The sequence below is a fragment of the Streptomyces sp. NPDC001536 genome, assembly GCF_042894505.1.
Taxonomy (GTDB): domain Bacteria; phylum Actinomycetota; class Actinomycetes; order Streptomycetales; family Streptomycetaceae; genus Streptomyces.
Map to the genome: position 1 here is coordinate 55,919 of NZ_JBIAVQ010000009.1, position 113,869 is coordinate 169,787.

The 113,869-nt window shown below is 71.6% G+C and carries 96 protein-coding genes, 1 pseudogene and 2 riboswitches (2 of these 99 cut by a window edge); of the genes and pseudogenes, 62 read left to right on the plus strand and 35 right to left on the minus strand.

From position 1 onward, the window contains the following. A protein-coding gene (locus tag ACFY0U_RS24300) for a nucleotide sugar dehydrogenase (protein WP_388639074.1) crosses the window boundary here: on the minus strand, positions 1-145 show its 5' end (the start). It extends 1,067 nt beyond the left edge of the window; 145 of the gene's 1,212 nt are visible here — the first part of the coding sequence; the start codon lies at positions 143-145; its stop codon lies beyond the left edge, outside the window. A gap of 296 nt (positions 146-441) precedes the next feature. On the opposite strand from ACFY0U_RS24300, the gene ACFY0U_RS24305 reads away from it, so the two are divergent. Then, positions 442-2,148, plus strand: coding sequence for a glycerol-3-phosphate dehydrogenase/oxidase (locus tag ACFY0U_RS24305; RefSeq protein WP_388639076.1), 1,707 nt, complete (start codon positions 442-444; stop codon positions 2,146-2,148). A 101-nt stretch (positions 2,149-2,249) separates the two neighbouring features. Here the strand turns inward: ACFY0U_RS24305 and ACFY0U_RS24310 are convergent, their stop codons facing one another. Then, positions 2,250-3,293, minus strand: coding sequence for a serine hydrolase domain-containing protein (locus ACFY0U_RS24310; RefSeq protein WP_388639611.1), 1,044 nt, complete (start codon positions 3,291-3,293; stop codon positions 2,250-2,252). A gap of 334 nt (positions 3,294-3,627) precedes the next feature. Here ACFY0U_RS24310 and ACFY0U_RS24315 point away from each other — a divergent pair, with 334 nt between their 5' ends. The 3 genes from ACFY0U_RS24315 (at position 3,628) to ACFY0U_RS24325 (ending at position 10,342) form a co-directional block, all read left to right on the plus strand. Next, positions 3,628-5,673 carry a protein kinase gene (locus tag ACFY0U_RS24315; protein WP_388639078.1) on the plus strand — a complete coding sequence of 682 codons (2,046 nt, stop codon included), beginning with the start codon at positions 3,628-3,630 and terminating at the stop codon, positions 5,671-5,673. A 163-nt stretch (positions 5,674-5,836) separates the two neighbouring features. After that, positions 5,837-8,554 carry a protein kinase gene (locus ACFY0U_RS24320; RefSeq protein ID WP_388639080.1) on the plus strand — a complete coding sequence of 906 codons (2,718 nt, stop codon included), beginning with the start codon at positions 5,837-5,839 and terminating at the stop codon, positions 8,552-8,554. A gap of 153 nt (positions 8,555-8,707) precedes the next feature. Next, a complete protein-coding gene (locus tag ACFY0U_RS24325) occupies positions 8,708-10,342 on the plus strand; it encodes a protein kinase (RefSeq protein WP_388639082.1) in 1,635 nt (544 codons plus the stop codon). 33 nt (positions 10,343-10,375) lie between these two features. On the opposite strand, the gene ACFY0U_RS24330 is transcribed toward ACFY0U_RS24325, so the two are convergent. After that, positions 10,376-10,789 carry a hypothetical protein gene (locus tag ACFY0U_RS24330; protein WP_388639084.1) on the minus strand — a complete coding sequence of 138 codons (414 nt, stop codon included), beginning with the start codon at positions 10,787-10,789 and terminating at the stop codon, positions 10,376-10,378. Between the two features lie 216 nt (positions 10,790-11,005). On the opposite strand from ACFY0U_RS24330, the gene ACFY0U_RS24335 reads away from it, so the two are divergent. From ACFY0U_RS24335 to ACFY0U_RS24355, 5 genes are all read left to right on the plus strand, one after another. Continuing rightward, the gene (locus ACFY0U_RS24335; RefSeq protein ID WP_388639086.1) at positions 11,006-12,079 is read left to right on the plus strand and encodes a serine/threonine-protein kinase; all 1,074 of its coding nucleotides are present in this window, start codon (positions 11,006-11,008) and stop codon (positions 12,077-12,079) included. Positions 12,080-12,160: 81 nt separating this feature from the next. Continuing rightward, positions 12,161-13,819, plus strand: a complete 1,659-nt coding sequence (locus ACFY0U_RS24340) for a serine/threonine-protein kinase (RefSeq protein ID WP_388639088.1) — start codon at positions 12,161-12,163, stop codon at positions 13,817-13,819. Between the two features lie 42 nt (positions 13,820-13,861). Further along, the gene (locus ACFY0U_RS24345) at positions 13,862-15,508 is read left to right on the plus strand and encodes a protein kinase (RefSeq protein ID WP_388639090.1); all 1,647 of its coding nucleotides are present in this window, start codon (positions 13,862-13,864) and stop codon (positions 15,506-15,508) included. A 137-nt stretch (positions 15,509-15,645) separates the two neighbouring features. After that, positions 15,646-17,256, plus strand: a complete 1,611-nt coding sequence (locus ACFY0U_RS24350; protein ID WP_388639092.1) for a succinic semialdehyde dehydrogenase — start codon at positions 15,646-15,648, stop codon at positions 17,254-17,256. A 38-nt stretch (positions 17,257-17,294) separates the two neighbouring features. After that, positions 17,295-19,073, plus strand: coding sequence for a GMC family oxidoreductase N-terminal domain-containing protein (locus ACFY0U_RS24355; protein ID WP_388639094.1), 1,779 nt, complete (start codon positions 17,295-17,297; stop codon positions 19,071-19,073). Positions 19,074-19,142: 69 nt separating this feature from the next. On the opposite strand, the gene ACFY0U_RS24360 is transcribed toward ACFY0U_RS24355, so the two are convergent. Continuing rightward, positions 19,143-19,781, minus strand: a complete 639-nt coding sequence (locus tag ACFY0U_RS24360) for a hypothetical protein (RefSeq protein ID WP_388639095.1) — start codon at positions 19,779-19,781, stop codon at positions 19,143-19,145. A 157-nt stretch (positions 19,782-19,938) separates the two neighbouring features. Here ACFY0U_RS24360 and ACFY0U_RS24365 point away from each other — a divergent pair, with 157 nt between their 5' ends. Further along, entirely contained in the window at positions 19,939-20,265 is a 327-nt protein-coding gene (locus ACFY0U_RS24365) for a hypothetical protein (RefSeq protein WP_388639613.1), read from the plus strand. Positions 20,266-20,376: 111 nt separating this feature from the next. Further along, positions 20,377-21,489 (plus strand): hypothetical protein, encoded by a 1,113-nt coding sequence (locus tag ACFY0U_RS24370; RefSeq protein ID WP_388639097.1) that lies wholly within the window; start codon positions 20,377-20,379, stop codon positions 21,487-21,489. 581 nt (positions 21,490-22,070) lie between these two features. On the opposite strand, the gene ACFY0U_RS24375 is transcribed toward ACFY0U_RS24370, so the two are convergent. Next, positions 22,071-22,352: a chorismate mutase gene (locus ACFY0U_RS24375; protein ID WP_388639099.1), complete on the minus strand. Its 282-nt coding sequence runs from the start codon at positions 22,350-22,352 to the stop codon at positions 22,071-22,073. A gap of 325 nt (positions 22,353-22,677) precedes the next feature. On the opposite strand from ACFY0U_RS24375, the gene guaA reads away from it, so the two are divergent. Beyond that, on the plus strand, positions 22,678-24,255 hold the full coding sequence (gene guaA / locus ACFY0U_RS24380) for a glutamine-hydrolyzing GMP synthase (protein WP_388639101.1): 1,578 nt from the start codon (positions 22,678-22,680) through the stop codon (positions 24,253-24,255). 20 nt (positions 24,256-24,275) lie between these two features. Here guaA and ACFY0U_RS24385 read toward each other — a convergent pair whose 3' ends face one another. Then, a complete protein-coding gene (locus ACFY0U_RS24385) occupies positions 24,276-24,749 on the minus strand; it encodes a pyridoxamine 5'-phosphate oxidase family protein (protein WP_388639103.1) in 474 nt (157 codons plus the stop codon). Positions 24,750-24,922: 173 nt separating this feature from the next. On the opposite strand from ACFY0U_RS24385, the gene ACFY0U_RS24390 reads away from it, so the two are divergent. Beyond that, a complete protein-coding gene (locus ACFY0U_RS24390) occupies positions 24,923-25,726 on the plus strand; it encodes a class II aldolase/adducin family protein (RefSeq protein WP_388639104.1) in 804 nt (267 codons plus the stop codon). A gap of 17 nt (positions 25,727-25,743) precedes the next feature. Here ACFY0U_RS24390 and ACFY0U_RS24395 read toward each other — a convergent pair. Continuing rightward, positions 25,744-26,630, minus strand: a pseudogene (locus tag ACFY0U_RS24395) (DUF4429 domain-containing protein). Positions 26,631-26,817: 187 nt separating this feature from the next. Here ACFY0U_RS24395 and ACFY0U_RS24400 point away from each other — a divergent pair. The 3 genes from ACFY0U_RS24400 (at position 26,818) to ACFY0U_RS24410 (ending at position 29,271) form a co-directional block, all read left to right on the plus strand. Beyond that, positions 26,818-28,095: a hypothetical protein gene (locus ACFY0U_RS24400; RefSeq protein ID WP_388639106.1), complete on the plus strand. Its 1,278-nt coding sequence runs from the start codon at positions 26,818-26,820 to the stop codon at positions 28,093-28,095. A gap of 163 nt (positions 28,096-28,258) precedes the next feature. Next, on the plus strand, positions 28,259-28,618 hold the full coding sequence (locus ACFY0U_RS24405; protein WP_388639108.1) for a hypothetical protein: 360 nt from the start codon (positions 28,259-28,261) through the stop codon (positions 28,616-28,618). Positions 28,619-28,743: 125 nt separating this feature from the next. Then, positions 28,744-29,271: a DoxX family protein gene (locus ACFY0U_RS24410; RefSeq protein ID WP_388639110.1), complete on the plus strand. Its 528-nt coding sequence runs from the start codon at positions 28,744-28,746 to the stop codon at positions 29,269-29,271. Positions 29,272-29,391: 120 nt separating this feature from the next. On the opposite strand, the gene ACFY0U_RS24415 is transcribed toward ACFY0U_RS24410, so the two are convergent. Both ACFY0U_RS24415 and ACFY0U_RS24420 read right to left on the minus strand, forming a co-directional pair. Then, positions 29,392-29,631, minus strand: coding sequence for a hypothetical protein (locus tag ACFY0U_RS24415; RefSeq protein ID WP_388639112.1), 240 nt, complete (start codon positions 29,629-29,631; stop codon positions 29,392-29,394). After that, positions 29,618-31,108 (minus strand): PspC domain-containing protein, encoded by a 1,491-nt coding sequence (locus ACFY0U_RS24420; RefSeq protein ID WP_388639113.1) that lies wholly within the window; start codon positions 31,106-31,108, stop codon positions 29,618-29,620. Before ACFY0U_RS24420 ends, ACFY0U_RS24415 begins: the two co-directional genes overlap by 14 nt. A 189-nt stretch (positions 31,109-31,297) precedes the next feature. On the opposite strand from ACFY0U_RS24420, the gene ACFY0U_RS24425 reads away from it, so the two are divergent. After that, positions 31,298-32,590 (plus strand): PspC domain-containing protein, encoded by a 1,293-nt coding sequence (locus ACFY0U_RS24425; protein WP_388639115.1) that lies wholly within the window; start codon positions 31,298-31,300, stop codon positions 32,588-32,590. Beyond that, complete coding sequence (locus ACFY0U_RS24430) at positions 32,587-33,297, plus strand: LuxR C-terminal-related transcriptional regulator (protein WP_388639117.1); 711 nt, start codon at positions 32,587-32,589, stop codon at positions 33,295-33,297. The genes ACFY0U_RS24425 and ACFY0U_RS24430 overlap by 4 nt, the downstream gene beginning before the upstream one ends. Before the next feature lie 27 nt (positions 33,298-33,324). On the opposite strand, the gene ACFY0U_RS24435 is transcribed toward ACFY0U_RS24430, so the two are convergent. Then, positions 33,325-34,401 (minus strand): NlpC/P60 family protein, encoded by a 1,077-nt coding sequence (locus ACFY0U_RS24435; RefSeq protein ID WP_388639119.1) that lies wholly within the window; start codon positions 34,399-34,401, stop codon positions 33,325-33,327. Positions 34,402-34,897: 496 nt separating this feature from the next. On the opposite strand from ACFY0U_RS24435, the gene ACFY0U_RS24440 reads away from it, so the two are divergent. Beyond that, positions 34,898-35,251, plus strand: a complete 354-nt coding sequence (locus ACFY0U_RS24440) for a hypothetical protein (protein ID WP_388639121.1) — start codon at positions 34,898-34,900, stop codon at positions 35,249-35,251. On the opposite strand, the gene ACFY0U_RS24445 is transcribed toward ACFY0U_RS24440, so the two are convergent. Next, entirely contained in the window at positions 35,229-36,230 is a 1,002-nt protein-coding gene (locus tag ACFY0U_RS24445; protein WP_388639123.1) for a tellurite resistance/C4-dicarboxylate transporter family protein, read from the minus strand. The genes ACFY0U_RS24440 and ACFY0U_RS24445 overlap by 23 nt on opposite strands. A gap of 463 nt (positions 36,231-36,693) precedes the next feature. Between ACFY0U_RS24445 and ACFY0U_RS24450 the strand changes: the two genes are divergently transcribed. Further along, on the plus strand, positions 36,694-37,065 hold the full coding sequence (locus tag ACFY0U_RS24450; protein ID WP_388639125.1) for a hypothetical protein: 372 nt from the start codon (positions 36,694-36,696) through the stop codon (positions 37,063-37,065). Between the two features lie 23 nt (positions 37,066-37,088). Here ACFY0U_RS24450 and ACFY0U_RS24455 read toward each other — a convergent pair whose 3' ends face one another. After that, complete coding sequence (locus tag ACFY0U_RS24455) at positions 37,089-38,243, minus strand: NlpC/P60 family protein (protein WP_388639127.1); 1,155 nt, start codon at positions 38,241-38,243, stop codon at positions 37,089-37,091. 8 nt (positions 38,244-38,251) lie between these two features. After that, a riboswitch (cyclic di-AMP (ydaO/yuaA leader) is annotated at positions 38,252-38,419 on the minus strand. 264 nt (positions 38,420-38,683) lie between these two features. On the opposite strand from ACFY0U_RS24455, the gene ACFY0U_RS24460 reads away from it, so the two are divergent. Together ACFY0U_RS24460 and pcrA are read left to right on the plus strand one after the other, a co-directional pair. After that, positions 38,684-39,763, plus strand: coding sequence for a ScyD/ScyE family protein (locus ACFY0U_RS24460; RefSeq protein ID WP_388639129.1), 1,080 nt, complete (start codon positions 38,684-38,686; stop codon positions 39,761-39,763). Positions 39,764-39,838: 75 nt separating this feature from the next. Beyond that, positions 39,839-42,325, plus strand: coding sequence for a DNA helicase PcrA (gene pcrA, locus ACFY0U_RS24465; RefSeq protein ID WP_388639131.1), 2,487 nt, complete (start codon positions 39,839-39,841; stop codon positions 42,323-42,325). Positions 42,326-42,385: 60 nt separating this feature from the next. Here pcrA and ACFY0U_RS24470 read toward each other — a convergent pair whose 3' ends face one another. Next, positions 42,386-43,813, minus strand: coding sequence for a M23 family metallopeptidase (locus ACFY0U_RS24470; protein WP_388639615.1), 1,428 nt, complete (start codon positions 43,811-43,813; stop codon positions 42,386-42,388). A gap of 225 nt (positions 43,814-44,038) precedes the next feature. After that, complete coding sequence (locus ACFY0U_RS24475) at positions 44,039-44,905, minus strand: lipase family alpha/beta hydrolase (RefSeq protein ID WP_388639133.1); 867 nt, start codon at positions 44,903-44,905, stop codon at positions 44,039-44,041. 581 nt (positions 44,906-45,486) lie between these two features. Here ACFY0U_RS24475 and ACFY0U_RS24480 point away from each other — a divergent pair. Continuing rightward, positions 45,487-45,903, plus strand: coding sequence for a cobalamin B12-binding domain-containing protein (locus tag ACFY0U_RS24480; RefSeq protein WP_388639134.1), 417 nt, complete (start codon positions 45,487-45,489; stop codon positions 45,901-45,903). Positions 45,904-45,950: 47 nt separating this feature from the next. Here ACFY0U_RS24480 and ACFY0U_RS24485 read toward each other — a convergent pair whose 3' ends face one another. Together ACFY0U_RS24485 and ACFY0U_RS24490 are read right to left on the minus strand one after the other, a co-directional pair. After that, positions 45,951-47,573, minus strand: a complete 1,623-nt coding sequence (locus ACFY0U_RS24485; protein ID WP_388639136.1) for a DUF5691 domain-containing protein — start codon at positions 47,571-47,573, stop codon at positions 45,951-45,953. A gap of 468 nt (positions 47,574-48,041) precedes the next feature. Further along, positions 48,042-49,391, minus strand: coding sequence for an SWIM zinc finger family protein (locus ACFY0U_RS24490; protein ID WP_388639137.1), 1,350 nt, complete (start codon positions 49,389-49,391; stop codon positions 48,042-48,044). Between the two features lie 146 nt (positions 49,392-49,537). Between ACFY0U_RS24490 and ACFY0U_RS24495 the strand changes: the two genes are divergently transcribed. The 8 genes from ACFY0U_RS24495 (at position 49,538) to sucD (ending at position 61,299) form a co-directional block, all read left to right on the plus strand. Further along, complete coding sequence (locus tag ACFY0U_RS24495) at positions 49,538-50,677, plus strand: AAA family ATPase (protein WP_388639139.1); 1,140 nt, start codon at positions 49,538-49,540, stop codon at positions 50,675-50,677. Beyond that, positions 50,674-50,841 (plus strand): hypothetical protein, encoded by a 168-nt coding sequence (locus tag ACFY0U_RS24500; protein WP_388639141.1) that lies wholly within the window; start codon positions 50,674-50,676, stop codon positions 50,839-50,841. Before ACFY0U_RS24495 ends, ACFY0U_RS24500 begins: the two co-directional genes overlap by 4 nt. 173 nt (positions 50,842-51,014) lie before the next feature. Beyond that, a complete protein-coding gene (locus tag ACFY0U_RS24505) occupies positions 51,015-53,648 on the plus strand; it encodes a DUF5682 family protein (protein WP_388639617.1) in 2,634 nt (877 codons plus the stop codon). A gap of 373 nt (positions 53,649-54,021) precedes the next feature. Next, entirely contained in the window at positions 54,022-55,188 is a 1,167-nt protein-coding gene (locus ACFY0U_RS24510; protein WP_388639143.1) for a VWA domain-containing protein, read from the plus strand. 235 nt (positions 55,189-55,423) lie between these two features. Continuing rightward, positions 55,424-56,443: a hypothetical protein gene (locus ACFY0U_RS24515; RefSeq protein ID WP_388639144.1), complete on the plus strand. Its 1,020-nt coding sequence runs from the start codon at positions 55,424-55,426 to the stop codon at positions 56,441-56,443. Between the two features lie 362 nt (positions 56,444-56,805). Continuing rightward, a complete protein-coding gene (locus tag ACFY0U_RS24520; RefSeq protein ID WP_388639146.1) occupies positions 56,806-58,749 on the plus strand; it encodes a hypothetical protein in 1,944 nt (647 codons plus the stop codon). 468 nt (positions 58,750-59,217) lie between these two features. Then, positions 59,218-60,396, plus strand: a complete 1,179-nt coding sequence (gene sucC / locus ACFY0U_RS24525; RefSeq protein WP_388639148.1) for an ADP-forming succinate--CoA ligase subunit beta — start codon at positions 59,218-59,220, stop codon at positions 60,394-60,396. Positions 60,397-60,414: 18 nt separating this feature from the next. Further along, the gene (gene sucD / locus ACFY0U_RS24530; RefSeq protein WP_388639150.1) at positions 60,415-61,299 is read left to right on the plus strand and encodes a succinate--CoA ligase subunit alpha; all 885 of its coding nucleotides are present in this window, start codon (positions 60,415-60,417) and stop codon (positions 61,297-61,299) included. 194 nt (positions 61,300-61,493) lie between these two features. On the opposite strand, the gene ACFY0U_RS24535 is transcribed toward sucD, so the two are convergent. Continuing rightward, positions 61,494-62,582, minus strand: coding sequence for a helix-turn-helix domain-containing protein (locus tag ACFY0U_RS24535; RefSeq protein ID WP_388639151.1), 1,089 nt, complete (start codon positions 62,580-62,582; stop codon positions 61,494-61,496). A 96-nt stretch (positions 62,583-62,678) separates the two neighbouring features. On the opposite strand from ACFY0U_RS24535, the gene ACFY0U_RS24540 reads away from it, so the two are divergent. Next, the gene (locus ACFY0U_RS24540; protein ID WP_388639153.1) at positions 62,679-64,556 is read left to right on the plus strand and encodes a DUF6350 family protein; all 1,878 of its coding nucleotides are present in this window, start codon (positions 62,679-62,681) and stop codon (positions 64,554-64,556) included. Positions 64,557-64,577: 21 nt separating this feature from the next. Here the strand turns inward: ACFY0U_RS24540 and ACFY0U_RS24545 are convergent, their stop codons facing one another. Continuing rightward, positions 64,578-65,336 (minus strand): hypothetical protein, encoded by a 759-nt coding sequence (locus ACFY0U_RS24545; protein WP_388639155.1) that lies wholly within the window; start codon positions 65,334-65,336, stop codon positions 64,578-64,580. A gap of 283 nt (positions 65,337-65,619) precedes the next feature. Here ACFY0U_RS24545 and purN point away from each other — a divergent pair, with 283 nt between their 5' ends. From purN to ACFY0U_RS24560, 3 genes are all read left to right on the plus strand, one after another. Continuing rightward, on the plus strand, positions 65,620-66,249 hold the full coding sequence (gene purN, locus ACFY0U_RS24550; protein ID WP_388639156.1) for a phosphoribosylglycinamide formyltransferase: 630 nt from the start codon (positions 65,620-65,622) through the stop codon (positions 66,247-66,249). Further along, the gene (purH, locus tag ACFY0U_RS24555) at positions 66,246-67,811 is read left to right on the plus strand and encodes a bifunctional phosphoribosylaminoimidazolecarboxamide formyltransferase/IMP cyclohydrolase (protein WP_388639158.1); all 1,566 of its coding nucleotides are present in this window, start codon (positions 66,246-66,248) and stop codon (positions 67,809-67,811) included. Before purN ends, purH begins: the two co-directional genes overlap by 4 nt. An 83-nt stretch (positions 67,812-67,894) precedes the next feature. Continuing rightward, positions 67,895-68,638, plus strand: coding sequence for an AAA family ATPase (locus ACFY0U_RS24560; RefSeq protein WP_388639159.1), 744 nt, complete (start codon positions 67,895-67,897; stop codon positions 68,636-68,638). 40 nt (positions 68,639-68,678) lie between these two features. On the opposite strand, the gene ACFY0U_RS24565 is transcribed toward ACFY0U_RS24560, so the two are convergent. The 3 genes from ACFY0U_RS24565 to ACFY0U_RS24575 form a co-directional block, all read right to left on the minus strand. Further along, positions 68,679-70,550 carry a protein kinase gene (locus tag ACFY0U_RS24565; RefSeq protein WP_388639161.1) on the minus strand — a complete coding sequence of 624 codons (1,872 nt, stop codon included), beginning with the start codon at positions 70,548-70,550 and terminating at the stop codon, positions 68,679-68,681. Between the two features lie 184 nt (positions 70,551-70,734). Beyond that, positions 70,735-71,316 carry a peptidoglycan-binding protein gene (locus ACFY0U_RS24570; RefSeq protein ID WP_388639163.1) on the minus strand — a complete coding sequence of 194 codons (582 nt, stop codon included), beginning with the start codon at positions 71,314-71,316 and terminating at the stop codon, positions 70,735-70,737. A 656-nt stretch (positions 71,317-71,972) separates the two neighbouring features. Then, positions 71,973-72,620 (minus strand): hypothetical protein, encoded by a 648-nt coding sequence (locus ACFY0U_RS24575; protein WP_388639164.1) that lies wholly within the window; start codon positions 72,618-72,620, stop codon positions 71,973-71,975. Between the two features lie 262 nt (positions 72,621-72,882). On the opposite strand from ACFY0U_RS24575, the gene ACFY0U_RS24580 reads away from it, so the two are divergent. The 6 genes from ACFY0U_RS24580 (at position 72,883) to ACFY0U_RS24605 (ending at position 78,872) form a co-directional block, all read left to right on the plus strand. Beyond that, positions 72,883-73,737 carry a bifunctional methylenetetrahydrofolate dehydrogenase/methenyltetrahydrofolate cyclohydrolase gene (locus ACFY0U_RS24580; protein WP_388639165.1) on the plus strand — a complete coding sequence of 285 codons (855 nt, stop codon included), beginning with the start codon at positions 72,883-72,885 and terminating at the stop codon, positions 73,735-73,737. Beyond that, positions 73,727-74,209, plus strand: coding sequence for a DUF3017 domain-containing protein (locus tag ACFY0U_RS24585; RefSeq protein ID WP_388639166.1), 483 nt, complete (start codon positions 73,727-73,729; stop codon positions 74,207-74,209). The genes ACFY0U_RS24580 and ACFY0U_RS24585 overlap by 11 nt, the downstream gene beginning before the upstream one ends. A gap of 214 nt (positions 74,210-74,423) precedes the next feature. Then, positions 74,424-74,897 (plus strand): helix-turn-helix domain-containing protein, encoded by a 474-nt coding sequence (locus ACFY0U_RS24590; protein WP_388639167.1) that lies wholly within the window; start codon positions 74,424-74,426, stop codon positions 74,895-74,897. Positions 74,898-75,239: 342 nt separating this feature from the next. Then, positions 75,240-76,394 carry a DUF2690 domain-containing protein gene (locus tag ACFY0U_RS24595; protein ID WP_388639168.1) on the plus strand — a complete coding sequence of 385 codons (1,155 nt, stop codon included), beginning with the start codon at positions 75,240-75,242 and terminating at the stop codon, positions 76,392-76,394. A 336-nt stretch (positions 76,395-76,730) separates the two neighbouring features. After that, entirely contained in the window at positions 76,731-77,720 is a 990-nt protein-coding gene (locus tag ACFY0U_RS24600; RefSeq protein ID WP_388639169.1) for a malate dehydrogenase, read from the plus strand. A gap of 132 nt (positions 77,721-77,852) precedes the next feature. Next, a complete protein-coding gene (locus ACFY0U_RS24605; RefSeq protein ID WP_388639170.1) occupies positions 77,853-78,872 on the plus strand; it encodes a hypothetical protein in 1,020 nt (339 codons plus the stop codon). A gap of 24 nt (positions 78,873-78,896) precedes the next feature. Here ACFY0U_RS24605 and ACFY0U_RS24610 read toward each other — a convergent pair whose 3' ends face one another. Then, positions 78,897-79,805, minus strand: coding sequence for a GNAT family N-acetyltransferase (locus ACFY0U_RS24610; protein ID WP_388639172.1), 909 nt, complete (start codon positions 79,803-79,805; stop codon positions 78,897-78,899). A gap of 56 nt (positions 79,806-79,861) precedes the next feature. Continuing rightward, on the minus strand, positions 79,862-80,611 hold the full coding sequence (locus ACFY0U_RS24615) for a hypothetical protein (protein ID WP_388639174.1): 750 nt from the start codon (positions 80,609-80,611) through the stop codon (positions 79,862-79,864). Between the two features lie 189 nt (positions 80,612-80,800). Between ACFY0U_RS24615 and ACFY0U_RS24620 the strand changes: the two genes are divergently transcribed. From ACFY0U_RS24620 to ACFY0U_RS24640, 5 genes are read left to right on the plus strand one after another with little or no spacing between them, the layout of a single operon-like run. Next, positions 80,801-82,354, plus strand: coding sequence for an aldehyde dehydrogenase family protein (locus tag ACFY0U_RS24620; protein WP_388639175.1), 1,554 nt, complete (start codon positions 80,801-80,803; stop codon positions 82,352-82,354). 37 nt (positions 82,355-82,391) lie between these two features. Continuing rightward, positions 82,392-83,915 (plus strand): GMC family oxidoreductase, encoded by a 1,524-nt coding sequence (locus tag ACFY0U_RS24625; RefSeq protein ID WP_388639177.1) that lies wholly within the window; start codon positions 82,392-82,394, stop codon positions 83,913-83,915. Then, positions 83,915-84,994 carry a glycine betaine/L-proline ABC transporter ATP-binding protein gene (locus tag ACFY0U_RS24630; protein WP_388639179.1) on the plus strand — a complete coding sequence of 360 codons (1,080 nt, stop codon included), beginning with the start codon at positions 83,915-83,917 and terminating at the stop codon, positions 84,992-84,994. The genes ACFY0U_RS24625 and ACFY0U_RS24630 overlap by 1 nt, the downstream gene beginning before the upstream one ends. Next, positions 84,994-86,928 carry an ABC transporter permease gene (locus ACFY0U_RS24635; protein WP_388639181.1) on the plus strand — a complete coding sequence of 645 codons (1,935 nt, stop codon included), beginning with the start codon at positions 84,994-84,996 and terminating at the stop codon, positions 86,926-86,928. The genes ACFY0U_RS24630 and ACFY0U_RS24635 overlap by 1 nt, the downstream gene beginning before the upstream one ends. 1 nt (position 86,929) lies before the next feature. Beyond that, positions 86,930-87,886, plus strand: coding sequence for an ABC transporter substrate-binding protein (locus ACFY0U_RS24640; RefSeq protein ID WP_388639183.1), 957 nt, complete (start codon positions 86,930-86,932; stop codon positions 87,884-87,886). 62 nt (positions 87,887-87,948) lie between these two features. Here ACFY0U_RS24640 and ACFY0U_RS24645 read toward each other — a convergent pair whose 3' ends face one another. Genes ACFY0U_RS24645 through ACFY0U_RS24655 form a run of 3 tightly spaced genes read right to left on the minus strand, consistent with a single transcriptional unit; the run spans position 87,949 to position 89,614 of the window. Next, the gene (locus ACFY0U_RS24645) at positions 87,949-88,665 is read right to left on the minus strand and encodes an isocitrate lyase/phosphoenolpyruvate mutase family protein (protein WP_388639185.1); all 717 of its coding nucleotides are present in this window, start codon (positions 88,663-88,665) and stop codon (positions 87,949-87,951) included. Then, positions 88,662-89,108, minus strand: coding sequence for a carboxymuconolactone decarboxylase family protein (locus tag ACFY0U_RS24650; RefSeq protein WP_388639187.1), 447 nt, complete (start codon positions 89,106-89,108; stop codon positions 88,662-88,664). Before ACFY0U_RS24650 ends, ACFY0U_RS24645 begins: the two co-directional genes overlap by 4 nt. Beyond that, the gene (locus ACFY0U_RS24655; protein ID WP_388639189.1) at positions 89,105-89,614 is read right to left on the minus strand and encodes a carboxymuconolactone decarboxylase family protein; all 510 of its coding nucleotides are present in this window, start codon (positions 89,612-89,614) and stop codon (positions 89,105-89,107) included. Before ACFY0U_RS24655 ends, ACFY0U_RS24650 begins: the two co-directional genes overlap by 4 nt. 47 nt (positions 89,615-89,661) lie before the next feature. On the opposite strand from ACFY0U_RS24655, the gene ACFY0U_RS24660 reads away from it, so the two are divergent. Next, positions 89,662-91,107, plus strand: a complete 1,446-nt coding sequence (locus ACFY0U_RS24660; protein WP_388639190.1) for a PLP-dependent aminotransferase family protein — start codon at positions 89,662-89,664, stop codon at positions 91,105-91,107. A 158-nt stretch (positions 91,108-91,265) separates the two neighbouring features. Here ACFY0U_RS24660 and ACFY0U_RS24665 read toward each other — a convergent pair whose 3' ends face one another. Next, a complete protein-coding gene (locus tag ACFY0U_RS24665) occupies positions 91,266-92,099 on the minus strand; it encodes a hypothetical protein (RefSeq protein WP_388639619.1) in 834 nt (277 codons plus the stop codon). 133 nt (positions 92,100-92,232) lie between these two features. On the opposite strand from ACFY0U_RS24665, the gene ACFY0U_RS24670 reads away from it, so the two are divergent. From ACFY0U_RS24670 to ACFY0U_RS24685, 4 genes are all read left to right on the plus strand, one after another. Next, positions 92,233-92,586: a hypothetical protein gene (locus tag ACFY0U_RS24670; RefSeq protein ID WP_388639192.1), complete on the plus strand. Its 354-nt coding sequence runs from the start codon at positions 92,233-92,235 to the stop codon at positions 92,584-92,586. 31 nt (positions 92,587-92,617) lie between these two features. Then, a complete protein-coding gene (locus ACFY0U_RS24675; protein ID WP_388639194.1) occupies positions 92,618-93,802 on the plus strand; it encodes a glutathionylspermidine synthase family protein in 1,185 nt (394 codons plus the stop codon). Between the two features lie 44 nt (positions 93,803-93,846). Next, complete coding sequence (locus ACFY0U_RS24680) at positions 93,847-94,662, plus strand: methyltransferase domain-containing protein (protein ID WP_388639196.1); 816 nt, start codon at positions 93,847-93,849, stop codon at positions 94,660-94,662. Positions 94,663-94,785: 123 nt separating this feature from the next. After that, a riboswitch (ZMP/ZTP riboswitch) is annotated at positions 94,786-94,873 on the plus strand. Positions 94,874-94,914: 41 nt separating this feature from the next. Then, a complete protein-coding gene (locus ACFY0U_RS24685; RefSeq protein ID WP_388639198.1) occupies positions 94,915-96,366 on the plus strand; it encodes a glycine hydroxymethyltransferase in 1,452 nt (483 codons plus the stop codon). Positions 96,367-96,590: 224 nt separating this feature from the next. On the opposite strand, the gene ACFY0U_RS24690 is transcribed toward ACFY0U_RS24685, so the two are convergent. The 3 genes from ACFY0U_RS24690 to ACFY0U_RS24700 form a co-directional block, all read right to left on the minus strand. Then, positions 96,591-97,208, minus strand: a complete 618-nt coding sequence (locus ACFY0U_RS24690; RefSeq protein WP_388639200.1) for a hypothetical protein — start codon at positions 97,206-97,208, stop codon at positions 96,591-96,593. Positions 97,209-97,443: 235 nt separating this feature from the next. After that, a complete protein-coding gene (locus ACFY0U_RS24695) occupies positions 97,444-98,439 on the minus strand; it encodes a hypothetical protein (RefSeq protein ID WP_388639202.1) in 996 nt (331 codons plus the stop codon). After that, a complete protein-coding gene (locus ACFY0U_RS24700) occupies positions 98,426-98,986 on the minus strand; it encodes an RNA polymerase sigma factor (RefSeq protein ID WP_388639204.1) in 561 nt (186 codons plus the stop codon). The genes ACFY0U_RS24695 and ACFY0U_RS24700 overlap by 14 nt, the downstream gene beginning before the upstream one ends. A gap of 131 nt (positions 98,987-99,117) precedes the next feature. Here ACFY0U_RS24700 and trpS point away from each other — a divergent pair, with 131 nt between their 5' ends. Both trpS and ACFY0U_RS24710 read left to right on the plus strand, forming a co-directional pair. After that, the gene (gene trpS / locus ACFY0U_RS24705) at positions 99,118-100,131 is read left to right on the plus strand and encodes a tryptophan--tRNA ligase (RefSeq protein ID WP_388639205.1); all 1,014 of its coding nucleotides are present in this window, start codon (positions 99,118-99,120) and stop codon (positions 100,129-100,131) included. Between the two features lie 139 nt (positions 100,132-100,270). Then, a complete protein-coding gene (locus tag ACFY0U_RS24710; protein WP_388639207.1) occupies positions 100,271-100,846 on the plus strand; it encodes a 2'-5' RNA ligase family protein in 576 nt (191 codons plus the stop codon). Between the two features lie 31 nt (positions 100,847-100,877). On the opposite strand, the gene ACFY0U_RS24715 is transcribed toward ACFY0U_RS24710, so the two are convergent. Then, positions 100,878-101,633, minus strand: a complete 756-nt coding sequence (locus ACFY0U_RS24715; protein WP_388639209.1) for a decaprenylphospho-beta-D-erythro-pentofuranosid-2-ulose 2-reductase — start codon at positions 101,631-101,633, stop codon at positions 100,878-100,880. Positions 101,634-101,664: 31 nt separating this feature from the next. Next, on the minus strand, positions 101,665-103,014 hold the full coding sequence (locus ACFY0U_RS24720; RefSeq protein ID WP_388639211.1) for an FAD-binding protein: 1,350 nt from the start codon (positions 103,012-103,014) through the stop codon (positions 101,665-101,667). A 143-nt stretch (positions 103,015-103,157) separates the two neighbouring features. On the opposite strand from ACFY0U_RS24720, the gene ACFY0U_RS24725 reads away from it, so the two are divergent. From ACFY0U_RS24725 to ACFY0U_RS24740, 4 genes are read left to right on the plus strand one after another with little or no spacing between them, the layout of a single operon-like run. After that, positions 103,158-103,706: a phosphatase PAP2 family protein gene (locus ACFY0U_RS24725; RefSeq protein ID WP_388639213.1), complete on the plus strand. Its 549-nt coding sequence runs from the start codon at positions 103,158-103,160 to the stop codon at positions 103,704-103,706. Beyond that, positions 103,699-104,676, plus strand: coding sequence for a decaprenyl-phosphate phosphoribosyltransferase (locus ACFY0U_RS24730; protein ID WP_388639214.1), 978 nt, complete (start codon positions 103,699-103,701; stop codon positions 104,674-104,676). Before ACFY0U_RS24725 ends, ACFY0U_RS24730 begins: the two co-directional genes overlap by 8 nt. Further along, a complete protein-coding gene (locus ACFY0U_RS24735; protein ID WP_388639216.1) occupies positions 104,673-105,110 on the plus strand; it encodes a GtrA family protein in 438 nt (145 codons plus the stop codon). The genes ACFY0U_RS24730 and ACFY0U_RS24735 overlap by 4 nt, the downstream gene beginning before the upstream one ends. Beyond that, positions 105,098-106,009: a YihY/virulence factor BrkB family protein gene (locus ACFY0U_RS24740; RefSeq protein ID WP_388639218.1), complete on the plus strand. Its 912-nt coding sequence runs from the start codon at positions 105,098-105,100 to the stop codon at positions 106,007-106,009. Before ACFY0U_RS24735 ends, ACFY0U_RS24740 begins: the two co-directional genes overlap by 13 nt. Here ACFY0U_RS24740 and ACFY0U_RS24745 read toward each other — a convergent pair. Next, on the minus strand, positions 105,963-107,294 hold the full coding sequence (locus tag ACFY0U_RS24745; protein ID WP_388639220.1) for a D-alanyl-D-alanine carboxypeptidase family protein: 1,332 nt from the start codon (positions 107,292-107,294) through the stop codon (positions 105,963-105,965). The two genes, ACFY0U_RS24740 and ACFY0U_RS24745, sit on opposite strands and share 47 nt — an antisense overlap. Before the next feature lie 91 nt (positions 107,295-107,385). Here ACFY0U_RS24745 and ACFY0U_RS24750 point away from each other — a divergent pair, with 91 nt between their 5' ends. The 4 genes from ACFY0U_RS24750 to ACFY0U_RS24765 all read left to right on the plus strand — a co-directional run bounded on the left by ACFY0U_RS24750 (position 107,386) and on the right by ACFY0U_RS24765 (position 111,214). Then, entirely contained in the window at positions 107,386-107,628 is a 243-nt protein-coding gene (locus ACFY0U_RS24750; RefSeq protein WP_388639222.1) for an SCO4848 family membrane protein, read from the plus strand. A gap of 25 nt (positions 107,629-107,653) precedes the next feature. Next, on the plus strand, positions 107,654-108,964 hold the full coding sequence (locus ACFY0U_RS24755; RefSeq protein ID WP_388639224.1) for a metallophosphoesterase: 1,311 nt from the start codon (positions 107,654-107,656) through the stop codon (positions 108,962-108,964). A 195-nt stretch (positions 108,965-109,159) separates the two neighbouring features. Beyond that, positions 109,160-110,716 carry an ABC transporter substrate-binding protein gene (locus ACFY0U_RS24760; protein ID WP_388639226.1) on the plus strand — a complete coding sequence of 519 codons (1,557 nt, stop codon included), beginning with the start codon at positions 109,160-109,162 and terminating at the stop codon, positions 110,714-110,716. Positions 110,717-110,812: 96 nt separating this feature from the next. Next, positions 110,813-111,214, plus strand: a complete 402-nt coding sequence (locus ACFY0U_RS24765; protein ID WP_388639228.1) for an ATP-binding protein — start codon at positions 110,813-110,815, stop codon at positions 111,212-111,214. Here ACFY0U_RS24765 and ACFY0U_RS24770 read toward each other — a convergent pair whose 3' ends face one another. Then, positions 111,215-112,636, minus strand: a complete 1,422-nt coding sequence (locus tag ACFY0U_RS24770) for a sensor histidine kinase (RefSeq protein WP_388639230.1) — start codon at positions 112,634-112,636, stop codon at positions 111,215-111,217. It lies immediately after the preceding gene. Further along, positions 112,633-113,322, minus strand: a complete 690-nt coding sequence (locus ACFY0U_RS24775; protein ID WP_388639232.1) for a response regulator transcription factor — start codon at positions 113,320-113,322, stop codon at positions 112,633-112,635. The genes ACFY0U_RS24770 and ACFY0U_RS24775 overlap by 4 nt, the downstream gene beginning before the upstream one ends. A 168-nt stretch (positions 113,323-113,490) precedes the next feature. Here ACFY0U_RS24775 and ACFY0U_RS24780 point away from each other — a divergent pair, with 168 nt between their 5' ends. Beyond that, positions 113,491-113,869, plus strand: partial view of an MMPL family transporter gene (locus ACFY0U_RS24780; RefSeq protein WP_388639621.1) — the 5' end (the start) only. 2,033 nt of this gene lie beyond the right edge of the window; only the first 379 of its 2,412 coding nucleotides appear in the window; its start codon is at positions 113,491-113,493; its stop codon lies off the right edge, out of view.

Sequence of the window (113,869 nt, forward strand, 5' to 3'; positions counted from 1 at the left end):
GCATCCGGCGCAGTTCGGCGGGGCTGAGGGAGCCGGACTCGGGCCCGGTGCGGTAACCGAGCGTGGGGATGCCGGCGGCGACGGCGGCCTGGGCCAGGGGCAGTCCGTAGGGGCCGAGTCCGATGACGGCGAGATCTGCGGGCATGGCGTTGGACCGTCCTTCCCAGTAGCCGAAGCGGGACAGGTGCGCAAGCCCTGTGGACTGGACGAGCGAGCGCAATGTCAGACTAAGAGTAAATCTGACCGAAATACGAGATTGATTCCCTGTGTCTTCCCGCGGGGGTTCCTCAAGCTTTGGCCCATGACTTGTGGAAGTTGTCCACAGGCTGGGGGTGACTGGTGGCTGAAGTCGGGCAAGGCGGTCAGAATTTGGGCATGAGGGATACGGACCGGGTCACTCCTCACGGATGAGTCCGGTGTGACCGACAGCGGGAGGCAGCGGTGAGGACAGCGACACTGGGGCCGGCACAGCGAGCCGAGGCACTCGCGTCCATGGCCGAGCGCGAGCTGGACCTACTGGTGGTGGGCGCCGGCGTGGTCGGTGCCGGGACCGCCCTCGACGCGGTGACGCGGGGACTGTCCGTCGGCCTGGTGGAGGCGCGTGACTGGGCGTCGGGCACCTCCAGCCGGTCGAGCAAGCTCATCCACGGCGGTCTGCGCTATCTGGAGATGCTCGACTTCGCCCTCGTCCGGGAGGCGTTGAAGGAGCGCGGGCTGCTGCTGGAACGGCTAGCTCCGCATCTCGTGAAGCCGGTGCCGTTCCTGTATCCGCTTCAGCACAAGGGCTGGGAGCGGCTGTACGCCGGGTCCGGCGTCGCGCTCTACGACACCATGTCGATGGCCCGCGGGCATGGCCGGGGCCTGCCGATGCACCGTCATCTGAGCCGCCGTCACGCGCTGCGCATCGCGCCCGCCTTGAAGAAGGACGCCCTGGTCGGTGCCCTCCAGTACTACGACGCCCAGATGGACGACGCCCGCTTCGTGGCCACCCTGGTGCGTACGGCGGCGGCGTACGGCGCGCAGGTCGCCAACCGCGCCCGGGTGACCGGCTTCCTCCGCGAGGGCGAACGCGTCGTCGGCGCCCGCGTGCAGGACGTCGAGGCGGGCGGGGAGTACGAGGTCCGCGCCAAGCAGATCGTCAACGCCACGGGCGTGTGGACCGACGACACGCAGGCCATGGTGGGCGAGCGGGGACAGTTCCACGTACGGGCCTCCAAGGGCATCCACCTCGTCGTGCCCAAGGACCGCATCCACGCGACGACCGGGCTGATCCTGCGTACCGAGAAGTCCGTGCTGTTCGTCATCCCGTGGGGCCGGCACTGGATCATCGGCACCACCGACACGGACTGGGACCTCGACAAGGCACACCCCGCCGCGTCCAGCGCGGACATCGACTACCTGCTGGAACACGTGAACTCGGTGCTCGCCGTGCCGCTCACGCGCGACGACGTCGAGGGCGTGTACGCCGGTCTGCGGCCGTTGCTGGCCGGGGAGTCGGACGCGACCAGCAAGCTGTCCCGCGAGCACACCGTGGCGCATCCCGTGCCGGGGCTCGTGGTCGTGGCGGGCGGCAAGTACACGACGTACCGGGTCATGGCCAAGGACGCCGTGGACGAGGCCGTGCACGCGCTCGATCTGCGGGTCGCCGAGTGCGTCACCGAGGACGTGCCGCTGCTGGGCGCCGAGGGATACCGGGCGCTGTGGAACGCGCGAGCGCGGATCGCCGCCCGGACGGGGCTGCACGTGGTGCGGGTGGAGCATCTGCTGAACCGATTCGGCTCACTGGCGGAGGAGGTCCTGGACCTCATCGCGGCGGACGCCTCGCTCGGGGAGCCGTTGCAGGCGGCCGACGACTATCTGCGCGCCGAGGTCGTGTACGCCGCCTCGCACGAGGGGGCGCGGCATCTGGACGACGTGCTGACCCGGCGGACGCGGATCTCCATCGAGACCTTCGACCGGGGGACGCTGAGTGCGCGGGAGGCCGCCGAGTTGATGGCGCCGGTGCTGGGCTGGGACAAGGACCACATCGAGCGGGAGATCCAGCACTACGAGAAGCGGGTGGAGGCGGAGCGGGAGTCGCAGCGCCAGCCCGACGACCTGACGGCCGACGCGGCTCGGTTGGGGGCGCCGGACATCGTGCCGCTGTAGGGCTCCCGCGCGGCTTTGCATTCCGGTTCGCCTTGGATCCCGGCTCGACGTCACTCGAACGAGTGTCGTGAGCCGGGATCTTCGTTCGGCACCCGCTCGTTCTACGAGGTGCGGGGGCAGAACTCGGCGGCGAGCAGGGCCGGTTCGAGGTCGGGGTCTGCGATCGCGGTCGTGTTCACACGGAAGGTGAGGACGCGACGGCCGTCGACGGTGGCCGCGGTGCGCACATAACTGCCGGCGATCCGGCCGTTGTGCCCCCACACCGTGGTGCCGCACGGCAGCTTCACCGGGAACAGCCCCATGCCGTACAGGCCTTGTGCGGTGCGGGTGTCGCGCATCTCGCGCAGCCAGTGCGGGGGCAGCAGTTCACCGCCGAGCAGCGCCGCGTAGAAGCGGTCCAGGTCGGCGAGCGTGGTCACCAGCTCGCCGGCGGCCCCGGCGACCCGCGGATCCAGATCGGTGACATCGGATCCGTCGGTGTCGTAGGCGCGGCCGTGCGGGGCGGGCAGGGAGGTACGTGATCCAGGGAAGGAGGTGTTCGTCAGACCCAGCGGAGCGATGACGCGGCGCTCGGCCTCGGCGGCGTAGGAGTGGCCGGTGACCTGTTCGACGACCATGCCGAGTACGACGTAGTCGGTGTTGGAGTAGGCGTAGCGGCCCGGGGCGGTCGGCGGGTGGGTGAGGGCGATCCGTACGGCTTGAAGAGGGGAGAGGGGGACCGCGCCCCGGGTGTCCGTGGTGAAGTCGTTCAGGCCGCTGGTGTGGGTGAGCAGTGCGCGCAGGGTGATCGTGCGGCCGTCGTTGCCGGCTCCGCGGACCAGGCCTGGCAGATGCCGCTCCACGGTGTCGGACAGGGACAGCCGGTGTTCTTCGGCCAGTTGGAGGACGACCGTCGCGAGGAAGGTCTTGGTGAGGCTGCCGGCGCGGAAGTGGTCGGCGCGGGCGATGCCCTGTCCCGCCTCGGCGTAGCGGGTGCCGGTCTCCTCGCGGGCCAGCAGGACGGCGGCGGGGGCTCGGCCCTCGCTGACCAGCAGCGGGAGGATCGTGTCCGTCGGGGGTGTCGCGGGCGCGGAGGAGGCGGCCGGGGCCAGGGCGAGGAGCGCGAGGGACACAGGTACGGCCAGTAGTGTCCGGAGCGGCGGCATCGTGGTCCCTCCCTGGTCGCGGGTCGTCATGGTGACTCATCCGGCGGGGCTTCTTGTGCGGCGGGGTTCCTGTGGAGCGGCCCTTCCTGTGCGGCCCATCATGCAGGGTGGCGGAATCTGGTCTTCCGGTGGCCTTCGGGCGGGGCGGGATTCGTGGCGCGGGGCGTGAGGTCGTCACCCTGGTGTGAGGGTCCGTGGCGCGCCGTGTTCATGGGGGTGCGGGGGTTCGGTCCTCGCGACGGGCGGCTGGTCCCCAGGGGCACCCTGGGCGTCGGGCACTTGTCGGGTGAGGGACAATGGAGGCTCTGTCAGGGCGGGTTGTATGAGGGGACGCATGTCGGAGGCGGAGCGGGCGGGAGCATCCCGTCAGGACAAGAGCGAACGTCTCCTCGCCGGGCGGTACCGGTTGGGAGCAGTGCTCGGCCGCGGCGGCATGGGCACGGTGTGGCGTGCCGAGGACGAGACCCTGGGTCGGATCGTCGCGGTGAAGGAGCTGAGGTTCCCCTCCAACATCGACGAGGAGGAGAAGCGGCGGCTGATCACGCGGACGTTGCGTGAGGCCAAGGCGATCGCGCGGATCCGGAACACCAGCGCGGTGACTGTCTTCGACGTGGTCGAGGAGGACGACCGGCCGTGGATCGTGATGGAGCTCGTCGAGGGCAAGTCGCTCGCCGAGGCCATCCGCGAGGACGGTCTGCTGGAGCCGAAGCGCGCGGCGGAGGTCGGGCTCGCGGTGCTCGACGTGCTGCGTTCGGCACACCGTGAGGGCATCCTGCACCGCGATGTGAAGCCGTCCAACGTGCTGATCTCCGAGGACGGCCGGGTCGTGCTCACCGACTTCGGCATCGCCCAGGTGGAGGGCGACCCGTCCATCACCTCGACCGGCATGCTGGTCGGCGCCCCTTCCTACATCTCCCCGGAGCGTGCCCGAGGGCACAAGCCGGGACCGGCCGCCGACCTGTGGTCGCTGGGCGGGCTGCTGTACGCGGCGGTCGAGGGCGTGCCGCCGTACGACAAGGGCTCGGCGATCGCCACGCTGACCGCGGTGATGACCGAGCCGATGGAGGAGCCGAAGAACGCGGGTCCGCTGAAGGACGTCATCTACGGGCTGCTCACCAAGGATCCCGAGAAGCGGCTCGACGACGCCGGTGCGCGCGTGATGCTCAACGCGGTGATCCACGCGCCCGAGCCCAAGGACGAGCCGGCGCCGGACGCGACGAAGGTCGTGCCGTTGCCTCCGCAGCCCGACCGGGGTGAGGGCGGGGAGCGGTTGCGCGGGGCGTTCCGTTCCGTGCGGAAGGCGGCTGTGGCCGCGGGGGCGGCCGGTACGGCGGCTGCGGCCCGGGGCAAGTCCGGGAGCGGGACGGGTACTTCGGGCACGTCCGGTTCGTCGGGTTCGTCGAGTGGTGCCGCGGCTTCGGGGCCGGGTGCCGCGAAGCCGGCTTCGTCCGGGACGGCTGTCTCGGGTTCGGGCAGTGTGGGTGTCTCCGGTGCCGGTGCCGGCACCGGTGCCGCCGGGGCTGGTGCGGGCTCGGGAGCCGGGGACAACGCGGCTGGTGGCGGGCGGAGTTCGGGGTGGCCCGTGATGACGCCGCCGGCGGATCTGCCGCCGCGGCCCGTGCCGAGGGCGCCGCTCACCGATGTGGTGCCGAAGCGGACGCTGGTGATCATCGCGGTGGTCGTGGTGCTCGCCCTGGTCGCGGTCGTGCTGGCCGTCGCGTTCAGCGGTGACGACGACTCCTCCAAGGACTCGGCGGGCGGCGGCGCCAAGGCGTCCTCCAGCGCGAGCGCGAGTGCCTCCACCAAGGAGGACGAGAGCGGCGGCGCCCAGACGGACGGACGGGCGACCGAGTCCGCGGGGTCCGGAGCGGGGGCGGAGAAGACGCCGAGCAACAGCCCCACCGCGACCGGCGGCAGCGAGGACGGCGGTTCCACCGAGGGCGACAGCACGGCGAAGTCGACGTACAAGGGCGGTCAGGGGTACGCGATCGGGCTGCCCGAGGGGTGGAAGTTCCAGACGTCGAGCTCGGCGGGGGATCGTTTCACCGGCCCTGACGGGCAGAAGCTGCTGGTGGCCTGGACGTCCACGCCGAAGGGCGACCCGGTGGCGGACTGGAAGAGCCAGGAGCAGTACATGACGCGTTCCCAGTACGACCGGGTCCGAATAGAGAAGGTGAGCTACCGGGGCTGGCTCGCGGCCGACTGGGAGTTCACCTATGCCGAGGGCGGGACGAAGTACCGGACGATCGACCGGGGGTTCGTCGTCAACGGCCAACTCGGATATGCGCTGATGTACACGGCGAAAGCCGCCAATTGGGGCACTGAACTGCGCAAGGACACGTGGCAGACCCTCGCCGAGACATTCGAACCGAAATCGTGAAGTGACCCGACCCGCGTTTGAGGCGTGAGATCTGGCATCCCCTCTTTGCGGGTTGCCTCCGGCACGTATCGTGAAGGCTTGCGGACCGTACGCATCCAGGTATGGGCGGAACGGCACGCGGGGCGAACGGAATTGACCGATCCGGAGTGCCGGGGGAGGCAACGTGGACGACTATGCGGGACGGGTACTCGCCGACCGCTACCGCCTGCCGCTGCCGCCCTCCGACGAGTACGAACTGACCGAGAGCCGGGCCTTCGACACCTACAGCGGTCAGGAAGTCCTCGTCCGGCAGGTGCCGTTGCCCGAGGTCGTCGAGGCGGAGGTGCTCGACGCGGAGGGACTGCCCGACGGTTTCACCGCAAGGGCCCCCAGGGACCGGGGAGTTCGGCGGTCCGCGGCGCGTACGAGTACACGGCGGCCCACCGACCCGGCCGTGCGACGGGCCGTCGAGGCCGCGCAGGCCGCCGCTTCGATACCGGACCACCCCCGGCTCGACCAGGTCTTCGACGTGTTCGCCGAGGGCGGGTCGCTGTGGATAGTGAGCGAGTTGGTGGCCGCGCGGCCGCTGGCGGCACTGCTGGCGGAGAAGCCGCTGACGCCGTACCGGGCGGCCGAGGTCGCCTCCGACGTCCTCATGGCCCTGCGGGTGCTGCACGCGCACGGCTGGGTGCACCGGAACATCACCGCCCGCACGGTCCTCGTCTGCGACGACGGCCGTGTGATGCTGACCGGCCTCGCGGTCGGGGCGGCGGAGGAGGCGCTGTGCGGGTACGACCCGGTGCCGGCCGAGGAGGGCGCCGGGGAGTTCGGTGACCGGCGCGGGACGGGTGTCCCGGGGACGTTCGCCGGGCCGGGCGGTGCGGGCGGTGCGGGCGGTCCAAGTGGCCCGACGGGTGTCGGCGGACGTGGTCCGGGCGGTGCCGGCGGAGCGACCGCTCTCGGCGGTGCCGCCGCCCAGACGAGTGCCGTCGACCCCGAGGCCGCGCGGCGGGCCGCCATCGAGGCGCGGGAGGCCGGTGGGCTGCCGGGGCTCGGCGGGGACACGACGAACGGTGCGAGTGCGTCGGCCGCGATCGAGCGCAGGGCCGTGGAGACCGGCGGGGATGTGCGGGCCGCGCGGGCCGGGGCGATCGCCGCGTATCGCGCGGGCGCCCGGGCCGCCGCCCGGGTCCAGGAGGCCCAGCAGAACGGACGCGCGGCGCTGCCCGGAGCCCGGCCGGCGCCCGAGGGGCCGACACCGCCGTACGACTCGGGCAGCGGTGGGCTTCAGGCGCCGTACTCCATGGGCAACGGCGTCGAGCTTCCACCGGGCGGCCAAGGCCAGTCGGGGTACGGCCCCGGCGTCTCCCTCCCGCCGGGTTCCGCTCCCCTCGGTGATGTGGTGCAGCCCGGCCGTGGCGACCACTCCCGTTCCGGTGGCTCGCACCCGGGGCAGATAGCCGATCCGTACGGTGTGCGGGCCGACTGGCAGGGGGCCGTGCCGCGTGCCGGGGTCGGGGGGACGGCGCTGCCGGCGGTGGGGCAGGAACGTGGCGCCGCGCTTCCGCCCGCAGGGGCCAACCCCGCGCCCGCCCCCGGACGTTGGGACGAGCTCGCCGCCGCGGCCCCCGCTCCCCGCGGTCCCGCCACCGCGCTCGCCGCCGAGCGGGCGCGGCAGGCCAGGATGGCCGTGGTCGGACCGGTGACCGAGCGGTGGGCACCGGAGCAGGCCGGGCCGGTGCATGAGAACTGGCAGTTGGCCGCGCCGATCGGGCCCGCCACCGACCTGTGGGCGCTGGGCGCGCTGCTCTTCAGGGCCGTACAGGGACACGCGCCCTACCCGGAGGAGTCGACGGCCGAGCTGGTGCAGCTGGTGTGCGCCGAGCCGCCCGCCTTCGCCGAGGAGTGCGGGCCGCTGCGGCCGGTCGTGGAGTCGCTGCTGCGCCAGGACCCCACCGAGCGGCTGGACTTCGAGGAGTTGCGGGGCTGGCTGCGGTCGCTGGTGCGGTCCGCGCCCGAGCCCGAGGCCGGCGCGTATGTCGTCGCCGCGCCGCCCCTGGACGCCACGCGGCTGCCCGTCGTACGGCGGCGGGGCGAGCTGGTGCGCCGACGGCGCGCCGGGCTGCCCGCGACCAGTGCGCACGGACGGCACAAGCGGGACAAGCAGGCACGGCAGGCCAGGCAGGAGGTGGCGCGTTCGCCGCGCCGGCTCGGTCGTACCTTGCTTCTGCTGGTGCTGCTGCTGATGGCCGCGGCGATCGCGTACGCCGTGCTGTTCATGCCCAAGTCCACCGAGGACTCGACGGACGGCGCGGGCGGCACCGACCGGACCGGTTCCGCCGGCGAGGTCAGCGAGGCGCCCGCCAGCAGTGAGCCGCGGCCCGACCAGAACTCCCCGAAGGCCAGTCCCTCCGAGTCCGTGGAGTCCCAGACCACCAGCCCGGACGTCGCCGACGGCTTCACCCTGCGCACGGACTCCGCGGGCTTCCGTGTCGCCGTCGCGAGCGGCTGGGAGCACACCCCGCAGAACGGCCGCGGTCAGGTCGTGTACACGCACGGGGACTTCGACCTGATCGTCGTACCCGGAAGGGACAGCGCCGACGAGTACGGCGAGGACCCCATGGCGTACCAGCGCGAGGACGAGCGCGAGCTTCAGCCGTACCGCGACTCCAGCTGGGCCAGCGCGAGCGGGCTGAAGACGATCCAGGTGGGTGGGCGGACCATGGCCGAGGGGCAGTTCACCTGGACCGACGACGCGGGGCGCGAGCTGTTCGTACGCAATCTCGCGATGCTCGTCGACGGGAAGTACCACGTGGTGCAGGTGCGCGGCCCTGAGGCCGAGCGGGACGAGGTGACGCGGCTGTTCGAGCAGGCGGCCGCGACCTACGAGGTCACCGGCTGAGCGGCGCCCCGTCACATCGGGTGACGGTTGCCTCCGGCTGCCGAAAGCGACAACTGTCACAACCGCGAAACCTTGGCACCCTCGTGGTTCCCCGCACCCGGGCCGGTCCCTAATCTGACTCTGTCAAGAGCATTGCGGGGCAACGTGAATCAGATGCAGGGCCTGCTCCTCGCGGGCCGCTACCGGCTCGCCGACACCATCGGCAGCGGCGGTATGGGGCGTGTATGGCGTGCCCATGATGAGGTGCTGCACCGGGCCGTCGCCATCAAGGAACTGACCGCCGCGCTCTACGTCTCCGAGAGCGACCAGGAGCGGCTGCTCGCCCGCACCCGTGCCGAGGCCCGCGCGGCCGCCCGGATCAACCACTCCGCCGTCGTCACCGTGCACGACGTGCTGGACCACGATGCCCGCCCGTGGATCGTGATGGAGCTGATCGAGGGCCGCTCGCTGGCCGACGCGGTCAAGGAGCAGGGGCGTATCGATCCTGCCGAGACCGCGCGGATCGGGCTGTGGGTGCTGCGTGCCCTGCGTGCCGCGCACTCCGCCGGGGTGCTGCACCGCGATGTGAAGCCCGGCAATGTCCTGATCTCCCATGACGGCCGGGTGCTCCTGACCGACTTCGGTATCGCGCAGATCGAGGGCGACAACACGATCACCCGTACCGGGGAGGTCGTCGGCTCGGTCGACTACCTCGCCCCCGAGCGGGTCCGCGGCCATGACCCGGGCCCCGCCTCCGATCTGTGGGCGCTGGGTGCGACGCTCTACACGGCCGTGGAGGGCAGGTCCCCGTTCCGCCGCACCTCGCCGCTGGGCACGATGCAGGCGGTCGTCGAGGAGCAGCCCGCCGAGCCCGTCAACGCCGGTGCGCTGGGGCCCGTCCTCGCCGCGCTGCTGCGCAAGGATCCGGCCGAGCGGCCGAGCGCCGCGGAGGCCGAGCTGATGCTCGCCGAGGCGGCGGAGGGACGGTCGTCGGCCGCGGCACAGGCGTATGTGTCCACGGGGCATGTGCGGTACGAGCCGTCGCACACGGCGGGGGCCGGTACTCATCCGCAGACGGCCGCCGCCACGCCGTATCCGCCGGTGACGATCGGTGCCCCGGCCCCTCCGGCCCCGCGCAAGCGGCACCGCGTGCCTACGTTCGCCCTCGTCGTGGCCCTCGCGGCGATCGTCGGCGGGGGCGTGGCGGTGGCGTTGCAGCAGTTCGGTACGGGGGGCTCCGGCGATTCCGGCTCTGCCTCGTCGTCTCCGAGCGCGAGTGCGAGTGCCAGTCCCAGTGCCAGTGCCACGCCGAGTGGCGAGGGCGGTCAGGGGGTGGTTCCCGCCGGTTGGGAGCGGCGCCAGGACCCGGTGGGCTTCAGCATCTCCCTGCCCAAGGGGTGGACGCGGACCGTCTCCATCGACCAGGACGGGCTTCAGCAGGTCGACTACTCGCCCGACAACGGCAAGCACCTCGTGCGGGTGGCCGTCGACACCGCGCCGGACTTCAGCACGTCGTACGAGCACATGCGCAACCTGGAGGAGCGGATCTCAGGGCTTCAGGCGTACGAGCGGCTGAGCCTCAAGCAGGAGCTCTTCCGCGACCTGCCGGGCGTCCGCTGGGAGTACACCTGGAACGCGCTGGCCAAGGACTCGCCGCACTACTTTCCGGGGCCCTATCGCGCGATCGACGTCGGGTACATGAATGGCGAAGGCATCGAATACGCCATTTACGCGGCCTCGCCGGCCGGTGACTGGGCCACTACGAAAAAGCAGTTCGACTGGATCCTGCGGGGATTTCAGGAGGGCTGACAGAACTCCGGTATTTCCCCGCCGAGCGGGAAATCAGGCGTAGTCCGTGCAGGAACGGACAATCGTCCCGCCTTCCATGACCGCCACCTGAACGCCGATGTAGTCGAGGTCATCACCCGTGGGTGCCGCGTACGTGGTGAAGGGGAGGGTCGCTCCGTTGCCGTCGTATTCGTGGCGCCAGGACCACTCCGTGACCCATCCGGTGCCGCCGTCTATGGAAACGAACCGAATGGCCGCGTGGTGGCCGTCGGCAGCGGTGTCCTTGACCCAACCGCTGATGTCCACGTAATTGTCCGACCAGTTGGTGAAGGTCATGCTTCCCGAGGCGCCCGTCACCGAGCACGCGGCTCCACCGCTGGCCGCGCTGGCATTGGTCACGGTGGCCGTGGCGAATATCGCCACCGTCGCGACACCCGTGACGGAAAGGCGCTTCAAAGTGTTTCCCATAAGGGAACGATAAGGCTTCCATGATTCACAAGGACAGCATGATTCCGGCCACCCGATTTACCTTTTATGGGGTGTATGGCGTGGCGATTTGTCATGGTGTGCAGCCATCCTCGGGACCGGCCATGGCTGAAAATGATCAAGGCGGGACGGGCCGGCGGCGCACTTGGCCGGTCAGCGCCCCGGAAGGCGGGCGTCCGGCGCGGCATCATGGGGCGCATGGGGACCCCGGGAGACAACTTCCGTGTCATAGCGGGCCGTTATCGCCTGGAGGTGCGGCTCGGGCAGGGTGGGATGGGGGTCGTGTGGCGGGCGACCGATCTGTTGCTCGGGCGGCGGGTGGCGGTCAAGGAACTGCCTCTCGACGAGACGCTGTCCGAGGCCGAGGCGCGGTGGCGGCGGGACCGTACGCTGCGGGAGGCGCGTGCCGTCGCGCAGTTGAGGCATCCGCACATCATCGTCGTGCACGACGTCGTGGAGCATGACGAACGGCCGTATCTCGTCATGGAGTTGATCGAGGGGGGTTCCCTCGCCGACCGGATCGCCGGGCACGGTCCGGTGGTGCCCGCCGAGGCCGCCCGGATCGGCGTCGATCTGCTCGGCGCGTTGCGCGCGGCGCACGAGGCCGGGGTCCTGCACCGGGACATCAAGCCGGCCAATGTGCTGATGGAGGCCGGTACCGGCCGGGTCGTCCTCACCGACTTCGGTGTCGCACAGGTCGTCGGCGCCACCACGCTCACCGAGACCGGGTCCTTCGTCGGCTCGCCCGAGTACACCGCCCCGGAGCGGATGACCGGGCTGCGGACCGGACCCGCCTCCGACCTGTGGTCGCTGGGTGCGCTCCTGTGCACGGCCCTGAGCGGTGAATCGCCGTTCCGCCGCGACTCGTTGAGCGGCATCCTGCACGCGGTCCTCACGGCTGAGATACGGCCGCCCGCGCAGGCCGCGCCGATCCTGCCCGTCGTACGGGGACTGCTGGAGCGCGATCCGGAGCGGCGGCTGGACGCGGTGGCGGCCGAGCGCATGCTGCGGGCCTTCCTGGAGACGGGGCAGCTGCCCGCCCCGGAGAGGCGTTCCCCGCGCGGTGTGCTGACGGCGGTGCTGCTGGTCGCCGCGATGGCGGGGGCGGGGGTGTCGGGGGCGGCGCTGATCATGCATCAGGGGGAGGGCGGGGGCGGGCCGTCGCCGTCACCCACGTCCGTCAGCAGCTCGGCGAGTGTCACGCCGTCCGTGACGAAACCTTCCTCCACGGCGCCCGTGAGTCCACAAGGAGCTCACATAAAAGGGAGATAAGCGACCTCCTGAGTCACGGGTCTGTGACCGCGGCGCCTTCTGAGTGGATCCGGACGCCGCTGGCGCGATATGAACGGACCCATGAGCAGCAACGGGGGAGCCCCTTACGGGTCCGACGAGCCGACGAGTTTTGGTCTGCAACCGCCGAACCCGCCCGCGGCCGTGCCGCACCCGGACAACCCGTACGCGACGCCGACCCAGGTCGTACCGCACCAGGCGACGTCCGCCGCGCCCGAGCAGGAGCCGGGAACGGGCCGGTTGATCGCGGGTCGTTACCGTCTGCTCGCCAAGCTCGGGCACGGTGGCATGGGGACGGTCTGGCGCGCGCAGGACGAGACGGTGGACCGCGAGGTGGCCGTCAAGGAGCCCCGCGTCCCCGATCATCTTCCCGACCGCGAACGTGCCAACGCGTTCGAGCGCATGCGCCGCGAGGCGCGCGCCGCGGCCCGGCTCGACCATCCCGCTGTCGTGAACGTGCATGACGTCGCCGTCGTCGACGGCCAGCCGTGGATCGTCATGGAGCTGGTGCGGGGCCGTTCGCTGGGCGACGCCCTCCAGGAGGGCACCCTCGGGGCGAGGGAAGCGGCGAGAATCGGCCTCGAAGTGCTCGGCGCGCTGGAGGCCGCACACGCGGCGGGCATCCTGCACCGGGACGTCAAGCCGGACAACGTGCTGCTCGGCCGCCATGACCGGGTCGTCCTCACGGACTTCGGCATCGCCCAGATCGAGGGCGAGACCAACCTGACCGACACGGGCGGCTTCGTCGGCTCGCCCGAGTACATCGCGCCGGAGCGGGTGCTGGGGCAGCGGCCGGGCCCGGCGTCGGACCTGTGGTCGCTCGGTGTCGTCCTGTACGCGGCCACCGAGGGCGTCTCGCCGTTCCGCCGCAGCAACACGCCTGCCACGCTCCAGTCGGTCCTCAACGCCACGCCCGCCGCCCCGGCCTCCGCCTCCGGTCCGCTGGCCGACGTCATCACCGGCCTCCTCCAGAAGGACCCCGCCCGTCGCCCGAGCGCGGCCCAGGTGCGGGCACTGCTGGAGACGGCCGCCAACCCGCCCGCTCCGGCGGCGACACAGGTCGTGCGGTTCGCCGAGGGCCCCCAGGAGAGCAAGGGCGGCATCAGGCTGGGCCGCAAGACCCTGATCGGCCTCGGCGCGGCGGTCGTCGCGGCGGCGGTGGCGGCGGGTCTGGTGATCGCGGACCCGTTCGCGGGGCCGTTGCCGGACGGCTGGACGACGAAGAAGGTGAAGGACGTCGCCGCGACGCTGGCGGTGCCCACGGAGTACCAGGAGGGCCTGCCCGACCGGAAGTCGGACGAGGGCCACTGGGTGACGTACACCGACTGGAGCGGCAGCATCTCGATCGGGCTGAGGCTCGACAAGAAGGCCGAGGACTCGGGCAACAGCATCGCCGGCTTGGCGGCCGCCGAGATGTACGAGGACGACAAGAAGTTCAAGGAGTACGGCGAGTACGACGTCGGCATGCCGGAGAACCCGGATACGGACACCGACGACGGAGCCACGTACCAGGGGAAGTCGGCCGCCAAGAACACGATCACCTACACGACCGACGACAGTCAGAACCCGCGCCCCCGCGAGATGCAGATCTTCTACTACAAGACCTCCAAGGGGGACATGTACAAGCTCACCGTCAGCTATCCGGGCAAGGGTGACTTCAAGGAGCGCGGGCAAGAGGTGGCGAGGGTGGCGATCGAGAACCTGGACGTCGATCAGCTCTGACCCGCGTCGACAAGCGACGGCCCCACAAGGTACTGATGGGGCATGAGCAACGACCGGGGCGGCACCAGCCCGAAGGGCCGACTGATAGGCGGCCGTTACCGTCTGGCCGAGCGCATCGGGTCGGGTGGCATGGGCACCGTCTGGCGGGCGCACGACGAGCTGGTGGACCGCGAAGTCGCCGTGAAACAGCCGAGGTTGCCCGGTGACCCGGAGGACGAGGCCCATCAGCGGGCCTCTCACCGGCTCTACCGGGAGGCCCGTGCCGCCGCCCGGGTCGACCATCCCGCCGCCGTCTCCATCCATGACGTGGTCGTCGAGGACGGACTGCCCTGGATCGTCATGGAGTTGGTGCGCGGGGAGTCCCTGCACGAGGTGCTCCGGCGCGGCCCGGTCGACCCGGCCGAGACCGCCCGGATCGGCCTGGCCGTCCTCGGCGCCCTGCGCGCCGCGCACTCCGTCGGGATCGTGCACCGCGATGTGAAGCCCGCCAACGTGCTGCTCGGCCCGCACGGCCGGGTCGTCCTCACCGACTTCGGCATCGCCCATGTCCAGGGCGAGGAATCCCTCACCGTCAGCGGCGAGTTCGTCGGCTCCATCGACTTCGTCGCCCCGGAGCGGATGTCCGGGCGGGGCGCGGGCCCGCCCTCCGACCTGTGGTCCCTGGGCGTCCTGCTCTACGCCGCCGTGGAGGGCGAACCGCCTTTCCGGCGTACGACGTTGGAGTCCACCCTCGCCGCGATCCTCTCCTTCGACCCGCCCGAGCCCAAGCAGGCCGGCCCCCTGGGCCCCCTGATCACCGGGCTGCTGGGCAAGGACCCCGAGCTTCGGCCGGACGCCGAGGAGGCCGCCAAGATCCTGGAGGCGGCGGCGGAAGGCTGGCCGGTGCCGCCGCTGCCCGCCACACCCTCGCCCCAAGTGCCGGACCGAATACGGGAGTTGGGCGAGGACTCCGGAACCGTACGGCTGCGGGGACCGGAACCCGAGCCCGTACCGAAGCCGGACGCCACCGCCGTACCGCAGCAGCCGGACACCACCGTCGTACCGACGACGTCACCGCCCAAGCCCCACCTCCTGCGCCGCCCCCTCCCGGCCGCCCTGCTCGGTGTCACCCTCGCCAGCGGCGCCTGGATCGGCGCGTCCTACCTCCTCGCCGACCCCGAACCCGAGACCTACGAGGTGGCCGAGCCGACGTACACCTCGGCCCCCCTCGCACCCGCCACCGACATCGCCGACGAGCCCTGGGAGAAGCACTCCGAGAAGGCCCTGAAGGCCACGCTCTCCGTCCCGAGCCGGTACGGGGAGACCCACCGGCAGGGCAGCGCCACCGACCAGCCCCGGATGGTGATCTACGGGGAGGGCGGCATCGACCTCCGCCTCAGCCTGTGGGACCAGGCGCCCACCACGCCCATGGGCCGGGCGGACCAGCAGAAGAAGTCCTGGGCGACCCATGAAGAGGCCGAGACCCGGCTCACGCAGACCAGCTTCGGGGGTGAGTACGCCGTCCAGGCCGACACCACCTACGACGACAAGGACGCCGACCCGACCCGGGTCATGCAGCTGTCCGTCATGACCGACGACGGCCGCCTCTACGAGCTCCGCGTCGACATGCCGAAGGGGACGGCGGCCGAGGAGGAGGGCATGGCGCTGTACAAGGCAGCCCGCGACCGGCTCGTGATCGAGAAAGAGTGAGCGGCTGGTGATCGACACCGAACAACGCGCTGATCAGCGGCTTTTCCGCCAGTGATCGCTGGCGCCATGTGAGTACTCCGTGAATCCCGATTACCGACGGGTACCCAAAGCCCCCGCTCCGGCATACCCTGCGCGTCATGACGGACTCGAAGGCTTCGGCTCAGGCCACCAACCCCCTCGCCCCCGCCCCTGAGGGCGCCCGGACCGCCGCCGACGTGGTCACCCCGGAGCTGGTCGCCCAGCTCACCAAGGGTGTGGTCGGCTCCGGTCGTACCGCCAACCACACGCCGTTCACCGGCGAGAAGCTGGCCGACCTGCCCGAGTCGACACCGCAGGACGTGGAGAAGGCCTACGCGGCGGCCCGCAAGGCACAGGCCGTGTGGGAGCGGACGCCCGTACGGCAGCGCGCGGCCGTGCTGCTGCGCTTCCACGACCTGGTGCTCGCCCGTCAGGCCGAGGTCCTCGACCTCATCCAGCTGGAGACCGGCAAGGCCCGTCTGCACGCCCACGAGGAGGTGCAGGCCGTCGCGGTCGCCGCCCGCCACTACGGCCGCAAGGCGCCCTCCTATCTGCGGCCCAAGCGGCACGCGGGCGCCATGCCGACCCTCACCAAGGTCACCGAGCTGCGCCACCCGCGCGGTGTGGTCGGCCAGATCGCCCCCTGGAACTACCCCCTGGAGCTGTCCGTCGGCGACGCGCTGCCGGCGTTCGTGGCGGGCAACGCCGTGGTGATGAAGCCGGACACGGAGACCTGCCTCACCGCGCTCTGGGCCCGTGACCTCCTCATCGAGGCCGGGCTGCCCGCCGACGTCTTCCAGGTCGTCCTCGGCGAGGGCCCCGTCGTCGGTCCCGAGGTCGTCCGGCACGCCGACTACGTCTCCTTCACCGGCTCCACCCGCACCGGCCGCGAGGTCGCCCAGGGCGCGGCCGCCCGCCTGGTCGGCGTCTCGCTCGAACTCGGCGGAAAGAACGCCATGTTGGTGCTTGAGGACGCCGACATCGAGAAGGCCGCCGCGGGCGCCGTCCGCGCCTGCTTCTCCTCCGCCGGTCAACTCTGCATCTCCATCGAGCGGTTGTACGTCCACGAGTCGGTCGCCGACGCCTTCCTGGAGCGCTTCGCCGCCCGCACCAAGGCCATGCGGCTCGGCAAGTCCCTCGCCTACGGCGCCGACATGGGCTCCCTCGTCGGCGAGCGCCAGCTGGAGACCGTCACCCGGCACGTGGAGGAGGCCGTCGAGAAGGGGGCCAAGGTCGTCGCCGGCGGGGTCGCCCGCCCGGACATCGGCCCGTACTTCTTCGAGCCGACGATCCTCGACGGTGTGACCGAGCCCATGGCGATCTGCGCGGAGGAGACCTTCGGCCCGGTCGTCTCCATCTACCGCTTCAAGACCGACGACGAGGCCGTCGCGCAGGCCAACTCCACGTCGTACGGCCTCAATTCCTCGGTCTGGACGAAGGACGCCAAGCGCGGCCGCGAGGTCGCCTCCCGGCTGCGCACCGGCACGGTCAACGTCAACGAGGGCTACGCGCCCGCCTACGGCAGCGTCCAGTCCCCGATGGGCGGCATGAAGGACTCCGGCCTCGGCCGCCGCCACGGCTCCGAGGGCATCCTCAAGTACACGGAGGCCCAGACGGTCGCCCAGCAGCGGCTGCTGCCGATGGCGCCGTCGCTGGGGATGAGCGACGAGGCGTACGCCCAGTTCATGAGCCGCAGCCTGCGCCTGATGAAGGCCTTCCGGTTCCGCTAGTACCGACCCGCACTGCACGCTCAAAGGAGAGAACGCACGTGCCTCAGGACGCTTACGACTACGACGTGATCGTCGTCGGATCCGGCTTCGGCGGATCCGTCACCGCCCTCCGCCTCACCGAAAAGGGCTACCGCGTAGGCGTCCTGGAGGCCGGCCGCCGCTTCACCCCGGGCACCCTCCCCAAGAACTCCTGGGACCTCAAGAACTACCTCTGGGCCCCCAGGCTCGGCATGTACGGGCTCCAGCGCATCCATCTGCTGGGCAACGTGATGGTTCTCGCGGGCGCGGGCGTCGGCGGTGGTTCCCTGAACTACGCCAACACGCTCTACGTACCGCCGAAGCCGTTCTTCGAGGACCCGCAGTGGCGTGACATCACCGACTGGGAAGAGGAGTTGAAGCCGTACTACGACCAGGCACAGCGCATGCTCGGCGTACGGCTCAACCCGACGATGACCCCCTCCGACGTCCATCTGAAGGCGGCGGCCCAGCGGATGGGCGTCGGAGACACCTTCCACATGGCGCCCGTCGGGGTGTTCTTCGGTGACGGCCAGGACGCCGAGGGCACGGGGAAGGCGAAACCCGGCGAGCGGGTCGCGGACCCGTACTTCGGGGGCGCCGGACCGGACCGCAAGGCCTGCACCGAGTGCGGCGAGTGCATGACCGGCTGTCGGCACGGGGCGAAGAACACCCTCAACGAGAACTACCTCTACCTCGCCGAGAAGGCGGGCGCGGTCGTGTTCCCCATGACGACGGTCGTCTCGGTCACGGACGACTCGCGGGGCGGGTACGCGATCGCCACCCTGCCGACGGACCAGCAGCGCAAGGCCAAGGGCCGGACCTTCACGGCCCGCCGTGTCGTCCTTGCCGCCGGCACCTACGGGACCCAGACCCTGCTGCACCGCATGAAGGCGGGCGGCCAACTCCCGCACATCTCACAGAGGTTGGGCGAGCTGACCCGTACCAACTCCGAGGCGCTGGTCGGCGCGCAGACCAGCGACCGGCGCTACCGCAAGGCGACCGGCGACAAGAAGGTCGACTTCACCCAGGGCGTCGCCATCACCTCGTCCATCCACCCGGACGCCAACACCCACATCGAGCCGGTCCGCTACGGCAAGGGCTCCAACTCGATGGGCGGCCTGTCCATCCTCCAGGTCCCGTACACCGAGGGCTCCTCGCGGGTCCTGGGCTGGGTGGCGAACGCGGCCCGGCACCCCCTGCTGGTGCTGCGCTCCCTCTCCAACCGGCGTTGGTCGGAGCGGACCATCATCGGCCTGGTGATGCAGTCGCTGGACAACTCCCTGACGACGTACCTGAAGCCGGACGGTGTGGGGAAGGGGCTTTTGACGGCTCGTCAGGGCCATGGCGCTCCCAACCCCAAGCAGATCAAGGCGGCTTCGGAGGGTGCGTCGGCCATCGCGGCGGAGATCAACGGCTTCGCGGGTTCGAACGTCGGCGAGTTGATGGGTACGCCCCTCACCGCCCACTTCCTCGGCGGCTGCCCCATCGGCGCCACCGCCGAGGACGGGGTGATCGACCCGTACCACCGCCTCTACGGCCACCCCGGCATCTCGGTCGTCGACGGCGCCGCGGTCTCGGCGAACCTCGGGGTGAACCCGTCCCTGACGATCACCGCACAGGCCGAACGGGCGATGTCGTACTGGCCCAACAAGGGCGAGGAGGACCCGCGTCCGGCGCAGGGAGCGGCGTACGAACGTCTGAAGCCGGTCGAGCCACAGGCACCGGCGGTCCCGGTGGAGGCGTTCGGGGCGCTGCGGCTGCCGTTCCTGGGGATACCGGCGGTGCCGCCGAAGAAGTAGCGCACACAGAGAGAAGGACCTGCATCCCCCTCCGAACGCAGGTCCTTCTCTCTGTCTTGCGGTTACGCCTTAGACGTTGGAACCCGCCCTACGACGGCGCACAGCGTAGATGGCACCCGCGCCGGCCATGACTGCCACACCGCTCATGAGACCGATGGTCGGCAGCGCGGAGTTGGCACCGGTGTCGGCGAGGTTTCCAGTGGTGGTGCTGCCACCCTGCGGCTTCTTGTCCGAGTCGCTGGGAGTGGCAATGCCCGGGTCGGTGTTGTCGGAGCCGGCCTTCAGGACCTCGAAGTCGTACTGGACCCACCCGCCGGCGATGCAGTCCTGGCCGTCAACGGTGTCGTGGTACGTGCCGGAACCGAAGGAGTAGGCGTCGTCCGCCGGAGCCTTCGCGTCGATGCTCACGCGCAAGTCGATTGACTCGCTCGCCTTCGCCTTCAGCTGCTCCGCGGTGAAGAATTCGTCGCCCGCGTAGCCGTCCTCATCGCGGATGTTGTCCCAGGAACCCGTGTCGGGGTTCTTGAACTCAAGGTCGACATACGGGCTGAGGAACTTCGCCGCATCGAGTTCGTAGTTCTCGATCTCGGCGTAGAACGTGACGCCGTTGAGGTCGGTCTTCGACTCGTTGGTCACGACAAGCTGGAAGTTGTGGAAGCCGTCGCCCGCGACGATCTTGCCGGGCAGCCCCGTGATGTCCGCGGACACCTTGCCCTCGCCGTAACCCTCGTCCAGATCCTCGCAGTACGGGGCGTCACCCGGGTCTTCGCTCGGCTCGGCAGACTCGGAGGGCTCGGGCTCGTCCGATTCGCTCGCCGTGGCGGTCGGTGAGGAGGTGTCGGTCGCGCTGGCGGTGGGCGTCGACGTGTCGCTGGGCGCCGAGGTGTTCGTCGGCGAGGTGGTGTCGGTCGCCGTCGCGGTCGGTGTCGCCGTGTCGCTCGGCAGCTCGGTCGGCGTCGAGGTCGCCGTTTCGGTGGGGGTCGGCGACGTCGTCTCGTCCGCGAACGCGGCAGGCGCGGACAGCAGAGCCAGCGGGGCTATGACAGCCGTCGCGGCCGCTGCGGCCATGGCACGGCGAAGCTTCATGAAAGACCTCAGGACGTCCGGTGTGCTGCGTGTGGCAGCACGTGAGTGGGGCGGTGTGGGCCCCGCGTGTGGGGCGCGGGTGTGGCCCTTGGTTCGCCTGGTTTGATTCGTGAAGCCTGTGAATGGTTGCCCCCGCATTCACAGAAACCTTATGTGGCCTGAGTCACATCCCGATTGCGCTTGTGAAAGAGCTTTCCCAGCCCTTAGAACTGCCGTCGTGTCTGACAAGCCGTCCGAGGACTCCTCCTCGACCCCCGAAGTCCCCGACGACGTCTGGGAACAGTTCGCTCGCGCCAATGAGAAAGAGGCTCCGAAAGAGCCTTCCGCGCGAGCCCGCCTGGTGACGGAGCGCCTGCGGCAGCAGGAGTCCCGGGGTGAGTCGCCCGAGGCCTGGCGCGCGGGTCCGCCGGTGCTGGAGAGGAAGCGCGGCCGGCGGGTGTGGACGGTCCTCGGTCTGCTCCTCGCCCTCGTCGTGGCCGTCGTGGCGCTGAAGCCTTCGCTGCTGCCGGGCGGCCCTTTCGGCAGCGGGACCTCCGACTCCGCCGCCGAGTCGCCGCTCCCCGAGGAGACCGCGGCCCCGACCGCCCCGCCCTCCTCCGCGGCCCCCGCGACACCCACCCTGGACGACCCGTTCGCCGGCTCTCCGGCCAAGCGCTGGGCCGACGGCGAGGCCGGCATCCTCGCACCGAAGGCGGAAGCGGTCGGCGGACGGCCGAAGGCGGACGTCGCCCAGGCCCTCCAGCTGACCAGAAAGCTGCTGATCTCCTCGAACCTGGACCCGGCGACCCTGCGGGGCGAACGCCCCGAGGCGGCACTGAACATATTGGACCCGAAGCAGCAGGACGTCCTCTCCGATCTGGAGACCGGCCTGGGCAAGCCGGACGCGAAGCACGACCCGCTCTCCATGTTCAGCCGCTTCGACCCGGACGAGGTCCGGCCGGTCGGCGACGTCGTGAAGGTCCGCGGCCGGATGACGTTCGAGGCGGGCGAGGGCACCGCCGTCGCCGTCCACGCCGACTACACCTTCGTCTACCCGGTGGTCCGCACCGACGGCTCGACCGAGGTGACCCGCACCATCGTCCGCCGCGTCCTCGACGTCGAGCTCTCCGATCCGGCCAAGTACGACATCACACCCGGCAGGCTCACCGTCCTGCGGCACGACCGGGACGCCGGCAACTCGGCCTGCGACGTCCACGACGGCTGGTTCCACCCGCAGTTCCCCTCGGACGGCCCGACGAGCGCGCCGCCGTCGGGACCGACGTCGGACCCGTACGACCGCAGCAAGGACATCAGCGAGGAGAAGGACTGCGGGACGGTCTCCCGCGTCTGACGCCGCACGTCCGTTCGGGCACAGCGAAGGGCCCCGCGGGACGGAGCCGCGGGGCCCTTCTTTCGTCAGCACCGGCGTCAGGGCAGCGCCGGTGCCTGGGAGCGGCGCCGGGGGGTTGCGCCGCTTGCCTCGCGAGCCTGGGTCGGCGCCCCGGCGCAAACGGGGCGCACAGCTGGTCTCGACCTCTGGCAGTGCGGGAGGACAAAGGCAATGTGGTTGTCTGCGAGGGGACTTGGGCTTTCTAGGCATCGTGCTGGATGGACCCGGCCACCGCAACCGTTTGGCCCGGTCTTGTACGTGTTCCCGTACTTTGCCTTGTACTCGTTTGTGCGGATTCCGTCGGCCGGCCCCGGGCGTCCCCGGAGCCGACCGTTCTCTTGGGTGACCGGGCTGCTGTCCCCTGCCGTCCGGTCACTTACCTGGAGCGAGGTCCCACGACATACGGCACGATCCGTACGTCTCATCGCCCCAGCGAGCCACGCGTGGTTCTCTCGGGCCCGCCCCTGGCTGGCGCGGACACCCCACCAACGAAGCGGTCCGCGTCCCGGTCACGCGCCGTACGGGTGAGGAGGGGCCCGAACTCAGATGCGACCCCTGCACAGTTCGAGAAGGGTCATCGCGAGCGAGGTGCCCGGCTTGCCCAGCGCCTCGCTGTAGTGGGTGAGGACCTCCATCTCGCGGGAGAGGTTCACGCGTCGGCCGCCGGAGGTGATCCGTGCCTCCTGGATGACGGCGGACACGGCCATCCGTTCCTGGATCAGACCGATGATCCGGTCGTCGAGCGCGTCGATGCGCTCACGGGCGCCGGTGATCAGGTCCGCGGCCTCGGAGGTACGGGCGCCGGTCACGTCGATGGCGGTCATGGGGAGCTCCTCGTCTGGAAGGGGTCGAGGTGCCCCGGAGCGACAGGGTCCGCAGGAAACGACAGGCGCCCCGGACCTTGTCGGCCCGGGGCGCCTGGGAAGTCGCTTGTCAGTAGCTCAAGCAGCACGACCATGGCAGCCGGCGGGCCGGGTGCCATAGGTAAAGAGGAAGGTCGGGTGCGTGAGCATGGGAGCAGTATGCCCCGCCGCACGGGGGCGTCCAACCCGGTTCGCATCGTGAGACAGGGCTTGTCCCGGGAGCGGCCCCGGCGCGCCCGGTAGACTCGGCCCCACACTCACCTCGCTCACCGCCGGAAGGCAACCCGTGTCATCAGCGACCCCCGCCGCCGCCCCCGACACCGTCCTGGTCGTCGACTTCGGCGCGCAGTACGCCCAGCTCATCGCCCGCCGCGTCCGCGAGGCCCGGGTCTACAGCGAGATCGTGCCGAGCACCATGCCGGTCGCGGAGATGCTCGCCAAGAACCCGGCGGCGATCATCCTCTCCGGCGGCCCCTCCTCGGTCTACGCGGAGGGCGCCCCGCGCCTGGACCGCGAGATCTTCGAGGCCGGCGTCCCCGTCTTCGGCATGTGCTACGGCTTCCAGCTGATGGCCACGACCCTCGGCGGCACGGTCGACAACACCGGCGCCCGCGAGTACGGCCGTACGCCACTGCACGTGTCGCGGTCCGGCTCGACGCTCTTCGAGGGCACCCCCGACGAGCAGTCCGTCTGGATGTCCCACGGCGACGCCTGCTCCGCCGCCCCCGAGGGCTTCTCCGTCACGGCCGCCACGGACGTCGTCCCGGTCGCCGCCTTCGAGAACGACGAGAAGAAGCTCTACGGCGTCCAGTACCACCCCGAGGTCATGCACTCCACGCACGGCCAGCAGGTCCTGGAGCACTTCCTGTACCGGGGCGCGGGCCTGACCCCGTCCTGGACCACGGGCAATGTGATCGAGGAGCAGGTCGCGGCGATCCGTGAGCAGGTCGGCGACAAGCGCGCCATCTGCGGTCTGTCCGGCGGCGTCGACTCCGCGGTCGCCGCGGCCCTCGTCGCGCGCGCCATCGGCGACCAGCTGACCTGCGTGTACGTCGACCACGGCCTGATGCGCAAGGGCGAGACCGAGCAGGTCGAGAAGGACTTCGTGGCCGCGACCGGCGTCAAGCTGGTCGTCGTCGACGCGGAGGAGCGGTTCCTGACCGCTCTGAAGGGTGTCTCGGACCCCGAGGAGAAGCGGAAGATCATCGGCCGGGAGTTCATCCGGGTCTTCGAGCAGGCGCAGGCCGAGATCATCGCGGACGAGGGTCCGGCGGTGGAGTTCCTCGTCCAGGGCACCCTCTACCCCGACGTGGTCGAGTCCGGTGGCGGCACCGGCACCGCCAACATCAAGTCCCACCACAACGTCGGCGGCCTCCCCGAGGACCTCGAGTTCCAGCTGATCGAGCCGCTGCGCAAGCTGTTCAAGGACGAGGTCCGGATGGTCGGCCAGGAGCTGGGCCTGCCGGAGGAGATCGTCCAGCGCCAGCCGTTCCCCGGCCCGGGCCTCGGCATCCGGATCGTCGGCGAGGTCACCAAGGAGCGGCTCGACCTGCTCCGCGACGCCGACGCCATCGCCCGCGAGGAGCTCACCGCGGCCGGCCTCGACCGGGACATCTGGCAGTGCCCGGTGGTCCTGCTCGCGGACGTCCGCAGCGTCGGCGTCCAGGGCGACGGCCGCACCTACGGCCACCCGATCGTGCTGCGCCCGGTGTCCTCCGAGGACGCCATGACCGCCGACTGGTCGCGACTGCCGTACGAGGTGCTGGCGAGGATCTCGACGCGGATCACCAACGAGGTGGCCGACGTCAACCGCGTGGTCCTCGACGTGACGTCGAAGCCGCCGGGCACCATCGAGTGGGAGTGAGCCCCCGCTGGTGAAGGGGCTCAGGTGCGCTTGATCGTGCGCACCGGCTCACCGGGCTTCCAGATCTGGACGACCAGGTACTTGTCGTCCTCGACGTAGGTCCGTACGACCTCCGTCAGCTCGGTGCGGAAGAGGTGGAACGGCTCCGGCGGTTCCACCTCTTCGCCGTATCCGGCCTTCGTGTCGGCGTCGACCACCTCGATCGCCCGCCCGCTGATCCGGACGTCCCCGCCGCCCATGCTCTGCCCCTCCCCGGGGTTCGCCTGGAGCGCGAAGCGCCCGTCGCGGAGCAGGTCGAGCGCCTTGAGCGAGTCCGGCATCATCCCGAGCCAGAGCTCACCGTTCAGGAAACGGACCTCCAGACCGCTCGTGCGCGGGGAGCCGTCCTTGCGGAGCGTCGCGAGGGTGTGGTGGGTGAAGGCGCCGAAGCGTTCCTCGACCCGCTCGGCGAAGTCGGGTTCGGCGGTGGTGAAGGCCGCCCAGTTTGCTGTCATACGGCGAGTCTGGCGCGGATACCCGACACCCGCTGTCCGTATTGCTTCCGAATTGCGGGAAGTGGCGTCAGCCGGATCGATTGCGCACGTCATCTTTTCATAACGGCTCTGTTCTCCTGCGCTGACCGGCGGTAACTTCCGCCCCGTAAAGCAACCCCAGTGCTGGAGGACAGATGCACGGGACGTATGGGCCCAACCCGCCGCCACCCCTGCCCACGGACAGCCTCCAGTTCGCGATGCCGCCCATGCACGACGCGGTCGAGGACGAGCGCCGGCACCGCAAGGAACGGCTCGCGGGGGCGCTGCGGATCTTCGGACGGATGGGCTTCGAGGACGGGGTGTCCGGGCACATCACCGCGCGCGACCCGGAATTCACCGACTGCTTCTGGGTCAACCCCTTCGGGATGCCCTTCAAGCACGTGACGGTCAGCGACCTGGTCCTCGCCAACTCCGAAGGACAGGTCATCGAGGGCCGCTACCACGTCAACCAGGCCGCGTTCGCCGTCCACGCCCAGGTCCACGCGGCTCGCCCCGACGTCGTCGCGGTCGCCCACTGCCACTCCGTGCACGGCCGCGCGCTGGCCGCCCTGGGGGAGCTCCTGGAGCCGATCACCCAGGAGAGCTGCGCCTTCTACGAGGACCACGCGGTCTACGACGCCTACTCGGGGGTCGCCGTCGACGCCGCCGAGGGCCGCCGGATCGCCGCCGCGCTCGACTGCCGCAAGGGCCTGGTGCTGCGCAACCACGGCCTGCTGACCGTGGGGGACTCGGTGGACGCGGCGGCCTGGTGGTTCCTGTCCATGGAACGCTCCTCGCAGGTCCAGCTGACGGCCCGGGCGGCAGGCCGTCCGGTGCTCATCGAACACAAGGCGGCCGTCGCGACGCGGGAGCAGCTGGGCGGGGACCTGGTGGCGTGGATCAACTATCAGCCGCTGTGGCAGGACATCAGCCGGAGCGAACCGGACCTGCTGAGCTGAGCCGCATCGAAGAGGGCTCAGAAACCCCGGAGCACCGCCGCCTTGGTCATCGTGAACTCCTCGTCCGTCAGGACGCCGTCGCGGTGCAGCTCGCCCAGCTCCCTGAGCCTGCGCAGGAGCACGTCGTGGTGGTCGGCCTGGGGCGGGACGGCCGCCGGGAGCGGGGCCGGGGCCGGGCCCGGGCGGTCCGCGTAGTCGTTGCCGGTGCGGGTGGAGGGGTGCGGGAGCCGGGCGGTGACCGCGGTGGCGACCAGGGCCGTGAGCAGGTCGCGGCGGGCGCTGCCCCACAGATCGAGGGCGTACGGGTCCTTCTCCGGCGGCAGTTTCGAGAACGCCGTCTCGCGCGTCACGAAGCGCAGGAAACCGTCCTCGTAACCGGAGTTGGGCAGCCATTCGACCCCCACGAGGTCGCCGGCGGCCCGGTCGCCCGTTTGACCCGGTCGGAGGTGTCCGACCAGTCGATACGGACCTGGAGACCGTCGAAGGAGACCGTGCCGTCGGAGGAGCGCACCGACACCGGGACCGGCGGACCCGCCAGCAGATACGTCTTCGTCGGGTCCTTGGGAACCTGGTCCAGCAACAGCGCCCGGCGGATCTCCTCCGCCATGTACTCGGCCACGCCGGACCGGTCGATGTCCACCAGCAGCCGGTACGGGTCCGCCGGGTCCGGCAACCGTCCGCCCGTGGCGTGGAGCAGCGGGTCCGCCCCCTCGCGCAGCCGCATCCGCAGCCGCCCGCGCTTGCGTTCGGGTTCGTAGACCACGCTCGACACGGCCTCCAGAGGCACGGCGATCTCGCCGTACGTCTGCCGGAACAGCGGCACGGAGCGATGGAGTCCCGGCGTGATCCTGACCGTCGTGCCGTCGAAGGCCCAGGTCCCGTCGCGCTGGATGATCTCGGCCATAGGGAAATTCTCGCAGCCGGGTCAACACGGCGGCCCCGTCTTCACCCGCCCTGACCACACCTGCCGAACGGGCGCCCAGTGGCGTAGGGCACAATTCGCTGTCATCGCACGGGAGTTGCAGAGCGGTCGCCGAGGCTTCGGCAAGGGCCGCAGCGCGTGAAGATCGCGGGGAAGGCGGGCGTCGGACGTGGCGGTGCAGGAGGCGAGACAGAGCGTGGATGCGGGCGCTCACGGGGGCGGCTGCACCTGCGGGGACTGTCCGCACGGAGCGCGGGCGGGGCATCGGCGGGCGGTCGCCGAATTCCTGCTGAAACGGGACGAGTTCGCCGCCGGACAGGGGCTGCCGGCCGCCGTGGCCCACTCGGCCTCCGCCTCCCGGCAGTGGGTGTCGGAGGAGCTGACCCAGTCCGCGGAACTCGTCGCCGAACGCGGCCGCGCCGAGGGCGAGGCCTGGTTGGCACGCCTGTGGAGCCGTACGGCGTACACGGTGTGGGCCGGTGTGGTCGTCCTGCTGCTGGTCCAGGCGCTGACGGCGATCGGCGCGGGCTGGACCTCCGCCCGCACCGCCGGTCTGCTGGCCGCGCTGCTGACGGCCGGCGCGCTGACCGCCGCGTCCTGGTTCCACCGGGCCCGGGGCGGCGCGCTCGCGCCCGTGATCGGCGAGGACAACCGCCTGTCCACCTCGCGCGCGGTGGCCGTGGCCTGGGTGCTGTTCGTGGCGTACGCCGTGCTGGTCCTGGTCGGCCGGCTCGCCGCCGCCTCCGACCCCGCCGAGCGCGACACACTGATCTCCGGCTTCGAACTCGCCCGCGGCGCGGGCGTGGTGACGGTCCTCGCTGTGGTGTGCGGCATCGCGGTCCTGGTACGGCGCGTGGTCGGCGTGCGCGTCCTGGGGCAGCGGCTCCAGAAGGTACGCGCCGACCGCCCGCGCGCCGCCGATCTCCTCACGGACGACGCGGGCCGGGGCACCTTCGCCGACATCCAGTACGTCGTGATCAGCACCGTCGCCCTGCTGTTCGCGGCGGTCCGCCTCGCCCGCCGCCCCGACCAACTCCCCGACCTCCCCTGGGGCCTCGCGGTGGTCGTCCTCATCTCGGCGGCGACCTACGTGGCCGGCAAATACGCCGAGGGCGGCCGTCCGGTCATCCTCTCCGTCGTCCGCGCCCGCGAGGCCGGCGACCTCGACGCGCCGATCCGCACGGGCGACGACATCGAGATCCGCGGCGCCGGTTTCGTACCCCCGGGCGCGCAGGGCGCGGAGCGGCTGTCCCGCATGACGGTCCGCGTCGGCACCGTCCACGTCCATGTCCCCCTCGTCCCGGTCAACGGAGGCTTCAGCAACCCGACGGACGCGGTCCTCACCGTGCCGGTGCCGGCGGATGTGGAGCCTGGGCGGGTGGAGGTGCAGGTGGTCACCGCGGCGGGCGTGGAGACGAATCGGTACGGGATCGATGTGACGGAGTGAGGGGTGGGCGGGGGTGGCTGGTGGCGGGGCCGCGGGAGAGTCGGGTGGGGGCGTGAGTGGTGTGTGGGCGGAATCGTGCTCGTGGGCTCGTGAGTTCGAGGGTGGCGGGTGGCGGGTGGCGGGTTCGTGGGCTCGTGGGCTCGTGGGCGAGGTGGGCTGAGGCATGAGTGACAACGTCCTCTCCGTCATCCCGACCGACCCGCACTGGCAGCCCGAGCGTCCCGCCGCCGACCGGGCCGTCGCCCTCGTGACCGCGCTGACCGGCGGCCTCGCCGTCGACACGGACGTCGAGATCGACGTCGACTGGTACGACGAGCCCGCCGTGGTCGACAGCGGCCAGAACCTGAGCCGGATCGGGTGCCCGCACTGCCGGGGCTCGATCGACCTCGACTGGCCCTGCGGCTTCGCGCGCTTCGAGATCGCCGCGTGGAATCCGGAACGCAACCCGCTCACCGACGAGGAGCTGGCCGCCGTCGCCACGGCACTGGGACACCCCGTACGCCAGATCTGCGCCCACATCTGACGCCGCGGGCACCCGGCGGGGCGGACGCCGGAAAAGGGCCGCGTCAGCATTGAGCGGCTTCTCCCGTTCGTGCGTATCGTCTTCTGAGGGGCCACGGCACGCTGGGTGAGAGGCGGCTCGGAGCGATGACGCACAGCTTCCGTACGGACACGCACACCCCCTATTACGACGGCGACCGGAGCTGGGGGGACACCGCCACCCGTTACGCCCTGCTCCCACTGCGGCTCTTCCTCGGCGTCACCTTCATCTACGCCGGCCTGGACAAACTCACCGACAGCGCCTTCATGAAGGCCTCCGGAACCGGTTCCATCGGCGACCAGATGCGCAACGTCCGGGACTCCGCGGCCATCCCCGAAATGATCGACATGGCCCTCAAGAGCCCCGTCGGCTTCGGCTACGCCATCGCCCTCGGTGAACTGGCCGTCGGCATCGGCACCCTCATCGGCCTCCTCGCCCGCCTGGCCGCCCTCGGCGGAGCCCTGATCTCCCTGAGCCTCTGGCTGACGATGAGCTGGGCCGCGGAGCCTTACTACTTCGGCAACGACCTCGCCTACCTGATGGCCTGGCTCCCCCTGGTCCTCGCAGGCGCCCCGTACTTCTCGGTGGACGCGGCCTGGCGATCCCGCCGACGGGAGCGGGCGACGGGATATTAGGCCGGCGGTGGTGTAGCGGGCGCGGGTCCGGGCGGGTCCTCGGCGCGGGAGGCCGGGGGCGGACGGGCGTGCGAAGTGGAGTGGGGCGGGGTGAGGCAATCCAGCCGCCCCCCTCCTGAGTCAGCCCGCCACCTCCGACTCGCCCCCCGTGTTCACCCCACCCCCCGCACGCCGTCTACGGATCGCCCGAGTAGCGAGCCCCGTCGCGCCCGCCAGGCAGAGGCCGACCGTGACGACGGGGATGACCGCGAACCACGGGGTCTCCCAGGTGCCGCCCGCGTCGCCGGCGTAGATGATGCCGGCGAGGATCAGGAAGAGGCCGGCGAGGAGTTTGCCGGGGCGGAACTCATGACGTAGCACGGCTCACCTCCGCTTGGCCGACGCCGACCTGGAGGTCGAGGTCGAGGGTGCCGGAGGATCTGGTGCCCTTGGGGGGTGTCAGAGTGGCCTCCTTGTACTTGCCCGGTTCCACGTCCACGTCCTCCTGGTCGTCGCCCGGGAGCTGGATGTCGCCCACGCCCACGTCGATGCTGACCTTCACGGTCGCGTCCTTCGGTACGACCACCTTCAGCTTGCCCACGCCCACCTCGGCCCGGGCGGTCACCGTCTGACCCTTGGCGAGGTCCAGCTTCGTCAGATCCAGCGTGCCGACGCCGGTACCGAGGTCGTACTTGGGCTGGACGTCCGCGACCGCGGCGGGCCGCCAGGTCTCCTCGATCCAGTGCGTGCCGATGTCCTTGGGCAGCGCGGCCGCACCGGCGAGGAGTCCCGCGGTGAGCACCGCCAGGAAGATCGAGCCCGCCCCCGTACGCCCGAGGAAGGAGCTGATCGCGATGCCGAGGCCGATGACTATGAGGGCGCAGGACAGGCCGGTCTGGAGGCTGGTGCCGAGCGGGTGCTCGTTCCACGTCAGGCTTGTGCCGAGACCGCCCGCGAGCAGGGCCAGGACGAAGACCCAGCCGCCGATCCAGCGGGGGCCGCGCGGCTTGGGGGGCTGTGGGCGGGCGGTGCGGGTGGCGGCGCGCACCCCGTCGTATCTGCCGAGGCCGATGTTGATGGCCGCCGCGATGTCCCGGTCGCGGGAGTCGCGGGGGCCCCACAGATAGCCGGTGCCGCCCTCGTGCGTGCCGTCCTTGACGATGGGCTCGCGCCACCAGGACGGGTATCCGGGGCCGACCGGCGGTGCCTGGGCCTCCGGCGGGGCGTCGGCGACGGCCTGCGCGGCCAGCGGGTCGGTGTCGGGGGCGCCGCGCCGGCGGGCCCAGTAGCCGGCGCCGGCGAGGAGGAGGGAGAGGACGACGGCGAAGGTGAGCACCCCGCCGTTGTTCAGCATCGTCAGGAACACCCCGCAGCCGACCAGGGCGAACAGCACGGCCGTCAGGGCCTGGCCGTCGACGCGGCCGGTGAGCAGTTTGCGGACCTCGTTCTCCTCGTCGTCCTCGTATGGGACGAGGAGCCAGGCGAAGCCGTAGAAGATGAGACCGATGCCGCCGGTCGCGGAGAGCACGGCGAGCGTGATGCGGAAGATCACCGGGTCCATGTCGCACTGCCGCCCGAGCCCCGCGCACACCCCGGCGAGCACCTTGAACCGCCGGTCCCGCCGGAACCTCGCGGGCGGTGCGGCCGCCCCGGCCTCCGCGGGTGCCTCGGCCCCTCCGCCGGCCGGGCTGCCGGGCGTGCCGTCGGCAGGGCCCGGCAGCCCGGCCGTACCCGATTCCGTCCGCGCACCCGCCCGCACGTGCGCGCGCGAATCCTCACCGGCGGCGGCCGCGGGGGGCGCGGCGGACGAGGCACCCTCGTCGGGCGCCGGGTCCGCGGCGTGCTGGTGATCTGTCATGTGTCCATGGTGACGGGCGAGCCGCCCCGGCGGGAGTCGGAACGACCCTGGCCGGACCCTGATATCGCCCCTGAGCCGACGCCGGGGAAGCGTTCGACGGCCCGACGTTTCTGCGGGTTTCGAAGATCAGGGGCGTCTAGGGGGCCGACCCTGATGCCCCCGCCCTCCCGCCGTGTGAACATCGATGGCATGCCGGAAGCCGCAGCAGCGCCACTCGTCGAACCGCGGCCGCCGCGCAAGCTCTACCGCAGCAGTGACGGACGCTGGCTCGGTGGTGTGGCGCGGGGGCTCGCCGGGCATCTCGGGCTGCCCGTCATCTGGGTGCGGCTCGTCTTCGTGGGCCTGTTCATGGCGGACGGGCTCGGTGCCCTGTTGTACGCGGCGTTCTGGTTCTTCGTGCCGCTCGGCGTCGGAGGAGTCGGCGGGCAGCGGCCGCCGTCCCTCGTCTCCACCGAGACCTCGCCGGACGGCCGTCGCAGACTCGTCGCCCGCAGACCCGACAAGGGCCAGATCGTCGCCCTGCTCCTCATGGTCGTCGTGGCCATGGTCTTCGTGGGCAACGTCAATCTCGGCACCGGCGCCAAGGCCTACCTCTGGCCCGCCGTGCTGGTCGGCGCCGGCGTGGCCCTGGTCTGGCGCCAGGCCGACAACGCCCGCCGGGCCCGCTGGGTCGAGGTCGGCCGCCGCAAGCGCACCCTCAGCCTGCTGCGCGCCGCGGGCGGCGTCCTGCTGGTCACGGCCGGCGTCTCCGGCATCTTCGTCCTGCAAGGCTCCGCGGCCCACCTCGGTTCGGTCCTGCAAGCGGCCCTCGCGGTCCTCGTCGGCATAACGCTCCTCGCCGGCCCCTACCTCGTGCGCATGACCCAGGACCTCTCCGAGGAGCGCCTGATGCGCATCCGTGCCCAGGAGCGCGCCGAGGTCGCCGCCCACGTGCACGACTCCGTGCTGCACACCCTCACCCTGATCCAGCGCAACGCGGAGAACGCGAACGAGGTGCGCCGCCTCGCCCGCGCGCAGGAGCGCGACCTGCGCACCTGGCTCTACAAACCCGAGGGCACCGGCAAGGACGAGGCCGACGAACCCACCACGCTCGCCGACGCGGTCCGGCGCAATGCCGCCGAGGTCGAGGACAAGCACGGCGTCCCCATAGAGGTCGTCATAGTCGGCGACTGCCCCCTCGACGAGCGGATCGGCCCGCAGATGCAGGCCGCGCGCGAGGCGATGGTGAACGCGGCCAAGTACGGTGGCGAGGGCGGCGCGGTTCAGGTCTACGCCGAAGTCGAGGGACGGACGGTCTTCGTGTCGGTCCGGGACCGCGGTCCGGGCTTCGACCTCGACTCGATACCCGCCGACCGCATGGGTGTCAGAGAATCGATCATCGGCCGCATGGAGCGCAACGGCGGCACGGCGCGGCTGCGCGCGGTGCCGGACGGCGGCACGGAGGTCGAGCTGGAGATGGAGAGGGCGGAGAAGACGTCATGAGCGACGAGGCGAACGGTACGGCGGAGGCCACCGACAGCGCGGACGGGCGCAGGGTGCGCGTGGTCCTCGTCGACGACCACCGCATGTTCCGTACGGGCGTACAGGCAGAGATCGGCCGGACCGAGGAGACCGGTGTCGAGGTGGTCGGCGAGGCCGCGGACGTCGACCAGGCGGTCACGGTCATCACCGCGACCCGGCCCGAGGTGGTCCTCCTCGACGTCCATCTCCCCGGTGGCGGCGGTGTCGAAGTCCTGCGCCGCTGCGCCCCGTTGATGGCCGACGCCGAGCAGCCGGTCCGTTTCCTCGCGCTGTCCGTCTCGGACGCGGCGGAGGATGTGATCGGTGTGATCCGGGGCGGCGCGCGGGGGTATGTCACCAAGACGATCACCGGGACGGATCTGGTCGACTCCGTCTTCCGGGTCCAGGACGGCGACGCGGTGTTCTCGCCGAGGCTCGCCGGGTTCGTACTGGACGCCTTCGCGTCCACGGACGCGCCGCCGGTGGACGAGGACCTCGACCGTCTGACGCAGCGCGAGCGGGAGGTGCTGCGGCTGATCGCGCGGGGGTACGCGTACAAGGAGATCGCCAAGCAGCTCTTCATCTCGGTGAAGACGGTCGAGTCCCATGTGTCGGCGGTGCTGCGGAAGTTGCAGCTGTCGAACCGGCATGAGCTGACTCGCTGGGCCACGGCTCGACGGCTGGTGTGAGGCCCCGGCCCGACCCCGGCGTCACGCTCACACCACCCGCGTCGCCCCCGCGAACGGCATCTCGTCGATCGGCGCGACGCGCACCGGCGCCGAGGGGTTCGGGGCGTGGATCATCTGGCCGTTGCCGATGTAGATGCCGACGTGGCTGATGGCGGAGTAGAAGAACACCAGGTCGCCCGGGAGGAGTTCGGAGCGGGCGACGCGGCGGCCGGCGTCGATCTGGGCGTAGGTCGTGCGGGGAAGGGAGATACCGGCGGAGCGGTAGGCGGCCTGCATCAGACCTGAGCAGTCGAAGGCGTCGGGTCCGGTGGCGCCCCAGACATAGGGGCTGCCGAGTTTCGAGGAGGCGTACGAAACGGCGGCCGCGGCGCGGGAGTTGGGGGCCTGCACGTTGCCTGCGGCGCCTGCCGCGCCTGCCGTGCCCGCTGCGGTCAGGCCGTCGCGGGCGCCGGAGCCGGCGGAGCGCGAGGCGCGCTGCACATCGCCCGCGCGTTCCTCGGGCGGGAGCTGTGCCAGAAGTCGGCGGGCCGCGTCCAGCTTTCCGGTGATCGTCTTCTTGTGCCGCTTCAGCTCCGCCTGCCGCGATGTGAGCGAGGCCAGCTCGATATGGGCGGCACCGCGCAGCTGCTCGATCTCCCGCAGCTGTCTGCGCACGCTCGCGACGGAGGCCGCCTGCCGGGTGCCCGCGCGCTCGACGAACTCGGCGCCCTCGAGATAGCGGTCGGGGTCGTCGGAGAGCGCGAGTTGCAGCGCCGGGTCGAGCCCGCCGTCGCGGTACTGGGCCGCCGCCATCGAACCCAGCGCGTCCCGCGCCGAGTTGAGCTTGTCCGTCTTGCGCGCCGCCTCGTCCCGCAGGGTCCGCAGCCGCTCCTCGGCCGCCTCCGCCTTCTCCTTCGCGCCGTTGTACTTCTCGGTGGCGACCTCCGCCTCCTGGTACAGCTTGTCCACCTTCGCCTTGACCTGCGCCGGTGTCAGATTCGGCTCGGCATGCCCGGTCCCGTCGAAGCCGGTCGCGGTCGCCGCGCCCGCCAGGGCGATCGTCGCCGCCGTACGGACCGTATTGCCGCCGGCCGAGCGCTGCCTGGGCTTGCGGTGCGCTGCCACGTGGACTGCACGTCCTTTCGTACGACCGCCTGGTCCGCGGTACGACCGCCCCGGACGAGTGGTGGCCGTACGACCACCAGGGGGAGCGGACGTACGACCGCCCGGGGCGGTTCACGCGTCCGGCGGCGGCCCGCACAGGGGGAGCGGGCCGCCGCCGGACCTTCTCGGCGGTGGTGTCCGACTGCCGCCCCTGGCCCGGGCGGCGGTGGGGAGCCGGTCACCTGGTGGAGGACGCTAAACCTCAATGTGTCGTGGGGGTAACGGGTTGCGCGGAACTGGTCCCAGGGGACCGCAGGGTGACCGCATGCGACCGTGATTCCGTTCTCGCGCCGTCGACTTCACGCAGTGTGATGACCGAAGTGCGGATTCCGGAACGCGTGGGGGTGGCGGGGTGCTATGGGCCGCATATATGCAAGATCACATATATGCGGGATCGTGCCGGAAGAGACAGGGCGGTGTAGGGCGGCTCAAGTGCCCCTGATTAGGCTCCGGCCTCATGGACGTACTCATCCACTTCTTCGTGGGTCTGCACATCATCGGCATCGCCTCGTTGCTCGGCGGCTTCCTCACCCAGATGAAGGCCATGGGTCAGGGCACCGCCCGCTTCGTCCCGGCGATGCTGCACGGCGCGCTCACCATGCTGGTCACCGGGGTGATCCTGGTCGGCCTCAACCAGGCGGACGACCAGTCCGTCAACAACGTCAAGATCGGCATCAAGCTGGCCCTGCTGGTGGTGATCCTCGGCCTCGTCTATGTGAAGCGGGACGACGAAAAGGTGGAGAAGGGGCTGTTCGGGCTGGTGGGCGCGCTGACCGTCGCGGACATCTTCATCGCGGTGCTGTGGACCTGAGCGAGGTGAGGCCGGCGCGCGCCGACGCGACGGCACCCGCGGCGACGGCGACCCATGCCGCCACCGCGATCCACAGCAGCACCTGACCGGGTGTCCTGAGCCAGGACACGTCGAGGGCGGCGGCGACGGACAGCGTCGCCGCCGCTGTCATGCCCATCGGGAAGACGGTCGCCCAGCGCCGCACGTCGTAGCGCGGCCGGGGCCACAGCGCCTCCGCGACGAGCAGGACGACGTACCAGGCCAGGTCGAGCACGAGCAGCGCGACCGTCACGGCACGCAGGACGCCGCTGTCGTCGTCGTTCCACAGGTACAGCGGCGCGCTGTCGGCCGCGACGAGCTTCGACCCGGCGAGCGCCGAGATGGCGAGCGCCCCGCCGGCCACCCAGTGGTCCCCGGCGCCCGCGGTCACCTGCCGCGGGTCGAAGTGGGCCAGGGCGAGGCCGTAGAGCACGAGGCCGAGCCAGAAGAGCACGAGCGCGGCGTGGGCGAGCCACGCCGTCGACTCGGCCGAGGCGAGCGTGGCGCCGAGCACCGCGAGACCCTGCGTGGCGACGCAGGCCAGGAACACCGCGCCCGGCATCCGCCGCGTCCAGTGCGCCACGACCAGCACGATCAGCACCGGCCACAACAGCGCGGCGAGCGCCAGCAGACCCTCGGCGAGCCGCTGCCAGCCGAGCGCCGAGAGGCGGGTACCGAGCACCGCCGTAGCCGCTACGGCGGTCAGCGCGCCCGGCGTCTCGGCCTCCGCCACCCACCTCGCCCGGTCCCACAGCAGCCGTGCGCCGAAGTCGGCGGCCAACGCCACCCACCCGACGCCGGCCAGCGCGAGCGCGATCCGCGACAGGGTCTCGTGGTCGGCCAGATGCAGCCCCACGGACACGATGCCGGTCGCCATCACGGCGGCCCCGGCGGCGGGCGGCCGCTGGGCCCGCCAGGCGCTGAGGGGGGAGCGAGGGGAGCGGGGAGAGGCGCCGGACATGGGCCGATGCTAAGGAGCGCGCCCCGGCTTGAGGGCGGGGCGCGCGAGCGGGCGCCCCCGAATGCGCGCGGGCGCGGGCACGGAAGAGGCGCTGCTGGGGTGGACGGGTGCGTGTCCCACGCCGGATCACACCGGAACCCACCCACCTGGGCGTTCGCCGCCCGACGCCCAGACGGATCTGCCCATCACCTGAGTAGTTCCGCTCATGACAGCCCCTGTCGTCGGGCGAAAGACTCTGCGCATGGCCCTCAGACGATCAGTCGCCCTCGCCCTCGTGGCGGTCGCTCTCACCGCGTGCGGAAGTCAAAGAGCCCACGAGGCAGGTGCCGCGCCGTCGGCCACCGCGACCCAGTCCTATCCGCCCCCGCCGAAGTGCGCCCAGTCCACTGCGACGCCCACCGCCCTGCCTTCCTCCCCCTCGCCTTCCGCCTCGAACACGGCCGGCGGGAGCGAGGACGGGCCCGTGGACGCTCCCCCCAACTACGCCGACAACCACGCCTACCGCATGCAGGCGTCCTTGAGCGCGGCGCAGCAGGCCAGTGGGCAGGCGTCGGCCGAGCTGATCCTCGCGGAGCTGGCGAAGGTCCGGAAGGAGGGCGGGTCGGGGGAGTTCGGCCGCTTCAGCGATGAGCGGGTCGAGGCGGCGCTGGAGCGGGTCGGGTGCGGTGAGAAGCACGGGGTCTCCGTCGGGAACGGGTACTACGCCGTCTACACGGGAGTCGTGTGCGTCTCCGGACGGGTGACGAAGGACGAGCTGAGCGGGGAGGTGCACGGCGTCTACGCCGAGCCCCAGCCCGGCGAGGGGCCCTGTGTCGAGAACCGGGGAGGTCACTGACGCCAGGGCCACCCCGCCGTAGGTCAGGCGGGCCGTACGACGCTGTGGATCGCCGACTCACCGTCGTAGTAGATGGACTCCTCGCGCACGTACGCCCCCGGCTTCGGCGCGTGGATCATCTTGCCGTTGCCGATGTAGATGCCGACGTGGGTGACGTCGTCGTAGAAGAAGACGAGGTCGCCGGGCCTGGCGTTGGCGAGGGTGACCGTGGTGCCGGCGTTCACCTGGTCGTAGGTGGTGCGCGGCAGGGAGATGCCGGCGGCGTTCCAGGCGGCCTGGGTGAGGCCGGAGCAGTCGTAGGAGTCGGGGCCGGTGGCGCCCCAGACGTAGGGCTTGCCGACCTGTGAGCGGGCGAAGGCGAGGGCCTTGTCGGCCTTCGTGGCGTACGAGGCGTCCGAGGCCTCGGAGGAGGACGACGAGCTGCTCGCCGACTCCTCTGCCGCGGCCGCTTCCTCCGCCGCCTTCTGCTCGGCCGCCTGCTGCTTCGCCAGTTCGGCGGCCTTGCGGGCGGCCTCCTCCTGCTTCTGCTTCTCGATCGCCGCGAGACGCGCCTTCTCCTCGGCGGTCAGCTGGGACAGCAGCTCGCGCGCGGCGGACAGCTTGCGCTGGACGGTCGCCTTGGCGGTCTTCAGATCGCTCTGCGACTCGGAGAGCGTCGCGAGGCTGTCGGTGGCCTCCTGGCGCTTCTTCATCGTCGCGGACTGCTCGGTGACGTAGTCGTCGACCGCGTCCTTCTGACGGGACGTCATACGGCCCATCAGCTGCGTCTGGTCGAAGTAGTCCTGCGGGGAGTCGGCGAGCAGGAAGGTCGCGGTGTCGGGCGCGGAGGCGCCGGTGCGGTACTGGGCCGCGGCGAAGGAACCGAGCTCCTCGCGGGCCTCGTTGAGCTTCTGGGTGCGCTGGGCGACGTCGTCGAGGAGGGTGTCGACCTCCTTGCGCTGCTTGGAGGTCTTCTCCTTGGCCGAGTTGTACTTCTCGGTCGCCGACTCCGCCTGGCGGTAGAGGTCGTCGACCTTCTTCTCGACCTCTTCGATGCTCGGCTTGTCATCGGTCGAGGGAGCGGCGGTGGCCGTCTGGGAGAGCAGGGCCACGGAGGTGAGGGCGGCCGTGGCGAGAGCGGGCGTGCGTATGCCGGCTACGCGCGTACCCGGGGGAGGCGACTTGCGGTGCGACGCCAAGGGTGGCGACTCCTTCCGTGCTCCGCCTACCGAGTTAGCTGTCGGGTTCGGGCGGGTGGTTCGGAAGGGTTGCCCTACGGCCGTTCCCTGTACGGGAGTCGGCCGATTCACCCCAAGTTCGGTGGGTCCCCGGTTCCGGGTGCGCGGCGGCGCTCCGGATTCGGCGGAGGCCGCGCGGCCCGGCGAGGTTCGCCGGTGGGGGTCGTACGGCCTTCCGGCACGGTAGCCAACGCGTGTGGCCCCTGTGAAGGTTGATGTCCGATAGGCCCGATACATTTTCGTGACCTTAGGTCAGGGCATCGCTCGCGGTGGTGAATACGGAGTGATCTGCCACGAGTTGTACGTATTTTTGGCGGAGTGGCGACGTCCGCCCGCTTCCGGCCGCTAGCTTCCTGCCGAGCCGTGGTCGGATGCCGCGGCGAGGTGAGGGGGATACGGCAATGAGGAACCGCACACCATTGGTCATCGCCACCGGCGTCGCACTCGCCGCCACCGCGGGCATCGCCCCCGCGACCGCCTCCGGGGGACAGGGGGCAGGCAAGCCGGTCGTCCGCGTGATCGCGACCGGTCTCGACAACCCGCGCCAGCTCTCGTACGACAGCGGACATCTGTACGTCGCCGAGGCCGGCCGCGGCGGCAAGAAGTGCCTCGGCGAGGGCCCCGAGGGCGAGACCTGTGTGGGTCTCTCCTCCGCCGTCACCGAGATCTACTGGGACGGGGGCGCGTGGAAGCACTACCGGGTGGTGCAGGGCCTGCCCTCGGGCGCCGCCCCCGACGGCGGCTTCGCGACCGGCGTGGACGGCGTCTCCGCCCTCCACGGCGAGCTCTGGGGGGTGGAGACCTTCGCCCCGCCGGAGGCCGGAGTGCCCACGACACCGCCCTGGAACAAACTCGGCAAGCTCCTGAAGATCAGCCACGGCAAGGCGAGGATCGCCGCCGACATCACCGCCGTGGAACTCAAGCACAACCCGCACAAGGCGTCCGTCGAGTCCAACCCGTACGCCGTCCTCGCCCTCCCCGACGGCCGCAAGATCGTCGCGGACGCGGCCGGGAACGACCTGGTCGTCGTCTCGCCGCACGGCAAGGCCAAGCCCTTCACGGTCTTCCCGGACCACGACAGGAACCAGTCGGTTCCCACGTCCCTGGCGCTCGGCCCCGACGGCTACCTCTACGTCGGCGAGCTGAACGGCGAGGCCCAGAAGCCCACCGCGCGCGTGTGGAAGGTGGACCCCTGGACCGGCAAGATCCTCGGCTGGAAGTCGGGCTTCGGCTCGATCAGCGGTATCGCCTTCAACAGCAGTGGCGATCTCTACGTCAGCCAGCTCTTCCAGGGTGTGGTGACCAAGGTCTCGCACGGCAAGCGGACGAACGTGAAGGTGCCCTTCCCGGCGGGCGTGGCCGTCGACCCGTACGACGGCAAGGTCTATGTCTCCGCCTGGTCGATCGCGGACCGTGACGGGACGGTGATGGAGGGTGGGAAGACGCCCGGCGGCCAGGTCTGGAAGATCCTCGGCTTCTGAAGCCGCCGCTGAAAAGTGCCCATGTTCTCAGGGCGGCGGCGGGGTGTCAGTGGGGAGCCCTAGACTCGGAGAGCGATGAGCAGCCTCTTTGACGACAGCTTCCTGGCGGACCTCCAAGCCCCTACGGGCCGCGAGGAAGAGCCCCCGCCACCGCCCGAGGACGAGCACGTACCGGAACCCGTTCCGGACGATCTGTTCGGCGGCAGGTTCGACGTGCCGCCGGACAGGGACGCGTACTACCGCGACGGCGCCCCGCGCCCGGTCCTGGACGCGGCCGCGCTCATCGATGGGCTCAACGAGAACCAGCGCGCGGCCGTCGTCCACTCCGACACCCCGCTGCTCATCGTGGCCGGCGCCGGCTCCGGCAAGACGCGGGTGCTCACCCACCGCATCGCCTACCTGCTGGCCGAGCGGAATGTCCATCCGGGCCAGATCCTCGCGATCACCTTCACCAACAAGGCCGCGGGCGAGATGAAGGAGCGCGTCGAGCAGCTCGTCGGCCCGCGCGCGAACGCGATGTGGGTGATGACGTTCCACAGCGCGTGCGTGCGGATCCTGCGCAGGGAATCCAAGAAGCTCGGCTTCACGTCGTCGTTCTCGATCTACGACGCGGCCGACTCCAAGCGTCTGATGGCCCTGGTCTGCCGAGACCTCGACCTCGACCCCAAGCGCTTCCCGCCCAAGTCCTTCAGCGCCAAGATCAGCAACCTCAAGAACGAGCTGATCGACGAGGAGGACTTCGCCGCCCAGGCCACCGACGGCTTCGAGAAGACCCTCGCCCAGGCCTACGCGATGTACCAGTCGCGGTTGCGGGAGGCCAACGCGCTCGACTTCGACGACCTGATCATGACGACGGTCAATCTGCTGCGCGCCTTCCCGGATGTCGCCGAGCACTATCACCGCCGCTTCCGGCATGTCCTCGTCGACGAGTACCAGGACACCAACCACGCCCAGTACGCGCTGGTCCGCGAGCTGGTGGGAACGAACGAGCACCCGGTCGACGTCCCCCCGGCCGAGTTCGACCTCCCGCCCGCCGAACTGTGTGTCGTGGGTGACGCCGACCAGTCGATCTACGCCTTCCGCGGCGCGACGATCCGCAACATCCTCCAGTTCGAGGAGGACTACCCGAACGCGACGACGATCCTGCTGGAGCAGAACTACCGCTCCACCCAGACGATCCTGTCCGCCGCCAACGCGGTCATCGAGCGCAACGAGTCCCGCCGCCCCAAGAACCTGTGGACCAACGCGGGCGCGGGCGCGCGCATCACCGGCTATGTCGCCGACACCGAGCACGACGAGGCGCAGTTCGTCGCCGAGGAGATAGACCGACTGACGGACTCGGGCGATGCGAAGGCCGGCGACGTCGCCGTCTTCTACCGGACCAACGCCCAGTCCCGGGTCTTCGAGGAGATCTTCATCCGCGTCGGCCTGCCCTACAAGGTCGTCGGCGGCGTCCGCTTCTACGAGCGCAAGGAGGTCCGGGACGTCCTGGCCTACCTGCGTGTCCTCGCCAACCCCGAGGACTCCGTACCGTTGCGGCGCATTCTGAACGTCCCCAAGCGCGGCATCGGCGAGCGCGCCGAGGCGATGATCGACGCCCTGTCCCAGCGCGAGAAGATCAGCTTCCCGCAGGCGCTGAAGCGGGTCGACGAGGCCTACGGCATGGCCGCGCGGTCGACGAACGCCGTGAAGCGGTTCAACGTGCTGATGGAGGAGCTCCGTACGATCGTCGAGTCCGGCGCCGGACCGGCGACCGTCCTGGAGGCGGTGCTCGAACGCACCGGCTATCTCGCCGAGTTGCAGGCCTCCACCGACCCGCAGGACGAGACCCGGATCGAGAACCTCCAGGAACTCGCCGCAGTGGCCCTGGAGTTCGAGCAGGAGTCGGCCGAGGGCGAGGCGTCCGGCTCACTCTCCGACTTCCTGGAGCGGGTCGCGCTCGTCGCCGACTCCGACCAGATCCCCGACGAGGACGAGGACGGCTCCGGCGTCATCACTCTGATGACCCTGCACACCGCCAAGGGCCTGGAGTTCCCGGTCGTCTTCCTGACCGGCATGGAGGACGGCGTCTTCCCGCACATGCGCTCCCTCGGCCAGACCAAGGAGCTGGAGGAGGAGCGGCGCCTGGCGTACGTCGGCATCACGCGCGCGCGGGAACGGCTGTATCTGACGCGCTCGGCGCTGCGCAGCGCGTGGGGGCAGCCGTCGTACAACCCGCCCTCGCGTTTCCTCTCCGAGATCCCGGAGCAGCACGTGGACTGGAAGCGGACGGGCGCCACCGCGCCGGTCTCCTCCGGCCCCGCGTCGGGAGTGGCCGCCTCGCTGTCCTCGTCCCGCTCCCGCTCCTCGGCGAGGGGCGCGTCCGGCTTCGCCACGAGCCGCGCCTCCGACAAGCCGGTCGTCTCGCTGGCCGTCGGGGATCGCGTCACGCACGACCAGTTCGGGCTCGGCACGGTGACCTCGGTGAAGGGCACGGGCGCGAACACCGAGGCCACGATCGACTTCGGGGACACCAAGCCGAAGCGGCTGCTGCTGCGGTACGCGCCGGTGGAGAAGCTCTAGACAGCAGTCGGGCCCCCGCTCGGTGAAGGGCGGGGGCCCGCAAGGGAATCGCGCGTACGCCTACGTCGGGTTCAGGCCGTGGCTGCGCAGCCACGACAGCGGGTCGATCGCCGAACCGCCCGCCGGGTGCACCTCGAAGTGCAGGTGCGGGCCGGTCGAGTTGCCGGAGTTGCCGCTGTACGCGATCGGGTCGCCGGCCTTCACGGTCGTACCGGAGGCGACCCGGTAGGTGGAGAGGTGGCAGTACCACGTCTCCGTGCCGTCCTTCGCCGTCACGACCATCATGTTGCCGTAGGCGCTGTTCCACTCCGTGCGCACGGTGCCGTCGGTCGCGGCCATCACCGTCGTGCCGTACGAGACGGGGAAGTCGATGCCGGTGTGCACGGACATCCAGTTGACGCCGGCCTGGCCGTAGTAGGCGCTGAGGCCGTGCTGGGCGACCGGGAGGGCGAACTTGGGGCGCAGCCGCTCCTTGCGGGCCGCCTCCTCCGCCGCCTTCTTCTTCTCGGCCGCCTGCTGGGCCTTGAGGTCGATGCGCTCCTGCGTACGGCTGGCCCGGTCGGCGAAGTCGTCGGCGCCCGCGGAGAGGCTCTCGAGCTGGGTGTCCAGCTTGTTGTTCGCGGCGGACGGCTGGACGGACTTGGTTGTTGCGTCGGCGGCGGTCGTCGAGCTGTTCTTGTCGTCGCTCAGACCTCCGACGGAGGCGGCGGCGATCCCGGTGACCCCCATGACGCAGGCGGAGGGCACCGCGATCTTCATCAGTGCGGAGCGCTTGGGGGGCGTACGACGGCGGGAACGGCCCGCGTTACGGGCGGCCATGCGTGAGCCCGGGGCCGGGGCCGCGTCCTCCTGATCGTCGAGGAGCGGGGCGGCGTCGTCCTCGGAGAGGGCGGGCAACTCGCCGGTGGCGCTCAACTCGGCGTCGTGCTCGGCCGGTTCCTCGTACGAGACCTGCTCGAACATCGCTGTCGACTGGTGGTCGACGGGCTCCTCGTGGGCCGGCGTGGTGCCGTCGGAGTTCCACTGCGTGGCGTCGTAGGCGCCGGTGTCGAAGGCCTGCGTGCCCCATTCCCAGTGCTGGGTCTGGTCGGCGGTGCCCCCGGACTGGTCGGGCTGGAGCCAGGCGTTGGCATCCCACTGGCCGCTCGCGTCGGGCGCGCCGGCCTGCGGGGGGATCACGGAGAGCTGCTGGTGCTCGCCGGTCCACGCCGTCGTGTCGTACGCGCCGGTGTCGTAGGCGGCGTGGTGCTGGGCCGCGTACTGGTCGTAGTTCAGGGTCTGGTGACTGTCCGTGGCCCACTGGCCCGCGTCGTACGACCCGGTGTTCTCACCGGGGAGACTGCCGAACAGGGGGTCCGCGTCGAAGTGCGCGGTGGTGTGGGCACCCGTGTCGTAACCGTAGGTGGCGTAGTCACCGTACTGAGCCTCCTGTGTGCCGTACGGCGCGTAGTGCGCCGAGGCATCGGAAGCGGGAGCCGGGGTGGTCATGGTCCCCGACGAGTACGGGTCGTTCACCAACTTCTCTTTCGCCTCGACAACAGGGGCTGCCAGAGCAGTGCGGTGACTGTACCCGGCGGTACGCGGGCGCGACAATCTTCGACAGGTTTCACGCCTTCAGGAAACGGGCATTCGGCCGTGTTTCGGGGGAGTGCGGACGCGGGTTTGGCTTTGTGTTCGAAGATTGTTCGATGTTGGACTGCTGTCTTGCGGTTGTCACGCCACTGTCAGACCGCCGGCGTCGGCCGCGGCCGCGGTTCCTGTCGGCGGGGTGTCGAGGGCCTGTCGTATCCCGATCGCGACGGCCGGGTGCACGGGGAGCGCGAGATGCCCGACCCCGCTCACCTGAACGTTCTGCGCCATCAGGTCGGGGTGGTCGATGCGGGCGGTCTCCAGCGGGTCCATCAGATGGTCGAGATCGCTCCAGAAGCTCACGAAGTGCGTACGGCAGCCGGGCGCGGGCCGGGTCAGCTCCTCCAGGACGTCCGAGCCGGGGCGCATCTGCCGCACGATCGGGTGCGCGTCCGCCAGCGGTACCACCCGGGTCCCGGAGTGCGGGGTGCCGAGCGTGACCAGGGTGCGCACTCGTAGGTCCCCGCCGAGGCACTGTACGTAATAGCGCGCGATCAGTCCGCCCAGGCTGTGCCCGACGACATCGACCTGCTTGCTTCCGGTGCGCTCGCAGATCTCCGCTATGTGCCGGCCGAGCAGCTCGGCCGCGGTGCGTATGTCGCAGGTCAGCGGAGAGTAGTTGAGCGACTCGACCTGGCGGTGGCCGTGCTGGAGGAGGCTGCGGCGCAGCAGGACGAAGACCGAGCGGTTGTCGATGAAGCCGTGCAGCAGGACGACGGGCGGCTTGGCCTCCGTCGGCAGGTGGGCGGGGCCGTCCGGGGAGGGGAGCGGGACGGCCGGTGTCCGGCGTTCCTGGAGGACGCCGGAGGGATAGAGGAGGAGGTGTCCGGCGAGGATCGCGAGCTCCAGGGCGGTCGCCTTCAGGAGTGCCGCGGACAGACCCGCCAGGCTGCTCGGGAGCAGCCGCCGGCAGAGCGGGAGAAAGGGCGCCGCTGCCCTGGTGACCTTCATGGCCGACCTCCTGTCGGCACACGAGAAGACAGCTCCGTCCCCCGTGTGCCCTCGTGGGAGGCCGCGGCGGAGGCGGTCGAGGAGGCACGAGGAGGGCGCGTCGGGCGGGTGCGGCGTGTGGCGCGGGTGGAGCATGGTGCGCCGATGACCTGACGAGGCTCCCTGCCGGTGTGGCGACGAGGCTCCCCGCTGTCGTGCCTTACCTGCCCTACGTGCCCTTCGTGCCACCGTCGGCCCGCCGCACCGCCACGGCGCGCGGCCCGCGGCGCGGTGGTGCGGCGACCTCGTTGCGGCTCCCGTTGCGCTTGCTCCCGCTGCGGTACGGGGGCCGCGTACCGCAGCGGCCCGTGTGCCGCAAAGACTCGGAACGGTGCGCGGCGAACGTGTCCCACCGTGTGATTTCCCCCTCGGTCTCCACCGCGAAACTGCCGGTTACGGGATGCTGGAGATAACGTTCGTTCACTTCCTCGCACAATGCGGTGTGAGGACGTCCGTGCCGTACCGGTGCCGTCGCGGTGGCATACATGGCATGTTCGGTACGTGTCGGTACGGATGGATGTAGTCGCTTCATGGAGGCAGTGATGGGTGTGGCAGCCGGTCCGATCCGCGTCGTGGTGGCCAAGCCGGGACTCGACGGCCATGATCGCGGGGCCAAGGTGATCGCGCGGGCGCTGCGCGACGCCGGTATGGAGGTCATCTACACCGGGCTCCACCAGACGCCCGAGCAGATCGTCGACACCGCGATCCAGGAGGACGCCGACGCGATCGGCCTCTCCATCCTCTCCGGCGCCCACAACACGCTCTTCGCCGCCGTCATCGACCTGCTCAAGGAGCGGGACGCGGCGGACATCCTCGTCTTCGGCGGCGGGATCATCCCCGAGGCCGACATCGCCCCGCTGAAGGAGAAGGGGGTCGCGGAGATCTTCACCCCGGGGGCGACCACCCAGGCGATCGTGGACTGGGTCCGCGCCAACGTGCGGCAGCCCGCGGGCGCGTAAGCCGCTCCGGGACAGCGGGCCGGCCCGGCCGCCGCCGGCCGGCTCCGTCAGACCGCCTCCAACTCCCGCGCCATCGCCGCCCGCAACTGCAACGTCGTCACCAGCCGCTGGAACGCCTCCGCCCAGTACCCTCCGGCGCCCGGACTCGCGTCCTCCGGCTCGTCCGGCACCGCCAGCAGCCCGTCGAGCCGCCCCGCCTCGGACGGATCGAGACACCGCTCCGCCAGCCCCATCACGCCACTGAAACTCCATGGGTAACTCCCCGCGTCCCGCGCGATGTTGAGCGCGTCCACCACAGCCCGCCCGAGCGGCTCCGCCCACGGCACCGCACACCCCCCGAGCAGCTGAAACGCCTCCGACAGCCCGTGCGCCGAGATGAAACCGGCCACCCAGTCGGCCCGCTCGGCCGAGCCCAGCGTGCCGAGCAGCTTGGCGCGCTCGGCCAGGGACACCGCCCCGGGCCCCCCGGCCTCCGGCGCCCCGGGCGCCCCCAGCAGCGCCCGCGCCCAGGCCGCGTCCCGCTGCCGTACGGCCGCCCGGCACCACGCCGCGTGCAGATCGGACCGCCAGTCGTCCGCCACCGGCAGGGCCACGATCTCCCGCGGCGTACGCCCGCCGAGCCGCGCCGCCCACGTGCCCAGCGGTGCCGCCTCCACCAACTGGCCGAACCACCACGACCGTTCACCCCGTCCCGCCGGAGCCTTGAGCACTACACCGTCCCGCTCCATGCTCGCGTCGCACTCGAACGGCGCCTCCACGGCGATCGTCGGCGTCTCCCGCGTACGGTCCAGAGCCACGCACGCCGTCGCCCTGACCGCCATCCGCGCGGCGAGCGCGGAACCCGGCAGGGCGGAGAGCAACTCGGCCGCCGTCGCCCGGACATTACGGCTTCGATCGGCCAGCGCCTGCTCCAGGAACGGCTCGTCGTCCGCGCCGAGACCCGTCCGCAGCGAGTCGAGGAACATCAGACGGTCCTCGGCCCGCTCCGTCGCCCACGTCGTCGCCAGCAACTCCCGTGCGGCGGCGGGCTCATGGGCGCGTATCGCGGCGAGCAGCGCGACCCGCTCCGCGAACAGGCCCTCCTGCCACAGCTGTCGGACCCGGTCCGTGTCGCTCGGGTGCGGCAGCGCCGGGTCCCCGCCCGGTGCCGCGCGCAGGGCGAACCGCCAGTCCGGGTTCAGGCGCGCCAGCCACACGGCACGCGGTCCCGCGAAGGTCAACGCCGCGGGCCGCAGATCCGTACGCCCCCTGGCCGCGTCCAGCAGCGCCGGCAGCACCTCGGGGGGCGCCGCGAAACCGCGGGCGTTCGCCGTCGCGAGCCACTGGGGCAGCAGCTCCATGAGGTCCGGGGCCGTGCCGCGGCGACCTGAGCCGCCCGCGCCCGGCCGGTCGGCCAGCAGCATCGAGAGCCTGCGGGCCGCTGCGGCGGGCAGGGCGGGGCGGGTCTCCGTGGGTGCCGGCTCCGGCCGCGCCGCCGCCGGGGCGGGCCGCAGCCCGGCCCGCCGCCGTACGGTCTGCGTCGCCGCCGCGTCCAGCAGGGCCACGGGTGCCTCCCGGCCGGGCGTCGCGCCCGGCGGGGTGCGGCGCTCGGTCCCGAGCAGGGCGGCGGTGACGAGTTCCTCCCAGACGTTCTGCGCGGGTGAATCCACAGGTGTGGACTTGCTGTTCATGCGGGTCCTTTCCGTGGGGTGCCGGGGCGGGTGGGGGAGGTGGGAGAGGTGGGAGAGGTGGGGCGGTGGGTGTGTCTGGTGGTGTGGGGGTGCGAGTCCGTTCGGGTGCGGGTGCGGGTGCGGGTGCGGGTGCGGGTGCGGGTGCGGGTGCGGGTGCCGGTGCCGGTGCCGGTGCGGGTGCTGGTGTGTGCTGTGCGGTGGCCGCGGGTGACGTGGGTGTTGTCGTCCGAGTCCGTGTGTGCCGCGCGGCTGGTGCGCGTGGCGTGGACGTTGGTGTCCGTGTGTCCTCCGAGGTCGGTGCGGATGGGATCGGCGTCGGTGTGCGCGGGTGTCGCGGGGCCGGTGCCGGTTGGTGCCTGTACTCGGGGGTGCCTGTACGTGTGGCGCCTGGACGTGGGTGTCGGTGTTCACGCTCGACCTGGGGCGGATGGGCGGCTGTGCGGCAGCGCGCCTCATGGTCCGGCCGGCTCAGTACAGCGCCACTCCGTCGCCCGCCCCCTCGGGCCAGGCCGTCAGCGGAGTGAAGCCGCGGTGGCCGCACTCGCCGAAGACCTTGACCGGGGCGCCGCCCGAGAGGGCGACCAGGCGCCACAGGCCCGGACGGGAGCGGGCGGTGGGGGTGAGCGGCAGGGCCGTGTCGCCGTCGGCGTCCGCCAGCTGCCAGGTGTCGCCGTCCGGGGTCGGGACGACCCGGTCCAGGGTCACCGGCACTGATTCCAGCCATGGGTCGTCGCGCAGCGCCTCGCCGTAACGGGCCGCCGCCTGCGCCGGGGTCGTCCCCGGCGGGCGTATCGCCGCAGGCGCCGGCGGGGCGAACTGCTCGCCCAGCGCCGCCCGCACCTGCCCGGCACCCGGATACGCGGACACCTCCGCCTCCAGGACCAGGCCCACCGGCAGAGCCAGTTCGGGGGCGCGGCCCGCGGCGCCGAAGGAGAGGAGCAGCGCCATGCGACCGGACTCGGCGCCGTGCAGCCAGATCCGACGGGTCGTCAGTCGGGCGTCCGTCGTGTCGTACTGGGCGAGCACCAGCCAGCGGTCCCGCACCGCCGGTCCGTCCGCCGATGCGGGCAGGCCGATGCGGGAACGGACCGTCGCCGCCAGAGCTTCGGGCAGCCGCTCGCGGCGCAGCCAGCCCTGGTCCAGGAGATGGAGGAGCGCGCACTCCTCCAGCAGCCGCACCGGCCAGCCCGGACCGGAGGACGGAATCGCCCCCAACTCCCGCACCCGGGAAGCGAGTCCGGGCGCCTGGGCGTCGACCATGCGGGCCGCGGTCTCCTCCCACATCCCGTACCCGGCCTGCTCCGCACCGGCCAGCCCGCCGCGCAGCAGATCCGCGAGACGCTGCTCCAGCTCCGTCGCCCCCGCGGTGACCAGCGCGGCCCGGCGCTCCGACCTGCGTCTGGCCGCCTCCGGATCACCACCGCCGCCGGCGGAAGCCGTCGCGTCCTTCTTCTCCCGCGCCCGCTGCCTTCTCCCCTCCAGCCACTGCTCCGCCCAGTCCGGCGCCTGCCCCCGCGGCACCGCGCCGTCCTCGCCCGCCCAGAGCAGCAGCAGCCCGAGGGCGTGCTTGCACGGGAACTTGCGGCTCGGACAACTGCACTTGTACGCCGGCCCGGACATGTCCGCGATGTCGACGACCGTCTGATACGGCTTGCTGCCGCTGCCCTTGCACTGCCCCCACACCGTCCCCTCGTCGGAACTCCCCGCCTCGGACCACGGCCCCGCCGCCCCGAGTTTGCTTCCCGCTTTGCGTGACGCGGCGTCAGGCGCCAGCGCCAGCACCTGGTCCGCGCTCCAGCGCACCCCCTGCTGAGTCATGTCATCGAAGGTAGATCCCCCCACTGACAATCGGTCCGGCGAGCGGACTCGCGAGCACGTCTCCGCAGCTCAGATCGCATTGTCAGTGGCGTGGTGCACCGTGGTTGTCAGATCCGAACCGGCCGAGCTGGAGGGGGCTCTCAGCCATGTCTGTGTCCGTGGACGCGATGTCCGTCGAAGCATCCGCATCACCTGAGAACGAGCCGACCGAGGAGTTGCGTCCGCACGCCGAGGACGCCTTCGCCGCCGAACTCACCGCGCTGGCAGCCCAGGACGACCGCCCGCGCCCGGCCCGCTGGAAGCTGTCGCCGTGGGCGGTGGCGACCTACCTGCTCGGCGGCACGCTGCCCGACGGCACGGTGATCACACCGAAGTACGTGGGCCCGCGCCGCCTCGTCGAGGTCGCCGTCACCACACTCGCCACCGACCGCGCCCTGCTGCTCCTCGGTGTGCCCGGCACCGCGAAGACCTGGGTGTCCGAGCACCTGGCCGCGGCGGTCAGCGGCGACTCGACCCTGCTGGTGCAGGGCACGGCCGGCACCCCGGAGGAGGCGATCCGGTACGGCTGGAACTACGCGCAGCTGCTCGCCAACGGCCCGAGCCGCGACGCGCTGGTGCCCAGCCCGGTGATGCGGGCAATGGCGGAGGGGATGACGGCGCGGGTGGAGGAGCTGACGCGTATCCCCGCCGATGTGCAGGACACCCTCATCACGATCCTCTCCGAGAAGACGCTGCCGATACCGGAGTTGGGGCAGGAGGTGCAGGCCGTCCGCGGCTTCAACCTCATCGCCACGGCCAACGACCGCGACCGCGGGGTCAACGACCTCTCCAGCGCCCTTCGCCGCCGCTTCAACACGGTCGTGCTGCCGCTGCCGGACAGCGTCGAGGCCGAGGTCGACATCGTCTCGCGGCGCGTCGACCAGATCGGCCGCTCCCTCGACCTGCCGACCGTGCCCGAGGGGGTCGACGAGATCCGCCGGGTGGTGACCGTCTTCCGCGAACTGCGCGACGGGATCACCTCGGACGGCCGGACGAAGGTCAAGTCGCCCAGCGGCACGCTGTCGACGGCGGAGGCGATCTCCGTCGTCACCAACGGCCTTGCCCTCGCCGCCCACTTCGGTGACGGGGTACTGCGGGCCGGTGACGTCGCCGCGGGACTCCTCGGCGCCGTGGTCCGCGACCCGGCGGCCGACCGCGTCATCTGGCAGGAGTACCTGGAGGCGGTCGTACGGGAACGCGACGACTGGAAGGACTTCTACCGCGCCTGTCGGGAGGTGAGCGCGTGAGCGGGGACGACCTGGGCTGGGGCCGCCCCGGCGGAGGCCAGGGGTCGGGCGGCTCAGGGGGATCGGGTGGCTCGGGCGGGGGGCAGGAGTCGGGCGGCTCGGTGTCCGTGGCGTGCGGGGGTGTCGGCGGTGTGGTGCGGCGGTCGGTGCTGGCCGGCCCGTGAGCGGTGGTTCTGGAGGGGAGGGGGACGGTGTGACAGGGCGTGAGAGGGACGGGAGTGGAGCGGCTGTGAGCGAGGGGAGCGGGGCGGTCGCGGGGGAGGGGCATGTGGCGGTCGCGGGCAAGGGGGGTGTGGCAGCCGGGGGCGAGGTGAGCGCGGCGACTGCGGGCGACGGGATGGAGACAGCCGCGGGGGCGCGGCGCGCGGTGGCTGTCGGCAAGGAGCCGTTGCTGCTCGGTGTACGGCATCACGGGCCGGGTTCCGCGCGGGCCGTGCGGGCGGCGCTGGAGGTGGCGCGGCCGCGGGTCGTGCTGATCGAGGGTCCGCCCGAGGCCGACGCCCTGATCCCGCTGGCCGCCGACGAGGACATGCGGCCACCGGTCGCCCTCCTCGCCCACGCCGTCGACGAACCGGGCCGTTCGGCGTTCTGGCCGCTCGCCGAGTTCTCCCCGGAGTGGGTGGCGATCCGCTGGGCTCTGGAGCACGAAGTCCCGGCGAGGTTCATCGACTTGCCTGCGACGCACTCGTTGGCGTGGGAGGAGGGCCGGGCCGACGAGGCGGTGGGGGAGACAGCCGACCCTCCGGGCTCCGGCGCGGCTCCCGACTCCCGTGCGGTCCCCGATGGATTCGGCGAGCCTGACGGTGCGGAGGCGGGTGGTGGTCCCGAGGCGGAGGTCGCCCGTACCGGCCTTCGGATCGACCCCCTCGCCGTGCTCGCCGAAGCCGCCGGTTACGACGATGCCGAGCGGTGGTGGGAGGACGTCGTCGAGCACCGGGGGGCGGGTGCCGGGGATGTGTTCGCGCCGTTCGTCGTGGTCGAGGAGGCCATGGCGGCGTTGCGGGAGGCGTACGGGAGTGGGGGGCATGAGCGGGATCTCGTGCGAGAGGCGTATATGCGGCTCCAAGTGCGGTCGGCTCAGCGGGAGTTCGGGGGCGGGGTGGCCGTGGTGTGCGGGGCGTGGCATGTGCCCGCGCTGCGCGAGAGGACGGCCGTCGCCGCCGACCGGGCACTGGTGAAGGGGCTGCCCAAGGTCAAGGCGGACATGACGTGGGTGCCGTGGACGTATCGGCGGCTGGCCCGGGTCAGCGGGTACGGGGCCGGTATCGACTCGCCGGGTTGGTACGGGCATCTGTTCGGCGCGGCGGACCGGCCGGTCGAGCGGTGGATGACCAAGGTGGCGGGGCTGCTGCGAGAGGAGGACCGGATCGTCTCGTCGGCCCATGTCATCGAGGCGGTGCGGCTCGCGGAGACGCTCGCGGCGATGCGCGGGCGCCCGTTGGCGGGGCTGAGCGAGACGACCGACGCGGTGCGGGCGGTGATGTGCGAGGGCTCGGACGTGCCGCTGTCGCTGGTGCACGATCGGCTTGTCGTGGGGGACGTGCTGGGGGAGGTGCCGCAGTCGGCGCCCGCGGTGCCGTTGCAGCGGGACCTCGACCGTACGCAGCGGCGGCTGCGGCTCAAGCCGGAGGCGCTGGAGCGGGAGTTGGATCTCGATCTGCGCAAGGAGACCGACGCGGGGCGCAGCAGGCTGCTGCACCGGCTGCGGCTGCTGGGTGTCGGGTGGGGCGAGCCGGTGGCGTCGCGGGGGAGTACGGGGACGTTCCGGGAGACGTGGCGGCTGCGGTGGGAGCCGGAGCTGGCGGTGCGGGTCGCGGAGGCCGGTGTGTGGGGGACGACCGTGTTCGCCGCGGCGACCGCCAAGGCGGAGGCGGACGCCGTCGCCGCGCAGAGCCTCGCCGATGTCACCGCACTCGCCGAGCGCTGCCTCCTGGCCGAACTGCCGGAAGCGCTCCCGGTGGTGATGCGGGTCCTCGCCGACCGCGCCGCGCTCGACACCGACGTCGGCCATCTCGCCCAGGCCCTGCCCGCCCTGGTCCGTTCCCTGCGCTACGGCGACGTGCGCGGCACGGACACCCACGCCCTGACAGAGGTCGCCGCGGGCCTCGCCGAACGGGTCTTCGTCGGCCTTCCTCCGGCTTGCACCGCCCTCGACGCGGACGCGGCCGAGGAGATGCGGCGCCATGTGGACGCGGTGCACGGGGCGGTGGGGCTGCTGGGGGATGTGGTGGCGGCGGAGGGGGCGCGGCCGGGCGCGGGTGCGGCGTCGGGAGAGGAGAGCGCGGGCGGTGCCGTGGCCGGAGGGGAGAACCGTCGGCAGGGCGCCGCCGCTGCACCCGACGACAACGAGCCCGCGCAGGCCGCCGTGCCGCCCGGACAGGACACCCTGCCCGGCGCCCCCGACTCACCCCACCGTGGCCTCCGTCTCCGCTGGCGTTCCGTGCTGCGGGTGCTGTCGGGGCGGGACACCGTGCCCGGTGTCATCCGGGGACGGGCCGTGCGGTTGCTCCTGGACGACGGGGAGTTGGGGCAGGACGAGGCGGCCCGGCTCATGGGGCTCGTGCTGTCGCCGGGGACGCCGCCGGCGGACGCGGCCGCCTGGATCGAGGGGTTCGTCGGTGGTGGTGCCGGGGGCGGGATGCTGCTCGTGCACGACGAGCGGTTGCTCGGGCTGGTCGACGCCTGGTTGACCGGGGTGCCGGCGGAGGCGTTCACGGATGTGCTGCCGTTGCTGCGGCGGACCTTCTCGGCGTACGAGCCGGGGGTGCGGCGGACGCTCGGCGAGCTGGTCCGGCGGGGGCCGGGCGAGCGGGGGAGTGCGGCGGGCGGCGGTGCCGGCATACCCGGTTTCGCGGCCGGTCTCGACACGGCGCGTGCGGATGCGGTGCTGCCGGTGGTCCGGCTGCTGCTGGGACTGGACGGCGACCCCGCGGGCGCCGACGACAACGACCTTGTGGGGGTGGGGCGATGACGACGGATGAGATGGTCGAGCCGAAGAGGCCCGTGGAGGCGGAGGACGCGGTGGACGCCGTCGGCGATGGGCAAAGGCCCCTGGTGCCAGATGCCTCGACGGCGACCGTGCGGGTGATGCCGCTCTGGGCACGTCCCCGTACGGCACGGCTGGTCACTGAGGCCTCCGCGACGCAGGGCGCCGTGGCTGGGTGGCGTGCGGCGCCGCCATCTCTGCCGGCACGCCCCGCGACCGGGAGGCCTGCCACAGCGACCTCTCCCGCGACGCCCGCTGCGACCGGCCGGCCTGCCCCAGCGCCTACCTCAGCGCCCGCTTCCGCGACGCGGTCCAGGGCCGTGGCTCCGCGGACGAAGACTCTCGTGGGGGTGTCCGGATGACGGTCGACGTGGTGGACCCGGCGCAGGAGCGGCTGCGGCGTTGGCGGCTGGTGCTCGGGGGCGAGGCCGCCGACGGGACCGGGTGCGTGCTCGGTGGCCGGGATGCGGCGATGGACGGGGCGCTCGGCGCGCTGTACGGGAAGGGGGACAGGCAGGGGCAGTCGGGGCGGGAGCGTTCCGCGGGGCTGGGGGCTTCGGCGCCGTCCGTGGCGCGTTGGCTCGGGGACATCCGGACGTACTTCCCCTCCTCCGTCGTGCAGGTGATGCAGCGGGACGCGATCGACCGGCTCGGTCTCGCCACTCTGCTGCTCGAACCGGAGATGCTGGAGGCGGTGGAGGCCGATGTGCATCTGGTGGGCACATTGCTCTCGCTCAACAAGGCGATGCCGGAGACGACGAAGGAGACGGCACGGGCCGTGGTCCGCAAGGTCGTCGAGGATCTCGAGAAGCGACTGGCCACGCGCACCCGGGCGACCCTCACCGGCGCCCTCGACCGCAGCGCCCGTATCAGCCGGCCCCGGCACCACGACATCGACTGGAACCGCACGATCGCGGCCAACCTCAAGCACTATCTGCCGGAGTACCGGACGATCGTGCCGGAGCGGCTCATCGGGTACGGGCGGGCGTCGCAGTCGGTGAAGAAGGAGGTCATCCTCTGCATCGACCAGTCGGGGTCGATGGCGGCGTCGGTCGTCTACGCATCCGTGTTCGGGGCGGTGCTCGCCTCCATGCGGTCCATCGACACCCGGCTCGTCGTCTTCGACACCGCGGTGGTCGACCTCACCGACCAGCTCGACGATCCGGTCGACGTCCTGTTCGGCACCCAGCTCGGCGGCGGTACGGACATCAACCGGGCGCTCGCGTACTGCCAGTCGCAGATCACCCGGCCCGCCGAGACGGTGGTCGTGCTGATCAGCGACCTGTACGAAGGCGGCATACGGAACGAGATGCTGAAGCGGGTCGCGGCGATGAAGGCGTCGGGGGTGCAGTTCGTGACCCTGCTCGCACTGTCCGACGAAGGGGCTCCCGCGTACGACAGGGAGCACGCGGCCGCGCTCGCCGCGCTGGGCGCACCGGCCTTCGCCTGTACCCCCGATCTGTTCCCGGAGGTGATGGCGGCGGCGATCGAGAAACGGCCCATCCCGATCCCGGACACGGCCTGACCGGCGAACAGCGGCGAATCCGTGGTGATTTGTCGACCCAGCGACATCCGAATTGGGCCAGCAAAACGGACATGAGTCGCATCGGTAACGGGGGGCTTGCGTAACCTCCGCACTGCCGTGCGAGTATCGGTGCCTCGTCAGCGGTGCGTCGCGCACCGCTCGTCCGTACCGCGTCGTACCGACTTCGTTGCTCGTCACGCGTGATTCGCTCCGCCGCACGGGAGGACCCGCCCTCTTGACCTGGCCGGCCGCACTGCCCGGTGCCGCTCTGCGCAGCCTGCGCACGGCGGCCGGGCGGCGTACGCTGCAAGTGGCGCTGCTGGTGGGAGGGTTGTTCGCGCTCGGGTTCCTCTGCGGAGGACAGGCGAGCGCGGCGGAGGACATACCGACGGCGACGGTGACGTCCGGGGCCGCTCCGGCGGATCCGGCGGACGGCGTCCGGTCGTTGACGAGTGACGCGGTGGGGCGGTTGGCGAATCCGCCGGCCGCACCCGAGGGCCACCACCGCACGGCACCCCCGACCGAACCGACCGGCCTCGCGCACAGCACGGACACCGCCGGGACGGACACCGCTCCCCAGGGCGGCCCCCTCGCGGATGTCCTCCCGCAGTCGGCCGGCGACAAGGTCCTCCGCCCGGTGACCGAGCATGTCGTCGGCGCCGTGGACGGCAAGGTCCTTCAGCCGGTCGGTGACCTGGTGGAGACGGTGACCGGGCAACTGGCGGAGGGACAGGCGCAGATGCCGCCCCTGCCGAGCCTGCCGTCCCTGCCCGGAACCGAGCTGCCCGGCCTGCCCGGGCTTCCGGAGCTGCCCGGCCTGCCCGCGCTCCCCGGAGAGACGCTGCCGGGACAGACTCCGCCGGGGTCGGCGACACCCCGGCCGAAGCCCCCGGTGACCGACTCGCCCCAGGGTGACGCCTCCGGACGGCGCTCCGGCAAGTCAGCGGCCACGGCAGCCTTCTACGGCCCGCTGTCCGTCACCGGTTCGCCGACGACGGATACGGCGGCGAAGGCCGGCGGGCACCGTGCCGTGCAGGGCGCCCACGCTCCCGTACGGCAGGCGCCCGGCGGTGACCCGGGTGGTGCGCTGGGCAACCGGCCGACGGCGGACAGTGGTTCGTCGCGGCACGGGGACGCGCACGCCGTGTCCCTGAACCACCGGACAGTGGTGCGGCTCGTGGCCGGTGCCGCTGTGCGTGCCGACGCGTTCGAGACCCGGGACCGGCACCGGGACATTCCGGTTTCTCCGGCATAGGGCAGGACCTCCCCCCGTAGACCTGCCGCGCGGGGGCGGAACAGGTCTGCCCGTCGTCCGGAACCCCTTTCGAACTCCGGACGGAAACCGTCGAAGCCGAATCCGACACCGCAGAACCCCGTCCCCCGGGGCATCGCGGTCGGAACCGGCACCGGAAGTGTCCCCAGCCCCCCGAAGCACCGGAGCTCCGCCACGGACCTCCTCCTGACAGCCCGCCGGACCCGTTCCGCGGCTCGCCCGGACCCCTCGTCCCCGAGCCCGACCGGACGCCGTCCCCACCCGCGCTGCTCAGGAGCCCGTCCGTCCCAAGCGGGCCTCCCGGAAGCCTCGGACCTCCCAGGATCTAAGGATCTGACGCACGTATGAACAAGAACATCCGCCGCTCCATCGTCATAGCCGCCGGCGTCACCGGCGCGTGGGCGCTCGGCTCCTCCGTGGCCAGCGCCGACGAACTGCCCGCCTCCTCGCTGTCCGTGTCGGACACGACGACCGACGTCACGGACGCCCTGACCGGCACGGTCGACGGCGTCGTCGCCGAAGTGGAGGACACCGTCTCCGGCGTGACCTCGACGGTCGAGAACACCGCCGCGACGGCCGCGCCCAAGGCGACCGACACGGCACGCACCACCACGGCCACCACCGACCAGGCCCGCAGCTACGTGGACGCGAAGGTCACCCTCCCGCAGACCACCGACGCCTCGAACAGGGCCTCGAAGATCAAGGGCGCCGCGGCCATCCAGGGCGCGAAGGCCGCCCGGGCCGCGCAGACGAAGGCCAAGGCCACGGCCGACGAGACCGTCGCCACCGCCCGGACCACCGTCTCCGACGCGACCACCCCGCAGGACGAGGTCGACTACCTCTTCGGCCCCCTCGCCGCCTTCGCCCCGGAGCTCGAGCGGGCCCTCGCCGGCGCCCAGACCAAGCTTCAGGGCGTCCAGTCGGCGGCCCGCACCCAGGCGCAGGGTGTCGACGGCGTCGTACGGACGAAGGCGCGGCAGACCGTCGCGGGCGCGGGCCGTACCGCCACCGGAGCGACCGGCGCCGCGCAGGCCACCGTCAGCGGGGCCGAGGGCCGCGCTACCGACGCGCTCGCCGTCGCCCAGGCCGAGGCCGGAACCGTCACGGCGGCCGCCCGGGCCACCGTCTCCTCCGTCCCGAGCCACATCACGGGCACCGTTGGCGAGGTCCGGCAGCAGGTGGTCGGCACGGTGGCCGCCGTTCCCGGCACCGTCACCCCGATCGTCGACGAGACGGTCGCGGCAGCCGTCCCGCCCGTGGCGACCGCCGCCGTGGACGGGGTGCTGCCCGTCGCGGGTCAGGCCGTGGCGGGCGTCGTCCCGACCGCCGAGCACGCCGTCGCCGGGGTCCTCCCGGTCGCCACCCACACCGTGGAGGGTGTGAGCCCGGTCGCCCACGGCGTGGTCGACGGCGTCACCCCGGTCGTCGGCCACACCGTCGGCGAGGTCACCCCGGTCGTCGGCGGCACCGTCGCCGGTGTCGCGCGGACCGCCCACCACACCGTCGACGCCGCGACCGCGCTGGCCCACGGCGTCGTGGCCGACGTCCAGCCGGTCGCCGCCGGCGCCGTCCAGGGCGTCGGGCAGACCGCCGGGACCGCCGTCGACGGCGTGCGGCCCGTCGCCACCGGCACCGTCGGCGACGTCCACCACCTCGCCGGTGCGGCCGTCCACGGCATCGCCCCCGTCGCCACCGGCGCGGTCGCCGACCTCCACCCCGTCGTCGACGGCGTCGTCACCGACGTACCCGCCTACGCCACCGGTCTGGTCGGTCAGGTCGCCGTCGACGCCACGGGTGCCGTGCTGCCGCCGGTCGCGCACACCGCCGTGCACGGCGTGGTCCCGGTCGCGGAGCGGGCCGTCGCGGACGCGGGCGGCCTGGCGTACGGCGTGGTCGGCGACGTCCGGCCCGTCGTGGGTGGCGTCGCGCCGCTCACGTACGGCGTGGCCGGGCAGACCGCCGATCTGGTGTACGGCGTGACGGGGGAGGCCCAGGCCTTCGCACAGGGGGTCGCGCAGCCCGTCGTCGGCCTCGTCCAGCCCGTCGTACAGGGCGTCACCGGCAGCACCGGGAACCTCGCGTACGGCGTCACGGGCGACGTCGCCCCCTTCGCGTACGGCGTCGTCGGTGACGTGGCGCCCGTCGTCGACGGAGTCGCACCCGTCGTCGCTCACACGGTCGACGGCGTGACCCCGCTCGCCGGGAACGCGGTCGCGGGTGTCCAGGGAGTCGCCGAGTCGATCACCCCTGGCTACGCGCAGCAGTACGGCGGCACGTACAACGCCTGACCGTCCCCCCACCACCGCCGCCCACGGCGGCGGACCGACCGACTCCGTGAGGGCGCGGGACCCGTACGGCCGAAAGCCATCGGTCTGACCGGACGAACTCCTCACGGACGGGGCGGAGCGGTCCCCATTGGGGTGGGGATCGACCGCCCCGCGCCCCCTCGGGGGCTGCTCCAGGGGCCTCACCGGGTCAACCCCAGCCCGGTGAGGCCCTTCCCCATGAGCCCCTCGACCCCTCACATCCGGCACCCCGTGCCAGTGAGGGCGGCATCATGTGACAGGTATCACCGCTCAGGTGTGACCCTCGATTTAGGGGCCCCCTGCAAGCAGCGATAACCTGCGAGACGGACATGCCGCGCGCTCGGACACCGTGTGCGCCTCCCTTGTGACAGACGGCGGACGTCACGTTGCCCATCGCGGCACGCCCACGCATCCAACGAACCGCGAGATCACTGATAGGGACGGAAGCGCGTGGACCTGTTCGAGTACCAGGCGAGGGACCTCTTCGCCAAGCACGATGTACCGGTGCTGGCCGGTGAAGTCATCGACACGCCTGAGGCGGCCCGCGCAGCCACCGAGCGTCTCGGTGGCAAGTCCGTCGTCAAGGCTCAGGTGAAGGTCGGTGGCCGCGGCAAGGCCGGCGGCGTGAAGCTGGCGGCGACCGCCGACGAGGCGGTCGAGCACGCGACCAACATCCTCGGCATGGACATCAAGGGCCACACGGTCCACAAGGTGATGATCGCCGAGACGGCCCCGGAGATCGTGGAGGAGTACTACGTCTCCTTCCTCCTGGACCGTGCCAACCGCACCTTCCTCTCCATCGCGTCCGTCGAGGGCGGCATGGAGATCGAGGAGGTGGCGGAGACCCGCCCCGAGGCCGTCGCCAAGACGCCGATCGACGCCAACGTGGGTGTGACCCCCGAGGTCGCGCGCCAGATCGTCGAGGCCGCGAACTTCCCGGCCGAGGTCGCCGACAAGGTCGAGAACGTCCTGGTCACCCTGTGGAAGACCTTCATCGAAGAGGACGCGCTCCTCGTCGAGGTCAACCCGCTGGCCAAGGTCGCCTCCGGTGACGTCATCGCCCTGGACGGCAAGGTCTCCCTCGACGAGAACGCCGAGTTCCGTCAGCCGGGACACGAGGCCCTCCAGGACAAGGACGCGGCCAACCCGCTCGAGGCCGCCGCCAAGGAGAAGAACCTCAACTACGTCAAGCTCGACGGCGAGGTCGGCATCATCGGCAACGGCGCGGGTCTCGTCATGAGCACCCTGGACGTCGTCGCGTACGCCGGTGAGAACCACGGCGGCGTGAAGCCGGCCAACTTCCTCGACATCGGCGGTGGCGCCTCCGCCGCCGTCATGGCGAACGGCCTGGAGATCATCCTCGGCGACCCGGACGTCAAGTCCGTGTTCGTCAACGTCTTCGGTGGCATCACCGCCTGTGACGAGGTCGCCAACGGCATCGTCCAGGCGCTGCAGCTGCTCGCCGACAAGGGCGAGGAAGTCACCAAGCCGCTGGTCGTCCGTCTGGACGGCAACAACGCCGAGCTGGGTCGCAAGATCCTCTCCGACGCCAACCACCCGCTGGTCCAGCGCGTGGACACCATGGACGGCGCGGCCGACAAGGCCGCCGAGCTCGCGGCTGCGAAGTAAGGACGAGGGAAAACAGCCATGGCTATCTTCCTCAACAAGGACAGCAAGGTCATCGTCCAGGGCATGACCGGCTCCACGGGCATGAAGCACACCAAGCTCATGCTCGCCGACGGCACGAACATCGTCGGTGGCGTGAACCCGCGCAAGGCGGGCACCACCGTCGACGTCGACGGCACCGAGATCCCGGTCTTCGGCACCGTGGCCGAGGCGATCGAGAAGACGGGCGCGAACGTATCCGTCCTCTTCGTACCGCCGGCCTTCGCCAAGGCCGCCGTGGTCGAGGCGATCGACGCCGAGATCCCGCTCGCGGTCGTCATCACCGAGGGCATCGCGGTCCACGACTCGGCCGCGTTCTACGCCTACGCCGTGTCCCAGGGCAACAAGACCCGGATCATCGGCCCGAACTGCCCCGGTCTCATCACCCCGGGCCAGTCGAACGCCGGCATCATCCCGGGCGACATCACCAAGCCGGGCCGCATCGGTCTGGTCTCGAAGTCCGGCACGCTGACGTACCAGATGATGTACGAGCTGCGTGACATTGGCTTCTCGTCCGCCGTTGGCATCGGTGGCGACCCGGTCATCGGCACCACGCACATCGACGCGCTCGCCGCGTTCGAGGCCGACCCCGACACCGACCTGATCGTGATGATCGGTGAGATCGGCGGCGACGCCGAGGAGCGTGCCGCGGCCTTCATCAAGGAGAACGTGAAGAAGCCGGTCGTCGGCTACGTCGCGGGCTTCACCGCGCCCGAGGGCAAGACCATGGGTCACGCGGGTGCGATCGTGTCCGGTTCGTCCGGTACGGCTGCCGCGAAGAAGGAGGCCCTTGAGGCCGCGGGCGTCAAGGTGGGCAAGACGCCTACCGAGACGGCCAAGCTGGCGCGGGAGATCCTCGCCGGTTGAGCAGCGGTTCCTTAGCTGAGCGTTCGTGGGCCCGTTCCCCTCGGTGGGGGCGGGCCCACAGCGCTTGAGGAAGTGCCTCGCCGTGTGGTCGGGCGGCTGCGGGTGCGTTGTGGCTGGTCGCGCAGTTCCCCGCGCCCCCAAAAAAAGGTGGGTCCAGTGCACGAACTGCGCGACCAGCCCCCACCGGCCTGCGGCTAACGACTCAGCGGCAGCACCCTCTCCGGGCCGCTCATCATTCCGCCCCGCAGCTTCTCCCGCAGCTCCACCTCCACCTCCGACAGCGCGCCCTGCGCCACCCGCGGCGGCACGCCCTGGATCTCCGCGCCAGGCGCGATCGGCGGTTCGTAGCGGGTCGGAGCCGTTCGGACCGTCAGCGCCGTCGTCCCGATCAGCGCGATCGTGAAGGCGATGGCCGCCCGTGTCCAGAAGCGGGCCCTGCGTTCGCTGCCCGTCCGTACCGTCGGCGGCTTCGCGGCCCGCAGGCGTTCCGTGGAGGCGAGTTCGCTGAGCCGCCGGTGCAGTTCGACAGGGTCGGAGAGTTCCGGCAGCCTCGCGGCGACCGCCTCGCGCGCGTGCAGCAGCCGGTTCGCCGCCGCCGGTGTGCTCGCCTCCGTCTCCGCCGCGGTCTCGGGCAGGTCGAGGCCGACCCCGTCGTACAACAACAACGTGCGCCGGTACGGCGGTGGGAGTTCGAGGAGTACGGCCATCAGCGCGCGGTCCGACGCGTCGGCGGGCGGTGGCTCCGGGTACCGGTACCGGGGGCGGAAGCGGTGCCAGGGGGAGAGGGCGTACTCGTACGCCGTGGCCCGCACCCAGCCCGCCGGGTCGCGGTCGACGGCCACCTCGGGCCAGCGCTGCCAGGCGAGTTGAAAGGAACGCTCGACCGATTCGCGGGCGAGTTCACGGCGCCCGGTGAGCAGATAGCACTGCCGTACCAGGGCGGGGGCGCAGAACGCGTACAGCGCGTCGAAGGCCTGAGCCGGCGTCAGAGGGGTGGCCGCTTCCTGAGGTTCGGGCTCCGGCTGAGGATCGGGCTCCGGTTCGGGCTCCCCCTGACGCACCGCCACCTCGGCCGGCTTCTCCTCCGCCAGGGCGTCCAGCAGCTTCGCGTACGCCTCCCGCTTCCGGCCCCGAGGGTTCGTACGGCCGGACTCCCACCCGCGGACCGTCGCGCGGGTGACACCCACCCGTTCGGCGACCTGATCCTGCGTCAAGGACCCGGCCTCGCGCAGGCGTCGGCGTTCCTTGGGCGGGGGGAGCGGGGTCGAAGGGCTCTGCTTCACAGGGCGCCCCTTCGTACGAAAAAGTACATAGTCGTATATTGAGCGACACTTCGGAGGTTCGCCTGTTACGACGAGAAAGCGCGTGTCGTTGGGAGCATGACGGTCGTGATCCAGATGACCGTTCGCCGAGCGCCCCTGTCGTCCCTGCTCACCCGGTTGCGCGACCGATCGCCCGGACTCGCCGCGAGCCTCGGGGCCGGCGCGCTCGCGGCGGGGCTCGGGCTCGCGTCGCTCGCCGTGCTCGTGATGGTGCTGTGGATCAGTTCGCCGTATCCGGACAGCGGACCCGATGGTGCGCTGCATGTCGCGGCGGCGCTCTGGCTGTTGGCGCACGGGGCGGAACTGGTGCGCGCCGACACGCTGTCCGGCGTGCCGGCACCGGTGGGAGTGACGCCGTTGCTGCTGGTCGTGCTGCCGGCGTGGCTGGTGCATCGGGCGGCGCGGGACGCGGTGGACGACTCCACGGAGGCTTCGGGGTGGACGGCGTTCGTCGGGGTGGTCCTCGGCTATCTCGCCGTCGGGACGGGGGCCGCGCTGTACGCGGCGGGCGGTGATCTGCGGCCGGCGTGGGTGTGGACGGGGGTGTGCGTACCGGCGGTCGTGCTGTCGGCGGCGGGTGCGGGGGTCTGGACGGCGTACGGCCGCCCGCGTGAACCGGTGGACGGAGCGCTGCTGTCGCTCCCCGCGGGCGTGCGGCGATTCTTCCTCGGCCCCGACGCCCGCCGCCGTCTCGGCACGGCCGCGCGGGCCGCGGGCGCGGGGGTGGCGGTCCTGGTGGGCGGCGGTGCGCTGCTGCTGGGCACGTCCCTGGTGTGGCACGGCGACGCGACCCGGCTCTCCTTCCTCCAGCTGACGGAGGGCTGGTCGGGCCGGTTCGCGGTGCTGCTGCTGTGCGTGGCGCTGGTGCTGAACGCGGCGGTCTGGTCGGCGTCGTACGCGCTGGGTCCGGGCTTCGTGCTGGGGACGGGACATGTGGTGGCCCCCCTGTCCTCCGCCCCCACCCCCCTCCTGCCGCCGTTCCCGCTGCTGGCGGCGGTGCCGGGGCCCGGGACGGGGACGTGGGTGAACTGGGCGGCCGCGGGGGTGCCGCTGGCGGCCGGGCTGACGGTGGGGTGGTTCGTGGGGCGGGCGGGGAGTCGTGCGGCGGACGAGGAGGGCGCCGTGACGGCCGGAGTGAGGGCCGGGGCGCCGGGCAAAGGCGTCGGCGCACAGCAGCCACAGGGCGCGGCCGGGCAGGCGGGCGACCGGTCGGGACACGGGCTCGCCGCACCCTGGTCACGTGGCCGGACCGCCGGTACCGCCGGGCTCGCGGCCCTCCTGTGCGCGGCCGCCGTCGCGACGCTCGCCGCACTCGCGGGCGGCCCGCTCGGGGTCGCCGCACTCGCCCGGTTCGGTCCGGTGTGGTGGCTGACGGGGGCGGCGGCGCTGGCGTGGACCTCGGCCGTGGGGATCCCTGTGGCCCTGGGGCTACGGGCGTGGCGGTGCCGCAAGCCGAGGGGCGCGAAGGCGCGGGCGCACGGAACAGGGACGGCGGTGTCCGAGTCGGGGCACGGCGGAGCGCGTCCGGAGGCGGGCGAGCCGCAGGCGGAGACGAACGGGGCTGGAAGCCGGGCACGCGGCCGGTTCTGGCGGACGAAGCGGAAGCAGCGGGAGACGGAGACCGGTCAGACCGTTCCGAAGCCCTCGACGCCTGACGGGACCCCGGAGACCCCCTCGGGCCACGAGCCCGGCCCCTCCGTCGCGAAGCCCTCGCCTCGCCGCTGGTTCTCCCGCAGAAAGCCCACCGGCCGACCGGCTCCGACGCCCCATGAACGCGACGACGACCCCTCCTACGAGCCGTACGACTTCCTGCCCGCCGACCCTTTCCAGGCCCCGGCGCCCCACTCGCCCTGGCACGGCGACGCCTCCCGAGAGACCCGCTGGGCGGCGCTCAAGGAGGCGTCGACCCCGTTGGATCCGCCGGAGGCTCCGTGATCGCGAGGGCCGCTCCCCGCGTCAGCTGGGCGCCAGGATGTCCCGCAGCTTCTCCGGCACCAGCTGGCTGCACGACTGCTTGGCCTCGTTGGTGAGGGCGTCGCTCGTGCAGGTGTAGTAGTCGCTGTAGACCAGGTGCAGGACGAACGTCGCCGTCACCACCGCGATCGCCAGGGACGAGGTGACCAGGCCGCTGATGGCCGCCGTCCGCTGCGGGCGGCCGCCGGATTCGGACGCCGGGGTGTCCGGGTCGGGGGTGCGCGGCTTGGCGCGCAGCGCGCTGATGCCCCAGTACAGGGCGAGCGCGCCGAGCAGCAGGGCGACGTACGGCCAGCTGAAGAGGGCGAAGAAGAACGCCCACATGCCGCTCAGGAGCGAGTAGCGCGCGCGGCGCTGGCCCGGGTCGGTCGGGTCCCACCGCATGCCCGTGCCGGGCCCGGAGCCGCCCTGGCCCTCGGGTCCGGGGCCGCCGCCGGGGCGCTCGCCGAAGCCGCCGGAGGAGCGGCCCGGCTGACGGTCGCTCCACTGGCCGCCCCAGGGGGAGCGGGCACGGTCGTCGTCGGAGGAGTCGTCCGCCGGGCGCCGCGGCTGCCAGGGACGGTCCGGGGTGCCCTCCGGCGGTGGCGCGAAGGGGTTGTCCTCCTCCGCCTTCTTGTCCGGCTTGTCCGAGGGCGCGTCGGGCGGAGAGGCGGGTCGCTCCCGCAGCAGCACGCCGCGGTGCTCCCCTCCCTGCACCGACTGCGGGGGGAGCGTGAGGAGTCGCAGGCTGCGGTCCGGCATCAAGTGAGCGTCTTCCCCTAGGTGATACGACGTGTTACGGCGGTCTGGCGTGGGCCTTCACTTCGGAAACGCACCGCACGACGACCACGTTCCCGACTCGGGCCCTCCCAGACGCTACCTTCCGGCCACGCCCCCGTCCCGTGGGGGCCGTCCGGAGTGCCGGTATCGTTGCTGGCGTTCGGCCGCTTCGTAGACTTCCCCGTATCCCGGGGCGCGAAGCATTCGTACGAACGTACATACGGTCGACCGTACGGAAAACGCTCCCCCGAGAAAGGGCCCCACCGTGGCCGCCAAGCCCGTGGCCAAGCGCCTCGTCGTGCTGGTCTCCGGATCCGGCACCAACCTCCAGGCGCTCCTCGACACCATCGGCCAGGCAGGCTCGGAGGCCTACGGCGCCGAGATCGTGGCCGTAGGAGCCGACCGCGACGGCATCGAGGGGCTCGCCCGTGCAGAGCGCGCCGGGATCCCCACCTTCGTGTGCAGGGTCAAGGACCACGGGAGCCGCGAGGAGTGGGACGCGGCGCTCGCCGAGGCGACCGCCGCGTACGAGCCCGACCTGGTGGTGTCCGCCGGGTTCATGAAGATCGTGGGCAAGGAGTTCCTCGCGCGCTACGGCGGGCGGTTCGTGAACACCCACCCCGCGCTGCTGCCCAGTTTCCCCGGTGCCCACGGGGTGCGTGACGCGCTCGCGTACGGCGCCCGGGTCACCGGCTGCACCGTCCACTTCGTCGACGACGGCGTCGACACCGGGCCGATCATCGCGCAGGGCGTGGTGGAGGTCCGGGACGAGGACGACGAGAGCGCTCTGCACGAGCGCATCAAGGAAGTCGAGCGAAGGCTGCTCGTCGATGTCGTGGGGCGGCTCGCCCGCAACGGCTATCGCATTGAGGGACGAAAGGTAGTTATCCAGTGACCGCCGAGAGCAACAAGCGGGCCATCCGACGGGCGCTCGTCAGCGTCTACGACAAGACGGGTCTGGAAGACCTCGCGCGCGGCCTGCACGAGGCGGGCGTGGAGCTCGTCTCCACCGGGTCCACCGCGGGCCGGATCGCCGCCGCCGGCGTCCCCGTCACCAAGGTCGAGGAGCTGACCGGCTTCCCCGAGTGCCTGGACGGCCGCGTCAAGACGCTGCACCCGCGCGTGCACGCCGGCATCCTCGCCGACCTGCGCCTGGAGGACCACCAGCGGCAGCTGGCCGAGCTGGGCGTCGAGCCGTTCGACCTGGTCGTCGTCAACCTCTACCCCTTCCGTGAGACGGTCGCCTCCGGCGCCTCCCCGGACGAGTGCGTGGAGCAGATCGACATCGGCGGCCCGTCGATGGTGCGCGCCGCCGCCAAGAACCACCCCTCGGTCGCCGTCGTCACCAGCCCCGCGCGGTACGCCGATGTCCTCGCGGCCGTCAAGGAGGGCGGCTTCGACCTGACGACCCGCAAGCGGCTCGCGGCCGAGGCCTTCCAGCACACCGCGTCCTACGACGTGGCGGTCGCCTCCTGGTTCGCGTCCTCCTACGCGCCCGTGGACGAGTCGCGGTTCCCCGACTTCCTGGGCGCCACCTGGGAGCGCGGCAACACCCTCCGCTACGGCGAGAACCCGCACCAGCCCGCCGCCCTCTACGTCGACGGCAGCGGCGGCGGTCTCGCCGAGGCCGAGCAGCTGCACGGCAAGGAGATGTCGTACAACAACTACACGGACACGGACGCCGCCCGCCGTGCCGCGTACGACCACGACGAGCCGGCCGTCGCGATCATCAAGCACGCCAACCCGTGCGGTATCGCGGTCGGCGCGGACGTCGCCGAGGCGCACCGCAAGGCACACGCGTGTGACCCGCTGTCGGCGTTCGGCGGGGTCATCGCCGTCAACCGTCCGGTGTCCAAGGAGATGGCCGAGCAGGTCGCCGAGATCTTCACCGAGGTCATCGTCGCGCCGGACTACGAGGAGGGGGCCCTGGAGGCCCTCGCCAAGAAGAAGAACATCCGCGTGCTGAAGGCCCCGGCCGCGCCCGCCAACCCGGTCGAGCTCAAGCTCGTCGACGGCGGCGCGCTGCTCCAGGTCACCGACCGCCTCCAGGCGGACGGCGACGACCCGGCGAACTGGACGCTGGCGACGGGCGAGGCGCTGAGCGCCGCCGAGCTCGCCGAGCTGTCCTTCGCCTGGAAGGCCTGCCGCGCGGTCAAGTCCAACGCGATCCTCCTCGCCAAGGACGGCGCCTCGGTCGGCGTCGGCATGGGCCAGGTCAACCGCGTCGACTCCGCGAAGCTGGCTGTCGAGCGGGCCGGCGCCGAGCGCGCGCAGGGCTCCTACGCCGCCTCCGACGCGTTCTTCCCCTTCCCCGACGGCTTGGAGATCCTCGTCGAGGCCGGCGTGAAGGCGGTCGTCCAGCCCGGCGGTTCGGTCCGCGACGAGCTCGTCGTCGAGGCCGCGAAGAAGGCGGGCGTGACGATGTACTTCACCGGGACGCGGCACTTCTTCCACTGAGTCGCGGGCGGTACGAGGGCGGCGGCGGGGTCTCACCCCGTCGCCGCCCTGCCGTTGTCAGTGCCGGGTGAGAGCCTGGCGGCATGATCGTGGAACGCGCGTACGCCCATGCGGCCGAGGACGAGCTCGGGCCCGGCGCCGACCCGGTGTGGCCCTGGTCGGTGCCGTGCGTGCGGCAGTTGCTCGACGAAGGACTGCGGTTCACCGCGCCGGTCACCTTCCTGGTCGGGGAGAACGGCTCGGGCAAGTCGACCCTCGTCGAGGCGCTGGCGGAGGCCTTCGGCCTCGACCCCTGGGGCGGTTCGGCGGGCCATCGCTACGCCGGTCCACGGGGGCCGTCGGTGCTCGGCGGCCGGATGCGGTTCGAGGCGACCGTGGCCGGGCGCCGGATGCTGCGCGGCCCCCACACCCGGCGCCGGGGCTTCTTCCTGCGGGCCGAGACCGCGCTCGACGCCCTCGGCCGCGAACGGAACACGGGCCGGCTGTCCGGCACCCCGGAGGAGATGAGCCACGGTGAGGGCTTTCTGATGGCGTTCCGCGAGCGCTTCCTCGGTCCCGGCCTGTACGTCCTGGACGAGCCGGAGTCCGCGCTGTCCTTCGCCTCCTGCCTCGAACTCGTGGGCGTGCTCGACGACCTCTCCCGCACCGGCGCCCAGATCATCTGCGCGACTCACTCACCCCTGCTCACCGCACTGCCCGGCGCCGAGATCATCGAGGTCGGCGCGCACGGGATGCGTTCCGTCGAGTGGCACGAACTGGAGCTGGTCGAGCACTGGCGGCGCTATCTGAACGACCCGCGGGCGTATCTGCGCCACATAGTCGGCTGACCGGCGGCCGGACGGCGGCCAGGTGGCGGCTAGGTGGCGGCTAGGTCGAACTCCGCAGCGCCGCCCACGTCTGCGGACCCACGTCCCCGTCGACCACCAGCCCCTTCGCGCCCTGGAACTGCTCGACCGCCGCCTCGGTGGCCTTGCCGAACTGGCCGTCCACGCCCGCGTCCCCGACGCTGTAGCCGCGTTTGGTGAGCATGCACTGGACCTGGACGACGCGTTGGCCCTTGTCGCCGCGGGTGGTGAGCTCGGTGCCGGAGTAGTAGGTGCAGTCGGAGATCCAGGCCGGGTCGGTGGGGGCGGTCGCGGTCGCCGTGACGGTGGCGGTCGGGGCGGGGGCGGCGCCGCCCGAGGTGCCGCCGGTGGTGGCGGTCGCGGAGGGCGTGCTCGCGGTGCCGCTGCCGGATCCGGGGGAGTCGCCGTCCGGCTCGGTCTGCTTCTCCTCCTCCTTCGCCTTCCCCTTCTTGTCCGATCCGCTCGGGGACGGGGAGGCTGAGGAGCCGGGCAGGGCGGAGGCCGCTTCGGCGTCCGAGGCGGGGCCGGTGCTCGTGCTCGCGGTCGGGGCGGCCGAGGCCGTCCCGTCGTGGGACGACCGGGTGAGGAAGAACGCGCCCGCGGCCACGGCGACCACGGCGAGGCCCGCCGCGAGGGCGAGAGCGGGCTTCTTGCGGCCCCGGCGGGCCTCGCCCCCGCCGGGGGTGTACTGGCCGGGCGGAGTGGACAGGCTGCCGTACTGCCCGGGAGCCGCGGCCCAGCCGCCGTACTGGCCGGGCGGCGTGGCGGGCCCGTAAGCGCCGGGCGGTGTGGCTGCGTACGCCCCGGGCGGTGTCGCGGGACCGAAACCCGGCCCGGGGACCGGAGCCGCCTCCGGAGCCGCCTCCGGAGCCGGCGCCGCCGGTGACGGTGACGTCGGTGCGCGGAGGTGCACGGTCTGCTCGGCCGAGGCCGATTCCAGTAACGCGCAGCCCTCCTGGCGGGCCAGCAGACGGCCGGCCAGAGGCTCCTGCCAGGCGGGGGTCTCGCCCTCCAGCTCGGTCTCGGCGGCGTCGATCAGCTGGCGCGGGGTGGGGCGGCCGGCCGGGTCCTTGGCGAGGCAGGCGGTCAGGAGAGCCGCCAACGGGCCGTCCACGGGGCCGAGTTCGGACATCACCTCCGCCTTCGGCTCCTCGAAGGCCACCCGGTGCATGACGTCGACCCCGGTCCCGTCGCCGAACGGGGCGTGTCCGGTGGCGGCGTAGATCAGCGTGCCCGCGAGGGAGAAGACGTCGGAGGCACCGTCGCAGCGGCCCTCCCGCAGATACTCGGGGGACATGAACGCGGGCGTGCCGACACGGCTGCCGGTGCCGGTGATCGCGCTGCTGTCGACGGCCTGCGAGATCCCGAAGTCAATGACATGCACGCCCTGCGTGGACAGCAGCACGTTGGACGGCTTGAGATCGCGGTGTACGACCCCGGCGGCGGCCAGCGCCGCAAGGGCCCGCCCGAGCTCCGCGACCAGCCGCCACACACCGGCCGGCTCCAGCCTGCCGCCGTGGCGCACGGCGTCGGCGAGGTTGACGCCGGGGATGTACGGGGTGGCCATCCAGAGCAGCTCGTGCTCGAACCCGGTGCCGAGCAGCCGCGGCGCGTGCGGGGTGTCGACCCGCCCGTGCACGGCGGCCTCCCGCTCGAACCGCCGCCGGAACTCCGCGTCCTCGGCGTACTCGGGCCGGATCACCTTCACCGCGGCGAGCCCCGCGGCGTCGTCGGCGGGCCGTGCCAGGAAGACCCGCCCCATCCCGCCGCTGCCGAGCCGCCCGAGCGGCACGTACGGTCCGATCCGGGCGGGGTCGGCGGGCTGGAGTGGATCGGCGCCCGCCTGTATGAGCGCGGCGCGGTACGGCGGCGTGGGGTGCCGCTGGTCCGTCATCTGTCCCCCGAGTGCTTTCCTGCCTCAACATGCCCAGGCGTCACGCCAGTTGAGGTGAATCTAGCGTGCCGAAGTGGGGGAGGCGGGGCCTATGGGGTTGCGGGGGCGGCAACCGTCCCGTGCCGTTCGGTCCCTGGAACGCCGACGGCCCGCCGGTCGGAACCGGCGGGCCGAGGAGCTCGGGTCAGCTGCAGCTGCTGTTGTTCTTGTAGCTCGCGTACTGCCACTGGCTGTTGTGGTAGACGCGGTACTTGCCGTCCGACGTGCGGAAGACCTCGAAGTAGTAGCGGGAACCGTGGTAACGGATCTTGGACTTCGTGGCGGACGTCGTGCCGGTGCTGCGGAACTCCAGCTCACCCGCGCCGGTCGAGGCGTTCCACTTGTCGTCCGCCGCGCCGAACGTCTTCTTGCCGACGATGCCGTCCTGCGTCAGCCCCCAGGCCTTCTGGAGCTGCTTGGTCGCGTACTTGGTGTTCGCGCCGAACTTGCCGTCGATGTCGGCCTTGTCGAACTGGGTGCCGTTGCTCTCCTTGACGCCCTCCGCGTACAGGATGATCTGCCAGAAGCAGGTCGCGTTGGAGTCGGTGTGCGACGAGGTCGACAGGGTGCCCTCGTCGGCGAAGTCGTCGTAGAACGAACCGCCGCCGCTCACATAGCCGTTGCTCGCGCTGGCCGAGGCGGGCGAGGCGCTCACGGCCAGGGCGCCGGCGACGGCGGCTCCGACGGTGGCGGCGGCCAGACGGGCGCGCGTGGTACGGAAGTGCATGGTGTTCCTTCCCCGTTGGTGCTGTGCGTGCGAACCGTGGTCATCCTGACCGGAGCGGGAGCGCGCGAGAACCCCGAGACTTCCAGGTTCCCCGACCCATGGCGCCAAGTCTGTTTTCGGCCACGGCAGTTGCTACGGCGTGATCATATACGCACGTGCGAACGACTCCGCAGGCCCGCTCGGCGGGAGCGGTCGGCGCCGACCGCGGTCCCGACCCTTGCGAGGAGCGCCCTCGGTACTGACGCGTTCGGCGTGTGTGGGGCCGAGACAGTCGAGGATGATCTCCCGCCAGGCACCCGGGCGATCCTGATCCGGTCGTCCGGCCGCGCGCATGCCGGAGGTACGACGATGACGCTGTACATGGATTCGTCCCCTCGCCCGATTCCATGAGGGCCACCCTCCCCCAGTCCAACGAAGGGGAGGGTGGGGGACGTTCCTCGAAGAGTCCGAAGCTTCTTCCTGATGCGGCGTGTCAGGTGGAGGGGGCGGGGAGAAATCGGCAGGGACGCAGAGAGCAGATCGGGACCTGGCGACCGTGTCAGTTGCCGTGGGGCCGTGTCTCCCTTCGTACGGGTGAGGCACGGCCCTTGGGCAGGATCGGCGCGAACTGTTCAGTCGCGAACGGGTCGTTCGTGAGCGGTCAGGTCGCGCACCGTTCAGTAGCGCGGGCGCGCGAACCACGCGGTGCCGCTGGGTACGACCGGGGCGGCCGCGATGATGCCGCCGAAGACGAGCCACAGCAGCGGGCCGACGACCGCCGAGGCGAACCCGGAGTCGAGGCCGACGAACAGGCCGAGGAGCCCGACGATGGCACCGAGCGCGCCGTAGATCACCGTGGTGATCCGGATGCCCTGGCCGCCCCGGCTGAACTTGACGCCGAGGGTGATGGAGAGGGTGGCCAGCGCGGCGGCGACCAGGGCGAAGACGCCGAAGACGCCGGCCGCCATGTCGGCGCCGTCGCTGCCGGTGCTGAACCCGAGCTCGTCGGCGCCGTCCGACACATCGCTCGCGAACGCGGCGAAGTAGAGGAAGACCAGCGCGCCGATGATCTGCACGGCCGAGATGATGAACAGGAAGACACGGGCCGTCATCAGCAGGCCCGGCATCGACTGCGGCACCATGTTGTTGCCCCCCGGGTAGCCGGGGTAGCCCGGGTACGCCTGCTGCTGCGGGTAACCGGGGTAGCCCTGCTGCGGCGGGAGGCCGGGCGGCGGCGGGGCCTGCTGCGGGTAGCCGTAACCGGGAGCGGGCGGCGGCTGCTGGGGCGGGGGCCCGTAAGGGTTGTTCGGATCGCCGAAACTCATGGCGGTGTTTCCTCCGTTTACCGAATGTGCGGGGACGACGAGCGGCACGGTTCGGAGGAATGTTCAACAGATGCGGTTCGTCCCCCCGGTACAGCCCGCGGCACTGTGGCCACAATCGTTCTTCAGTGGCCGGTTCGTTGTCCAGCCGCAATCCGCATGTGTTGTGCAAGTGCAACATCGCTGATCATGAGGGGATACGGCGGGACAGGTGCCCGGGGACCCGGATTGGAACCGGGACCCGGTCATCCGCGAGGATGGGGTCATGACCGCCCAGATTCTCGATGGCAAGGCCACCGCAGCCGCGATCAAGTCCGATCTGACCGCCCGCGTGGCGGTGCTGAAGGAGAAGGGCGTCACGCCCGGCCTCGGCACGATCCTCGTCGGCACCGACCCCGGCAGCCAGAAGTACGTCGCCGGCAAGCACCGCGACTGCGCCCAGGTCGGCATCGCCTCCATCCAGCGCGAACTGCCGGAGACGGCGACGCAGGAGGAGATCGAGGCGGTGGTGCGGGAGTTGAACGAGGACCCCGCCTGCACGGGCTACATCGTCCAGTTGCCCCTCCCCAAGGGCATCGACGAGAACCGCATCCTGGAACTGATGGACCCGGACAAGGACGCCGACGGCCTCCACCCGATGAACCTCGGCCGTCTGGTCCTCAACGAGCCGGCCCCGCTGCCCTGCACGCCCAACGGTGTCCTCACCCTGCTGCGCCAGTACGGCGTGGAGATCAAGGGCGCCGAGGTCGTGGTCGTCGGCCGCGGTGTCACCATCGGCCGCCCGATGCCGCTGCTGCTGACCCGTCGTAGCGAGAACGCGACCGTGACCCAGTGCCACACCGGCACCCGCGACCTGTCCGCGCACCTCAAGCGCGCGGACATCATCGTCGCCGCCGCCGGCTCCGCCCACCTGATCCGCCCCGAGGACGTGAAGCCGGGCGCCGCCGTGCTCGACGTCGGCGTCTCGCGCAGCGCCGAGGGCAAGATCGTGGGCGATGTGCACCCCGGCGTCGCCGAGGTCGCCGGCTGGATCTCCCCGAACCCTGGCGGTGTCGGCCCGATGACCCGGGCCCAGCTGCTCGTCAACGTGGTCGAGGCGGCGGAGCGCAGTGCAGGCTGACACGACTCCCCCCGGGGAGGAGGGCCCGGACATCGAGGTGCGGGACGCGATCAGCGCCCCCGACGCCGAGGGCAGGCCGCGTCGCACCACCCGCCGCTTCCCGCTGTTCACCAGGGACACGGCCCGCCCCGAGGGCGGCGGCCGGGCCGCGCCCCGTGACGCCCCGGCGCCCGCGCGGCAGTGGCCGATCCTCACCGTGCTCGGCGCGGTCGCCGTCGGCCTGCTGCTCACCGCGCTCGACGTCTTCCGCTACGGCACGATGCTGGTCGGTGCCGCGCTGGTGGCCGGAGCCGTGCTGCGCTGGCTGGTGCGGGACGTCGGCATGCTCGCGGTGCGCTCCCGCTTCACGGACATCGTCACCTACGGCGTGCTCGGCGCGGTGATCGTCCTGCTGTCGATGATGGCGCAGCCGGACCCCTGGCTGGAGATCCCGTTCCTGAAGGACACCCTGCACTTCACGGTCGACAGCTAGGTGCTCCCCATGTACGACGACGGCGGCCCGTCCTCTCCCCCGAGTAAGGACGGGTCGCCGTCTGTGTCCACCTTCTTGCACGGCGAACGCCCTGTTCAACGCCTGTCAGTGCGCTGTGGCACGGAAGTGACCGTTCCGCTACGGTGTCCGGTCCCTGCCACAAGGGGAACCGATCACCTCCCTGACGTCGTCCGACACCGTGGAGGTGAGCTGGATGAGTGCCTGGCAGCCGCTGCCGGATGATCTGCCGCCCGAGGTGCGGCACTTCGTGGAGCAGTTGCGGCGGCTCAAGGACCGCACGGGCCTGAGCCTGGCCTCGCTGGGTGCGCGCACCGCGTACAGCAAGTCCTCCTGGCACCGCTATCTCAACGCCACGCAGCCGCCGCCGCGGCAGGCGGTGACCGCCCTGTGCCGGATCGTCGGTCTCGCCGACGCCGACGTCGAGCGCGTCAAGGTCCGCTGGGAGCTCGCCGTGCAGGCCTGGCCCCGCGCGGCGACCGTCCCGGCGCGGCCGCAGGGGACGGAGGGGTCGCAGGAGTACGAGGACGACCCCACGCTGCCGTGGTGGGACGCGCCGCCGCAGGAGAAGGCGGAGCAGCGGGACGGTGGTCGGCTGCTCCGGTACGCGGGGCTGCTGTTGCTCCTGCTGCTGATGGTCGCCATCGGCGGTGCCGTGGCTTTTGGGTGAGTTTCCCGCCTAAGTGGACTGTGTGACAAAGTGTGTGCGGTCTGTGTGTCGATGTGTTGACAAGTTCGCGCATGTGCAACGAAGTCGTTCAACAACCGAGTTAGCGTGGCCAATCGGGACGGTCCGGGACGTCCCGCCGCTGGAAGACTGGACCGCGACGTGGTGGGCGTGCAACGGTGCATGCCCACAGCCCCGATGCACCCGTGCGCCCCCACCCCGGGAACTGAGATCCTTAGTGGGCGCATCCCTGTGGGTAGCCAGACGGGGTCTCGGCAGAGGGCACCACGCGCGGGGGAAACGCAGCAAGAGCCAGCACGAACCGGGGGGAAGAGGGGGGAAGCAATGCCTCGTTGGAGGGCCTTGCCCGATGAACTGGATCCGCAGGTCAGGGAGTTCGCCAGCCAGTTGCGGCGGCTCGTGGACCGCAGCGGACTGAGCGTCGCGGCGCTGGCCGACCGCACGGGCTACAGCAAGACGTCCTGGGAGCGTTATCTCAACGGCCGGCTGCTCGCGCCCAAGGGTGCGATCGTGGCGCTGGCCGAGGTCACCGGCACCAATCCCATTCATCTGACCACGATGTGGGAGCTCGCCGAGCGCGCCTGGAGCCGCTCCGAGATGCGCCACGACATGACCATGGAGGCCATCCGTATCTCCCAGGCGCGTGCCGCGCTCGGCGAGTTCGGGGCGCCCCCGGCGAACGCCAAGGGCGGCAAGACCGCCCGCAAGAGCAGCAGCGCCACGGCGACCCCGGGGGTGGCCGGGCCCGCGGGCGTGGCCCCCACGGTGCCGCCGCAGCCGACGTCGCCCGAGGTCAGGGACTCGACGCCGGAGGTCAGGGAGAGCAGGAACTCCTGGGGAGTGGCCGGGTACAACGGGCCCGCACCGTCGGGCGGACGCGCCCCGGAGAGCCCGTCCCGCCCGGTGCCGACCCCGACCCCGAGCCCGAGCCCGTCGTACGGCGAACCCCCGCAGGGTCCCCGCAGCGCCCAGCCCGCCGGGGGCGGCGGAAAGCGGCGGCTGACGATGTTCCTCGCGGGCGTCGTCGGCGTGCTCGTGGTGATCGGTGCCGCGTACTTCCTCACCAGCGGCGGCGGCGAGAAGAAGAACGAGGGCGGGGGCGCCTCGCCCTCCCCGAGCGCCACCACCTCCGTCGACCTTCCGCCCGGCGTCGAGTGCAGCGGTGACTCCTGCACCGGCAAGGACGCGGAGAGCATGGGGTGCAGCGGCGACCTGGTGACCACCGCCCAGACCGCCACCGTCGGCACGACGGTCGTGGAGGTCCGCTACAGCAAGACCTGCGGTGCCGCGTGGGGCCGTATCACGCAGGCCGCGGAGGGCGACAAGGTCGTGGTGAGCGTCGGCAAGAGCAAGCAGACCGGCTCGATCTCCACGGCCGGCGACACCATCGCGTACACGCCGATGGTCGCGGTGAAGGACGCCGGCGACGCCACTGCCTGCGTGACGCTGGCCGCGGGGGAGAAGGGGTGCACCCAGTAGCCGTCGAGCAGTCGGCGCGGCTCGGAACAATTTCGGGGCGGCAGGCATGGCCGGACGAATCGTGGGCACGCGAACCGTACCCCCACGGGAGTCCGGCCACGTCGGTACCCCCATACGGCGGCCGCCTTCGTCCCCCCTCTCCCGGACGGGCGGCCGCCTCTTTTTGCCTCCGGGGCGGTTCTGTGGGGTGGGCCACAGGAACCCGGCGGTCCGGGATCCCGGATGCGCGATAGCCTGACCGGTGGATCTCTTGATACCAAGAGATCGATCATTTGTACGTCCCACCCGGGCCCGGGGCAGTGCCGCCCCACCGCCAGCTGTCATACGGAGAACGCCATGACCCGCACTCCCGTGAACGTCACCGTCACCGGCGCGGCCGGCCAGATCGGTTACGCCCTGCTCTTCCGCATCGCCTCCGGCCAGCTGCTCGGCGCGGACGTGCCGGTCCGGCTGCGCCTCCTGGAGATCACCCCGGCGCTCAAGGCCGCCGAGGGCACCGCCATGGAGCTGGACGACTGCGCGTTCCCGCTGCTCCAGGGCATCGACATCTCGGACGACCCGAACGCGGCGTTCGACGGCGCCAACGTAGCCCTCCTGGTAGGCGCCCGCCCGCGCACCAAGGGCATGGAGCGCGGTGACCTCCTGGAGGCCAACGGCGGCATCTTCAAGCCCCAGGGCAAGGCCATCAACGACAACGCCGCGGACGACATCAAGGTCCTCGTCGTCGGCAACCCGGCCAACACCAACGCCCTGATCGCCCAGGCCGCCGCCCCGGACGTGCCGGCCGAGCGCTTCACCGCGATGACCCGCCTCGACCACAACCGCGCGCTGACCCAGCTCGCGAAGAAGACGGGCACCACGGTCGCCGACATCAAGCGTCTGACCATCTGGGGCAACCACTCCGCCACCCAGTACCCCGACATCTTCCACGCGGAGATCGCCGGCAAGAACGCCGCCGAGGTCGTCAACGACGAGCAGTGGCTGGCCGACACCTTCATCCCGACCGTCGCCAAGCGCGGCGCCGCGATCATCGAGGCCCGGGGCGCGTCCTCCGCCGCGTCGGCCGCCAACGCCGCCATCGACCACGTCCACACCTGGGTCAACGGCACCGCGGACGGCGACTGGACCTCCATGGGCATCCCGTCGGACGGCTCCTACGGCGTCCCGGAGGGCCTGATCTCCTCCTTCCCGGTCACCACCAAGGACGGCAAGTACGAGATCGTCCAGGGCCTGGACATCAACGAGTTCTCCCGCGCCCGGATCGACGCCTCCGTCGCCGAGCTCGCGGAGGAGCGCGAGGCGGTCCGCGCTCTCGGCCTCATCTGAGAGCCGTATCCGACGGCTTCTGTCACGAGCCTGCACGGGCCCTGTTCCGGTTTCTTCCGGAGCGGGGCCCGCGCCCGTTTTCACCGCTACCGTCAAGAACGTTACCCGCCAAGGTGATTCGGGGGGTTCGCGATGAACAGCGGATGGCACGGGAACGGAAACGGCTCAGGAAACGGGCACGGGCACGGCTACAGCTCCGGCTCCGACGAGCACGAGCCGAGCGAGGAGAGAGGCCAGGCGGCCTGGGGTGCGCCCGGACAGGGCGGCTCCCCGCCGCCGTGGGCGTCGGCGGAGACACAGACCTCGCACACGCCGCCGCCCTGGGCCGCGGCGGAGCCGCAGGCACCGGCGACCCCGCCACCCTGGGCGTCGGCCCAGACGCAGATCGGCGGGACGCCCCCGCCGCTGCCGCCCCCGGCGTACGTACAGCCGCCGCCCCCGCCACCGCCTCCCGCCACCGGCCCCCGCCGTCTCCTGGTGCTCCTCACCGCGATGGTCGTGCTGGGCTCGGGCATCGGCGCCGGTGTCTGGTTCCTGACCCGCGACGGCTCGACGACCCCCGGGGCGACCCCTGGCACGAGCGTCGCCGTCACGACCTCGCTCCCGCCGACCACGCCCGCCGGGACCACACCGCCCCAGACCCCGCAGGCCTCCACTCCGCCGCCCTCGCCCCTGGCGTCCACGCCGCCGACCCCGGCCGTCGGCTACCGGCGCGCCCAGGACCCCGTCGGCTACACGCTCTTCGTCCCGGAGGACTGGATCCGCCGGCAGGAGGAGGGCGAGAAGGCCCCGGTGGTCTTCTACGACGCCCCCGCCGACGGCCGTCAGCTGCAGATCTTCCGGCTCTCCGAGGACAGCCCCGCCGACTCCCTGCGCCTGGCCGAGAACGACCCCGGCTACGGCTTCGCCCACCAGCCCGGCTACCGGGCCCTGGAGCGGGACGAGGGCGCGTCCTGGTCGGAGCTGTCCTACCGCTACGACGACGAGGACAAGGGCCCGCGCCAGGTCATCGACCACCGCTTCGAGGCGGCCGACGGAGAGTTCTACGCGATCCGGGCGAGCGGTCCCGAGACCACGTCCATGGCCCGGATCCGTGAACCCTTGACGGCGGCCCTGGGCTCGTTCTGCCCGACGACGGGCGCGTGCCTGTGAGGGGGCGCCCTGGTGGTCGCGTGGTCAGAGGGAGGCGGGCAGGCGTTTCTCGAACCAGTGGTCGGCGTAGACGTGGTCGACGTACGCCGGGATCTCCCTGTACCCGCACGCCCGGTACATCGCCTGCGCCTCGGTGAGCGTGGCGTGCGTGTCGAGGCGTACGACGGTCAACTGCCGTACCGAAGCCGCCTGTTCGAGCGCCGCGAGGATGCGACGGGCGAGCCCCAGCCGGCGCGCCTCCGGGTGCACCCACACATGGCGGATCTCCCCGACACCGGGCTCCAGACGGCGCAGCGCCCCGCAGCCGACCGGCCGGTCCTCCTCGTACGCGACGAAGAACGCCCCGGTGTCCCCGGAGACCTCCTCCGGTCGTACGAGGTCGGACTTGTCGAAGCCCTCCGGGAAGCGTGCGTCGATGTCGGCGGCGTAGGCGTCGAGGCAGGCGCGGGCGTCCGGGGCGTGGCCGTCGACGAGGTCGACCGTGATGGCGGCGAGGCGCAGCAGGCGGCGGGTGGTGGCCAGGGCGTCGGTCAGGTCGGCGCGCTGGCCGGCGGTGAGGCCGGACAGCAGGCCTGCCGCGAGGGCGTCGGCCCGGCGGTTCTGCTCCTTGACCTCGGTGCGGCCGGCCGGGGTCAGCTCGACTCTGCGCAGCCGGTTGTCCCCGGGGTCGACGCTGATCCGGACCATGCCCTGGGCCTCCAGGGTCTTCGCCATCCGGCTCAGATACCCGGCGTCCAGTGCGAGACGGCTTCTGAGCTCGCGCAGGGACACGCCCTCGCCGATCTCGAAGAGCAGCCGTGCCTCGCCGAGCGGTCGGTCCTGGCCGAGGTAGTGGTCGTCGAGCGCTCCGATGCGGCGGGTGAAGTAGCGGTTGAACCGGCGGAGGGCCGCCACGTCGTCCGTCGACACAGGCTCGGTGTGTCCTCGCTTCATAGTTCTTTGACTTTAGTCAAAGGTTCCCGCGGGGTCCACAGTGCGTCCAGGGGTTCTCAGGTGTTCTGGAGCTCCTCCTGCAACTTGCCCACGTCCACCGACTCGCTCGCCGAGGGTGTCGTGGTCGGCACCGGCTTGCCGTAGTCCGTGAAGGTCAGCGTCGTATGGGTGCCGTCGCCCCGCTGGGTCGCCCTGACCAGTTGGTGCGGGGAGTCCGAAGTGACGTAGAGGACCGCCCTCTTGCCGTCCTCCGTGCCCCTCAGCGGGATCACCTTCGTGCCGTCGACGGTGGTCTCCTCGCCCTTCTTCAGCGGGGTCTCCTCGGAGCTGTCGTCGCCCTCGACCTGCTCCTGGAAGGAGGTCAGATCGCAGGTGTCGGCCATGCCCTTGAGCACGGCGTCGTTCGTGGAGCCGTGGATGTAGCGGTTCTCGAAGAGCTCGGCCACCGCCTCGCCCTGGCTGCCGGGCACCTGGGCCTTCCAGAAGGCCTCGTCCGGCTTCATCCACACCTCGTCGCCCTGTTTGACGATCTCGACGCTGCCGCCGCCCGAGCCCATCCGCATCGACCCCACGCAGTTGCCGTCCTGGTCGAGGGTGAGATCCATCGACGTCGGCTGCGTCTTGCTGGTCGTCGCGCTCGTGCCGCGGTCCGTCAGCCTCAGACGGACGGACTCGGCGTCGAGGAGATTGTCCTTCGCCTGGTCGGCCAATTGCCGGGCGGTCAGATCGTCGCCGTCGTCCGCGGCGATCAGGACCGGTGAGAGCAGCAGTGCCGCCGTCGCGCAGATCAACGCTTTGCCTGCCATGCGTCACCTCCGTGGACCCCTACTCAGCGTACGATTCACCCCTATTTGTCCGCATGTTCAGTGATGCGGCGCACTTTCAGGCATCGATTGCGCATGCAATGCGAGGGCGAGGGCAGGTGCTGACGGTCCCCGTGAGTGACACCCGTGTGACTCAGGGGAACTGAACAGGAACGGAAGGCAACAGCGATCATGGCCGGACAGCACGCGCGACAGACGCGGCAGACGATCCACGCGGGCGGCGAGTGGCGCGAAGCCGTCTCCGGGGCGACCCGCGACATCCTCGACCCCGCGGACGCGCAGCCGTTCGCCGTCGTCGCCGAGGGTGACGAGAAGGACACCGACCTGGCCGTGGCCGCCGCACGGCAGGCCTTCGACCACGGCGACTGGCCGCGCACCCCCGTCTCCGAGCGCGCCGCGCTGCTGTACCGCGTCGCCGATCTGCTGGTTCGCGATCGCGAGCGGCTCGGGCTGCTGGAGAGCCGGGACGCGGGCAAGACCCTCGAAGAGGGCCGCGTCGACATCGACTGTGTCGCCGACGCCTTCCGCTACTTCGCCGGCCTCATCGCCGCCGAGTCCTCAGGCCGCGTCGTCGACGCGGGCTCGCCCGACATCCACAGTGTCGTCGTGCACGAGCCGGTCGGTGTCTGCGCGCTGATCACGCCCTGGAACTACCCGCTGCTCCAGGCCAGTTGGAAGATCGCCCCCGCGCTCGCGGCCGGCAACACCTTCGTCGTCAAGCCGAGCGAGATCACCCCGCTGACGACGATCGCCCTGATCGAGCTGCTCGTCGAGGCCGGTCTCCCCGCCGGAGTCGCCAACATCGTGACCGGGCCCGGCGGTTCGGTCGGCGCCCGGCTCGCCGAGCACCCCGACGTCGACCTCGTCTCCTTCACCGGCGGCCTGGTCAGCGGCACCAAGGTGGCGCAGGCCGCGGCTCCCTCGGTCAAGAAGGTCGCCCTCGAACTCGGCGGCAAGAACCCCAACGTGGTCTTCGCCGACGCCTGCGCCACGGAGGAGGGCTTCGACACCGCCGTCGACCAGGCCCTCAACGCCGCCTTCATCCACAGCGGGCAGGTCTGCTCGGCGGGCGGACGGCTCATCATCGAGGAGTCCGTGCGGGAGCGCTTCGTCGCCGAACTCGCCCTGCGGGCCGGGCGGATCAGGCTCGGGCGCGGCACGGACGACGGGGTCGAGTGCGGACCGCTCGTCTCCGAGCAGCAGCGCGCCAAGGTCGAGGGGTATGTGGCCTCGGCGCTGGCGGAGGGCGCGGTGCTGCGGACCGGCGGGAAGCGGCCGGAGGGCCTGGGCGGGGACAGCCCGGGCGACGAGGCCCCCGGCAGCAGGGGCCTGCGTGACGGCTACTTCTACGAGCCGACCGTCCTGGACGCCTGCCACCGCGAGATGAAGGTCGTACGCGAGGAGGTCTTCGGCCCGGTCCTCACCGTCGAGACCTTCCGCACGGAGGACGAGGCGGTCGCGCTCGCCAACGACACCGAGTACGGCCTGGCGGGTGCCGTCTGGACCGCCGACGCCGGACGGGCCCGCAGGGTCGCGGGCCGGCTGCGCCACGGCACCGTCTGGATCAACGACTTCCACCCCTACCTCCCGCAGGCGGAGTGGGGCGGCTTCGGCAAGAGCGGCACGGGCCGTGAGCTGGGCCCCGCCGGGCTCGCCGAGTACCGCGAGTCCAAGCACATCTACCAGAACCTCGCGCCGCGGCCCGTCCGCTGGTTCGCCGGCTGAAGCAACCGCTCATCGCACGTCCTTGGAGTAACCCCCCATGCACCAGCACGAATACGACTACGTCGTCGTCGGCGGTGGTACCGCCGGCTCCGTCATAGCCTCCCGACTCACCGAGAACCCCGACGTCACCGTCGCCGTCATCGAGGGCGGCCCCAGCGACGTGGGCCGCGACGACGTCCTCACCCTGCGCCGCTGGATGGGCCTGCTCGGCGGCGACCTGGACTACGACTACCCGACAGTGCCGCAGCCACGCGGCAATTCCCACATCCGGCACAGCCGGGCCCGCGTCCTCGGCGGCTGCTCCTCCCACAACACGCTGATCGCCTTCAAGCCGCTGCCGTCCGACTTCGACGAGTGGGAGGCGAACGGCGCCAAGGGCTGGGGCGCGGTGCCCATGGAGGCGTACTACGCGCGCCTGCTCAACAACATCGTCCCGGTCGACGAGAAGGACCGGAACGCCATCGCCCGCGACTTCGTCGACGCGGCCCAGGCGGCGACGGGCGTCCCGCGCGTCGAGGGCTTCAACCGCAAGCCCTTCGACGACGGCGTCGGCTTCTTCGACCTCGCCTACCACCCCGAGAACAACAAGCGGTCCTCGGCGTCCGTGGCGTATCTGCACCCGGTGATGGACGAGCGCCCCAACCTGACGATCCTGCTGGAGACCTGGGCGTACAAGCTGGACCTGGACGGCACGCGCGCACGGGGCGTGCACGTAAGGGCCGCGGACGGCGAGGAGTTCGTCGTACGGGCCCGTCGCGAGGTCGTGCTGTGCGCGGGCGCCGTCGACTCGCCGCGGCTGCTGCTGCACTCCGGCATCGGCCCCCGCGAGGACCTCGAAGCGCTCGGCATCCCCGTCGTGCGGGACCTGCCCGGCGTCGGCGAGAACCTCCTCGACCACCCCGAGTCGGTGATCGTCTGGGAGACCCACGGACCCATCCCGGAGAACTCCGCGATGGACTCCGACGCGGGCTTGTTCGTCCGCCGCGACCCCGACCACGCGGGCCCGGACCTGATGTTCCACTTCTACCAGGTCCCCTTCACGGACAACCCGGAGCGCATCGGGTACGAGCGCCCGGAGTTCGGCGTCTCGATGACCCCGAACATCCCCAAGCCGAAGAGCCGCGGGCGCCTGTACCTGACGAGCGCCGACCCCGCCGAGAAGCCCGCCCTCGACTTCCGCTACTTCACCGACGAGGACGACTACGACGGCCGCACCCTCGTCGACGGCATCCGCATCGCCCGCGAGATCGCGCGGACCGAGCCCCTGGCCGGCTGGCTCAAGCGCGAGGTGTGTCCCGGCCCGTCCGTCACGAGCGACGAGGAGCTCAGCGCGTACGCCCGTCAGGTCGCGCACACCGTGTACCACCCGGCGGGGACCTGCCGCATGGGCGCCGCTGACGACGAACTGGCCGTGGTGGACCCGGAGTTGCGGATCCGCGGCCTGGACGGCATCCGTGTCGCGGATGCCTCGGTCTTCCCCACGATGACCGCGGTGAACCCGATGATCGGGGTGCTGATGGTCGGTGAGAGGGCCGTGGACCTGATCGGAGGCGGTGCGTGATGAGTACGACCACGAGTACGAGTGCCAGTACGGCTGAGGCTGTCGAGGGGCCGGTGTTCTCCGTCGACGGCCTGTGGAAGGTCTTCGGCCCGAAGGCGGACCGGATCCCCGCGGACCCGGAGCTCACGGGGCTGGCCCCCGCCGAACTCCGCGCCCGCACCGGCTGCACCGCCGCCGTCCAGGACGTCTCCTTCGACGTCCGCAAGGGCGAGGTCTTCGTGGTGATGGGGCTGTCGGGCTCCGGCAAGTCCACACTGGTCCGCTGTCTGACCCGGCTCATCGAACCGACGGCCGGCACCATCGCCATCGACGGCGAGGACGTCCGCGCCATGGACAGGTCCCGCCTGCGCGAACTGCGCCGCCACCGCGCCGCGATGGTCTTCCAGCACTTCGGCCTCCTCCCGCACCGCACGGTCCTCGACAACGTGGCCTACGGCCTGGAGATCCAGGGCGTCGGCAAGGCGGAGCGCCGGGCGCGGGCCGCGGACGTCGTGGCCAAGGTCGGCCTGGAGGGCATGGAACAGCGCCGGCCGAGCCAGCTCTCGGGCGGCCAGCAGCAGCGCGTCGGGCTGGCCCGCGCGCTCGCCGTCGACCCCCAGGTCCTGCTGTTCGACGAGCCGTTCAGCGCCCTCGACCCGCTGATCCGCCGGGACATGCAGGAGGAGGTCGTCCGCCTCCACCGTGAGGAGGGCCGCACGATGGTCTTCATCACGCACGACCTCAACGAGGCGCTGAAGCTGGGCGACCGCATCGCGCTGATGCGCGACGGCCGCGTCGTCCAGCTCGGCACCCCCGAGGAGATCGTGGGTTCGCCGGCCGACGACTACGTCCGCGAGTTCGTCCGGGACGTGCCGCGCGAGCAGGTGATGACGGTCCGTACGGCGATGCGGACCGCGTCGGCCGCGGAGCAGGGCAGCGGCCCGGCCGTCGCGCCGGACGCCACGGTCTCGGAGGCCATCGAGGCCGTCGCCCGGGCGGGGGCCCCGGCCCGCGTGGTCGACCAGGGCCGCTGTGTCGGGGTGGTGGACTCGGACGCACTGCTCGGGGTGGTGGCCGGGACCGCCAAGGAGGCGGTCTGATGGCTACGGTCTCCGCTCCCCTCCCTCGTACGCTTCCCGCCGCCCTCCGGCACCGCGCGGTGCACAAGCTCCTGCTGCTCGCCGCGGTCGCCGCGATCCTCGTACCGCTGGCGAACGCCCGCTGGGCGAGCGGAACCTGGCCCGACGCCCTCACCGTCGACTTCTCCGGCCCACTGACCACGGCCAGCGACTGGATCGTCGACAACCGGGACAGCCACCCCCTGTTCCTCTACTTCTTCGGCCACATCAGCAACGCGGTCGTCCTCTCCGTACGGGCCGTGTACCTGGTGCTGCTGGCGGCGGGCTGGGCCGGCGTCACCGCGATCGGCGCCCTCGTCGCCTGGCGGGTCGCCGGCGTCAGGCTCGCCCTCGGTACCGCCGCCGCGTTCCTCGCCTGCGGACTGCTCGGCATGTGGGTGCCGACGATGCAGACCCTCGCCCTCATGGTCGTGGCCGTCCTCGCCTCGGTCGTCGTGGGCGCGCTCCTCGGACTCGCCTCCGGCCTCTCCGACCGCCTCGACCGCGCCCTGCGCCCGGTCCTGGACACCATGCAGGTGCTCCCGGCGTACGCCTACCTCCTCCCCGTCGTCATGGTCTTCGGCCTGGGCGTCCCCGCGGCCGTCCTCGCCACCGTCGTCTACGCCGCCCCGCCCATGGCCCGGCTCACCGCCCTCGGCCTGCGCGGCGCCGACAAGGGGGTCCTGGAAGCGGTCGACTCGCTCGGCGCCACCGGCCGGCAGCGACTGCTGACCGCCCGTATCCCGCTGGCCCGCAGGGAACTCCTCCTCGGCCTCAACCAGACGATCATGATGGCCCTGTCGATGGCGGTCATCGCGTCCGTCATCGGCGCCGGCGGCCTCGGCGACCGCGTCTACCAGGCGCTCGCGTCGGTCGACGTCGGCGCGGCGCTGGCGGCGGGCATCCCGATCGTGCTCCTCGCCGTCGTACTGGACCGGGTGACGGCGGCCGCCGGAGACGGGACCGAGGGGTCCGGCCGCAAGGGCTGGGCGTACGCCCTCGTCGCCGCCCTCGCCGTGGCCGTGGCCGGACGTCTCGCGGGCCGCCTCGACTGGCCCGACGCCTGGGTCGTCCAGATCGCCCAGCCCGTCAACCGCGCCGTCGACTGGATGACCGCCCACCTCTACTCCGGCGTCCCCGTCGTCGGCGGCACCGCCGACTGGGCCGCCCACTTCACCACCTGGGTCCTGAACCCGCTCCGGGAGGGCCTGCAATGGCTGCCCTGGTGGTCGGTGCTGCTCGTGGTCGCCACCCTGGCCTGGCTGATCGGCACCTGGCGCACCGCGCTCACCGCGGTCCTCGCCATGGCCGCGATCGGCGTACTGGGGGTCTGGGAGCCGTCCCTGGACACGCTCTCCCAGGTCCTCGCCGCCGTCGCCGTCACCCTCGTCATCGGCTTCGCGACCGCCATCGCGGCCGCCCGCAGCGACCGGGTCGAACGACTGCTGCGGCCCGTCCTGGACGTCTTCCAGACCATGCCGCAGTTCGTGTACCTGATCCCGGTGGTGGCCCTCTTCGGCGTGGGCCGCGCCCCCGCGGTCGCCGCGGCCGTCGTCTACGCGCTGCCCGCCGTCGTCCGCATCACCACTCAGGGGCTGCGCCAGGTCGACCCGGCCGCGCTGGAGTCCTCGAGTTCGCTCGGCGCGACCCCCTGGCAGCAACTCCGCCAGGTCCAACTCCCGCTCGCCCGCCCGGCGTTGCTGCTCGCCGTCAACCAGGGCGTGGTCCTGGTCCTCGCCGTCGTCATCATCGGCGGCCTGGTCGGCGGCGGAGCGCTCGGCTACGACGCCGTGTTCGGCCTCGCCCAGGGCGATCTGGCGACCGGACTGGTGGCCGGCGCGGCCATCGTCTGCCTCGGCCTGATGCTCGACCGGGTGACCCAGCCGACGGAACGCCGTGCGAAGAAGGGAGCGTGACATGCGTATCCGTACGACTGCCGTGGTGGCCGGTGCCGCTTCCCTGCTGTTGCTCACCGGCTGCGGCGCCGCCGACATGACCCGGCAGGCCTCGCCCTTCGCCAACGCGCAGGGCGCCAAGACCGTGACCCTGTCCGTGCAGTCCTGGGTGGGCGCGCAGGCCAACGTGGCCGTCGCGCAGTACCTGCTGGAGCACGAGCTCGGCTACCGCGTCGACACCGTGCAGGTCGACGAGGTCCCCGCCTGGGACGCGCTCAGCCAGGGCCGGGTCGACGCGATCATGGAGGACTGGGGCCACCCCGAGCAGGAACAGCGCTACGTCCAGGACAAGAAGACCATCGTCAAGGGCGGCGGCCTCGGGGTCACCGGGCACATCGGCTGGTACGTCCCGACGTACTTCGCCAAGGCCCACCCCGACGTCACCGACTGGAAGAACCTCAACAAGTACGCCGCGCAGATGCGCACCGCGGAGAGCGGCGGCAAGGGCCAGCTGATGGACGGCTCGCCGTCCTACGTCACCAACGACAAGGCGCTGGTGAACAACCTGAAGCTCGACTACCAGGTCGTGTTCGCCGGTTCTGAGGCCGCGCAGATCACCCAGATCAAGCAGTTCGCCAAGGAGAAGAAGCCCTTCCTCACCTACTGGTACGCACCGCAGTGGCTCTTCAAGAAGGTCCCCATGACCGAGGTGAAGCTCCCCGCCTACAAGGAGGGCTGCGACACCGACCCGGAGAAGGTCGCCTGCGCCTATCCGCACACCCCGCTCCAGAAGTACCTCAACGCCGACTTCGCCCGCGGCGGCGGAAAGGCGGCGGCCTTCCTGAAGAACTTCAAGTGGACGACCGAGGACCAGAACGAGGTCTCCCTGATGATCGCCGACCAGAAGCTGACACCCGAGGAGGCGGCGAAGAAGTGGGTGGCGGGCCATAGGTCCACTTGGCAGGCGTGGCTGTCGTGACCGAGGGCCGGAGCAGCGGCGGGGAAGCACATCCCTTCCCCGCCGCTCGCCGGGCCGCACCGTCAGCGCATCTCCTCGGCCAGCTCCGCGAGGATCTCGGACGAGCGCCGCTGGAGGCCCGGCCCGAACGTGACCCGGGTGGCGCCCCGCTCGCCGAGTTCGGCGGGGGAGAGGCCACCGCCGACCATCGCGATCACATTGATCGGCCCGTGGATCGCGGCCCGCAGCAGCGGCAGCACCTTCGCCGGGGCGCCGATCGGATACACGCAGTCGGCACCCGCCGCCGTGTACAACGCCGCCCGCTCGATGGTCGGTTCGGGATCCTCGACCCCGCGCACGAACGTGTCGATCCGGGCGTTGACGAACAGCTCGTCCCCGGCCGCGTACCGCACCTCGGCGAGCCACTCGGCGTGCTGGTGCGGGTCCTTGAGGACACCCCCGTTGGAGTCCTCAAGGTTGCAGCCCACGGCACCCGCCTCCAGCAGCCGCTCCACCAGCTCCTTGGGAGCCATCCCGTACCCGCCCTCGACATCCGCGGACACCGGAACGTCCACGGCCCGGGCGATCCGCGCCACCGCCGCGAACATCTCGTCGGCCGGCGTCTCCCCGTCCTCGTGTCCGAGGGCGGCGGCGATCCCCGCGCTGGGCGTCGCGAGCGCCGGATAACCGGCCTCGGCGAAGACACGGGCGCTGGCCGCGTCCCAGGGACCCGGCAGGACGAGCGGATCGTCCGGTGCCGGGCGGCGGTGCAGTCTGCGGAAGATCTCGACCTTGCTCATGGTGTGTGGCCTCCCGGCGGGATACGGCGGCTCACCATCACCCGGTTCCAGTTGTTGATGGCGACGATCAGCCCGGTGAGATGGGCGAGCCCGCTGTCGTCGAAGTGCTTGGCGGCCCGCTCGTACACCTCGTCCGGCACGAACCTGTCCGTGGGGACGGTCACCGCCTCTGTCAGCGCGAGCGCGGCCCGTTCCCGCTCGTCGTAGACGTCCCCGGCCTCCTCCCACGCCGCCAGCAGCTCCAACTTGCGCTCGCTCACCCCGTGTTCACGAGCGATCCGCAGATGCATGTCGAGACAGAACGCGCAGTGGTTGAGCTGCGAGGCCCGGATCATCACCAGTTCGGCCAGCGCGGGTTCCCCGAGCCCCTTCTTCGCGGCGGCGCTGAGCGCGGACATGGCCTGGCCGACTGCCGGGTCCAACAGCCGCGTACGGCCCGTCACTTGTTCCCCGGCCGGTAGTGCCCCGGAACCAGCCGACAGGTCACCCCGAAACGGTTCCACGCGTTGATGACGGCGATCGCGGCGATCAACTGCGCCAGCTCGGCCTCCGTGAAGTGCTTGGCCGCCCGTTCATACACCTCGTCCGGCACGAACCCGTCCGTCAGGACGGTCACCGCCTCCGTCAGCGCCAGCGCGGCGAGCTCCTGCTCGGTGTAGAAGTGCTCCGACTCCTCCCACGCGCTCAGCTGGACGATCCGCTCGACGCTCTCGCCCGCCGCGAACGCCTCCTTGCTGTGCATGTCGACACAGAGCGCGCAGTGGTTGATCTGGGAGGCGCGGACCTTCACCAGCTCCAGCAGCTTCGGATCCAGGCCCTTCCGCGCGGCGGCGTCCAGGCGAACCATCGCCTTGAAGACCTCGGGAGCCTGCTCGGCCCAGTTCAGCCGGGGGGTGTGTTCAGGGGCGTACTCCACGGTCGTCGGACTGTCCTCGGTGTGCGTCGTCATGACGTCGACGCTATGCGTGAGGCTGCCCACGGGTATGGTCCATTTCCATGCCGAAAACCTGGGCCACTCTGGGCGTCGACCTGCACCTGGAACCCACCGGTCCCGGCCTGCGCCGCGGCCTGACCGACGCCCTGCGCGAGGCCGTCCGCACCGGCCGTCTCGCCCCGGGCACCCGTCTGCCCTCCTCCCGCTCCCTCGCCGCCGACCTCGGCATCGCCCGCAACACGGTCGCCGACGCCTACGCCGACCTGGTCGCCGAAGGCTGGCTCACCTCGAAACAGGGCTCCGGCACCCGGGTGGCGGACCGCGCGGTGGTGCCGCCCTCGGGCACGCGCCCCGGCCGCCGCGCATCCCACCTCCCCGCCCACGACTTCCGCCCCGGCACCCCCGACCTCACCGCCTTCCCGCGCACCGAGTGGCTCAAGGCCACCCGCCGCGCCCTCCTCGCGGCCCCCCACCACTCCCTCGGCTACGGCGACCCGCGCGGCAGCGCCGAGCTGCGCACCGCCCTGGCCGGCTACCTCGCCCGCGTGCGAGGCGTCCGCACGGATCCCGACCGCATCCTCATCACCGCGGGCTGCGCCCACGGCCTCCGCATCCTCGGCACGGTCCTGCGGGCCCGCGGCGTCCGGTCGGTCGCGGTGGAGTCCTACGGCCTGGACGTGCACTGGAACCAGCTGACGGCGGCGGGCCTGCGCGCCGAGGCGCTCCCGTACGACGAACTGGGCACGAACCTCGGAGGGTTGGCCGGAGCCGGAGCCGGAGCCGGAGCCGGAGCCGGAGCCGGAGCCGGTGGCGGGGTCGAGGCTGGGGTCGGGGCCGTCCTCCTCACCCCCGCCCACCAGTTCCCCATGGGCGTCCCCCTGCACCGCGACCGGCGGACCGCGGTCGTCGACTGGGCGCGGCGCACCGGAGGCCTGGTCCTGGAGGACGACTACGACGGGGAGTTCCGCTACGACCGCCAACCCGTCGGCGCGCTCCAGGGCCTGGACCCGGACCACGTCGTCTACCTCGGCACGGCCAGCAAGTCCCTGGCCCCCGGCCTCCGTCTGGCCTGGATGGTCCTCCCACAGGGCCTGGCGGAGGCGGCCGCGGAGGCGAAGGGCAAGGTCGACACCTGCGGAGTGCTGGACCAGCTGACCCTGGCCGAGTTCATCGTCTCCGGCGCCTACGACCGCCACGTCCGCGCCTCCCGCCTCCGCTACCGCCGCCGCCGAGACGCCCTGGTCGCGGCCCTGGCCCAGCACGCCCCCGACGTCCACGTCACCGGCATCGCCGCCGGCCTCCACGCCGTCCTCCGCCTCCCACCCGGCACCGAACAGTCCGTCGTCCAGTCCGCCGCCTGGCAGGGCGTGGCCCTCCACGGCCTGTCCTACTTCCGCCACCCACAGGCGGTGGCCGAGCGGCTGGACGCCCTGGTGGTGGGGTACGGGGCGCCGTCGGACCGGGGGTGGGCGGGGGCGTTGGAGGCGCTGTGCCGGGTCATGCCGTAGCCGTGGGGCGTGGTCCGATGCGGTCGGCGAGGGCGCCGGGGCGGGCGGACAACAGCAGCATCAGGGCGTGAGTGGTGAGCGTGGAGGCGTGAGCGGTGGGCGGGGGTATGAGCCGTGGGTGGGGAGGTGTGAGCCGTGAGCGCAACCACGTCGAACCGTCACACGCCGACCGACTCCTCCTCCGCCGGCGCCTCCCCGAACCGCGCCAACCCCAACGCTCCCGCCACCGCCACCAAGAACCCCAGCACCGCGAGCCATCCCAACCCCTCCCGTGTGCGGTCCCCGAGCCACACCACCCCCACCAGCGCGGGCCCCACCGTCTCCCCGATCACCATCGCGGCGGTCGCCGTCGTCACCGACCCCCGTTGCAGCGCCGACGTCAGACACAGGAACGCCGCGCCCCCGCCCAGAAGCAGCGCATACGTCGCCGGATTCGCGAGCAGCTCCGACGGCGCGAGCGAGTCGATCAGCCGTACCGACACCTCGACCACCCCGAACCCGAACCCGGCCCCCAGCCCGAGCAGCGGCCCCCGCCACCGCTCCGGCAGCCGCCCGCCGGCGAGCCCGAGCAGCAGCACACCCACGGCGACGGCGAGCATCACGTACTTCAACGCGCCCGGCCCCTCCAGCTCCCCCTCCGTCCCCGACGCGACCCCCAGCATCGCGAGCCCGGCACACACCACCCCCACCGCACCCCACTCGACCCGGCTCAACCGCACCCGCAGCAACCGTGCCGCGACCACCGCGGTCACGGCGAGACTCGACGCCAACGCCGCCCCGACCGCATAGATCGGCACCGACCGCAGCGCCGCGATCTGCAACAGGAACCCCACCCCGTCCAGCCCCAGCCCCGCCAGATACCGCCACTGCCGCACCGCCCGCAGCAGCAGCGCCGCCTCCCCACCGCCCCCGCTGCCCGCCGCCCGCGCGGCAACCGCCTGCAACACCGTCGCGGTACCGAAACAGACCGCCGCACCAAGCGCACACACCATCCCAAAGAGCACAAAGCGACTGTAGGGGAGGGGGTGTGACGGGCGGGGCGCCTGCGTGGCGCTTATTACCGATCTCTAGGCTGACCGCCGGACAACCCAGAGACGAACAGACGAACAACGGGGAGACGCGAAAATGGCGGACACACGGCGCCGGTTGCGCTCGAGCACGGTCGTGCTCGGCGGCATGGGAGTCGTCGCGGCGGCACTCACGTCCTGCGGCTCGGAACCCGACCGCCGCTGCGTCGACCGCGACAGCTACACCTACGAGGGCTACAAGGTCGTCGCCGACAAGAACTGCAACTCCTCCAGCTCCGGCTCCTCCTCGTACGGCAAGAGCGGCAAGAAGAAGACCGGCAAGACCGCCGACGCCGCCTGGTACTACGACGCCGACGTCAGCTCCGGCTACGCCGACTACGGCACCTTCAGCAAGAGCGAGGCTGTGGACCGCGGCGGCTTCGGCTGCTCCGGCGGCAGCAGCGGCGGCTGAGCGGACACGGGACGACGAGCAGACGTACGCCATGGAACGCCGCACCACCGAACCCCGCCCCGGCTGGCAGCAGACCGTCGAGGAACAGGGGCTCATCTACCCCCTCACCCGCCACCCCGACGACTCGCTGCGCCCCTACTGGGACGAGAGCGCCTACTACGTCTTCTCCCTCGACGAGGTCGAGGCGCTGGAGGAGGTCGTCGAGGAACTCCACCGCATGTGCCTGCGGGCGGCGGACCACATCGTCACGGCCGACCGCTTCGCCGACCTCGGCATCACCGACCCGCGCGTCGCGGACGCGGTGGCCGAGGCCTGGCGCCGCCGCGCCGAACTCCCCTCCCTCTACGGCCGCTTCGACCTCCGCTACGACGGCACCGGCCCGGCCAAGCTCCTGGAGTACAACGCCGACACGCCCACCTCCCTCGTCGAGGCCGCCTCGCCCCAGTGGTTCTGGATGGAGGAGCGCTTCCCCGGCGCCGACCAGTGGAACTCCCTCCACGAGCGCCTCATCGCCGCCTGGAAGAAGCAGGCCGCGCTGCTCCCGCCCGGCGGCCCCCTGTACTTCGCGTACTCCTCGGCCGACGAACTCGGCGAGGACCTCATGACGGTCGCCTATCTCCAGGAGACCGCCGAGCAGGCCGGCCTGGACACCGCCTGGATCTCCATGGAGGAGATCGGCTGGGACCCGCTGTCCGGCCGCTTCGTCGACAAGCAACTCCGCTTCATCCGCAGCTGCTTCAAGCTCTACCCCTGGGAGTGGCTGACCACCGACCGCTTCGCCGGCCACGTCCTCGACACCCTCGACAACGGCGGCGGCACGGGCAGCACCCTGTGGATCGAGCCCGCCTGGAAGATGCTGCTGAGCAACAAGGCGCTCCTGGCGATCCTCTGGGAGCTGTATCCCGGCCACCCCAACCTCCTCCCCGCATATCTGGACGGGCCACGGGAGTTGGCCGATACACAGGGGTACGTCGCCAAGCCGCTGCTGGGCCGCGAGGGCGCCGGCGTGACGATCCACGAACCCGGCGCCGCGCCCGTCCCGCGTGAAGAACCCTGCTGCTACCAGGAGTTGGCCCTGCTGCCCGACTTCGACGGCAACCGTGTCGTCCTCGGTGCCTGGGTCGTCGAGGACGAGTCCGCGGGCCTCGGCATCCGCGAGTCGTCCGGGCCGGTGACTGACGAATACGCGCGCTTCCTGCCCCACGTGATCCTCTGACGCGACAGAATGACCGCCCCGTGACGAACGGAGAGGGGCGATCGGTGAGCGACACGGCCACGGTGGAGAACGGATACGTCTTCGACCCGTCCTGGGAGCGCGAGCACAGCAGGCTCAGCGCGCTGGAGGAGATCTACGACGGCCAGAGCAAGCACCGGCTGACCGAACTGGGCGTCGCCGACGGCTGGCGATGTCTGGAGGTGGGCTGCGGCGCCGGCAGCATCGCCCGCTGGCTGGCCCGGCAGGTCGGCGCCGCGGGGCGGGTGCTCGCCGTCGACCTCGACACGCGCTTCGCCGCGGCCCACGCCCTGTCCAACCTGGAGGTGCGCCGGCACGACATCCTCGCGGACCGGCTCCCCGACGCCTCCTTCGACCTCGTGCACGCGCGGGCCGTGGTGGAACACCTCTCCGACCGCGACGAGGCACTGCGGCGCATGGCCGCCGCGACCCGACCGGGCGGCTGGGTGCTCGTGGAGGACTTCGACATCGACGGACCGATGTACCCGGCCGCCGCCCGCTACTACCCGCCTCAGTACCTGGAGGTGGCCGAGCGCCTCGGCCGCGCGCTGCGGGCCGCCTTCGGCGCCGCCGGGGTGGATCCGGGCACCGGCCGCCGCCTGCCGCAGGCACTGGCGGACGCCGGGCTGACCGAGGTCGGGGCGGAGGTCTACGCCCCCGTCCTGACCGGCGGCTCCGCCGCCTTCTTCCCCCTCACCCTGCGCTCCCTGCGGCCACGGCTCCTGGAGACGGGCGAGGTGAGCGACGCGGACATCGAGGAGGTGATCACCCTGACGAAGCTCCAGGGGACCACCTACATCCCCAACTTCATGGTCCTCGCCTGGGGCCGCAAGCCGTCCTGACCCCGCCTGCCGCACCGGGCCGCCCCCGCCGACCGCGGACGGCGACCACGGCCCGGAGCAGGGTGATTCCTCGCTCGCATGGTGGACGCCGGGCCTCCCCCGTCCGGGCCGCCCGGTAGGCTGGCCGCGGGCCGTGACTGGCGCGCTGGGATGGGACGGACCATCGGGGAGCGGCCTGTGAGTGACAGTGCCGTGCGCCTGGGCCGAACCGTGAATCGTGACCGCAACCGCCACGCCATCCGGAGGCCGCACATGTCGGAGCAGCAGCCCCTCTCCACCGAGTCCACCGCCTTCCGCGCCGCCCTCGACGTGATCCGCGCCGTCGAGCCGCGCGTCGCCGACGCCATCGGCCAGGAGGTCCACGATCAGCGCGAGATGCTCAAGCTGATCGCCTCCGAGAACTACGCCTCCCCGGCCACCCTCCTCGCGATGGGCAACTGGTTCAGCGACAAGTACGCCGAGGGCACCATCGGCCGCCGTTTCTACGCCGGCTGTCGCAACGTCGACACCGTGGAGTCGCTCGCCGCCGAGCACGCCAAGGAGCTCTTCGGCGCCCGCCACGCCTACGTCCAGCCGCACTCCGGCATCGACGCCAACCTCGTCGCCTTCTGGTCCGTCCTCGCCGACCGCGTCGAGGTCCCCTTCCTGGAGAAGGCCGGCGCCCGTCAGGTCAACGACCTCACCGACGCCGACTGGGCAGAGCTCCGACAGGCCTTCGGCAACCAGCGCATGCTCGGCATGTCCCTGGACGCCGGCGGACACCTCACCCACGGCTTCCGCCCCAACATCTCCGGCAAGATGTTCGACCAGCGCTCCTACGGCACGGACCCGGCCACCGGGCTCATCGACTACGAGGCCCTGCGTACCAGCGCCCGCGAGTTCAAGCCGTTGATCATCGTCGCCGGCTACTCGGCGTACCCCCGCCTCGTGAACTTCCGGATCATGCGGGAGATCGCCGACGAGGTCGGCGCGACGCTGATGGTCGACATGGCGCACTTCGCGGGTCTCGTCGCCGGCAAGGTCCTCACCGGCGACTTCGACCCGGTCCCGCACGCCCAGATCGTCACCACCACCACCCACAAGTCGCTGCGCGGCCCGCGCGGCGGCATGGTCCTGTGCGACGACTCCCTCAAGGACCAGGTCGACCGCGGCTGCCCGATGGTCCTCGGCGGCCCGCTCCCGCACGTCATGGCCGCGAAGGCGGTGGCGCTGGCCGAGGCCCGCCAGCCCTCCTTCCAGGACTACGCCCAGCGCATCGTCGACAACTCCCGCGCCCTCGCCGAGGGCCTGATGCGCCGCGGCGCCACCCTCGTCACCGGCGGCACCGACAACCACCTCAACCTGATCGACGTCGCCTCCTCCTACGGCCTCACCGGCCGCCAGGCCGAGTCCGCCCTCCTCGACTCGGGCATCGTCACCAACCGCAACGCGATCCCGGCCGACCCCAACGGCGCCTGGTACACCTCCGGCATCCGGATCGGCACCCCCGCCCTCACCACCCGTGGACTGGGCACCGCCGAGATGGACGAGGTCGCCGGCCTCATCGACCGCGTCCTCACCACCGCCGAGCCGGGCACCACCAAGTCGGGCGCCCCCTCCAAGGCCTCCCACGTCCTCGACGCCAAGGTCGCCGACGAGATCTCCCACCGCGCCACCGACCTCGTGGCCGGCTTCCCGCTGTACCCCGAGATCGACCTCGGCTGACCAACGCGCTCTTGAGTTGTCAAAGAACGGCGACTCTCACAGGTCGATGAGTTCCTGACGTGCCCCCTCCCGCGGCGGTCCGGCTCCCCGCCGGTCCGCCGCGCGGCGTATCAGCGGCGTCCCGCCGGCCCCGCCCGCGAACCCGACGACCGGCCCGACTCCCGGCGCCACGGAGGCAGGCACCCGACGGCCGGCCCGACCCCCGGTGCCACGGAAGCCAGCCCTCATACGTCCCTCAGTTCCTGCCGGGGCCCCGGCTCCCGCACCCTCCACCGCCGCAGCGCCGGCACCTCCGGCAGCCGGGTGGCGAAAGGCCGCAGCACCAGCGCCAGCACCGCACCGGCCGCGAGGCCCGGCAGCGCCCACCACCAGTCGGCGCCGTCCCCCGAGCCGGGCCGCTGGGCCGGGGCCGCCGCGGGTGTCGCCTCGGTGGCCTCCGCCGACTCCGTGCCGTGCATGTCCCAGGGCGGGGGGTACTCCACCGAGGAGGCACCGTCGGAGGCCTCGCCCATCACGCCCAGGTTCTCCAGGAGACCGCGGAGGACGGCCGGCTGCTCGGCGCGGTGCCAGGTGCCGTTCGTCGACGCCTCCAGGTTCGCCGCCGTGTGTATCCAGACCGCCTTGGAGTCCGCCGCCGGATAGACCCGGTCGACCCGCCACGGCGTCACGTCGTGCAGCATCCAGGTGACATTGATCTGCGGACCGGTGACCAGATCGGCCTCGGGAGGCTTGGCCGCCGAGCCCGCGCCCGGTTCGCCGAGGAGCTGCTGCAACTCGCCGTACTTCTCGTCGGAGTGGTAGAGCGAGGCCGTCTCCGTGCTCTCCGGCGAGACGATCAGCACGCTGGTCGGCCCACCCGCCGAAGCGGACCCCGCGCCCCCCAGGGCCAGCCCGACCGCAGCCGCCAACACCCCTGCCAGCGCCGCCAGTCGACGCCGCCCACCCCTCCAGCCGCCCATCCGCCTGTGCATCAGAACCCCCAACCAGCCGATGCCGTACGGCCCGCCCCCGTCCGCGCGAGCCGTGTGTCACTTCTGGTACACCGCCCGACCCCTCGGGGTTCCCACCCCGCCCGCACTATTTCGGAGACTTCTCCAGCGACTTCGCGATCTCCACCGCCCGCGCCTTGGACGCGACGCCCTCCATCCGCAGCGTCACGTCCTCGGTGCCCACCGCATGGCTCCACAGCAGGGTCGGCCCGGCGGTCCGCGCCTTGTGGGCGTAGCGCTCCCCGTCCGCGTCCACCAGCCAGAAGGTCAGCAGGTGGGGGCGCGGAAACCACAGGGCCGTGCCGTTCGCCGCGCCGATGTCCGAGGGCTCGTCGCCCAGGGAGATCCACTCCGGCTGCTCGCGCACGGTCTTCGTGAACGCGATGTCCAGGCCGGCCGCGAACTGGTCCAGCCGGATCGTCTTCCCCCGCTCACGCCAGCACAGGGTCACCAGAGTCCGCCCCTGCGACCCAGCGGTCACCGCCACCGCGTCAGGGCTGCCGAGCGCCTCCGGAACCAGCGGCGCGAACCCGGCCCGCCGCCCCGCCTCCGCGAGGGACACCGAGTGCCCGCAGCCGGGCACCTCGGCACCGGGCGAGGGCGTCGCCGACGGGTCGTACCGCACCTCGACCCCGCCGAAGTCGAACCAGTCGTAGACCGCGGCCCGCACCGGCGGCGTGAGCGCGAGCACCGTCAGCAGGCCGCACAGCGCCGCGCTCAGGGAGCGCCACCGCATCCGCGTCCAGCGCCGCACCGCGCTCAGCCGCTCACGGGCGCGTGGCGGCTCGGCCACCGGGACCGGCAGCTGGTCGGCGAGTATCTGCCCGAGCACCCGCTCGACCATGGTCTCGGAGCCGAAGGACCCACCGGCCTCGTCGGCCCCGGGCGCGTCCAGCGACCTGCCCAGCGCCCGCAGCTCCTCCGGAAGCCGCGAGGCACCGCCGTCCGGCGCCCGCCCATGGCCACGCCCCCGCGGAGCCGGACCCCGGTCACCGCCACGACCGCGCGGACCCCGGCCACCGGCGCCCGCGGGCCCACGGCCGCCCTCACCCCCGTACGGCTCCCGTCCCTCACTCACGCTCATCACCCCCTTCCCGAGGCTCGAAGTCCGGCAGCAGCCGACTCAGTTTCCGCAGCGCGCGGTTCAGCCGGGACTTCACCGTGCCCCGGGGCCAGCCCAGGGCCTGGGCGGTCTCGGACTCGTCCATCTCCAGCAGATAGCGGTAGGTGACGACCAGGCGATGCTCCTCGCTCAGCTTCTCCACTGCGGACAGCAGGGCCACGCGGCGCTCCGTCTCCAAGGTGGCCACCGCCGGGTCCGCCGATTCCGGTATCAGCGGCTCAGCCTCCGCGAAGGCCGCCTCGCGGCCGGCGAGCGTGCGCTGGCGGGCAGCCGTACGCACTGTGTTCCTCGTCTCATTGGCCACGATCGACAGCAGCCACGGCTTGAACGACGCGCCGTCCTTGAACCGGCCCAGCGCGCAGTACGCCTTGACGAAGGCCTGCTGCACCACGTCCTCCGCGTCCGCACCCGCCCCGAGTGCCGCGGCCGCCCGCATCGCGATGCCCGTGTGGGCACGCACCAGCTCCGCGTACGCCTCCGGCTCCCCGGCGCGTACCCGTGCGATCACCGCGGCCTCATCGACGATGCGGCCCCCCTCCCGCGTTCTCACACCTTTGTTACACCGCAGGAGACGGATCGGTTCCCATCTGTTTCCGACCAGTTCCGGATCGGGGGCCGACACCTGAGAGAATGGTGAGCATGGCCTCTGATCGTCCCCGCGTGCTCTCCGGAATCCAGCCCACCGCAGGCTCGTTCCACCTCGGCAACTACCTCGGCGCCGTCCGCCAGTGGGTGGCCCTGCAGGAGTCCCACGACGCGTTCTACATGGTCGTCGACCTGCACGCGATCACCATTCCGCAGGACCCGGCGGAGCTGCGCGCGAACACCCGGCTGGCCGCCGCCCAGCTGCTGGCCGCCGGTCTCGACCCCGAGCGCTGCACGCTGTTCGTCCAGAGCCATGTCCCCGAGCACGCCCAGCTCGCCTGGGTCATGAACTGCTTCACCGGCTTCGGCGAGGCCTCCCGCATGACCCAGTTCAAGGACAAGTCCGCCAAGCAGGGCGCGGAGCGGGCCTCCGTCGGCCTCTTCACGTACCCGATCCTCCAGGTCGCCGACATCCTGCTGTACCAGGCCAACGAGGTCCCGGTCGGCGAGGACCAGCGCCAGCACATCGAGCTCACCCGTGACCTCGCCGAGCGCTTCAACGGCCGGTTCGGGACGACGTTCGAGGTCCCGAAGCCGTACATCCTCAAGGAGACGGCGAAGATCTACGACCTCCAGGACCCGTCGATCAAGATGAGCAAGTCGGCGTCCACGCCGAAGGGCCTGATCAACCTCCTCGACGAACCGAAGGCCACCGCCAAGAAGGTCAAGAGCGCGGTCACCGACACCGACACCGTCATCCGCTACGACGCCGAGAACAAGCCCGGTGTCAGCAATCTGCTCAGCATCTACTCGACCCTCACGGGTACGGGAATCGCGGAACTGGAGCAGAAGTACGACGGCAAGGGCTACGGTGCGCTCAAGACGGACCTCGCCGAGGTCATGGTCGAGTTCGTGACGCCGTTCCGGGAGCGCACCCAGCAGTATCTGGACGACCCGGAGACGCTGGACTCGATCCTGGCCAAGGGTGCCGAGAAGGCACGCGCCGTCGCCGCGGAGACGCTCGCCCAGGCCTATGACCGGGTCGGCTTTCTGCCCGCCAAGCACTGAGGCGTAAGCCCGCACACACGTACCACTGGACAGAGCGCTGCACATCACTACGGTTGCGCCTGCCCACAACACAGCCGTGGCCGTACAGTCGATAGCCGTACGGCCGGGACGAACCCGAACAGGAAGACAGGGAGACGACGTGGGGACCGTAACGATCGGCGTGTCGATCGCGGTCCCGGAGCCTCACGGCAGCCTGCTCCAACAGCTGCGCGCGGGCTTCGGCGACGCCGCGGCTCACGGCATCCCCACGCATGTCACGCTGCTGCCGCCGACCGAGGTCGACGACACCGCGCTCCCGGCCATCGAGACGCATCTGACCGAGGTCGCCGCGGCGGGCCGGCCGTTCCCGATGAAGCTGTCCGGCACGGGGACCTTCCGGCCCTTGTCGCCGGTGGTGTACGTACAGGTCGTGGAGGGCGCCGAGGCCTGCACCTGGCTGCAGAAGCAGGTCCGCGACGCGTCCGGGCCCGTGGCGCGTGAGCTCCAGTTCCCGTATCACCCGCACGTGACCGTCGCCCATGGCATCGAGGACGAGGCGATGGACCGGGCCTACGAAGAGCTCGGCGACTTCGCTGCCGAGTGGCCCTGCACCGGGTTCGCGCTCTATGAGCAGGGCTCGGACGGAGTGTGGCGCAAGCTGCGCGAGTACGCGTTCGGCGGGGCCGTGGTGCCGCCGCAGGGTTCGGCGCCGGTGCAACAAGGAACGACGGCCTAAAGCCGGCCGCACCGGGGTTCGCCCGAACCGCTCAGATCGGCAGCCTTCGGAACAGCTCCCGCGGTACGTGCCGCAGCACCGACATCACCACGCGCAGCGCCCCCGGCACCCACACCGTCTCCGAACGGCGCCTGAGCCCCAGCTCGATCGCCGTCGCCACCGCCTCCGGTGTCGTCGCCATGGGTGCCTCCGGAAGGCCCGCCGTCATCTTCGAGCGCACGAACCCGGGGCGTACGACCATGACGTGCACGCCGGTGCCGTGCAGCGCGTCGCCCAGGCCCTGGGCGAAGGCGTCGAGGCCGGCCTTGCTGGAGCCGTAGATGAAGTTGGAGCGACGGGCGCGTTCGCCGGCGACCGAGGAGAGGACCACCAGGGAGCCGTGGCCCTGGGCCTGCAACGCGCGCGCGGCGACCAGCGCGGCCGACACCGCGCCCGTGTAGTTGGTCTGCGCGACCCGCACCGCGCTCACCGGCTCACGCTCGTCGTGCGCCTGGTCGCCGAGGATCCCGAAGGCGAGCAGCACCATGTCGATGTCGCCCTCGGCGAAGACCTTGCCGAGGACCGTCTCGTGGGACTCGGGGTCCAGCGCGTCGAAGGTGACGGTGTGCACGTCGGCCCCCAGCGCGCGCAGATCGGCCGCGGACTGCTCCAGCGCGGGGGAGGGGCGCCCCGCCAGCCACACCGTGCGGCAGCGCCGGGCGACGAGGCGGCGCGCGGTGGCCAGCGCGATCTCGGACGTGCCGCCGAGGACGAGCAGGGACTGGGGGATGCCGAAGGCGTCCTTCACGACAGCAGCTCCTTGAGGTTGCCGGGTTTGCCTAGAGGGAGAGACGGCGCGACAGGTCCGAGACGAACACCGCGCGCGGGTCCAACTCGGCGCGCAGCGCCCGGAAGTCGTCGAGGCGCGGATACATCGCCGCGAGCAGCTCAGGCCGCAGCCGGGAGTCCTTGGCGAGGTAGACGCGGCCTCCGGCGGTGGCCACCTCCTCGTCCAGTTCGTCCAGGAGGGCGCCGAGGCCCGGCAGGCCCGTGGGGAGGTCGAGGGCGAGAGTCCAGCCGGGCACCGGGAAGGAGAGCCAGCCCGGGTCGGCGTCGCCGAAGCGCTTGAGGACGGCCAGGAAGGACGGGCAGCGGCGCTCCGAGAGGCGGCGCACGATCCGGCGCAGGGTCTCCTCCTGGCCGTACCCGACGACGAACTGGTACTGCACGAACCCGCCGCGGCCGTAGACGCGGTTCCAGTGGGGCACGCCGTCCAGGGGGTGGAAGAAGGCGGAGATGCTCTGGAGCTGCCCGGTACGCGCGCGTGGCGCCTTGCGGTACCAGAGCTCGTTGAACAGGCCCACGGTCGTCCGGGTGAGCAGGCCCTCCGGGAGGTGGGCGGGCACCGCCGGGAGCCGGGAGGTGCGGAAGGCGAGCGGCTCTCTTCGCGCGCGCGTGCCCAGCGCATCCAGGGGCGCGTGGTCGCCGCGGGTCAGTACCGCGCGCCCGGTCGCCGCACCGCGCGCGAGCAGGTCGATCCAGGCGACCGAGTAGCGGTACTGGTGGTCGGCGTCCGACAGCCGGGCCATCAGGTCGTCCAGGTCCCGCGTCCGCTCGGTGTCCACCGACATCAGCGCCGTCTCGACCGGCTGGAGCTGGACCGTCGCGGTCAGGATCACGCCGGTCAGGCCCATGCCGCCGGTGGTCGCGTCGAACAGGGGAGTGCCGCGGCCCACCGTGCGGACCTGCCCGTCGGCGGTGAGGAGTTCGAAGGACAGGACGTGCCGCGAGAAGCCGCCGCAGACGTGGTGGTTCTTGCCGTGGATGTCGGCGCCGATCGCCCCGCCGACCGTGACGTAGCGCGTGCCGGGCGTCACCGGCACGAACCAGCCCAGCGGCAGCAGCACCCTCATCAGCCGGTGCAGGGAGACGCCCGCGTCGCACAGCACGATGCCGTTCGCGGCGTCGATCACGTGGACGCGGTCCAGGCCCGTCATGTCGAGCACCGCCCCGCCGGCGTTCTGCGCGGCGTCCCCGTAAGCCCGTCCCAGGCCCCTGGCGATTCCTCCGCGGGCACCGCAGTCCCGGACGGCGGCCGCGGCCTCCTCGTAGGTCCGTGGGCGGATCAGACGGGCCGTGGTGGGCGCCGTGCGGCCCCATCCCGTGACGGAAACGGTCTCGGCAGACATGCCGGTGACCGTATCGCCCTTAAGTGGGCGATTGATTCCCAAACATTCCGGGACATTCACCCTCTCCCCGAAATGGGTGATTAATGGGATGTCGCTCAATATTGCCGGAGTTATCGCGGCGTTGACGTGAACAGTGACTCCACATGGACCCATTCGACGACCGCGACCAGTGCGACCGCCTCGACGTCGTCCTCGAAGGCATGGACCACCGAATCCTTTCGGCGCTCCGGGCGTGCGGTGCCGACCCGCGCGTCGGCGGTGCCGCCCGCGCCCTGTCCCGGGCCGGGGAACACGGGGCGCTGTGGCTCGCGGCGGGCCTCGCGGGGGCCGCCGTGGACGGCGCGCGGCGCGGCGCCTGGTTGCGCGGAACAGCGCTCATCGTGGGCGCGCACGCCGTCAGCATGGGCGTGAAAAGGGTGGTGCGGCGCCCGCGCCCCGCGCATGTCGAACCCCTCGTCACCACCGCGGGCCGGCACTCCTTCCCGAGCTCGCACGCGACCTCCGCGACGGCCGCCGCGGTCGCCTTCGGCGTGCTGGGGGCGCGTGCCGTCCCGCCCCTCGCCGCCGCGATGTGCCTCTCGCGCCTGGTCGTCGGCGTCCACTACCCCTCGGACGTCGCGGCGGGCGCGGCCCTGGGGGCGCTCACGGCGTGCGCAGGAGCGCGCTGGGTGAGAGGGGGAGCGCGTGACTGAGACAGCGCCGTTCACCAACAGCGCGCACTCCAAGAACACGGCGCTCCTGGAGCAGCGCGCGCCCTCACGCCGTACCCCACCACCCCGCAAGGGATCCCTCCTGGGCGGCCTCGTCAGGACCGCACGCCCCAAGCAGTGGGTCAAGAACATCCTCGTCATCGCCGCCCCGGCCGCGGCGGGGCAGCTGTTCACCGCGCACGCCCTCACCCGACTCGCCCTGGTCTTCGCCCTGTTCACGGCCTGCGCCGCGGCCGTCTATCTGATCAACGACGCACGCGACGCCGAGGCCGACCGCGCCCACCCCGTCAAACGCCACCGCCCGGTCGCCGCCGGACAGGTCCCCGTGCCCGTCGCGTACGCCGTCGGAGGCATCCTCGCCGCCCTCGCGCTCGCCGCGGCCGTCTGGCTCACCCCGCCGCTCGTCCCGGCCCTGCTGGCCGCCTACCTGGGCATGCAACTGGCCTACTGCGTCAGCCTCAAGCACGTGCTGGTCGTCGACCTCGTCCTCGTCACGACCGGGTTCCTGATGCGGGCCATGGTCGGCGGGCTGGCTCTCGGCATCCCGCTGTCACGCTGGTTCCTGATCACGACCGGCTTCGGGGCACTGTTCATGGTGGCGGCCAAGCGCTACTCGGAAGCCGTGCAGATGGCCGGGAAAGCGGGCGCCACGCGCGCGTTGCTGACCGAGTACACCACCGGATACCTGCGGTTCGTCTGGCAGTTGGCGGCCGGGGTCGCCGTCCTCGGGTACTGCCTGTGGGCGCTGGAGGAAGGCGGGGCGCACAGCAGCGCGCTGCCCTGGCGTCAGCTGTCCGTGGTCGCCTTCATCCTCGCCGTCCTCCGGTACGCCGTCTTCGCCGACCGCGGCACGGCGGGCGAACCCGAGGAGGTCGTCCTGGGCGACCGCGCCCTCGTCGTCATCGGCCTGGTGTGGCTGGCGATGTACGGGCTGGCGGTGACCCGTTGGTGAGCACACGCGCGTGGACGAACCGCCAGGAACTCCTCGGCTTCGCCACCACCGGTCTCCTCGCCTACGCCGTCGACCTCGCCCTGTTCACCTGCCTGCGCGGTCCCGCCGGTCTCGACCCGCTCGCCGCCAAGGCGCTCTCGTTCGCCGCCGGCTGCTCGGTGGCGTACGCGGGCAACGCGCTCGGCACCTATCGGCACACCGGACAGCGGGGCCCGAGGACATACGCGGCCTTTCTCGCGGTGAACGCCGCCGGCGCCCTCGTCCAGCTCGTCTGTCTCACCGTCAGTCACTACGGCCTCGGTCTCACCTCGCAGACCGCGGACACCGTCTCCGGGGCCGGAATCGGCATGGCACTCGCTACTGTCCTGCGCTTTTGGGGTACCCGCACATGGGTGTTCCGCGCCGAGGGGAGAGTCGGATCATGGACTGGCTGAAGAAACTCCCTGTGGTCGGGCCGGCGGCGACCCGGCTGATGGCCACGCACGCGTGGCGGTCGTACGAGCGGCTGGACCGCGTGAAGTGGACCAGGCTGGCCGCCGCGATGACGTTCATCAGCTTCGTCGCGCTGTTCCCGCTGCTGACGGTCGCCGCCGCGGTCGCCGCCGCGACGCTCAGCACGTCGCAGCAGAAGGAGTTGCAGGACAAGATCGCCGACCAGGTGCCGGGTATCTCCGACCAGCTGAACATCGAGAGCCTGGTCGCGAACGCCGGCACCATCGGGCTGATCGCCGGCGCCATCCTGCTGTTCACCGGCATCGGCTGGGTCGGCAACATGCGCGAGTGCCTGCGCGCGGTGTGGGAGCTGCCCGACGAGGAGGAGAACCCGATCCTGCGCAAGGCCAAGGACGCGGGCGTGCTGCTCGGCCTCGGCGGCGCCCTGCTCGTCACGATCGCCGCGTCCACCGTGGGCTCCGCCATGGTCGGCTGGATCAGCGACCAGCTCGGCATCGACCGGGAGGGCTGGGGCGCGGTCCTGCTGAGGATCGCCGCGCTCCTGATCGCCGTACTCGCCGACTTCCTGCTGCTGCTCTACGTCCTCACCCTGCTGCCCGGCGTCCAGCCGACGCGCCGCCGGCTGCTGGTGGCGGCGCTGATCGGCGCGGTCGGGTTCGAACTGCTGAAGCTGCTGCTCAGCGGCTATATGCAGGGTGTGGCGTCGAAGAGCATGTACGGGGCCTTCGGCGTCCCCATCGCCCTGCTGCTGTGGATCAACTTCACATCGAAGCTGGTGCTGTTCTGCGCCGCCTGGACGGCGACGCAGAGCAAGGAGGCCGAGGACAAGGACGTCAGTGCCGACGACGTACAAGATCCGGCAGCGGCCACCGGCGGTTGACCAGGAACGCGCCGGCCGCCAGCAGCACCAGCACACCGCCGGTGATCGCCAGCGCGACACCGATACCGCCCGAGCCCCCCTCGACGGCGGCCGCCACCGGCTTGCCCGAAGTCGAGGCCGAAGGCGAGGCGGAGGCCCCGCCCGCCTGGCCGTTGTCGTTCGCCCCGGGCTGCGCGCTCGTCTGCGCCCCCCTCGGCGGCACCAGTTCGCCCACCGGCTCGACCTTGCCCGCGGCCTTGAAGCCCCAGTCGAAGAGCTTCGCGGTCTCCTTGTAGACCTCGTTGTGGTCGTCCTTCTCCGGGTTCATGACCGTGACCAGCAGCACCTTGCCGCCCTGTTCGACGACGCCGGTGAAGGTCGCGCCGGCGTTGGTGGTGTTGCCGTTCTTCACGCCTGCGATGCCCGGGTAGACATCGACGTCGGAGTCGCCGGACAGCAGCCGGTTGGTGTTCTGGATCTCGAAGGACCCGCGGACCTTCTTGCCCTTCTTGTTCTTCTTGGTCTCGCCGGGGAACTTCGCGGTGACGGTCGAGGCGTACTCGCGGAAGTCCTTCTTCTGGAGCCCGGAGCGGGCGAACAGCGTCAGATCGTACGCGCTCGACACCTGCCTCGGGGCGTCGTAGCCGTCCGGGCTGACCACGTGTGTGTCGAGGGCCTGGAGCTCCTCGGCGTGCTCGTTCATCTCCGCGACGGTGTTCTTCACGCCGCCGTTCATCGCCGACAGCACATGCACCGCGTCGTTGCCCGAGCGCAGGAAGACCCCGAGCCACAGATCGTGGACCGTGTAGGTCTCGTCCTCCTTTATCCCGACCATGCTGGAGCCGGCGCCGACGCCCGCCAGGTCGGAGGGGACCACCTTGTGCTCGGTGGTGCTGGGGAACTTCGGCAGGAGCGTGTCCGCGAACAGCATCTTCAGGGTGCTCGCCGGGGCCAGCCGCCAGTGCGCGTTGTGCGCGGCCAGCACGTCGCCGGACTCCGCGTCGGCCACGATCCACGACCGCGCGCTGATGTCCTTCGGCAGCACCGGCACCCCGCTCGCCAGATTGACCTGCGTCCCGGCCTGTCCGAGCCGGGCGCCGCCGACGGTCGACATGTTCGCGGGGGGAGTTGCCGACGGACTGGTCGAGGCCGACGCCGAGGACGAAGCCGAAGCCGAAGCCGAAGCCGAGGTCGACGGCGTCGGACCGGGGGCCGCGAAGGCGGGCGCGGCGGCCAGTGCGAAGGACGTCAGGGCGGCGGAAGTGACCAGCAGGGAGCGCCTGGCGGTCTTCTGAGGTGCGGACACGGTCGGAAACGTACATGCCACGGGCCGGGAAGTCCCGCCGCCCGCCCCACCCCGGCGGCGGAACCGGACACCGGGCGGAGATACTGGGCGTATGAAGCTCAGCCGCCCCGTCTCCTGGTTCCTGCTCGCCTTCGGGGTGTGGAGCTGGATCATCTGGATCACTTTCGTCAAGAATCTCGTCAAGGACGGCAGCGGGCTCGCGTTCGACGACGCGGGCGACCCGACCGCGTACTTCTGGGTGCACCTGCTGCTTGCCGTCGTCTCCTTCGTATTGGGGACGGTCGTCGGGGTCATCGGGTTGCGCGGAGTGCGCGCACTGCGCCCGACGTCATAACAGAGAACTGAGGGGATCCGACTCCGTGGTCATCGTCTTCGCGCTGCTCGCCCTGGGCGTCCTGGTGACGGGCAACTGGTACGTGTGGCGCCGGTTGTTCCGCGACACCACCGAACGCCCGGGCCGGGTGCGCCGCGCGGGTGCCGCGCTGATCGCCGGCGGCTGGCTGATGGCCGTCGGCGCCCTCGTGGCCGAGCGCGCCGGCGCGCCCTTCTGGTTGCAGCAGGTGCTGGCGTGGCCCGGTTTCCTGTGGCTCGCGCTGTCGATCTACCTGCTGCTCGGTGTGGTGGCGGGTGAGGTCGTACGACCCCTGCTGAGACGTTTCCTCGAACGGCGGGACCGTAGACGGGCGCCCGCCGAGGTCGCCCTGCCGCGGCCGGAGTCCGTACCGCGGCCGGAATCCGTACCGGCGGGCGCGCCGCCCGAGGAGCCGCGGGAAGCCGAGCCTGCGGAAGCAGGCTCAGAAGCCACCCCGGACACAGACCCGGCAGCCGCCCCGGGGGCGCCCCTCCCCTCCCGCCGTCTCTTCGTCTCCCGCGTCGCCGCCGGTGCCGCGGCCGCCGTGGCGGTCGGAACCGTCGGGTACGGCACCTACGGCGTCCTGCGCGGTCCGAAGGTCAAGCGGGTCACCGTGCCGCTGGCCAAGCTGCCGCGCGCGGCGCACGGTTACCGCATCGCCGTGGTCAGTGACATCCACCTCGGTCCGGTCCTGGGCCGGGGCTTCGCGCAGACGGTCGTCGACACGATCAACTCCACCCAGCCCGACCTGATCGCGGTCGTCGGCGACCTCGTGGACGGCAGCGTGAAGGACCTCGGTCCCGCGGCGGCGCCCCTGGCCGGGCTCCGGGCGAAGCACGGCACGTTCTTCGTCACCGGCAACCACGAGTACTTCTCCGGCGCCGAGCAGTGGGTGCGGGAGGTGCGGCGGCTCGGTATGCGCCCGCTGGAGAACGACCGTACGGAACTGCCGTACTTCGACCTCGCCGGCGTCAACGACATCGCGGGCGAGAGCGAGGGCCAGGGCCCCGACTTCACCAAGGCGCTCGGCGACCGCGACCGGGCACGCGCGTGCGTGCTCCTCGCCCACCAGCCGGTCCAGATCCACGACGCCGTCGACCACGGGGTGGACCTCCAGCTCTCCGGCCACACCCACGGCGGCCAGCTGTGGCCCGGCAACTTCGTCGCCGAGCTCGCGAACCCGACCGTCGCCGGGCTGGAGCGCTACGGCGACACCCAGCTCTACGTCAGCCGCGGCGCCGGCGCCTGGGGTCCGCCGACCCGGGTGGGTGCCCCGTCGGACATCACGGTGATCGAACTGGCGTCGAAGCAGGCATGAGGAGCAGGTCCGGCGACCCTCGCGGAAGGACTCTGTGAGGGCCCTGTGAAACCGGGCGGTAACACCTTGCGGCAATGACTTTCTCAACTCTCAAGATCCCCCTTCCCCCGCCTGAAACGCGTGTGGTTAGGTGAGCCGCGCCGCCAGGGGAGGCGGCGTTTGCGCTTGGGGCCGAGGGGGCCCGGGGAGGCACCGATGCGATCGGTTCGCATACGGATTCTCGCGACGCTGCTGGTGCTGGCGGCGGTCGGAGTGGGCGGCTGGCAACTGATGCCGTCGCCGGAGGATTCGGGCAAGACCATCAAGGTGGGCACGTCGGACGTCGTCACGTCACTCGACCCGGCAGGCGCCTACGACGCCGGGTCCTGGGCCCTGTTCAGCAACGTCTTCCAGTCCTTGCTGACCTTCGAGGCGGGCGGCACCAAGCCGGTGCCCGACGCGGCGAAGAGCTGTGGGTTCGAGGGCGGCGACCTGAGCACCTACCGGTGCACGCTGCGGGAGGGGCTCGTCTTCCCGAGCGGGCGCGCGATGACCGGCGAGGACGTGAAGTACTCCTTCGACCGCGTCAAGAAGATCAAGTCGGACGTCGGTCCCTCGGCCCTGCTGGACACCCTCAAGTCGGTGTCCGCGAGCGGTCTGACCGTCACCTTCCGGCTGTCCTCCCCGGACGCCACCTTCCCGTTCAAGGTGGCCACCGGAGCCGGCTCGATCGTCGACCGCACCAAGTACCCGGCCAACGGCCTGCGCACCGACAACGGCGTGGACGGCACCGGACCGTACGAGCTGACGGCGTATACGAAGGACAAGAAGGCGGAACTCCAGCCCAACGAGCGCTACGAGGGCGCGGTCAAGGACGCCGGGCGCCCCATCGAGCTGCGCTACTACAAGGACGCCGACGCGCTCGACAGCGCGTGGAAGAAGAAGCAGATCGACGCCGCCACCCGGCAGCTGCCGCCCAAGACGCTCGCCGAGCTGAACCCGAGCGACCCGACCATGCGGGTCTCCGAGGCCGACAGCTCCGAGGTCCGCAACCTCTACCTCAACACCCGCTCCTCCTCCCCGTTGCGCGACACCAGGGTCCGCCAGGCGATGGCCTGGCTGATCGACCGTGAGCGGCTGGCGGCCACGGTGTACGAGGGGACCGTCGACCCGCTGTACTCGCTGATCCCGACGGGCATCACCGGCCACACCACGGCGTTCTTCGACGCCTACCCGCAGCGGAGCGCCCAGAAGGCCCGCGCCCTGCTCACCGAGGCCGGGGTGAGCCTGCCGGTCCGTTTCACCTACGGCTACGGCATCGGCCGCGCCTCCGCCGCCGAGGAGGCGAAGGAGCTCAAGCGGCAGCTGGAGGCGAGCGGGCTGTTCAAGGTGACCGTCAAGGGCTACGAGTGGACCGACTTCCAGAAGCGCTGGGTCGGCGGCAAGCTCGACGCGTACGCGGTCGGCTGGGTCGCCGACTACCCCGACCCGGACACCTACGGCGCCCCGCTCGTCGGCACCGACGGAACCATGAGCACCGGGTACAGCAGCGGCCAGGTCGACGATCTGATCAAGGCCAGTCAGCGGTTCGAGGACCGCGGCGAGGCCACCGAGGACTTCCGCTCGCTTCAGGACGCCGTCGCCCGGGACGTTCCGGTCATTCCGCTCTGGCAGGCCAAGGAGTACGTCGTGACCAGCGAGGACGTCGGCGGTGGCCAGTATCTTTCGGACGGCACCGGTGTCTTCCGGCTCTGGCGGCTCACCTGGATCTGACGCGATCTCGCGGCATTGACATTCGCCGGAGTGACGCGGGGTAGCAGCCCTACGCAGCACCATGTGACGGAGGTGTGCGTGGGGTGAGGAGCAAACGTGTTGAGACGCAACTCCTTCCGGCTGCCCCGGCATCCGGCGTCCGTCGGTCTCGCCCGGCGCCGGGTGCGGGACCATCTGGCCGACTGGGGGCACGGGACCGACGATCCGGCGCTGGCGGACGCCGTCCTGCTGGTGTCCGAGCTGGCGACGAACGTCGTACGCCACGGGCCTTTGCTGGAGCGCGAGTTCGAGGTGGCGGTGACCGCGCTCGCCGACGGCTCCTGCCTCATAGAGGTGTCCGACGAAGGACAGCTGGAGCCGCGGCTCAGGGTGGTCGGGGAGTGGGAGGAGACCGGCCGCGGGCTGCATCTGGTGGAGAACGTCGCCGCCGCGTGGGGCGTGTGGAGCAGGGGGCGGCACGGCAAGACCGTATGGGCCCTGGTGCTGGCGCACACCTGACTACGCCCGCGACGGCAGGATGACCGTCACCGCCAGCCCCTCACCGGGAGCCGTCCGCACCGCCACCCGCCCGCCGTGCGCCTGGACGACCCCCTGCACGATCGCCATGCCGAGCCCGCTCCCCGCGCCCCCGCCGGCCCGGAAGAACCGGTCGAAGACCCGCGCCGCGTCCTCCTCGCACAGCCCGGGACCCTCGTCCGCGACACACAGCCGCACCACCCCGTCCGCCCGCTCCACCGCCAGCCGCACCGGCACGTCCGCGGGCGTGTGGGTGCGCACATTGCCCACCAGGTTGCCCAGCACCTGCCGCAGCCCCGACTCGTCGGCGCGCACCAGCAGCGCGCCCTCGGCGCCGACGCTGACCGGCCGGTCCGGCTGCTGCACCCGCAGGTCCTCGGCCGCGTCGCGCACCAGACGGCTCAGATCGACGTTGCGGAACCGCAGTTCGGGCTGCTGGTCCAGGCGGGCGAGGGTGAGCAGCTCGTCCACCAGCCGACCCATCCGGTCCGCTTCCGCCATCACCCGCGCCCAGGCCCGCTTGCGCTCGGCCTCCTCGCGCAGCATGCCCTTGTCGTACAGCTGGAGATAGCCGCGTATCGCGGACAGCGGGGTACGCAGCTCGTGCGAGGCGTCGGCGACGAACCGGCGCAGCTGGGACGCGCTGCGCTCGCGCGTGCGGTACGCCGACTCCACCTGCTGGAGCATGGAGTTGAGGGCGACGCGCAGCTGCTCGACCTCCAGCGTGGCCTCCCGGCTGGACGGCACCCGCCGGGTCAGATCCCCCTCGGCGATCGCCGAGGAGGTCTCCACCATGTCCTCCAGCGGCCGCATCCGGCGCCGCACGCTGAACATCGTCAGACACGCCAGTACGGCCAACAGCAGGGTGCCTATGGCGAGATCGAGCTTGACGGCCTTGCCGACACCTCTGTGGACGGCCTCGGTGGAGGTGGCGAGCAGGACGTACGTGCCGTCGGCGAGGCGGGTCGCGGTCGCCCGGTAGGCGTCGCCGCGCACCCGGATGTCGTGCGGCTCCGAGTCGGCGGCCAGCGCGCGCGGATCGCCCACGGCGGTCGCGAAGTCCCGCTGGACGTCGCTCGGCGTGTATCCGGCCAGGGAGAGCGTCCCGCCCCGCTCGTCGACGAGTGTGAGGAGCTCGTCCGGCCGCGGGTCCTCGACGCTCTGCCGCATGAACTGCTCACGCACGATCGCCAGGTCGCTGAGCCCCTCGATCATCTCCAGGGTGAGCTGGGAACCGCCCAACGACTTGCGGGTCTGGTCGAGTTCGCCGTCGATCTGGTCGAGCAGGTAGTACCGCATGCCCATCACGCTCACCGCGGTCGCCGCGACGATGCCGAGCGCGAGCAGCACCACGTTGGCCACGGTGAGCTTGCCGCGCAGCGAGCGGGTGCGCGGGAACCTCATGCGAGCCCGTATCCGACGCCCCGCCGGGTCGTGATGACCGGCGGCCCCAGCGCGTCCAGCTTGCGCCGCAGATAGCTGATGTAGGTCTCCACGATCGTCGACTCGGGCGGAGTGTGCTCGTACTGCCAGACGTGGCGCAGGAGTTGCTCCTTGGGCACGATCCGCCCGCCGTTGCGCACCAGGAAGCGCAGCAGCGCGTACTCGGTGGGGGTCAGCTCGACGGTGCGTCCCGCGCGGTGGACGCTGTACGTCGTCTCGTCCAGCTCCAGATCGCCGTACGTCAGCGGCGGCCGCTGCGGCAGCACGTCGGCCCGGCGGGTGCGCCGCAGTACCGCCGTGACCCGGGCGATGACCTCGTCGATGTTGAACGGTTTGGTGATGTAGTCGTCGCCGAAGCCGAGGGCGCCGACGATCTCGCCGGGCGAGTCGCGCGCGGTGAGGAACACCAGCGCCATCTCGGGGCGCTCGGCGCGGAGCCGGCGGCCCAGGGCGCGTCCGTCGCCGTCGGGCAGCATGACGTCGAGCAGCGCCACGTCGGGCCGGGTGCGCTCGGTGAGCGCCAGCGCCTCGCGGACGGTGCCCGCGATCATCACCTCGAACCGGTGGTAGCGCAGCGCGATGGCGAGGACGTCCGCGATGGACTCCTCGTCCTCCACTACCAGCACGGTGCCTGGAGCCGTCGTCATGCCCCCAGTATCGGCGGAGCCACTGACAGCCGGGCCGGTTCGGTGCTTTGGAGTTCCTTGAGAGTCGGTCGTATCCGGTGTCCGCGCGCGCGTGCCCGCACCAATGCTGTTGCCCAGGACCTGGGGGACCAACCGACCGACAAATAGGGAGCGTTGATCGTGGCGGCATTGGCACGGTGGTGCTATCGGCACCGGCTGGTGGTCCTGTTGCTGTGGGTGGGGACGGTGTTCGGTGTGGGCTTCGCGGGTTCCGCCGCGGGCACGGACTACGCGAACACGTTCTCGCTCCCGAACACGGACTCCACGCGCGCGTACGACCTGATGGAGAAGGCCTTCCCGCAGAGTGCGGGCGACACCGACACGGTGGTGTGGAAGGTCGACGAGGGCTCCGTACGGGACGAGTCCGTACGGTCCCGGATCGAGCCCGCGCTGAAGGAGATCGGCGCGATGAAGGGGGTCGGCGAGGTCACCAGCCCCTACGCGGGGGCGGGCGGCGCGGCGCAGATCAGTGAGAACGGGCGGATCGCGTACGCCCAGGTCACCTTCG

Excerpts from the sequence above, each read along its gene's own strand:
- ACFY0U_RS24310 (WP_388639611.1), bottom strand. The coding sequence starts at position 3,293 with ATGCCGCCGCTCCGGACACTACTGGCCGTACCTGTGTCCCTCGCGCTC.
- ACFY0U_RS24315 (WP_388639078.1), top strand. The coding sequence starts at position 3,628 with ATGTCGGAGGCGGAGCGGGCGGGAGCATCCCGTCAGGACAAGAGCGAA.
- ACFY0U_RS24325 (WP_388639082.1), top strand. The coding sequence starts at position 8,708 with ATGCAGGGCCTGCTCCTCGCGGGCCGCTACCGGCTCGCCGACACCATC.
- ACFY0U_RS24330 (WP_388639084.1), bottom strand. The coding sequence starts at position 10,789 with ATGGGAAACACTTTGAAGCGCCTTTCCGTCACGGGTGTCGCGACGGTG.
- ACFY0U_RS24335 (WP_388639086.1), top strand. The coding sequence starts at position 11,006 with ATGGGGACCCCGGGAGACAACTTCCGTGTCATAGCGGGCCGTTATCGC.
- ACFY0U_RS24340 (WP_388639088.1), top strand. The coding sequence starts at position 12,161 with ATGAGCAGCAACGGGGGAGCCCCTTACGGGTCCGACGAGCCGACGAGT.
- ACFY0U_RS24345 (WP_388639090.1), top strand. The coding sequence starts at position 13,862 with ATGAGCAACGACCGGGGCGGCACCAGCCCGAAGGGCCGACTGATAGGC.
- ACFY0U_RS24350 (WP_388639092.1), top strand. The coding sequence starts at position 15,646 with ATGACGGACTCGAAGGCTTCGGCTCAGGCCACCAACCCCCTCGCCCCC.
- ACFY0U_RS24375 (WP_388639099.1), bottom strand. The coding sequence starts at position 22,352 with ATGACCGCCATCGACGTGACCGGCGCCCGTACCTCCGAGGCCGCGGAC.
- ACFY0U_RS24385 (WP_388639103.1), bottom strand. The coding sequence starts at position 24,749 with ATGACAGCAAACTGGGCGGCCTTCACCACCGCCGAACCCGACTTCGCC.
- ACFY0U_RS24390 (WP_388639104.1), top strand. The coding sequence starts at position 24,923 with ATGCACGGGACGTATGGGCCCAACCCGCCGCCACCCCTGCCCACGGAC.
- ACFY0U_RS24405 (WP_388639108.1), top strand. The coding sequence starts at position 28,259 with ATGAGTGACAACGTCCTCTCCGTCATCCCGACCGACCCGCACTGGCAG.
- ACFY0U_RS24410 (WP_388639110.1), top strand. The coding sequence starts at position 28,744 with ATGACGCACAGCTTCCGTACGGACACGCACACCCCCTATTACGACGGC.
- ACFY0U_RS24420 (WP_388639113.1), bottom strand. The coding sequence starts at position 31,108 with ATGACAGATCACCAGCACGCCGCGGACCCGGCGCCCGACGAGGGTGCC.
- ACFY0U_RS24425 (WP_388639115.1), top strand. The coding sequence starts at position 31,298 with ATGCCGGAAGCCGCAGCAGCGCCACTCGTCGAACCGCGGCCGCCGCGC.
- ACFY0U_RS24430 (WP_388639117.1), top strand. The coding sequence starts at position 32,587 with ATGAGCGACGAGGCGAACGGTACGGCGGAGGCCACCGACAGCGCGGAC.
- ACFY0U_RS24440 (WP_388639121.1), top strand. The coding sequence starts at position 34,898 with ATGGACGTACTCATCCACTTCTTCGTGGGTCTGCACATCATCGGCATC.
- ACFY0U_RS24445 (WP_388639123.1), bottom strand. The coding sequence starts at position 36,230 with ATGTCCGGCGCCTCTCCCCGCTCCCCTCGCTCCCCCCTCAGCGCCTGG.
- ACFY0U_RS24460 (WP_388639129.1), top strand. The coding sequence starts at position 38,684 with ATGAGGAACCGCACACCATTGGTCATCGCCACCGGCGTCGCACTCGCC.
- pcrA (WP_388639131.1), top strand. The coding sequence starts at position 39,839 with ATGAGCAGCCTCTTTGACGACAGCTTCCTGGCGGACCTCCAAGCCCCT.
- ACFY0U_RS24470 (WP_388639615.1), bottom strand. The coding sequence starts at position 43,813 with ATGACCACCCCGGCTCCCGCTTCCGATGCCTCGGCGCACTACGCGCCG.
- ACFY0U_RS24475 (WP_388639133.1), bottom strand. The coding sequence starts at position 44,905 with ATGAAGGTCACCAGGGCAGCGGCGCCCTTTCTCCCGCTCTGCCGGCGG.
- ACFY0U_RS24480 (WP_388639134.1), top strand. The coding sequence starts at position 45,487 with ATGGGTGTGGCAGCCGGTCCGATCCGCGTCGTGGTGGCCAAGCCGGGA.
- ACFY0U_RS24485 (WP_388639136.1), bottom strand. The coding sequence starts at position 47,573 with ATGAACAGCAAGTCCACACCTGTGGATTCACCCGCGCAGAACGTCTGG.
- ACFY0U_RS24490 (WP_388639137.1), bottom strand. The coding sequence starts at position 49,391 with ATGACTCAGCAGGGGGTGCGCTGGAGCGCGGACCAGGTGCTGGCGCTG.
- ACFY0U_RS24495 (WP_388639139.1), top strand. The coding sequence starts at position 49,538 with ATGTCTGTGTCCGTGGACGCGATGTCCGTCGAAGCATCCGCATCACCT.
- ACFY0U_RS24505 (WP_388639617.1), top strand. The coding sequence starts at position 51,015 with ATGGAGACAGCCGCGGGGGCGCGGCGCGCGGTGGCTGTCGGCAAGGAG.
- ACFY0U_RS24510 (WP_388639143.1), top strand. The coding sequence starts at position 54,022 with ATGACGGTCGACGTGGTGGACCCGGCGCAGGAGCGGCTGCGGCGTTGG.
- ACFY0U_RS24520 (WP_388639146.1), top strand. The coding sequence starts at position 56,806 with ATGAACAAGAACATCCGCCGCTCCATCGTCATAGCCGCCGGCGTCACC.
- sucD (WP_388639150.1), top strand. The coding sequence starts at position 60,415 with ATGGCTATCTTCCTCAACAAGGACAGCAAGGTCATCGTCCAGGGCATG.
- ACFY0U_RS24540 (WP_388639153.1), top strand. The coding sequence starts at position 62,679 with ATGACGGTCGTGATCCAGATGACCGTTCGCCGAGCGCCCCTGTCGTCC.
- ACFY0U_RS24545 (WP_388639155.1), bottom strand. The coding sequence starts at position 65,336 with ATGCCGGACCGCAGCCTGCGACTCCTCACGCTCCCCCCGCAGTCGGTG.
- ACFY0U_RS24560 (WP_388639159.1), top strand. The coding sequence starts at position 67,895 with ATGATCGTGGAACGCGCGTACGCCCATGCGGCCGAGGACGAGCTCGGG.
- ACFY0U_RS24565 (WP_388639161.1), bottom strand. The coding sequence starts at position 70,550 with ATGACGGACCAGCGGCACCCCACGCCGCCGTACCGCGCCGCGCTCATA.
- ACFY0U_RS24570 (WP_388639163.1), bottom strand. The coding sequence starts at position 71,316 with ATGCACTTCCGTACCACGCGCGCCCGTCTGGCCGCCGCCACCGTCGGA.
- ACFY0U_RS24575 (WP_388639164.1), bottom strand. The coding sequence starts at position 72,620 with ATGAGTTTCGGCGATCCGAACAACCCTTACGGGCCCCCGCCCCAGCAG.
- ACFY0U_RS24580 (WP_388639165.1), top strand. The coding sequence starts at position 72,883 with ATGACCGCCCAGATTCTCGATGGCAAGGCCACCGCAGCCGCGATCAAG.
- ACFY0U_RS24590 (WP_388639167.1), top strand. The coding sequence starts at position 74,424 with ATGAGTGCCTGGCAGCCGCTGCCGGATGATCTGCCGCCCGAGGTGCGG.
- ACFY0U_RS24595 (WP_388639168.1), top strand. The coding sequence starts at position 75,240 with ATGCCTCGTTGGAGGGCCTTGCCCGATGAACTGGATCCGCAGGTCAGG.
- ACFY0U_RS24600 (WP_388639169.1), top strand. The coding sequence starts at position 76,731 with ATGACCCGCACTCCCGTGAACGTCACCGTCACCGGCGCGGCCGGCCAG.
- ACFY0U_RS24605 (WP_388639170.1), top strand. The coding sequence starts at position 77,853 with ATGAACAGCGGATGGCACGGGAACGGAAACGGCTCAGGAAACGGGCAC.
- ACFY0U_RS24610 (WP_388639172.1), bottom strand. The coding sequence starts at position 79,805 with ATGAAGCGAGGACACACCGAGCCTGTGTCGACGGACGACGTGGCGGCC.
- ACFY0U_RS24615 (WP_388639174.1), bottom strand. The coding sequence starts at position 80,611 with ATGGCAGGCAAAGCGTTGATCTGCGCGACGGCGGCACTGCTGCTCTCA.
- ACFY0U_RS24620 (WP_388639175.1), top strand. The coding sequence starts at position 80,801 with ATGGCCGGACAGCACGCGCGACAGACGCGGCAGACGATCCACGCGGGC.
- ACFY0U_RS24625 (WP_388639177.1), top strand. The coding sequence starts at position 82,392 with ATGCACCAGCACGAATACGACTACGTCGTCGTCGGCGGTGGTACCGCC.
- ACFY0U_RS24630 (WP_388639179.1), top strand. The coding sequence starts at position 83,915 with ATGAGTACGACCACGAGTACGAGTGCCAGTACGGCTGAGGCTGTCGAG.
- ACFY0U_RS24635 (WP_388639181.1), top strand. The coding sequence starts at position 84,994 with ATGGCTACGGTCTCCGCTCCCCTCCCTCGTACGCTTCCCGCCGCCCTC.
- ACFY0U_RS24640 (WP_388639183.1), top strand. The coding sequence starts at position 86,930 with ATGCGTATCCGTACGACTGCCGTGGTGGCCGGTGCCGCTTCCCTGCTG.
- ACFY0U_RS24645 (WP_388639185.1), bottom strand. The coding sequence starts at position 88,665 with ATGAGCAAGGTCGAGATCTTCCGCAGACTGCACCGCCGCCCGGCACCG.
- ACFY0U_RS24655 (WP_388639189.1), bottom strand. The coding sequence starts at position 89,614 with ATGACGACGCACACCGAGGACAGTCCGACGACCGTGGAGTACGCCCCT.
- ACFY0U_RS24660 (WP_388639190.1), top strand. The coding sequence starts at position 89,662 with ATGCCGAAAACCTGGGCCACTCTGGGCGTCGACCTGCACCTGGAACCC.
- ACFY0U_RS24665 (WP_388639619.1), bottom strand. The coding sequence starts at position 92,099 with ATGGTGTGTGCGCTTGGTGCGGCGGTCTGTTTCGGTACCGCGACGGTG.
- ACFY0U_RS24670 (WP_388639192.1), top strand. The coding sequence starts at position 92,233 with ATGGCGGACACACGGCGCCGGTTGCGCTCGAGCACGGTCGTGCTCGGC.
- ACFY0U_RS24675 (WP_388639194.1), top strand. The coding sequence starts at position 92,618 with ATGGAACGCCGCACCACCGAACCCCGCCCCGGCTGGCAGCAGACCGTC.
- ACFY0U_RS24685 (WP_388639198.1), top strand. The coding sequence starts at position 94,915 with ATGTCGGAGCAGCAGCCCCTCTCCACCGAGTCCACCGCCTTCCGCGCC.
- ACFY0U_RS24695 (WP_388639202.1), bottom strand. The coding sequence starts at position 98,439 with ATGAGCGTGAGTGAGGGACGGGAGCCGTACGGGGGTGAGGGCGGCCGT.
- trpS (WP_388639205.1), top strand. The coding sequence starts at position 99,118 with ATGGCCTCTGATCGTCCCCGCGTGCTCTCCGGAATCCAGCCCACCGCA.
- ACFY0U_RS24720 (WP_388639211.1), bottom strand. The coding sequence starts at position 103,014 with ATGTCTGCCGAGACCGTTTCCGTCACGGGATGGGGCCGCACGGCGCCC.
- ACFY0U_RS24725 (WP_388639213.1), top strand. The coding sequence starts at position 103,158 with ATGGACCCATTCGACGACCGCGACCAGTGCGACCGCCTCGACGTCGTC.
- ACFY0U_RS24740 (WP_388639218.1), top strand. The coding sequence starts at position 105,098 with ATGGACTGGCTGAAGAAACTCCCTGTGGTCGGGCCGGCGGCGACCCGG.
- ACFY0U_RS24750 (WP_388639222.1), top strand. The coding sequence starts at position 107,386 with ATGAAGCTCAGCCGCCCCGTCTCCTGGTTCCTGCTCGCCTTCGGGGTG.
- ACFY0U_RS24760 (WP_388639226.1), top strand. The coding sequence starts at position 109,160 with ATGCGATCGGTTCGCATACGGATTCTCGCGACGCTGCTGGTGCTGGCG.
- ACFY0U_RS24770 (WP_388639230.1), bottom strand. The coding sequence starts at position 112,636 with ATGAGGTTCCCGCGCACCCGCTCGCTGCGCGGCAAGCTCACCGTGGCC.
- ACFY0U_RS24775 (WP_388639232.1), bottom strand. The coding sequence starts at position 113,322 with ATGACGACGGCTCCAGGCACCGTGCTGGTAGTGGAGGACGAGGAGTCC.